Genomic DNA, 114,208 nt, shown 5'->3' with positions numbered 1-114,208 from the left:
AGTGAGCGCCCCTCGTACTCGGCCCGAATCAGACGGCTGATCAGGTCATCGCCCGCAGCGCCTTCGGCACGACGTTGCGCTACTACCACCTTGACCACGTCATAGAGAGCCTGGGCGGCCTCCATCGCCGCGCCACGTGCGGCGGCAGCCCTCTCGGGATCAACCTGCGGACCAGCCAGGATAGCCAGCGCCCAGGCGGCATACTGCTCTATCTCCTCGGGACGGTCCTCGGGGAAGCCGATCAGCGAGTAGATCACGCGAATGGGGAAGTACAGGGCGAATTCCATGAGATCCGCACGCTTGCTAGCAACCATGGGCTTCAGATACTCATCGCGGATAACCCGATCGATCTTGGATTCCTTCCAGCGATTGACTGTCTCGGGCATGAACACCGGCTGCAGCAGGCTGCGGATGTTCTTGTGCGCGAGTCCATCCATGGCGGTGAGGATCAGGCCATCGAAGAACGACCCCAGCCCCTCGGCGATGAAGCCACTGGTGAAATTCGTGGCATCGCGCATCACCGCCATGACATCGTCGTACTTGAACAGCGTGAAAACCGGACGGTCAGGATCAAGTCCGGCAATCGACGGCACACCCAGGCGCGCCATGAAGTTCTCCGGGAGAACCGGGGATTTCTCGCGCATCTCACGATATACCGCGTGCAGATCGATATCGGCACCTCGGTAGTTGCTCGCGACATTGGCGAAGACTTGCTCCAAGTTGCTTTGGGCCGGGGCGGACATGGACATCTCCTTTCTTGTTGTACGTAGCCGGTATGCGTGGCCCCGTGAGGGACACGCCCTATCGGGCATATTAGGCACGCTATGCATAAATCTGAACGATTTTTTACATTTTGCCCAAAATCAAGAAAAGAAATGCCCAGCCAAGGCGTATGAACAATGCGTTCAATAAGCTTGCTGGACGTAAGTCATACGACCACCGGCTAGCATCAGGGCACAATAGAGGTTGATTTCCGTCACCTGAGCCGGACTGAAGAATTCGGCCATTCGTGCGTAGTGCTCGTCGTCGATGGCCATGTAGTCACCCGCGAACAGTTCGGCAAAACGCAGAGCAGCCCGCTCGGCAGGAGTGAAGCGCTCACTGTCGGTCGCCAAGCAGGCAATATCGTCCTCGCTGACCTCATCGGACTTGCGCGCCAACTGGCATGCCTGGCAGGTGGTGATACTGGCGATCTTCAGCCGCAACAGCTCGCGCAAGCGCTCGTCCAGCAAGCTGTCCCGATAGAAGCCGGCCATCAGCTCCAGCCAGGCCAGGGCCAGGCCAGGGCGATGCGCCCAGACCTGGATCGGCCTTGTCGAACTGAGCATGCGGGTTTCCTGCCCCCACACGATGGCCTCGCGCAGCTCGGCCGGCATATCCTCCAGCGGTACCATGGAAATTCGCGCTATGCCTGCAGCCCTCTCCATCTGTTCAACCAAGGCGCTCGATGATGGTTGCGGTCCCCATGCCTCCGGCACAGCAAATCGCCTGCAGCCCATAACGGGCACCGCGCCGCTCCAACTCGTTCAGCAGCGTGGTCATCAGCCGTGCGCCACTAGCGCCAAGCGGGTGGCCCAGGGCGATGGCACCACCGTTGACATTGAGTCGCTCGTGCGAGACACCGGTTTCATGCATCCAGGCTAGCGGTACCGAAGCGAAGGCCTCGTTGACCTCGAACAAATCGATATCACTGATGCCCAGGCCAGCTTTCTGCAGCACCTTGTAGGTGGCAGCGATCGGGCCAGTAAGCATCAGCGTCGGGTCAGCCCCCACCGTGGTGAACGCACGAATCCGAGCCCGAGGCTTCAATCCCAGACGCTGAGCAGTTTCCACCGACATCAACAGCAGTGCTGCCGCACCATCGGAAATCTGTGAAGAGTTTCCGGCGGTGATGCGGCCGCCCTCAGGGCGGAAACTGGTCTTCAAGGTCGACAACTTACCCCGGGACGTGTCACGACGAATGGTCTCGTCCGCCCGCAGCGGTGCTACAGGTTCGCTAAACCCATGCTCGCGCAAACCCTCGACCGGTACTTCGACGATTTCATTAGCGAAATACCCGGAATCAGCCGCAGCGGCCGCCCGGCTATGGCTGACGAAGGCGTAGTCGTCCAGTTCGTCACGGCTGAGCGACCACTTGTCGGCAATACGCTCGGCGGCCTCACCCTGACTGGTCAGCTCATAACGCTCGGCAGCCATCCAACCAAAAGCTTCGCCGTGGATCTCGCGGTTGCTCCCCATCGGTACACGGCTCATGTTCTCCGCCCCGCCGGCAACCACGATGTCAACGCCCCCGGCGGCAATGGCGCCAGCGGCGACATGCACCGCCACCTCTCCCGACCCGCACTTGCGGTCGATGGTCAGCCCAGGGATATCCACCGGCCAGCCGGCACCAAGTAACGCGGTTCGGGCAATGTTGGCCGACTGTTCGCCGATCTGGGTGACGCAGCCGAGTATCACGTCATCAACCTGCGCTGGCGACAGGCCTACGCGCTCCAGCAGCTTGCCAATCACCAGTGCTCCCAGGTGATCGGCACGCACACCGGCCAAACCACCGCGGAAACGGCCAATCGGCGTACGTACTGCATCGACGATCACTATGTCTTTCATAGTGCACTCGCCTTGAGGCCGGAGCCCGGCACCCGCGTGCCCTCTTCATAGCGATAGACGCCATGCCCGGTCTTGCGGCCGAAGCGCCCGGCGGCGACCATCTTGATAATCAGAGGGCACGGCCGGAACTTCTCGCCCAAGGTCTGATGCAGGTAGCGCAAGACAGACAATCGGGTATCCCAGCCGGTCAGGTCACCCAGCTCCAAAGGCCCCATGGGGTGGTTGAAACCCAGACGCAGAGCCGTGTCGATATCCTCAGCACTGGCCGTACCCTCCTGGAGCATGTACATCGCCTCGTTGCCGAGCAATGCGGACATCCGGCTGGTGGTCAGGCCAGGCGACTCGTTGACAACGATCGAGGTCTTACCCATTGCACCGCACAGCTCACGAGTACGCACCAGCGCCTCGTCACTGGTCGCCAGACCGCGAACCAGCTCCACCAGCTTCATCTTGTGCACCGGATTGAAGAAATGCATGCCGATGACCCGCTCGGGGCTGGCTAGGGCGGCGGCGATCTCGGTCACACTCAGCGCCGAGGTATTGGTGGCGATGATTGCGCCGGGGGCGAGCAGCGGCTCGGCCTGGGCAACCACCGCCCTCTTCACATCCAGTCGCTCGGAAACCGTTTCCACCAGCCAATCGGCCCCCTGCGCGGCCTCGGCCAGGTCGCCGCTGGTGGACAGGCGCGCCAAGGATGCCTGCGCCGACTCAGCGGAGACTTTGCCAAGCGATACACCATCCTCGAGGATCTTGCCGATATTGCCCCTGGCGCGGGACAACGACTCAGGGTTGGTATCCACCAGCACGGTGGGATAGCCGGAACTGGCGAACCCGTGCGCAATACCGGTCCCCATCAGACCAGCCCCCACTACCACGATCTTTTCTTGTTTATCAGTGCTCATGCTTCGCTCTCGATTCAGTCGCGGGACTTCTTGCCCACTACGTTGCACAATGTGCCTATGCCCTCGATGGTTGCCTCGACGACATCCCCGGGATTGAGGAATCGGCCAGTTCCCATGCCGACACCGGCCGGCGAACCGGTGAACAGCACGTCACCACAGGCAAAGCTGGATCGCTGCTGGACGAAACGAATCAGCTGGCCGACATCCCAGGTCATCTCCGCGGTCGAGCCGTCTTGTCGAATCTCGCCGTTGACCTTAAGGATTAGGCGCAGCTCAGGTGAGCCGACTGGAAACTCGTCCTTGGTGACGATCCAGGGCCCAAGCCCGGTGGTACAGTCCTGACTCTTGGCCGCAAACAGGTCCATGCCGATACCCGCCGGACCACTGCGCTGCAGGTCCCGTGCGCTGACGTCGTTGCCAACGGTGTAGCCCAGAACGCTGGCCAGCGGGTCATCCAGGTCTATCTCGGAATTACCGATCACCGCCACCAATTCGACCTCGTGGTCTAGCTCCTCGGTCAGGGGTGGATAGCGAATCGGGTCTTTCGCGCCGATCAGCGCACCGTAGGCTTTGAGGAAGGCCACCGGCTGTGGAGGGCTGGCGAGGCCGAAGTCATCAGCCAGGTGCTTGGCATAGTTTGCACCCGCCACCACCACCCGGTTGACCGGTTCGATCGGAGGTAGGAGGCACATCTTAGACAGCGGTAGCGACGGTCCAGAAAGGCGCAGGGCACTGATACCTGCCCCCCTGGCCAATGCGGGGGCCCACTGGGAAAATTCCCCATCGATGGCATGGACCTCGTCGCGCTCAGGGTCAACGACAGCCCAGAAGGGCCCCGTTTGGAAATAGGAACAGCGCGCCAGCTTCATCAGGCACCCACCTTGCCCAATTTGGTCGGATCCAGGTGCAGGAGATCACAGGCGTTTTTCCAGCGGATCTTCTGCAGATCCTCGTCGGATAGGCGCAGCCCTTCCGTCAGGTCATGGCGCACCGCATCACTGCCGCCGAAGTTGGAGCCGTACACCACTCGATCAGCACCAATGACGTCCAGCATGGCCTGACGCATGGGGAGCTCGTGCAACTCCACGTCGAAATAGAAGTTGGACAGATAATCCAGGAATGGCTTCTTGTTGTGATAGACGTCGAGATTGGGGTTGGTCTGCGCCATGCGCCCCAACTGATAGGGCACGAAGCCACCACCATGAGTGATGTAGACCTTCAGGTTCGGGAAGCGATCCAGCACACCGCCATTGATCAGGTACCAGAAGCACTTGGTTTCGTCATAGTTCATACCCACGATCGCGGTCGTCTCATAGCGATCGGTATTGGCGTCCTTACCCCAGGTTACGGACTGGTTGTAGCCATGCACGAAAATCGGCAGGTCGAGGTCGCACAGTGTCTCCCACACGGGATCCAGCTCGGGTGAGTCGTATTCCAGCCCGCCAAAGTTGGAACCACCGGCAACCAGGCCCTTGGCGCCCAGTACGGTGCAGGCACGACGGATTTCCTTGGCCGCCTCGTGCGGTACATTCAGTGGCGCGTGTGCCCAGAACATCAAGCGATTGGGCGCTGCAGAGCAGTAGCTCGCCAGCGCATCATTGACCCGGCGAGCAAAGGGCACGGCGAACTCGGCTTCCGTCCAGTACATGTAGCAATGGCTCGGCACCGAGAGCACCTGGGCAGCCTGACCCGCCGCATCCATCGCAGCGAGGCGATGGCTCGGGTCACGCCATTTCGCCATGTATTCCGCCACGTTCAGCGTTTCGCCACGAGCATGCGCCTCGCGCAGCGCCTTCTTACGCTCCGGAGCACCCAGGGTCAGTATCCAGTCTCCCACTCGCAGCTTGATGTCGCCATCGGGTTGCAGCTCGAAGGCCGGTCCCCAGTAGGGATGCTGGTCGTAGTAGTCGGGATGGGGCGCGTGGGCGTGAAGATCGATGAGCATAGTCTGGATACCTCAGAGTGGCATTTTTTGTGTTTATGTAGCGCAACGCTCGTGGCGTACCCGGCCTAGCCGGGTACACATCACTCAACATGCGCGTCAGGCCCGCTTTCATGGTGAAGCATAATTTTAAATTGATCATAAATCAAAAAACTGTTCAATTTATTTTTAAGATCACAAGACACAACCCCGACTCCAACCTCTCGAGACGAGCGGTAGCAGAACAGCCCCAGGAGGAATGGGTAAGGAAAAAAAAAGGTTCATCGCGCTTTCCCGGGGAAGGCGGCCTTGATTTTCAGGAAAAAGTAGGCGGAGTCCCTGAAGCCATAGGCCATGCGCTTGATCACCTTGATGCGGTTGTTTACCCCTTCCAGCAGGCTGGTGTGCATGGGGAAGCGAGCGCTGGCCAGGATGCCTCGGACGTATTTGCGCAGATTGCGAGCGAAGCGTTGCAGCGGGGCCAGGCCACTGTCCCTGGCGTGGCGCAACCAGTCCCGCCAGCGGCGCCAACCCTCCCGCACGCTGGGGGCGTACCAGATTTCCTTGAGCGTATCCTTGAGCACGTAGACCGTGGCCAGTGGCTGGTTGGCCTCGAGGATTTCCTGCAACTGCACGGCTTGCTGATCCTTGAGGTTTTCGCGATTGCGCAGCAGCAACCAACGACTCTGCTTGATTACCTTGCGTGCCGCTTTGTCCTGGCGTAGCGCGTTGGCCTGATCGACACGGATGCGGTCGATCACCTCCCGGCCATAGCGAGCCACCACGTGGAATAGGTCGTAGACCACTTCGGCACGGGGGCAATGCTGTTTTACTTCCAGATCGAAGGCGGTGTTCATGTCCATCGCCACGGCCTCGATTTGCTGGCAGCGCTCACCGAGCAGTTCGAAGAACGGCTGAATCGCCTCGCGGCTGTTGCCATGCCCGACCCACAGCACGCGTGTCCGCTGCGCATCCATGATCACGGTGGCGTAACGATGTCCTTTGTGAAGAGCGAACTCGTCCATCACCAGACGGCGAACGTCACCCGGCTCGAAAGCACCGACTGCGGCCTCTAGACGACGTTTGTCGAGCTGCTTGAGCGTGTGCCAATGCAGACCGACGAGGCGACTGACGTGACTGATGGGCAGTAATTGCAGCAAAGCCTCGAGCCAGATGCGCAAGCGCTGGGTCAAGCGCGACGCTGGCTCCAGCCAGTCGATCCGCTCGGTCACCCGACCACAGCGCAGGCAGTCGACGCGGCGCACCGGCAGTTGGAGCAGGACGCGCTGGTCGAACAGATCGCGATCACGCACCCGGCGAATCCGCCGTTCGTGGATTAATGGACTGGCCTGACCGCAGCGCCCGCATTTGGGGACAGCGCTGGCGTGAGGCTTGAGCTCGATCAGCAGGGTGCTGTCGGCAGATGGGTGGCAGGCGATGACTTCGTAGCCTGGCCAGAAAGCAGCAAGATCAATAGGATGCACGGCGACAGCAGGGGGTGGGGGTTGGTTCGTTTGGCGACTGCCAATCTACCCGCTTCCCTGACTGTCAATCCGCTCTTTCCCCAGACTCCGCGAAGAACCAAAAAAAAGGGGGGAGACGAGATCGGATGGGAAGGGTGCGACTGAGTGAGGGCGGGGCTAAAGCAGAGAGGACGGGAGAGAGGAAGGAGCCAGCCACCCCCTAGCAGAGGGTGGCGGCAAGGTCGATCAGCGGCGAGAGCGCGAGGTGGAGCCGACAGTCAAGGCAACGACGAGTTTCCGTACACGTACCGGCAAGAGACGACGACTAACCCCCTCGGGCACGAGCACTTCGCTCAGGACATAGCGAATGATCATTTCGCAGACCAGCTCCCGGTCGATCTTGATGCCTAGCCGGGCATCCCACTCATCGAACACGATCCCCAGCAGATCCTGAAAGCGCACGATGGAATCATGGAATATCCGTCGGAAGAAACCCAGGGCATAGTCAGGCGCCACCACGAGCAAGCGTCGGGCGCGGCTCTGCTCAAGGTAATTATCGAGGTAGGTAATCAGCGCATTCAAACGCGCGTCGGGGTCGGCAATATCCCCCAGCGCCAAGGCCAGCGACTCATGGAAGCTGTCCCGTTTGTGGCGGGAGAAGGTATCCAGCAAGTCCTCCTGGGAGGAGAAGTAGCGATAGAACGTCCCCCGGGACACCCCAGCCACCTGGCAAACATCCAGGATCGATATCCGATCTGCGCCGGAGCGCAGCACCACCTCCTCGGTGGCAGACAGGATATTCGTAACGGTCTCCTCGGAGCGCTTATTGGGCCTTACCTTGCCATTCACCGACGAGGCAACACCATTTTTCTGAACAGGCCTTTTCGTGACGGTAGCAGGCTTCTCCGCAGGACTGGCATTCTTTCTGGCGAGCTTGTCACTCGCGCCCTTGCTCGATCTGGTGGCTTTCGAAGTCATTGACAAGGATTCTCAGCGGCTAAATAAGAGCAACACTACCACAAGATATAGGCAGTATCAGCAAAACCTGTTCAAATTTTAACTGAAGACATCTGTAAAATTTGAATCTAGAATGGCATTCTCTCTTCAAAATAAAATCGCTTGCCCGCACCAGGGCAGGCCCTAAGGAGATCGAGACATGAGCGGCACTGGCCATCCGGACACCTGGTCCATGGGGGAACGAGACACTGTTATCGCAGCGCTTGAACGAGCGGTAGCAAAGCATCCAGACCGAGTCCTATTGGATTTCAGCGGAAAGTTATACACATATTCTGAAGTCGACTCGATTTCCACCCGCATGGCCCATGCGCTCTCGAACCTCGGCGTGCTACCAGGCGAGACCGTGCTGACAATGCTGGACAACAACATCGACGCTGTCGTGTGCTGGCTGGCGATCAACAAGCTGCGTGCAGTTAGCGTTCCGATCAACACCGCGCTCAAAGGCGAGTTCCTCCGTCACCAGATCGCTGACACCGGAACCCATCTGGTCATCTGCGAAGCGGACTACCTGACACGCATCACTCCGCTGGCCGAGCAGCTCACTAACGTCACCCGGATTCTCTGTCGCGGTGACTTCATTGCTCCCAAGAACTGCCGCATTCCTATCGCCGCCTTGGACGAACACCGTGGCAACGACGACACCCCTCTGAGCGTCAAACCGGAAGCTTCCGACCTGGCTTGTCTGATCTATACCTCTGGCACCACCGGCCCCTCAAAGGGCTGCATGATCAGTTACAACTTCATGTGCAATCTGGCGCGCCTACAGCTGCGAGCCGGTCCGGCCAACGAAAACGACGTAACCATCACGCCCCTGCCGCTGTTCCACATGAACGCCCTGTGCGTCAGCATCATCGCCAGCATCCTCGTTGGTGCACGGGCAGCGATCCTACCGCGCTTCTCGGTCTCCAACTTTTGGCAGGAAGTCGAGCGTTCCGGCGCTACTATTGCCTCCATCCTCGGCGGAATGGGTGGCCTGCTAGCTCAGGCCCCTGACAACGAGGCGATGAAACGCTGCTATGGTCAGATCCATACTGCTCGCGGCAACCCCTATACCGAGGAAACCAAGAAAATCTGGCGCGAACGCTTCGGCAGCAAACTGGTCGGCGGAAATGGCTATGGCCTCACCGAGGCTTGCGTAGTCACTTCTCTGGCCGCCGGCGAATACGCAGCGCCTGGCTCGTCCGGCAAACGCATCCCAGACTTCGACGTGCGGATCGTCGATGACAACGACCAAGAACTGCCCGCCAACACTCCCGGCGAAATCGTCGTCCGCCCATTACGTCCGGACATCATGTTCCAGGGCTACTGGAATCGCCCCGCAGATACCCTGAAGCTGATGCGCAACATGTGGTTCCACACCGGCGACGTCGGCAAGTTCGACGACGAAGGCTTCTTCTATTTCGTCGATCGCAAGAAGGATTACCTGCGCCGCCGTGGCGAAAATATCTCCAGCTTCGAGATGGAAGCCGCCTTCGCTGTGCACCCGGCCCTGGCCGAGGTTGCCGTGCATGCCGTGCCGTCCGACAAGGGCGAGGACGACGTCAAGGTGACCGCAGTGCTACATGAAGGGGCCTGCCTGACTCCGGAAGAGCTGTTCCACTGGGCTGTCGAGTCAGTCCCTTATTACGCCCTGCCCCGCTACATCGAGTTCCGCACCAACCTGCCGAAGAACCCCCAGGGCCGCGTGCTGAAGTATGAGCTGCGCGACGAAGGCAAGACAGCCGACACCTGGGACCTGGAAGACACTGATATCAAGATCGCCAAGCGCTGACCCGCCATGCAGCCCCGGCCTCACTTTCTGACTGGCCGGGGCTCGCTATCCTTCCTCGCGATGGAACTAGTGTGCACCTCACCCTGATCTTGCGACCTCGCCCCGTGTTACAGAAGAAAGCGCGGTGGCAATAGCCGCGCTCGATGCCTCCCGTCAGTATTCGCGCACAGGTACGGTGGCCGGTCGGGAATTGTAGCCAGGGAGGTGCAGCCCGCCATCGACATGGAGAGTCTCGCCGGTGACGAAGCGCGACATCTCAGAAGCCAGAAATACCACTACTGGCCCAATATCTTCCTCCGGCTCCCCGCAACGCCCCAACGGGCGTAGAGCGGCGGAACGCTCGGCAAACCCCGGGCTCTCCGCCGCCAGCTTATGGAAGGTTGCCCCCATGGCGGTAGGCGCAATGGCGTTCACGCGGATGTTGAAACGCCCCCACTCCGAGGCCGCACTGCGGGTCAAACCGACGACACCAGCCTTCGCTGCGTTGTAGTCGCCATGCAGCCAAGCACCGACCTCGGTGTCGATGGAGTAGAAGTTGATGATCTTGCCGCCGCCGCGCACGCGCATGTGCGGCAGTGCAGCCTTCATCGACCACCAAGCGGCCCACAAGGTGGAGTCGAGGGTCCGAGCCAGCATCTCGTCGGTCTTCTCCTCCAGTAGCACATTGGGCGTGGGGGCGAACGCATTGTTGACCAGAATATCCAGCCCTCCGAAACGCTCCACTGCCACCTGGATAGCCGCCTCAATATCCACCTTGCTGGTCACGTCGGTTCTGATGAAAACCGCGCGCGCGCCAAGCGCCAGCAACTCGCCCTCCACAGCCTTGCCAGAGGCCTCGTCCAGCTCGGCTATCACTACCGCGGCGCCGGCCTTGGCAAAGCTCAACGCCACGCCGCGACCAATACCGCCACCAGCGCCAGTTACCAGCGCTATCTGCTCTTGCAATAGCTTCATAACGAATTCCTTCTTGTTTTTAGATGAACACTTTTGCGTATACTGTTCAAATATACTTCAATCCGCAAGATCAGGCACCTGCGGAAACCAGCGCAAGGAAAAAACGATGACCAGCATGTTCCGCCGCCGAGTGGAAATCGTCTCTACGCCACAGGATGCCATGCGAGAGATACGGGCTACTCTTGAGGACGACTTCCATCACTTCCGCGTCTGGCTACACCATAGTGACGGCATCGTACGGGAGATTGGCGGGGAGGCCTTGCGCTACCCCTACTCCGCCTGCCCACAAGCAACCGATCAGTTGGAGCAACTGATCGGCATGCCACTCAGCCATATCGCCCATACAGTGACCCGGCAGACCGATGCCCAGCATCAATGCACACACCTGCTAGACCTTGCCGGCCTGGCCATCGCCAATGCGGCCCGCGGAACGCTCCGCCGATGCTACGATGTCCAAGTACCGGACCGCGTCAACGAACGCACGACACCGGTACTGCTTCGTGATGGGAGGCTCCTGCTGAGCTGGGAGGTACGAGGCTCGATCATCGAAGGGCCAGCGCCCTACTGCGGGGTAAATCTGCGCGAAGGAATGGCTCGCTGGGCCCTTAGCCATCTTCCCGAAGAAGATGCGGAAGCTGCGCTATTGCTACGCAGGTGCACCCAGATTTCACTGGGCCGCCAGCATCCACTGGACTCCCAGGTCCATGCATCCAGCACCAGTCTCTGCTATAGCCAGCAACCGGCACGGGCTGCGCAAGCCCTACGGATCAAGGGTTCAACTTGGGATTTCAGCGACACGGCAGCACATCTATGCTCGGGCGACCAAGACTGGCTGGCCGGAGAATAACCAGCCAGCCACTGATGCCAACTCACCAGCCCCCTTCCCCTTAGGGGAAGGGGGTGAGCCAAACCGGATGAAACAAAACTCCGACACAACATGACGCTGGCTTCGGCAGATAACGTGCGCTCCGAAAACGTCAGCACGCCCACCAAGAGAGGGCCAACATGAAAAAAACCTGTACCGGTATAACTCGCCCCGGCACCGAGGCCCACAACGGAATTAGGCCTCCCTTCAAAGAAGGGAGCGCCATGGTAGGGTCGTCAGAGGAACACGGCGAGGTTCGGCGTGCCCAACACGGCCTGATCAAGAATGACCTCGCGGCACGCCAGCTTGAAGCCCTCATCAGTCAAACGCAACACATCCCGGCGCTCACCACTTATGATGTCGACATGGTGGTCCTTGAAGCGATTGCGGGTCAACAGCAAGTAACTGGTCACCACGAACTCGTTGGACTTTTCGGTCTCCTCGACGAAGACGTTGGTCACCAGGCGCCGGGTGCGCGAGGGCGGATCCTCCGCCCACGCGCTCTTGCCGGACAGCCGCAGAATTCGCCCCATGATCGAACGGTAGTCGTCATGGTAATGCTGCACGGTACGCACGATGGTGGTGGACAATTCCGACTGCAGGCGGGTGTGGCGAAGCGGTACGGTATAGACGAGGTCTGGAGCCAAGCGTGCACCCCATTCCTGCAGACGGATCTGATCCAACAGGGTCGCCTCCTCATAGAGGAAGGTCACCACCTGGTTGTAGATATCCGAACCTACCGGGACGCGCTTGATACCGACGGGCGACCCCGGCTGGATCTGATCGACGCCGCGCTCTTGTACTTGGGCCATGTGTAACTCCTGAAATGTGTGGTTTTGCCTGGAACGACGCGACGATCAGCTCTCCGCCGTCATCAGTTCATGCCAGTACAACCACCAATGCCACTGGGTGTCGTCCTTGGTGAAGCCCTCGTTGACGATGCCCGGCCCTGGCCAGCCCGCAGGCGCGCCGGTCTCATAGCAGGCTTGGTACTTGAGGGTCATCTGGCGGCCCATCGCCCCCTTGGCAGCCAGGGTCATGTGCGGCCAGGTATCGGAGTCATCCTGCTCGACCATCCCGGAGGTACCGAATAGCTGGATAGTCTGCCTGAGCATCTTCTCGCGCAGTTCTGCTGGTGCGTCCTTCTCGGCGAAGATCCAGTTGACGAACTCGAGCTTGTCGGGCCCCTGAGGCACGTATGCGTGCATGGTCATGGAGCCAACCACCGATCCATCCGGCTGCGGGATATAGACGAACCCGAACAGTATGTTCGGGAACATCCCACCAACCTGCGGTGGCATGCTAGTCAGTACCTCAAGCTGCTCCTCACTGAGATTGCGCGCCAACTGCTCAACCATTTCACGCGTCATCCCGGCCGGCGGCAAGGCGTTCAGCTTCTCCTGCACCGACAGTTCCGCAGGGTCGAGACCGGTAAGGCGTTTGATTTTGCGGGCTAGGTCAATGCAGCGAAGAGCATGGCCGTGCGGCGAACTGACCTCCACACCGATCATCTCCGGACTGAGGTCGGCGCCTTCACCTTCACCGTCGCCTTTCTTCGCATAGTTACCGACCTCGCCCAGCCAGCGGTGCAGTGTCAAGGTATGGAAGCCATCGGCGGCGGACTGCTCACCAGCAGTCTTCCAGTTGGCATTGACAATGAAACGCTGCGGCGGACCGAGCACTTCCATGCCCTTGTCAGAACGGCAGAACAGCATGTCATAGTACCACTTGGCATCGCCGAGGAACTCATCGAAGGAGGGACCATCGACGTTCCAGGTGGCGAAGATCAACCCGCCATAGAGCGTGACCCGAGCCTTCTTCAGGCCAAGCGCCTCCTTGGGTAACATCTTGCCATGCATACATTCGCGCTCCACCGGCGAGCCGATGAAGTCACCGTTGGGACGGAACGCCCAGCCGTGGTAGATGCACTTGTGGATTTGCGTATTGCCGCAGTCGGCGGTGCTGATGCGCATGCCGCGGTGGGGGCAGACGTTGAGGTTTACATAAACCTCGCCATCCTTTCCACGGGCGACGATCACTGAGTCGGAGCCCATGTCGCGCACAACGAAGTCGCCGGAGTTGGGAATCTCGGACTCATGGCCGAGGAACACCCAGATCTTGCCGAAGATCTTCTCCATCTCCAGCTCGTAGATCTCGCGGTCCGACAGCACGCGCATCTGTACTTCGCGGGTATCGGGGAAGATAAGGTCGGAAACCTTGGTTCCGTCGGACAATACAGGGCTTGTTCTTGTTAGCATGATTGCCTCCTGATCAGGGCACTACGGCGAATGAAAGCCTCGGCAGAATATAAGACACTTTTAACCAAAATGTACACATAAAGCGCAAAGCAACGCTCTGGGATATCACGTGCCAACAGAGCTGCGGCTTGAGACATATCAGCCCCCCCCTTGCTCCGCGCGCCCCACCCGGGTGCGCAGCACACCAATACCCTCCACCGCCAGTTCGACCAAATCGCCAGACTTCAGATAGCGCAACTGCTCCAGGCCACAGCCGTTGCCGACCGTGCCGGAGCCGAGGAACTCCCCGGGATAGAGCGTTTCCGAACGCGACACATGGGCGATGACGTCCTCGAAGGACCAGCGCATCTCACGAGTGTTGCCACGCCCCCACTCCTCGCCGTTCACCTTCGCGACCATCTCCAGATCGTAGGGGTCGCCCAACTCATCAGCCGTCACCAGGCATGGCCCCATGATGTTCGCCGTGTCGAAGTCCTTGCTCTTGGCAGGGCCGAGCATGCCGGGCATCTCCGCAGCCTGGGCGTCGCGGGCGCTCATGTCGTTGAAGATGGTGTAACCGACGATGTGCGAGCGGGCCGCATCGCGACTGATGTCCTTACCACGCTTGCCGATGTAGCAACCGAACTCCAGCTCGAAGTCCAGCGCCTTGCTGAAGCTCGGCCACTGGAATTCGTCGTCAATACCGATGACCGCGAAGCGGTTGCATTTGTAGTAGATGGGTTGGCGGTTGAAGGTTTCGATGACGCGCTCGTCGGCACGCGTATTCATCGCCTTGAGCGTAGCCTCCGGGTCTGGCGTTCGCAGTGCACGGGCCCGGCGTGCTGCGGCAAAGCTCTGCCGCAGGTGTAGCTCGAAACAGGAGCAATCGCGCATCTGCGGCGGTGGCTGAATCGGTGCGTGCAGCTTCACCGCCGCCCGGGCACGCACGGCTCTTGCAGGAACCTGCTCCACCATCGAACGGGCAAGAGCCAAGCCCTCCTCCCCGGCCTCGACCAGCGCCAGCACGCTGACCAACTCGGGACGCTCGCTTCCGTATCGGGCCTGGCAGGCGGCCTGTAGGTCCAGGACGATCTGGTCGTTCTCCAGCAAGGCCCCGGCACGCGCAAACCCGTTGCCGTCGGTAAAGGTTACCAATCTCATGACTTTTGTACTCCAGTCGAAGAGCAGCAGAAGGCCACGGGCGTCATACCCGACCAGCCACAGGCAGGCAGGCTCCCGTAATGGGTGTGGCATCGTCCGAGAGCAGGAATGCAATTACTCTGGCCAAAGCCTCCGGCGTTACCCAGCGACTGGCATCGGAGTCCGGCATGTCTGCGCGATTCGCTGGAGTGTCGATGATGCTTGGCAGTACCGCATTGACGGTGACCCCACGATCTTTGAGCTCTTCAGCCAGTGTTTCAGTGAGGCGTGCCACCCCGGATTTGGAGGCGGCATACGCGCCCATGCCCAGGCCCGCCTTCAGGGACGCCAGAGCGCCAATGTTCACGATGCGTCCGGACTCGGCAGCAAGCAAATAGGGCAGCGCAGCCTGGCTGCTCACCAGAGCCGTACGAAGGTTGATCTGATACAGGCGATCCCACGTATCCAGAGCGCCATCCTCGAAGGATTCCCAGGCGAACCCACCAGCGACGTTGATTAGGCCGTCGAGGTGTCCGAAGCGCTCCACCACCCGGGCCACGGCAAGCCGCGCCGACTCGGTAGAGGTCAGGTCGACGCCGCCCAAGGGCAGAACCCCAGAAACATCGCCCAGACTAGCTGGAATTTCGGCGCGATCGAGCAGAGCAACCTGCGCACCGCGCTCCAGCAGCAGGCGACCAACGGCCCCGCCGAGAGCACCGAACCCGCCGGTGACGATGATTGTCTTGTCTTGCAAAGGCCGGGACATGGCAAAAGGATCCTCTTGTTGTTAGATAGCGAGCTATGTGGTTAGCGTATAACCCGGCATAAATATATGACACTTCTAGAAAATATGTGCAATTATTAGAGCACATACATCCAAGCCAGTGCTCGCAGGTTCCGCGAATGACCAGAAAACTGCCCGCCCTCAACGCCGACAACCGCGCCTTCTGGCAGGGTGGCGAGCACGACCAGCTGTTGATCCACCATTGTCAGGGCTGCGCACACTATTTCCACCCGCCCGGGCCAATCTGCCCCCGCTGCGCGAGCCGGGAGGTCGCACCTCGCGCGGTGTCAGGAAGAGGCAAGGTGCTGAGCTACACCCTCAACTACCAGCCTTGGGTCGCCGACCTGGAAGTACCCTACGTCGTCGCCATTATCGAGCTGGTCGAGCAGCAGGGCCTGCGTTTCGTCAGCAATGTAATTGGGATGGACCCGCTCCAAGTGCGGATCGACATGCTGGTACGGGTCAGCTTCCTCCACATCGAGGATGTCTGGCTCCCTCTGTTTGAGAAGGATCAATGATGCCCCCTCATCGCTACGAAAAAGAGGTCGCTATCACCGGCATCGGCCAGTCCGAGGTGGCCCGGCCGTCTAGCAAGTCAGCTATGCACCTGACCCTCGATGCCTGCCTGGAAGCAATTGCCGATGCAGGCCTTGAGCGCCATGACATCGATGGCGTCGCCTGCTGGCCGGGCGACAACAACAATGGCGATCCCTTCTCGCCAGTCGGCCCCAGCGCCCTGAAAAGCGCCCTAGGGTTGAACGTCAACTGGTTTGGCGCCGGCTACGAGGGGCCTGGCCCTCTGGCCGGGGTGATCAACGGGGCAATGGCCATCGCCGCCGGTCTTTGCCGCCACGTCCTGGTATTCCGAACCATCACCGAGGCCACGGCGCGCCTGCACAACAGGCAGGCAGGAGCGCTGACCAACAAGACCCAAGGGCGCGATAGTAGCTACGCTTGGCAATGGCTGACGCCCTTCAATGTCATGTCCGGCATCAACCTGATGGCACTTTATGCGCAGCGCCATTTCCACGAATACGGCACCCGCCCCGAACAACTCGCGCAGATCGCATTGACCTGCCGACGCAATGCTGCACGTAATCCCAAGGCCATCTACCGCACGCCGATGACGATGGACGATTACCTGCACTCGCGGATGATTTCCACCCCCCTGCGCATGTACGACTGTGATGTGCACTGCGATGCATCCACCGCCATCGTCCTATCGCGCCGCGATGCTGCGCGGGACACGCGCAATGCTCCTATTCGTATAGAGGCCATCGGGGCCGCGCTGAACCAACCGTGGTCCTGGGATCAGATCTCGCTGACTGAGATGGCAGCCTTCGACGTTGCCCGGATGATGTGGGCGCGCACCGACTACACGCCAGCTGATGTCGGCTCGGCTCAACTCTACGACGGCTTTTCGATCCTCACCATGATCTGGCTGGAAGCCCTGGGTCTGTGCCCGGTGGGACAAAGCGGCGCCTTTGTTGAAGGCGGTGCGAGGATCGCCCTGGACGGCGGGCTGCCACTCAATACCAACGGTGGCCAACTGTCCGGTGGACGCACCCACGGCCTGGGCTATGTCCACGAAGCCTGTCTGCAGTTATGGGGACGCGCGGAAGGACGCCAGACTGCACCACATTCCCTCTCTGTGGTGGCCGCCGGCGGCGGCCCATTGGGCGGCAGCCTGCTGCTGGCCTGCGACTGACGCGGTCACCAGCCAAGAGATCAGAACAGAATACCCGCCAGTGAGGTACAGAACTCGATGAGCTCGGCGGCCAGTTCACCAACCCCCTCGTCGTCTCGCTGGCCGCGGAACATCACGGCGGAGACAGTGAAATCGATTGCGCCCTCAGGGGAATACACCGGCGCAGCGACCGCCTGGATGCCAACCGAGAAATACCCATCGTCCACCGCCCAACCCCGTTCCGCGGCTAGGTGAACTTCCTCGCGATAGGTCTCGATTGGCAAGTGGCGCGCCCAGCGTATCCGATGGTAGATATCCTCGAATGCCGGCGTGTCCAGGTCCAGCTGGGTCGAGAACAGCCGACCGCTGGCCCCCATCAGCATCGGAAAGCGCTGCCCCTCGGCCATGTCAATGCGCACATCGGCAGGACTGGCCGCCGAGCTAACGATGACGATGCGATCCTCCCCCATGCGCCGCCAAAGGGTGATAGTTACCTGCATGCGCGCGGCGAACTCCTGCAGCAGCGGCTTAACCAATTGCACACGCTGCCCTTGGGTAACCAGTTGCCCAACTAGGCGGGCCAATCCCAGGCCGGCCGAATAGCGCTTGGACATCGGGTTGAAATCGATCACATCCTCCATGGCCAAGGTACGCAGGATGTTGAAGCAGGTGCTGGGGTTGATCGACAGGCGCCGAGCAATGTCCACCGAACGCTCCGGCGCCCCGCTCTGGCTCAAATGACGGAGTATGCGAATCGCGTTGGCGACCGGTTTCACCGTGACGCTGGAGCCCTTGCGACTATTGCCAACCTCCGTGAGCTCTGGGCTTTCCATAGGCGTGCTCTCTATTATTTTCTATCGATCAATTCTATAACGAGAACACTATTGACTAGCAAATTTAATATAGAGATTTCTAGAAGCCCTCTACCGGTGCTTGATTGACATAGCGTCGGGTCGATCGGCCCTCGCGAAAAGGCGAAAGTGGTACTGCCTGCGCTTCGTCCCCCTGGGTCATGCGTCCGCACTGGCGCAGGTAATCCAGCCACGACTCGACGATGAAGCGCTCGACGTAGCGGTTGGACTCCTCCAGATCACGGTACAGGCACCAATTCCGCGCACCATTACGCCGTCGCGTCTGGCCGACGGCATAGACCACACGCAGAAACGCCTCACGCCCGGCAGCATCCACCCGGTAGCCGACTTCGATGCACACCGGCCCGTCGCCGTGGGCGACGCCCTCAGTGACCAGCATCGGCTTGTCCGTTTGCTGGGCATCGGCGAAGTCAGCTTCGCGGCCCATCTCGATCGCCCCACCACGAGTCAGGAACAAGCCCAGGAAGATGCTCGATGCCGATAGCAGCAGACTTTGCTGCAACCCCAGATATTGCGCGAGAGCCCCCCACAGGGCGCCACCAAGGGCCATTGAGCCCATCAGCACCAGGAGGTAAACCGAGGCGACACGGGCTCGCACCCAGTTCGCAGCATAAGTCTGTACCACGGTGGAAATGGTCGCGTTCACCGCCATCCAGCCCATGCCGGCCAGCAGGAGCGTGGCACAGATCACCACCTGGCTGCGCGACAGCGCCGCCGCCAGGGTCGCCACAGCAAAGGCGAGCGCCCCGGCGTCGATCAACCGCCGCAGGGCAAAACGGCGATAGATGCTGGTCAGACCGAGCGCAGCGAGGACCGCCCCAGCCCCCATAAACGCCATCAGCAGCCCATAGCCACCGGCGTCCATGCGCAGCTCCTCCTTGGCTACCAGCGGCATCAGTGCCCATAACGCGCTGGCGCAACTGGTGAACACGAATACCCGCTTGAGCGCGCTAGACAGAACCGTCGAGTGGCGGATGTAGCGCAGGCCGCTGCGCATGCCGCCGACTAAGGTTTCAGGTGGCAAGCCGTCGGCATGGACGCGAGCCGGCAGACGGAAGATGAATACGAGCACTGCAGCCATGCATAGTGCGATGACCAGGAATACTGCGGCGCTGGTCCACCAGACGATCAGTGCGCCGGCCAGAGCCGGCCCCAGGGCCCGAGTGGCATTAACGGAAATACCATTGAGAGAGACCGCCGCCGGCACCTGCTCACGTGGAATGACTCCGACCACCGTCACCATCCAGGCCGCCATACCCAAGGCGCTACCGACCCCCAGCAGGAACGTGAACAGCAGCAGCGACCAGGCCTCCAGCAGTTCCCCCCAATCCAGCAGGCAGAGCGCTGCGGCCGCCACCAAGATGACCGCCTGGGTGAGAAGCAACAAACGGCGTGGATCCATGCGGTCAGCGAGCACCCCGCCCGGCAAAGCGAACAGGAAGACAGGCAGGGTAATGGCCGTCTGTACCAGGGAAACCATCAGGGGTGATGCTGATAGCTGGGTCATGATCCAGGCTGCCCCCACGGTCTGCATCCAGATCGCCAGGTTGGCGACCGCACAGGCCAGCCAAAGGCCGACGAACAGGCCATGACGCAACGGCGCCCAAAACGAGGAGTGTTCCGCCACTGCCAAAGCAGAGTTGGCCTGCCTGTCCATACTCATTCGCCGTCAGGCCTGCCCAGCCGCCCGGCACTTCGCGCAGCAGACAGTATACGCCGGGGACCAACACGGTTGCGCAGCTCGCCGATCCCGTCGATGCGCGCCTCGACCAAATCACCCGGCGCAAGGAAGCGACCATCCTCCATGCCCACACCGTGAGTCGAGCCGGTGAACACCAGGTCGCCCGGCCGCAAGCTAATACGCGCATCAAGATAATCGAGCAATTCGTCCACCGGGAAGATCATCTGCCGAGTATTGTCCCGCTGACGCGGTTCACCGTTGACCTCTAGGCCCATCTCCAACTCAGGCTGTCCGGTGCCGCCCAATTCGTCGAGAGTGACGATCCAGGGACCGATCGGTGTAGTGCGATCCATGGCTTTCTGAGTTAGCAGGTCGAGGCGACCGATACGCCTCCCCGCGTCCCGCGCACTGACGTCATTGCCGACCGTGTAGCCGAGTAGACAAGCACTGGCCAGCGCTTCCTCGCCTAGCGGCCGGGCAACCACAGCGACCAACTCGACCTCATAGTCGAGCTGTCCGGTCAGGGCCGGATAGGCTATTTCGTCGTACGCGCCAACCAGCGCGGAATCCGGCTTCAAGTAGGCCAGCGGATGAGCCGGAGGCGAACTGCCAAGACGCTCAAGATGGCTGCGATAGTTCAAGCCCACGCCAAAAACACGCGCCCCCGGCTCCAAGGGCGGCAGCAAGCGGCACGCCGACAGCGCAAGGCAGTCATCATCGAGTCCCAGGTTGATCATCCCCCCCTGCCCGATCACCTGCGCCCAGGCAGCGAATGGCTCGCGAATGCGGCGAAGGCGCTGCAGATCCGAATCGAGCAATGCCCAGAATACCTCACCGGCTACCTCAACCCTCGCCAGGCGCATGCTCAGCGCTTCTTGCCGGCTAGGTACTCGGCGTCCAGCACTTCCTCGGGGGTACGCACGCTCGGTCCAAGGATCGGACCAACCATCTCATGGCCCCATAAACTCAGGGTCTCGGGGTTGAGCTCATAGGGATCGCCCTGCCACGGCTCAATCTCAGCTATGGTCTCGAAGGCAAAGCCGGACGGTGTGAAGTGGTAGAAGGACAGATGCGGATCCTGGCTGTGCTGGCCAAGGGTCATCATCATCGGCAGTTCGCGCTTGCGCACGATATCGTAGGTTTCACCCACATCACGCACATTGCGCACGAACAGGCCGACATGCTGCACCCCCATGCGCCCTGGACCGTGGCCGTAGGCGATGTCGTGGCTGGTATGGTTGTTCAGCTTGGCGCGGAAGAAGCCGGTTCGGCCCTTGCCGGCGCCGGCTCCGTACCAGTGGAAACCCATCACATCGAGCAGGAAATGCTCCAACTCCGGAGTGTATTCCGGAGTGATCACCACTACGTGCCCAGCACCACGTTCATCGGCCAGGAAGCCGGTATGCGGACGACCGGGAATGAAAGAGCGTGGCGTCCACTTCTGTCCGTAGAACAGTTCGTACTGGTAGCCCACCGGGTCGCGGAAACGTACTACTTCACGCACTCCACGTAGCTCGCAGAACGCCGTATCGCCTCTCACGAACTCCACTCCCGCAGCCTCGAGCTTCCTCAGACCAGCCTCGAAAGCCATACGTCCGACCGCCTCCCAACCGATATAGGCAAGGCGATCCACCTTGCCAGGGTGAAAGGCAAAGCGGTGCCGCCGGTCGTCGATCCTGAAATACAACGACGCCAGATCGCTGTCCGGCGACTTGCCAATGCCGAAACCCATGACCTGCGGGCCATATTCGCGCCAGGCGTCAAGGCTCGCGGTCTCGAACCCCATGTAGCCGATGCCGATGATATCCATGCCTTCACCTTCTTGTTCGAATGTCTTGGGAGGAACGGCTATGCCTAGCTAGATAGCCAGCAGACCGCCATCGATGACGAAATCAGATCCGGTCACGAAGGAGGCCTCGCCGGATGCCAGGAATAGGGCCAGGGCGACCACTTCCTCGGGTTCGCCAGGGCGGTCCATCAGGACACCATCGAGAAGCGCCGCTCGCGCCACCGGATTTTCCAGAAACTCCAAGGTCCCTGGGGTAGCGACGAAGCCAGGGCTGAGACTAACGGCGCGAATCCCCAGGGGAGCCCCTTCGACAGCCAGTTGCCGAGTAAAGGACACAACCGCCCCCTTCGCTGCGGCATGTGCGGAAATTCCCGCGACCTTGGAGCCACCCCAGGCTGCCGTGGAAGAAACATTGATAATGACTCCACGCCGCGCAGCCAGATGGCCCCAGGCGTACTTAGTGGTATAAAACAGCAGGTCGATCTCGTTGCGAATGGTGTAATGCCAATCCTCGACAGACAGTTCATTGACCTTGCCGAAGCGTGCCGCCGATGCGTTGTTGTACAGGATATCAATGCCACCATGCTCAACCACAGCCGCCTCGACCCAGGCCCTGGCCTGCTCATAGTCACCGAGGTCGACGGGCGCTCGACCATGCAGACGAAGTCCCTGGGCGCTCAGCAGAGCGGCGGTTTCCTCGTGTGCTGCACCATTGAGGTCGCAGCCCACGACGATAGCGCCCTCACGGGCGAAGCGCAGCGCCGCCGCCCTACCCTGGCCACCGCCAGTTCCGGTGATCAGCGCGACCTTACCTTCAAGACGCCCAGTCATTGCATTCTCCATTTCTTGTTCTGATTTTCTCAGATCGGATACCGCTATTGCCCCTCAGGCTTGATCTCTTCGAGCCAGATGGCTTCGGCCGGGCAAGCTTCGGCGCCCTCTCGTGCCTCGTCTTCCAGTTCGACGGGAACAGCCTTGTTATCGACGTAAACCAAACCATCGGCATCCAGCTTGTAGATGCTGGGACAGATCGCAGCACAAAGACCGTAGCCACAGCAGCGGCTGCGCTCGACCACAACCTCGAATCGGGCCTTGTCGGAACTCATCTTATTCTCCTTATCCAAGCAGGCGCAAAAATAATGAACACTTTTCTTAAATTTGTAAATAAAAGCCCAGTACGCTTCCAAAAACCAAAGTCATCTCGCCTCGAATAGCTGCGACCTATCCCCCCAGACCGCTCAAAACCGGCTAACTACCGCCGATCCGCCGGTAACAGAAAGGCAAACGCAATCGATGCTCCCGCACAGGATCAGACCAAGGTGCAGTCGGCCGCCTCCGACTCTCCCTGAAAGCGGAAGCGACCTACCGCCAGGGTCAACTCCTCGGAGAGCCCTCGCAACGAAATAACGGCACTGGAGACACTATGAGCAATCGCATCCCCCTCTCCAGCCATGCGCGCAATGCGCTCGACATTCAGAGCCACGTCCCGTCCACCGACATTCTGCACGCGGACCGCATCGGCAATCTGTTCCACGCCACGAGTGGAATCCCCCACCAATTCCGCCGCCTGCTGTAACGTGGACTCCAGGTCAGCCAGCAGCCTGCTGCTGTCCTCCAGCGCCACAGTGCCAGCACGCAAGGCTTCGTCCACCACCTCAGACTGCCCTTCCAACTTCGAGGTCAGCTCGTTGATCGAGTTGGCCGCTAGGGCGGAACGCTGCGCCAGACTGCGCACCTCGTCCGCCACCACGCTGAATCCACGCCCACTTTCGCCGGCGCGCGCGGCTTCGATAGCCGCATTGAGGGCCAGCAGGTTTGTTTGGGCCGACAGGTCCTTGACCTGAGTAATGCTCGCAGTGATGGCCGTGGTGCTTTCCACGAAGTCGCTTACCGATCCCCGTATTTCTGAGAACGCGTGACGCACGCTGTCGATATTCTCGAGCAAGCGTGACAGCGCCAGATGACCATTCTCCGCCCCGTGCAGGCTCGCCTCCGCCGAACTGCGCAAGCTTTCCGCATGACTGGAAATAGTCGCTATACCGTCGCTCATCTGCCCGATAATGAGCGATACCGAGGCCACAGCATCGACCTGCGCAGTGGAGCTCTCAGCCACCTGTGCGGAGGCCTCCACCAACTGTTCCGCTGAAGTGCCAACCGAAATTGCCACATTGGTGACCTGCCACATTGCCTGCTGGAAACTGTCAATCAGCTCGTTGAAAGCCTGCGCAGTATGGGCTATCTCGTCACGCCCCATTACCCGCACACGGAGGGTCAGGTCGCCATCGCGCAACCTAACGGAAGCTTGCTCAATTTCCCGAATGGCTCGAACAATCTGTCGACGCAGCAGCAGACTGACAAACAGAGCTAGAGCGCTAGCCGCAACGAGGACAACAATCAGCATCCTGGACAACTGCCGCTGCAGATCGCCAGCCTCGATGAAGGCATTGGAGGTCAACTCCGCCTGCAACCCCAGCAACCGGTTGAACTGCCCCTGCAAACCGTTGTATTCGGCACGCATTCGCCCCAGCAACGCCGCCGCCTGCAACTGATCGTCAACGGCCGTGCGTTTGAAGTCAGACAAGCCTTCACCGACCACCCCAGCCTGCTCTTCCACGGCTCGATAGAGGGTTTTCTCCTCGCCGCCCAGGCGGGTCTCCTGAGCCAGCTTGCCCATCCCTGTATGCATGTCATCGATACTGTCCTGCATATCCTCGAGATAGGACTCGAGCTCCTCCCTGGAGGCCGAGCCATTCGACTCGAGGATTCGCACTACCACAGCATAGGCGCCCACCATCGCCGCTTGCGAAGCCGAGGAGGTTTCGAGCACCTGGCGATACTGATGGAAACGCAGGTGGTCGATTTCCTCAATCACTGCCTGCTGCTTGAGCAGCCCCCTATAGGCCATCCCCGACACGATCAGTAGTGACAGCACGAACAACCCTGGCAGCACGAGAAGCTTGGCGCCGATCGAAAGCCCTCTCAGAAACATCATGGCACTCACCGTTCTTGTTGTTATGGAAGATAGCTGGACAGGCACGCTGCCCCGCCATACTATTTGCACAGTATTCACGTTTATGTACATAACATCAAATAAGACGCCTTGCCTGCTCGAGACCCCGGCCCTACAAAACCAATAAAGGACGCCAAACCATGCCTACCGCCCGAAACGAAGCGGCTATTGACTTCACCGAGTTCAAACGGGGATGGCGCATCCTGCTACTGTCCGTGGTTGGGGTTGCTGTCAGCATCAATGCTGCCCTGCTCTACGGGTTCGGTACCCTGGTAGTGCCGCTGGAAGCGGCATTCGGGTGGAACAAGAGCGAACTTCAGGCGGCGATCACTTTCCTCTTCGGTGGCGCAGTAATCTCGCTGCAGCTGGTTGGCTGGTTCAACTTGCGCTACGGCATGAAGCAGGTGACAGTCATCTCGCTGATCCTGCTGTCTCTGGGCTACCTAGGCACCACTCAGCTGAACGGGTCGATCTGGTCGCTATACCTAGCTTTCGCTGTCCTGCCTTTGATCGGCATGGGAGCGCTGGCGGTAACCTGGACCCAGTTACTCAGCCTCTGGTACGACCGCAATCGCGGGCTGGCCCTGGCTATCGGCCTGTCCGGTACCGGCTTGACCGCGGCGGTCGTCCCGCGCCTGATGTCCTGGAGCATCGAGCAATGGGACTGGCGCGCAGCCTTCGTTCTTCTCGCCCTGCTCAACTTGCTGCTGCTATTACCGCTGACCCTGCTTTGGTTCAAGCTTTCCGACAGAGCCGGCCAACGCGCGCAGGGCGACACCAGTACCCTGCTAGAACTGCCCGGCCTGAGCTTCCGTGAAGGCATGTACTCGACCAAGTTCTGGACCTGCAACCTGGCCCTGGCGCTTGTGATTTCCTCTATCGTCGGCATGGTCACCAGCACCGTCCCCATGTTGCAGACCAAAGGCCTGCCAGCCGCAGAGGCAAACCTGATCTTCAGTGGCTTCGGCATTGCCCTGATCTTTGGCCGCATGCTCATCGGCTACCTGCTCGACCGCCTCTGGCCACCAATGGTGGCCGCCATCAGCCTGGCGTTGCCGGCCATCGGCTGCCTGGTCTACCTCGGCGGCACCACAGAGTTCGCTCCGCTACTGCTGGCCGCCGTGCTGGTGGGTTTCGGCGCCGGTGCCGAGTTCGACATCGCCGCCTTCCTGGTCGCACGCTACTTCGGCCTGCGCGAGTACGGCCGCCTGTTCGGTGTACACCAGGGTCTGAATACCGTGGCATCAGCCCTCGCGCCACTGTTGTTCGCCTTCCTTCTCAGCCGCACCGGAGGCTATTCGGCAATGCTGGTCTATTCCCTTGCCTGCAGCTTGATCGGCCCCCTGTTGCTACTGACTCTGGGCAGCGCTCCCCGCTTCGTCTCGACGCCGATCGCGTCCCACCCCTGACCCGACACCCAAGGAGAAGACCATGCCCACACTGACCTTCATTGAGCACAACGGCACCGAGCACAAGGTGATCGGGGATATCGGCCAATCGGTAATGCAGGCCGCCACCTTCGCTTCGATACCCGGCATCCCGGCAGATTGCGGTGGTGCCTGTGCCTGCGCCACCTGCCATGCCTATGTCGACGAAGCCTGGCTGGCACGTTTGCCTGCGCCGGAGAGCACCGAAAACGACATGCTCGACTGCGCCTTCGAGCGCCGCGACAACAGCCGCCTGACCTGCCAGGTATTCATCAGCGAAGAACTCGACGGCCTAGTGCTGCACCTGCCTGCATCGCAATTCTGAAGAAGAGGTCCTTATGTCACTTGCCTCAGTAGTCATCGTCGGCGCCGGACAGGCCGGTTTTCAGATCGCGGCCTCGCTGCGCCAAGAAGGATATGACGGCACTATCACTCTGATCGGTGACGAGCCGGGCCTCCCGTACCAGCGGCCACCGCTGTCTAAGGCCTACCTGCTTGGCAAGATCAACGAGAACGCTCTTCTATTCCGTCCAGCCGAGTTTTTCACCACCCAGCGCATCGACCTTCGCCACGACCAAGCTACCGCCATCGACAGGCAGAACCGTCGGGTTCTGCTAGCCTCCGGCGAGGCGGTCTCCTACGATCATCTGGTCCTCGCCACCGGAGCCCATAACCGCCCACTGCCGGTCCCCGGTGCCGAACTGCAGGGCGTATTCGGCGTCAAGACCAAACAGGATGCCGACGCCCTAGCCCCGCTGGTGAAGGAAATCCGCAACGTTGTGGTAGTCGGTGCCGGCTTCATCGGCCTGGAGTTCGCCGCAGTGGCCGCCGAACAGGGTGCCAGCGTGCACGTCTTGGAGCTCGGCGACCGCCCGATGGCACGCGCCGTCTCAGCGGAGATGTCCCAGTTGTTCCGCCAAGCACATGAGGCCTGGGGGGTAAAGTTCGATTTCCGCCAGGGCCTGACCCGGATCGAAGGCAATGCCGGCCGAGTCAGTGGTGTGCAGACTTCGGATGGACGCCTGCTGCCGGCCGACCTGGTGGTCTTCGGTATTGGCGTGATCCCCAACACCCAACTGGCCAGCGAGGCTGGCCTAACCATCGAAAACGGCATCCGCGTTGACGCCAACCTGCTGACCTCCGATCCGCACATCTCCGCCATCGGTGACGTCGCCTGCTTCCCTTGCCTGCAGAACGGCGAACAACCGACCCGCCTGGAATCCGTACAGAACGCCGTCGACCAGGCGCGCAACGTGGCAACGCGACTGCTTGGCAAATCGGCACCCTACGCCGCACTGCCCTGGTTCTGGACCGATCAGGGCAACCTCAAGCTGCAGATCGCCGGGCTTTCCACCGGCTACGACAGCACAGTGACCCTCGGCTCGACGGAAACCCAGCAGCTCTCTGTGCTGTGTTTCCGCGACGACCAATTGATCGCGGTGGAATCCTGCAACCGACCGGGCGACCACATGGCCGCGCGCAAGATTCTCTCCCGCCCGCCGCAGCTGAGCGCCGCCGAGGCCGCCGCCGAAGGCTTCGAGCTCAAGGCCTGGGAAGCCGCCAACCGCGACTGAACGACCGCCGCCGCGCCCACCGCAGGGCGCGGCTTCGGCCAGCGCCACGGCCAATCCCGCTCCCTGCCGAACGAGCCTGCACCGACTGCCGTCCGCTCAAGGCGACACCTGATGAACGCCCGTAGCCAATCGCTTTCCACCGGCCTGTCGATCGTCTCGATCGTCTGCTTCAACTTCGCCTCCTACATCGCCAACGGACTCCCCCTTGCCGTGTTGCCCGGCCATGTCCTGAATACCCTCGGATTCAGCAGCGCCATGGTTGGCCTGGTGATCGGCATGCAGTACCTGACGACCCTGCTGTCGCGCCCACTGGCTGGCCTGCTTGCCGACACCCATGGCGCCAAACGCACGGTGATGACCGGACTAGCCGTGCTGACCGGCAGCGGCCTGCTGACGGCTCTGGCGATCATCCTGCCGCTGCCCCCGGGGGCCGGCCTGGCGCTGCTGCTCACCGGGCGCATCCTCCAGGGCATCTCTTCGGCTCTGATCTCGACACCCTGCTGCACCTGGGCCATTGGCCTGCATGGCACGACACGTACCGCACAGGTGATGTCCTGGAATGGCATCGCCGCCTATGGCGGAACCGCCCTCGGCGCGCCGCTCGGCGTTCTAGTACGGGACCAGCTGGGGCTTGCCGGCATCGGTATCGGCATCACCCTGCTCGGCTTGCTGCCCCTGCTGTTCGCCCGGAGCCGACCGCCGGCCCCGTTGCTGCCGGGCATACGCCTGCCATTCCACTGCGTGTTCCTCGCCGTGCTGCCCAACGGCCTGGCCATCGCCTGCAGCTCGGTGGGCTTCGGCAGCCTGACCGCCTTCGTCGCCCTGTACTTCGACAGCCGGGGCTGGAACAACGCGGCCTATTGCCTGAGCGCCTTCGGCATCGCCTTCATCTGCGCCCGGCTGGCATCGCCCAACGCGCTGCCACGCTTCGGCGGCTACCGGGTGGTCGCGCTCTGCCTGACGGTACAAACCCTTGGGCTGCTGCTCGTTTGGCTGGCACCTACGCCCCTGGTGGCGATCCTCGGCTCGGCGCTGACCGGCCTGGGGGTGTCCTGGGTCTATCCGGGGCTGGGGGTGGAAACCCTGGCGCGCACGCCGGAGAGCAACCGTAATTCGGCCCTGAGCACACTGTCGCTGTTCTTCGACCTGGCCGTAGGGCTGGCCGGCCCACTGATGGGCCTGGTGGCCGCGCATTTCGGTCTGCCATGGATTTTCTTCTGCTCAGCCCTGCTCTCGACCCTCGGCCTTACCCTGGTGCTGTACCTGCGCCAGCGCCCCGGCCAGTGAAGAGTGGGGCGCTGGCGGTCGAAGCATAACTGAACAATTTCAATAATATTGCCCATACAAATCGATACCTGCATTCTGCAACCAGCGCCCCGGCCGCCGGCAAACCCGCCACACCCTACTCCACAAGCCCCATTCCATAGATCTGAAAGGCTGCCCAACGGGAGCAGCAACGTGCCTGACCGGTGGTTTCCGGCCCTGAGCAGCCGTTGACTCAGATCAATTAAAAAGCCCTCCACGGGGCAGATAATCGGCTCGCAAATGAACAAAAAACTATTTTTTGTTCATATTAAACAACAAGAGCGAAGACCGACTATGACCAGCACTACCAACCCGGCGCTGAGCGACGGCACGAGGATTTCGGACCTGATCGACCTGGAAAAACATGAAGTGAAGATGCGGACGCTGTCCGACCCCGAGCTTTATACCCTTGAAATGAAGAAAATCTTCGCCAGGACCTGGGTCTTCCTTGGCCACGAAACCGAGATTCCGAACAAGGGCGACTTCGTCGTCCGCGACATGGGCTCTGACTCGGTGATCGTCGCCCGCTCCAGCGACGAGCAGATCCATGTCTCGCTGAACGTCTGCCCGCACCGAGGCATGAAGATCTCCACCGTCGATGGCGGCAACGCCGCCGCCCATGTGTGCATCTACCATGGCTGGACCTTCCGCCCCAACGGCGACTTCATCGCCGCGCCGGTGGAAAAGGAGTGCATGCACGGCAAGATGCGCACGAAGGCCGAACTCGGCCTGCACAAGGCCCGCGTGTCCGTCTATGGCGGCCTAATCTTCGCCACCTGGAACATCGACGGCCAGTCCTTCGAGGACTTCCTCGGCGATGCCAAATGGTATTTCGACACGCTCTGGTGCCGCACCACCGCCGGCATGGAAGTGCTCGGCCCACCACAGCGCTTCATCATCCGCGCCAACTGGAAGACCGCCTGCGAGCAATCCGCCTCGGACGGTTTCCACACCCTGACCCTGCACCGCTGGCTGGGCGAGGTCGGCCCCTATGCGAAGAAGCCGGATGCCGAAGGCAAGGGCGGCGACCTCAGCCCGGAAATGTACGGCGTCGAAGTCTGGACCGAACACGGCCATACCATGCGCTGCATCGAACTGGACCGCAAGATCCAGCGCCTCACCGGACGCGACCCGTCCACCATGAGCGCCGAGGAAAAACTCACCCTACTGCCACCACCGGGCATCACCCGGGAAATGGTCCCGGAGCTGCTCAAGCGCTTCAGCCCCGAGCAGTTGCACGTCATGAGCTGGCGCCCGCCGCAGGTGGGCAACTTCTTCCCCAATGGCCTGTTCGAGTTCATCTACCTGCCTCAGCCGGACGGCACCGTGCTCGGCGCCATGGCCCTGCACGCCTATATCCCCAAGGGGCCGGACAAGCTGGAATTCGTCAACTGGATCCTCGCCGAGAAGGACACCCCGCCGGAAATCAAGGCGCGCATGCTGCGCCAGTCGATCCAACTGCTCGGCACCTCCGGCATGGTCGAACAGGACGACTCCGACACCTGGCCACACATGACCCTGGCGGCCAAGGGAGCGATGAGCGAGGACATCACCCTCAAGTATCAGGCCTTGTACGAAGACGACACCAAGCCTGCCGACTGGCCCGGCCCCGGTTATGTCGGCGAGGGCTTCACCAAGGACGATACCCAGTGGCAGTGGTGGAAATACTGGCACGCGCTGATGACGGCCTGACCCCCAATCCTCGTACACCCTGCCCGGCTGCGCAGCGCAGCCGATGGCACGCACAGCCTCACGGAGATCGCCATGAACGACCTACAGACCCTGCTCGCCCCCACGCCCCTGCCGCCGACCGATCGCAGCAAGCGCATCTCCAGCGGCAGCCCGCTGCATAGCGAAATCGTCGACTTCCTCTACGACGAAGCGGAGTTGCTGGACACCCTGCAACTCAAACAGTGGAGCGAAACCCTGACCCTGGATATCGAGTACAACGCCCCGGCGCGCCTCACCCGTCCCAACCGCCAGCAACAGCAGACCGTGGTGCGCAACGTCCAGCACCTGCATGAGAGCCATGGCTCGCTGATGGTGCGCATCATGCGCATCACCGACACCCGCAGCGCCTGGGGCGAGGACCCGCCCTCGCGCACCCGGCGCCTGGTCAGCAACGTCCGCGTGTTCGGCACCGACAAGGCCGACGAATACAAGGTACTGAGCTACCTGCTGGTGACCCGCAGCCGCTTCGACTTCGACGACTTCGACCTGATCCCCTGCGAACGCCACGACATCCTGCGCCGCGAGAACGGCCAACTGAAACTGGCGCGGCGCGAAATCCTGCTGGACCAGGCGGTGATCGGCACCCCGAACCTCGGCATTTTCCTTTGATCGACCCGACAGAAGTATAGGCCGCAGCCGCTGCGGCCAACCACGGAGAACGACAATGCAACTCGAAGACATGATCCTCGTCAGCGTGGACGACCACGCCATCGAACCGGCCGGCGCCTTCGACCGCCACATGCCGGCACGCTTCAAGGGCCGCCAGCCGCGCGTCGAGCAGCACGGCGGCCGTGATGTCTGGGTATTCGAAGGCCAGGCCACGGGCTACATGGGCCTCAACTCGGTGGTCGGCCGGCCCAAGGAGGAATACGGTATGGAGCCGCTGGGCTACGAGCACATGCGCCGCGGCACCTGGGACATCAAGGCCCGCGTCGATGACATGAGCGCCAACGGCATCCTCGGCTCGATCTGCTTCCCCACCTTCCCCGGCTTCGCCGGCCAGCGCTTCCAGAACCACCCGGACCGCGCCGTGTCCCTGGCGGCCATCCAGGCCTACAACGACTGGCACCTGCACGACTGGTGCAACGTCGCGCCGGGACGTTTCATCCCGCTGATGCTGGTGCCCTGGTGGGACATGCAGGCCGCCGCCGCCGAAGTCGAGCGTCTGGCCAAACTCGGCGTGCATGCCCTGTCGCTGTCCGACAACCCAGCGCTGCACGGCTTCCCGTCGATCCACAGCGACTACTGGGACCCACTGTGGAAAGCCTGCTCCGACAACAACGTGGTGATCTGCTGCCACATCGGCACCGGCATCAAGGCCGAGCACGCATCCGAGCTGTCGCCGATCGATGCCTGGATCACCTCCATGCCGATCTCCATCGCCAACTCGGCCGCCGACTGGATCTGGGCGCCGATGTGGAAGAAGTTCCCCAACCTGCGCATGGCCCTGTCCGAAGGCGGCATCGGCTGGATCCCCTACCTGCTGGAACGCGCCGACTTCACCCATCGCCACCACCACGCCTGGACCAACGCCGACTTCGGCGGCAAGAAGCCCAGCGACATCTTCCGCAAGCACATAATCACCTGCTTCATCGAGGACGATTTCGGCCTGCGCAACCTGCCGGACGTGGGTGAGAACATGGTCACCTGGGAATGCGACTACCCGCACTCCGACTGCACCTGGCCGAATTCGCCGGAAGTGGCCTGGGAAAGCCTGCGCAAGCTGCCCGAGGCGACCATCCACAAGGTCACCCACCTCAACGCCATGCGTGAGTTCTCCTACGACCCGTTCCCCCTGCTCGGTCGGGAGAATTGCACCGTCGGCGCGCTGCGCGCCCAGGCCACGCACGTCAATATCGAGCCGGCACTGGGCATGGGCGGAGCCGCGCCCAAGCGCGAGAAAGGCCAGCCGGTGACCTCCGGCGACATCAACGCGATGTTCGCCCAGGCGGACGCCCAGACCGCGTTGTAGGAAAGGCCATGGCGCCCCTCCCGGGCAAAGGCCGGGAGGGGACGGTTCAAGACCACGACACGAGGCCAGCATGGACATCATCGGCATTGGCTACCTGGGCTTCGAAAGCCCGAACCTGGACGCCTGGCGCGAGTACGCACCGCAGGTGCTCGGCCTGGGGCTGGGCAACGCCCCGGCGGGCGACCCCGACTCACTGTACCTGCGCAGCGACGACCGCCGTCACCGCATCGCCTTTCACCCCGGCCCCATCGACCACATCGCCTATATCGGCTGGGAAGCCCGCGGACGGCAGGCCTTCGACGCCGCAGTGGCGCGCTTTCGCGCAACCGGGGTGGCCCTGGAAATCGGCGATGACGCCTTGCGCGAGATACGCGGAGTGCGCGAACTGGTGCGCTTCCGCTGCCCGGCGGGCTACCAGCACGAACTCTTCTACGGACAGAAGTGGACGCCGCGCTCGTTCGTTCCCGGTCGCCCCCACGGCGGTTTCGTCGCCGACGAGCGCGGCGTCGGCCATATCGTCCTGATGACGCCGGACTACGGTCCCGAACTGGAAGCCTTCTTCATCGAGCTGATGGGCTTCCACTGGTACGGCGCGGGCGCCGGCAAGGGCCGTACCGGCTTCTTCCGGGCCAAGCTGAACGACAAGACCAGCCACGACATCGCCTTCGGCCATGCCCCCGGCATGAAGGGGGTGCAGCACATCGGCCTGTTCGTCAAGAGCCTGAGCGATCTCGGCAAGACCTACGACATCGTGCGCCAGCGCGAGCTGCCGATGCAGATGACCCTCGGCCAGCACTGTCAGGACCCGCACGTTTCCTTCTACCACTTCAGCCCGTCCGGGTTCGCGGTTGAGTGCATCCATGAATTGGAGCCCTGGCACCACGACGGCTTCGAGCTGAACCCCGAGCATCTGAGCGTTTGGGGCCATGAGCGGGCCGGACCGATCCTTGGCCCCAGCGTCATGCCCGTGGAGCGCTACCCCGACGACTGAGCGCGTGAATCCAACACCAACATCGACAGAAAAAGGACAAGAAGATGAGCAAGACCTACGACATCGTCATCGCCGGCGGCGGCCACAACGGTCTGGTCGCCGCCTGCTACCTGGCCAAGGCCGGGCGCAGCGTGTGCGTGGTGGAGAAGAACGACAAGGTCGGCGGCGGGGTCATGACCCGCGAGCTGACCATTCCCGGCTTCAAGCACGACGTCTGCTCGGTGGCGCACACCCTGCTGCAGGCCAACCCGCTGCTACGCAACGACGAGCTGGAGCTGAAAGCGAAGTTCGGCCTGAAATACATCAACCCCGACAAGATGACCGCGATCTTCTACGACGACGGCAGCACCCTGGAGTTCTACACCGACCTAGAGCGCACCTGCCAGGCCATCGCCAAGTTTTCCGAGCGTGACGCCGACGCCTACCGCCGCTTCAACTACCAGGTGTTCCAGAACCTCGACATGCTGGTCATGGGCATGTTCAACACGCCGCCTAGCGCTTCGCACCAAGCGCTGATGATGGAACAGAGCCAGGTCGGCCAGGAACTGATGCGCACCCAGGCGATGAGCGCCTGGGACTACATCAGCGAATGGTTCGAGAACGACAAGGTCAAGATCGCCCTGGCCCGCTACGCTTCCGAGGCGATGATGAACCCGTTCGACAACGGCACCGGCTTCGGCTTCTACATCATCCTGCCGCTGATGCACCGCTACGGCGTGGGCATCCCGGTCGGCGGTTCCGGAGCCTTCGCCGACGCCCTGCGCGCCTGCCTGGAACACCATGGCGGCGAGGTGCGCACTGAGGCGCCGATCAAACAGTTCAAGATTGACGGCGGCAAGACGACCGGCGTGATCCTCGACAGCGGCGAGGAAATCCTCGCTCGCCAGGGCGTGATCTCCACCCTGCATGCCAAGCAGGTATTCCCCGCCATGGTCCCCGGCTGCGAGTTGCCCGAAGGCTTCGAGCAGCGCATCCGCACCCTCAAGCACAGCAGCTTCCAGCCGTTCAACATGCACGTCGCCCTGCGCGAGGCACCGCGCTATAAGGTCGGCCCGGCGGTGGACGACTTCTTCTGGGTGGAACGCTCGCATTCCGACCCCGAGGAATTCGCCCGCGCCTTCCGCGACCTGGAGTACGGCATCCCGCGCCGCGACTTCATCGCCTACGTGACCCAGGACACCTACGATAAGACCCGCGCCCCTGAAGGCAGTCGCGTGCTCAACATGTACGCCTTCTGCCCCTACCACCTCAAGGGCGGCGCCCAGCGCTGGGACGAGATCGGCAAAGAGGTGGCCCACGCTTTTCTCGATGATCTGCGCAAGCTCACCACCAACATGGACGACGACAACATCCTCGGCTTCTCGTGGATGACCCCGCTGGACATCGAACGCCACAACAACGCCATGATCGGCGCCGACATCCTGCATTTCGGCTCCTACTCCTGGCAGATCGCCGGCAACCGCCCTGCTCCCGGCTACGCCCAGTACAAGTCGCCGGTGGCGGGCCTGTACCTGGCCGGCGCCAGCACCCACCCCGGCGGCGGTGTCACCGCCGCCTCCGGGCGCAACGTGGCGCGGGTGCTGCTGGAGGAATCCGGCCTGGACTTCGACGAACTGGTCGGGGCCTGAGCCCCAGGCAGGAGCAAGCGCAGCATGAAGATGTTCAGCAAGGAAGGCGTGGAGATGGTGGACGTCAAATCCATCACTCGCGAGGGTCAACGACTGGTGATCAAGGGCAAGGTCATGGGTGCCATGAGCACCACCATCCTGGTCCACCCGCAAGACTGCTGGCAGGCCGCCCAGCTGCTCGGCATCGGCGTGATCCTACGCCTGCCGCTGCTCCTGTTCCAGGGCTGGCGGGCAGCGCGCAGGCAGGAGCGGGCCGCTCGCGGCTGAGCGTCAGGGGCGCGCGCCTGCGTGCCCCGTGGCTTCCTTCACGCCTTGATGAAATATCGCACCCACAACCTGCCGTCCTGGAAACGGTACAGCTCGATGGTCTCGATACCGCCATTGCCGTCACGCAACGCATTGCGATGATGGCAGGCGGCTTCCTCGCCGTTGATGATGGTTTCCTTGACCTCCACGCGAAAACGCGGCTGCTGGTTTTCCCACATGCCTTCGAGGATCTGCCATGGGTCGGTCGGCAGAGCACGGCCAACGTACTCGATGTTCAGGCCAGCGGGCGACATCCGCCGGTAATGCTCGAAGAACCCCTCCTTGTCGCCGTTGTTCCAGCAATCGATCTGGCCATGCAGGAAATGCTCGATGGTTTCTTGCGCACTCATTGCTTACTCCTAGTATCCGCAGACGGGCAGGCCCGCCGGACGTTCGCACACCGCTTCAGGCATGCCGTTGCTTGGACCGCGACCACCGCTGCCGGCCGCAGCCAGAGCAGGATCGACGGCCCGATGAGGGAACAGGCCAGGCAGCACAGCAGCACCGCCGAATAGCCCTGGTACGCCTCGTAGAGATAACCGAAGAACACCGGCATCAAGCCGGACATGACTGTGACCAAGGCCAGGTGCAGGCCGAAGATACGCGCGTAGTCGCGCAGCCCGAAATAACGCGCTATGAGGAATGCCGCCAGGTCGAATTCAGCACCGGCGCTGACACCGACGCACAGGGTGGCGAACACCAGCAGCGCGGTACTCTGCACACCAGCGAACAGAAAGACCGCGCAACCGATGGCCGGTAGCGCCAGGCTCGTCACTGCGACCAGGACCGGAGGGTAGCGGTCCAGCAGATAGCCTACCAATAGACGCCCGGCGATGATGGAAATGCCGAAGCTGCTGAAGATCTGGCTCGCTACTTGGGCGGAAAGCCCCTTGCTCTGCAACATGGGCACTATATTGGTGACCATACCGACGGTAAGGCACACCGATAGGATCAGCGCGACATTGAAACTCCAATATACCGGCGAGCGCAGTGCCTGGCGGAAGCTGAAACCGTTCAGTTGTGTAGCCAACGCACGCTCCGTCGAGGACATGGACTCGACCTCCGTTGGCAAACGCATCCATGCCAAGGCCATAGGCAAGGTAAACAGCAAGGGCAGCGCCGCTAGGGCGAAAAAGCCAGCCTGCCAGCCGAACCGGGCGATCAGGCCGGCCAGTAATGGCGGCAGCAGCAGCGCCATCATCCCAGTGCCGCAGAGGATAGCCGCCAAGGCCAAACCACGGTTGCGCTCGAACCACAGGTTGACCAGTTGCGTCCAGGTAATGGCAATAGTGCCTGCACAGACCAACGGCATGGAGAAGAACGCCAGGTACAGCCAACCGATGGAATGCTCGATCCGCGTGATTGCCACATAGCCGACCACCTGCAGCAGGATCGATACGATCGCCACCCGCCGCAGGCCGAAACGGTGATACAGCGGGCCGACCAGTTGGGTGGAAACGGCCACACCGGCAAACAGGAAGGTGATAGACGCTTGTAGCTCGCCCCGGCTCCAACCAAAGGCCTGCTCAAGGGGAATGACCAGGGTGCCGAAGCCATAAAGCAAACCGGCGCTGATACTGGTGCAGATCCCCACGAGACCGAGTAGCAGGATGCGCCAGCCACGCCTGAACTCAGCAATGTCGAAAGCTGAGCGCCAGTATGAATTGGAGGTATCGGACATACAGGGACTCCTGACGCAATCGCCCGTTGGCAGCCTGCGCAATCCGGGCTCAATGCCCCTTGAGGATTTCTTCGACCTTGGGCATGGCCACCATAGTGGCGCCGCCGTCGACCAGCAGGGAGGTACCAGTGATATAGGAAGCGTCGTCGGAGGTCAGGAACAACGCAGCGGCGGCGATATCCGCCGACTGCCCCAAACGGGGCACAGGGAAGCGCTCGGCCAGGCGGTGCGGTAGCTCTTCCCCCAGGGACTCGAACATGTGATCGGTGCCTATCAGCCCCGGCTCGATCACGTTGACCAGAATGTTCAGTGCGCCGAACTCCACCGCCAGCCCACGGGCAAAGGCGTTCATGAACGCCTTGCTGGAACTGTACGGGATCAGCGTTGGCGTGTACTTGCGATTGGCCTCGCCAGAGGAGATGAATACGATCCGGCCCTTGTCCTGCGCCTTAGAAAGATGGGGTGCCGCATCCTTGGCCAGCCAGAACAGCGACTGGATATTGCTGCGCACCAAATGATCGAACGTCTCGTCCGTCATCTCGACGACCAACCCGGATGATGTATCCGCGGCACAATGGACAAGGATGTCCAGTGCGCCAAAATGCTCCACACCACCCTCAATCATGGTCTTGACCGACGAGCGGTCGGCAATGTCACCACCGACCAGGTGAGCCTCGCTGCCCAGTGCCGCGATCTGCGCGACGGTTTCCTCGCCATGGCGTGGCGTACGAGCAGACACTATCACCTTTGCCCCTTCGCTCGCGTACGCCAGCGCGATGGCTCGCCCCATGCCTCGCCCGGCACCGGTGACCAGCACCACCTTGTTCTTGAACCTCATCGGCTGTTTCCCCTGTTCTTGTACGGAACACTCCCGCGGAGCTTGGGCCGCACGGAGCTCGAGCGGCCAGATCAGATATCCCGGCCCGGCATGTTGCGCGCCGAACCGTTGCGCCGGTCGGACTCTCCCCAGCCTAGCCAGTGCGAAGGCTCTCGGGTGTCTCCGACACGGCGCCAGCGCCCCTCCTGCTGTGCGGTGATCGGGAAGCCACCGACAAAGTCGATCATTTCACCCCTGGTGTCGGGAAGAAACTCCCACTCCTCCTCACCTTCGAGCACAATTCGAGCCGACTCAAGGAAGTAGCTACCTTCCTTGTGCCGGGTTTGTCCTTCGATATCGGTGGTCACACGCACCTCACCTTTATCGTTGGTGAAGATCGCATAGCCCAGGTGATCGTGGCCAACCATGAAGGAACCGGCGTCCCAACTGCCGTCCTTGTAGACAGTGACAAACGACCACCAGAGCACGTGCTTGTTGTTATTGACTACAAGGTCCTTCTTGAAGTGGATTGCACCGCCCTCTGCCATGTAGAACTGGTCCAGCGCCATCGCCCCCTTCACCGGCCGTCCTTCGCAGATGCCGGCCAGTTCCCAGAGTTGGGACACATAGAAGGTGCCCCATTCCACTCCCGGCAGATACCACTGCAGGCCCGGGCCGAGCAGCCGTCCTTCCAGTTGGAACAGGCCGTCCTCGCGCCAGCTCAGGCGTTCACTGTTGGCCGTGATTTCCCAACCATTACCGGCCTCGCCGGGTTGGCTGGTCCAGCGCACGGTGTCGCCCTCCAGGGTCTGCACCGGCATCGGCGTCGACGCCTGGCGAGCCATCTTCTCGTGATCCATGCGCAGGTTGATACCGTCGACATGGTTGTTCAGGTAGAAGAACTTGGTCGGGTTCGGCGTACCGCCCGGCGCCATCAGCGAACGCACGAATGAATAGATGTTGCCCTCCTCGTCACGCACCGAGCCGAACGGCGAGGATTTGCTCAACTGCAAGCCGAAATAACCCCGGATACCACCCATCGAGGCACCGCTGACTTGATGCGGGCCGACCAGTTGCTGGAAACCAAAGTCACCACGCACGGGAATCGTCTTGAAAGTTCTCATGGGGATTCTCTCTTGTCGTAATTGTCGAGGGCACGCAAGGCAAAGGGGCAGCGAGGCTCAGTCCCAGATCACCGGGAGCGACGAGGCACCGCGTAACTGTGCACCCTCGATGACCGGCACCGACTTCGACGGATCCAGACGGATATTGGGGAACAGGTCGAGGATGGCGTTGATCGAGCAGTTGATCTCGACCTTGGCAATGAACTGACCAATGCACATATGCGGGCCAAAACCGAAGCCGAAGGAAGGCTTGAGCTTGCGGTCGATGTCAAACACGTCAGGGTTCTCGAAAGCGTCCTCGTCGCGGTTGGCGGAAACCACCATGCATTGAACGAAGGAGCCCTTGGGAATTTTCACCCCATGGAACTCCACGTCCTTTGCTGTCTCACGAACCTTGAAGGTCGCCACCGGCTCAAAGCGCGCGGTTTCGTCCATCAACTTGGGAACGAGTGAGCGATCTGCCTTCACCCGCTCCAGCAAGCCCGGAGTGGTGAGCAACAGGGCCATCACCGAGCTGAACATGCGCGTGGTGGTTTCACCAGCAGCGGGCAATAGCGAACGGGTGAAGGTGACTACCTCATGATCGTCCAGAGTGCGTCCTTCGAATTCGGCACGCAGCAGGCGGCCGACCACATCGTCGCCGTGGCTGCCCTCGGCACGCCGCTGCACCACGACGGCGTGGATAGCGTCGTAAAGTCCCTTTACTGCGATGCCGGCACGCTTACGCGCTTCGTCCATCTTCGCTGGGTCGATCTGATTGCCACCAACCATGGCCAGTGCCCAGGCAGCGTATTGCTTGTATTTCGACGGATCGTCTGTGGGGAACCCCATCAGCGCGTACATGATGCGAATCGGCAGCTCCAGGCCGAACTCCATCAGGTCGGCGCTCTTCTTCGATACCAGCGGCTCAAGAAACTCCCTGCGAATCACCTCGTCGATCTGTCCACGCCACTTGTTCACATTCTCCGGCATGAATGCCGGTTGCAGCAGGGCACGCACCTTTCGGTGCGGCTCGCCGTCCATGGCCAGGATCACCAGGCCGTCGAAGAAGGCGCCCAGGCCTTCGGCGATGAAGCCGTTGGTGAAGGTGCTCCCGTCGCGCAGCACCGCCAGCACGTCCTGATACTTAAACAGCGCGAAAGTTGGCCGGGTACCTTGCTGGATACCCGCATTGGTCGGCACCCCGAACTGAGTGATGAAGTCACCTTCGTAGATCGGTGACTTCAACCGCTGCTCTCGGCAAACGGCATGGATGTCCAGGTCGGTACCACGATAGGTTTCGGAGACTGCGGAGTAGTTTTCCTTGAGATCAAGGGCAGAAGCGCTATTAGTGCTCATGAGATTAAACACTCTAAATTGTTGTTGTCGAAGTCGACCGACGCCGGCACGGTGGCAGGCCATCAGCATCACGGGGTAAGGGTCCCGCTGCGATATTTCATTTGGAAACACCCCGGCTTGCTCGCCAGGCCGCAAGTAGCGGTATCCTTTCGGAATCACCGACTTGGGATACTAACGAGCTGCCTCTTTTCTGCGACTCGATTCGTTTTACCCAAGGTCAAACGAAGTACGTCAGCCCATCGCTGCCATAAGGAGCCCAGGGTGAAAACCGCGGTGCAGAATGAACCCGGAAAACGCAACACGATCCGCCGCCTGATCGAGGTAGCCCGCTTGGAATTCGCGAAGAAGGGTCTCACCGGCGTGCGCATGGAGGAGCTCGCCCGCGAAGCGGGGATCACCAAACAGTTGGTCTACCACTACTACGGCTCCAAGGAAGGTCTGTTCATCGCCGTGCTGGACGAATGCTCCGAGCGCGTCATGTCCGAGCTGGTGGAGTTGGATGTCGACTTACTACCACCGATGCAAGCCATGCAGGGAATGCTCAACCACTTTTTCGACCAGTATCGTCACGATCCGCTGCTCGGCGCACTAGCCCTGGAGGGCATCCACTACCACAACACCCACGAGACACCGCGCAACCGCTTCCTGGAGCTGACGCCAAGGCTGATAGACAAGCTCGACGGCATCCTGCGACGCGGCGCCGAGGCTGGGGACTTCAAGGCCGGGATCAACCCCCGGCTGTTTCTCGCCACCGCCGCGCTGGTTACTACCGGCTGGTTCACCAACCGCTATTCGATGTCGGCGCTGGCCGGCCTGGACACCACCTCAGAGGAAGGCATGACCACCTGGCGCCAACATTCTGCGGACTTCATCCTCGCCAGCATCGCCCTGCACTAGAACGACCGTGCCAGAGGACACCTACACGGCCATCGGCTACTTTCTTCCGACTTGCGCCAAGTAGCGCTTCACCCGGCCGGCCGCCAGCCGCCCGGCCATGCCGTTGACGCCACCGCCTGGGTGGATACCGGCGCTCCCCAAGTACAACCCTTCGACCGGGAGAGTCTCTCCACCGAGGCCATAGGCTGGCCGCATGGCACTGGAGCGCATGGACGTGGTGTCGATATGCACCACGCAACCGTTCACTGTATTCAAGCGTGCAGTGAAATCCGGCGCCGCCTCGATCCAGCGCCCAATTACATGCCCCTGAATACCCTCGACGTATTCGGACAGTTGTTCGACCACTTGGTCAGCCACTCGCTCCCTGAGCGCATCCCACCCTTCAAGAGGAGCGACCGGCATTACCGGCGGGTAGATATAGAGCACGTCCTGTCCCTCCGGCGACTGCGAAGGATCCACCGAGTTGGGAGCTACCATGGTGATGTAGGGCAGGCGCGGCACTTCTCCCCGGGCGCTAGAGGCGAAGTTCTCCAGTACCGCCTCTTCGGTACCTATCATCAGGCAGGCCTTGCGCAGGTCGACACCATCGCCTCTGGCAGCCTCGAAACGAGGTACTGCGATCTGTCCATCAAGTGCCAGGTCCACCTTAAGCGGCCCAGAGCCCCTGGCGTTGGCCGGTGCCATGGCGATACGGGTCAGCAGGTTGCGTGGCATTTCTCCGGCGCTGACCATTTCCAGCGCGACCTTGGGATGGCAGCCGGCAACAACCGCACGGGCCGTGAACTCACGTCCATCAGCTAACCGTACACCCCGAACCTTGCCCCGGCTGGCGAGGATTTCCTCGACACGGGCCAGGGTCAGGACCTGGCCACCAAGCTCCTCCAGGCGCGCGCGCATGGCGTTACTGAGCTGCTGCATGCCACCGATCACCCGACCAACACCGAAGCGATGGAGGAAACCCAGCAGGGCGTAATAGATGCCACCACCATCGGCACTGATGTCGCCGGCCAGGCCAGTGAGCGCACACATGGCAGAGATGGTCACCGGGTGCTCGAAGCGCTCCCGCGCGGCCTGGTGTGCCGAACCGGTCATCAGCGCCATCAGCTCGGGCTTGAGCTTGCGGTGTTTGAGTGCAGTACCTACGACCTTCAGCTTGGTCATGATGTTGGTCCGAGCCGGGTCGATCCGCATCATCGGCAAAGCGATGTCGAGGAACAGGTCGATGACCGCCATGAACTCAAGGAATGCCTCAGCGTCCCTGGTGCTGTAACGGCGGATTTCCGCGGCCGTCTTTTGACGATCACGCCAGAACACCAGCGAGGTGCCATCCGGGTGCAAGTACACGTAGCCCGGCGACAGCTCGATCGACTTGAACCCATGCCGTTCGAGCTGCAGCTCGTGGGGTACGTGGGCATGAACGCGCATGGACATCATATCCATCGCGCAAGGGTGTACGAGGTGTTGCGGCGCCTCGGGAATCAGGTAGCCCGATGAGGCCATTCCGCCAACCTTGTCCAGCGCCTCAAGCACCAACACCTTCTTGCCATCCATCCCTAGGTAGCAACCCGCCGACAGGCCGTTGGTACCACCACCCACGATAATTACATCGAAATCCGTGTTGTCATTTTTCATGGCTTGATTGTTCTTGTTCATCGCTGTTTTGAGTAAGTGCCTGGTGGCTCTGGCAATCTCTCACCAGACCACTACTACCTGCTTGGCAGAAGGCTAGGGTCCTGCCTTTCACCGGGAAGGCAACGCTAGCAACAACCAACCGGCAGTGGTTGGGCATCGTTTTACCGGCGGTCAAACAATTCTCCAGCGACTCTTGCGGCGCAAGGCACAGCCCTCGCCGATATCGACATCGGTGACCACGAATAAAAGTTTTCTAAAGGGAACGGTCGATGCGGGCGCAAGGGCATGACTATCGGCAGCTACAAGGGCTGCTCATCCAGGTGGCCAGCAAATTGCCAAGCTACAGCAGGTAGTGGCCAGTCGGGGGAATGCTTGGCGTCTCCGGGCACTGACGACCACACTTCTCGCCCGGGTCCATTCGGATTGGTGCGGATTGAGCTTCAGCACGCAGGCGTGAGGCCTGACCGCCCCTACCGGCCCGCTTCGCTCACATGCTATTGCGCCCCATCTGGTCGAACAGCTTGCGCACCGCTACCAGTGACGGAGTGTGGCTACTGAAGCCGCCATCGGCCACCACGGTACTGCCGGTGATGAACGAGGACTCGTCGGAGGCCAGGAAAGCCACCACGTCGGCGATCTGCCGAGGGGTGCCCAGCTCCGGCGTGCAGTGGTTGTCACGCATGATGTCCAGCAGGGCGTCAGGCAATGGGTGCTGCGGCGCAAGACCGATCTGTACAGCGTTGCCGCGAACCCCCTGCTTGCCGTACTGCGCAGCAACCAGCTTAGGCAGCATCAGCAGCGCCGCCTTGGAGGTGGCGTAGCCTGTCAGCGACATATCCCCCTGCACACCCAGACCGGAGGTGGCGAAAATAATCGAGCCGCCACCTTGCTCCAGCATCACCGGAACGACGTGTTTGGTGCATAGCACCGCTCCACGTAGGTTGACAGCGATGGCCCGGTCGAAAGCGTCCATGTCGAGATTAGCCAGGTCGCGATCGCGCTGTCGCTGCCCGGCATTGAGCACTGCAGCATTGTTATGCAGCACGTCAATGCGACCGAAATGCTCCTTGACCTGGCCAACCATGGCGTGGACGTCCTCTTCCGACGAGACATCGGTGCGGATGCCCAGCGCCTCGTGACCAGAAGATATCAAGGAGGCCGCCACTTCCGCGGCAGCCTCTCCATTGATGTCGACTACGGCAATGGAGGCCCCATGGGAGGCCAAAACCCGCGCGCATTCGGCCCCCAGTCCGCCACCGGAGCCAGTGACGATCGCAACGCGTCCAGATAGTTTTCCCATACTGGTCATAACCTTGTTCTCCACACTACTTTCAACTCATTCCCGTCATTCACCGGTGAAGCGCGGTACACGCCGCTCGGCAAACGCTAGCGCGGCCTCTCGGCGGTCCTTGGTTGGTGCCAGGAGCGCAAACAGATCTAATTCAAGATCCAGTCCGCGCTTGATGTCCAGCTCCAACGCAGCCCGCGCGGCCTGTTTGACGTAAGCAGAAGCGGCAGGCGGCTTGGTGGCTATCAACCGGGCGAGTGCCGCAACCTCATCAAGCCAGTTGGTCTCGTCGCTCGCCAGGCGGGTGATCAGACCAACCCGGCGGGCTTCATCCGCTCTAATCCGCTCACCAGTCAACAGGAGGTCCATGGCTAGCCCCGGAGCAACGACTCGCGCCAAGCGCTGGGTTCCGCCGCCACCGGGAATGAGGCCGAGCCCGGTTTCCGGTAGGGCAAATACCGCACTTGGCGCGGCGAAGCGGATATCGCAAGCCAGAGCCAGCTCCAGACCTCCCCCCATGCAGTAGCCATGGATGGCGGCTATCACTGGCTTGGAGATGCGGTCCAGGGACTCTATCCAGCGGGAATGCTCCATACGCTGACGAACCTGTATGGCCGACTCATCACCACGTTTTTCCTTGATGTCCGCACCGGCGCAAAAACCTCGGTCACCCTCGCCGCGAATTAGGATGACCCGCACCTGCGGGTCGGTCTCCAGCTGCGCCAAAGCCTTCGGCACGCCGATGCGGATATCGTCATTAATAGCGTTGATCTGTCCGGGCCGGGTCAGCACGATCCAACCCAGGGTGGAATCGCGCTCGATGCGAACAGCTCCATTGATCACCAGCGGATCCAATACCTCCGAACTGGAAGTCATACAAGCACCTCCTCGAACTCGAACACCTGGCCGTCCAGTTCCTTCGGGTCGACCTTGATCAGTGGCCGACCACCAACAGCTTCGCTCGACTCGATCCACTGGAAGGCAGTCCCCCGCGCGCGCAACTCCTCAGCCTTCGCAGCCAAGTCGTTGACACCAATGCGGATGTAGTACGGGCCCGGGCCCCAGTTGTTCAAATAGTGACCGGCATCGGTGTTCCAGTGGGTCGCTTCGAGCACATCGAGAGTCGCGCTGTTGGCCACAGTAAAGCCCATGCGCGCTCGGCGATAACCTTCCTCACGCAGTTGCTCCACCGGACCGCTGGGCTCCCAGTCAAGATTGGCGGACACCTTGCGCAAGGTCTCGTCCAGATCACGCACCAGGAAGCCGCGGGCAGTCACCCGCACCATACCGCCGGGCGCCAGGTCACGGGGCTGCACCGGCGGCAGCGCGTAGGTTTCCGCCGGCATCTGCAGCGGCTCGGTCTCCATGATCTCGATGCATAGGCCTCCGTCGACCGAAGGCTGGTAATACGGCTGCTCCGGCGTGGCACCGAGCCATAGGCGATCAAACGGCATCTCCGGCGTGCGCTGCGCCATGCGGAACGGCAGGCGGCGGCGCATCAACTTATCTACCAGCACAGAGAACTTCTCGCGGTGCAGGGCCAGGACAATGGAGTGGGTCATCATCGGCCGATGATGCCCCTGATAGTCCTTGAGGCTTTCTAGGAAATCGTGGAACAACGGGTCTCCGGGGTTCGGCTTGTCGAGGTGCCACTGCGGCTCGATGCGCGTAGGCGCCACCGCCAAGGATTTGTGCACCCGCAGGAAATGCGCGATGTAGGGGTGGTTATCGAACGCCTGCCGCCAGCGCTCATGCTTATAGACACCGAGCTTGTCCACTAGCTTCTCGGTCATCCCGTCGGGGTCCGGCACCATCATGTCGGCGCTCATCAACAATTCGAACATGCAACTTTCCTCTAGTCGTCGGCCAGGCGCGGAGACATACCACCGAGCATCCGCCCCTGTAGGCCGGGTTGATCAATGGGCGGTAGCAACGTGGACGTTTACGTCCGTGCCTTTCCCGAGAGGGCCGGGCACAGTGTTGCCAGCCATCAAGGGTTCTGCGGGACGAGCTTTCGGGTTGAGCAGGAAATGGGACAGGGCCGGTATGAGCACAAGAGCGCCGAGCATGTTCCAGAGGAACATGAAGGTCAGCAGGATGCCCATGTCGGCCTGGAACTTGATGGGTGACCAGGCCCAGGTAACGACGCCCGCCGCCATAGTCAAACCGATCAGGGCTACCACTCTGCCAGTGAAGTCTAGGGAGCGCCGATAAGCCACAGTCAGGCTGCCACCACGCTCCTGCACCGCCAACTGCACGCTGAGCAGGTACAGGGCATAGTCGACGCCGACGCCGACGCCGACGGCGATGACCGGCAAGGTCGCCACCTTCAAGCCAATACCCAGCCACACCATCAGGGCCTTGCAGATGATGGTTGTCATCAGCAACGGAATCAGCGCTACCAGCGTGGCACGCCAGCTACGGAAAGTGAGCAGGCAAAGTAATGCTGTGGCGCCATACACCGCCAGGTACATGGTGACGATACCCCGCTCCACCTCGATGTTTGTAGCAGCCTCGATACCGGCGTTACCGGCGGCAAGGAGGAACTCGACCGGTTGCTCTCCGGTACTGATGTTGTTCTGCCTGGCGAACTCCTCAGCAACCCGCAGCACGCGGTTGAGCGTGTCGGCCTTGTGATCGGCCAGATAGGCAATCAGCGGTGTGATCGAGCACTTCTGGTTGGTGATCCCCGGCGAGGAGATCATCGCCGAGTCTACCGAGGAATTAGTGATCGCCTGGTCACGACTGATGGTCAGCCACTTGCCGCTGCCTTCGGCCATGCCCGCAGTGAAGAAACGCACAGTCTCGGCCAGCGAACTGGTGGTCTGCACGCCCTCGGTCTGACGCAATTGCCAGGCCAGCCGGTCCATAGTCTGCAACGGCTGATAGAGGCGGCAGTTGTCCTCGTTGGTCTTCATGATCACCACGAACTGGTCGCTGGACAGGCCATAGTTGGCGGTGATGAACGCGTTGTCCTGATTGTAGCGCGAGTCAGCGCGCAACTCCGGCGCCCCAGGGTCAAGGTCACCGACCTTGAGATGAAGCATTACCACACTGCATGCAGCGGTAACGATAACGGACAGGGCGATCACCCCTATCGACCAGGGACGTTCGGTGAAGCGGTCAAGACCGTGCCAGATATGGCCGAGGAAACCGCGGTTGGCTTCCCCGGCGCGATCCTTCTCGATGGCGATCCGCGCGGCCTTCTGACTGACCCCGAGATAGGACAGCGCTACGGGGATCAGCAGCAGTTTGGTGAAGATCAGCACAGCCACACCGATACTGGTGGTCAAGGCCAAGTCGCGGATCACCGGGATATCGATGATCACCAGGACGGCGAAGCCGACGATATTACACAGCAACGCTGTCAACCCGGTCAGGAACAAACGGCGGAAGGTGTAGCGGGCAGCAATGTACTTGTGTGTACCACGCCCGATGTCCTGGAGAATGCCGTTCATCTTCTGCGTGCCATGGGAAATCCCGATGGCGAAGATCAGAAACGGCACCAGGATCGAGTAGGGATCCAGTTCGTAGCCGAGTAGCTCCATCAGGCCGAGCAGCCAGATTACGCCAGCCACGGCGATGCCAACCAACAGCAAAGTGCTGCGCAGGCAGCGGGTATAGAAGTAGACGAAGACTGCGGCGATGATCACCGACGCGCCGAAGAACAGCATTACCGCGTAGAGACCATCGATCAGATCACCGACCAGCTTGCTGAAACCAACGATATGGATACCAACCGAGTCGTTCTCCATCGACCGTAGTTGGGTCTCCAACTGGCGGGAGAACTCGCGGTAGTTCAGCGGCTGGCCAGTCTGGGGATTGGTCTCCAAGAGGGGGGCGACGATCATGCTGGAGCGACTGTCGTTGGCCACCAAACTTCCCAGAATGCCTGCGCGCGCGATATTGCGCCGAAGCTTGTTAATGGACGCCTGGCTACCGTTGTAATCGGCGGGCATCACCGCACCACCGTCGATGCCTTCCTCGGTAACCTCCTTCCAGCGCACGATCGGCATCCACAGAGACTTCATCCAAGAACGATCGACCCCGGGAATCAGGTACAGGGTGTCATTCACCTTCTGCAGCGCGGTCAAGTAGTCATGGTCATAGATGTCTCCCTTCTTGTTCTCCACCACGATCCGCACGCTGTTACCGAGCCCAGGCAACTCGCTCTTGTAGGCAAGATAATTCTTGATATACGGGCTGGCGCTAGGAATCATCTTTTCGAAGCTGGCGTTAACCTGCAATCGAGTCGCATGGAAGCCCAGTACCAGGGTGGCAACAAGGCATGCCAGCAACACCAAGATGCGATTGTTGAAGATCACTCGCTCGAGAAACCCGCCGGAGGTCATGTCGAAGTCCCGAAGGTCAGGGATCACCGGCATTCCACTGTTGTATTTCTGCTCGACCATTTCTACGTTCTCTCTGGAGGGGAGCCGCAGGCTCATTCCGCTGTGGCGATCTGCACGACCCGTGCGCCGGCGTAGGTAGCCACAAGCAAGCGGCCATCTCGGCCAGTTCGGCTCGCCGCATAAACTTCGCTGGAGCGTACCGGCTCAAGGGCCCGTACCAGCAATGAACTCGGGGCCAGTACCGCCAGTTGCCCGCTCTGGCTGACCAGCACCAGCGAACCAGCCTCATCAACCAACCCCACCACACTACTGTCCAACCCGGTTTCGACCTTGCGCCAGTCCCGGCCATCATCCTGGCTCGCATACAAGTTGCCGCGCAGGCCATAGGCAAGCAGAAGACCGTCACGAGCGGCGATACCAAAGAAGGTACCGCCATAGGGCGTCTCAACCTTGACGAAATGCTGCGACTCGGGGTTCAGGCGCAGCAGCAGTCCCTGCTCGCCACAGGCGTAGAACTGACCATGGTCCTGGGCGAGTCCATAGAGGTGCATACGCCGCTCGTTATCCGAGCGCTCAATCCAGGGCTCCCAAGTGGCGCCGGCATCCGTGCTGTGCAGCATCAGGCCGAAAGCGCCCACTACAAAGCCATTACCCTTGTCATCGAAGGCAACATCGAGCAACGGCGTGGGCAAGACATCCGACGTTGCCGAGGTTTTCATTGCCAGGTCGATTTCACGCAACAGGTCGCCAGCCTGCTGATCTCCAGCTTTCTCTGCTCGCGAGTAGTGCTCGCGCAGGAGCACCAGTACCTGCCTTCCATCCAGGCGTATCTGCCAACTCCGGCCGCCATCGCCACTGTGCAATAGCAAAGCGTCGTGGCCGACGATCCAGCCATTCTTCGTATCGGTGAAGCGTACTTGCACCAGATCGCTGGAAACCGGACTGGGAACCTGGCTCCAATTCTGGCCATTGTCTTCCGAGCGTAGGATCACACCATGTGGACCGACACCGAGCAGTGCCTCGCCAGAGTGGGTCACAGCAACAATTGGAGGGCGTATATGAGGACTTACCTTCGGAGCAGGCTTGCTCAGGACGTCATTCCCGACAATCGTCGCCGCGCCAGCGAACAACGGGGCGAACAGCAACAGAGGAGTCGAAGCCACAGCCAACAACACCTGCCGGCGAACTTGCCATCTGCCAGTCAGCAGGCAGTGCATCGAATGGATCAGGTCACGGCAAGGGCTTGTCATTGTTATTTTCCTCAACCACCGGGCGCGTCCGGCCAAAGCAAGCACACCGACGCGCCCATTTCTTGTCATCTGCCCACGCAAGCAATGTCGCGCGGGCTCACAGTCAACGCTGGGTGACGCGGGAGACGATCGCCTCCGGGTTCATCTGACGCTCCGAATAGGGCTCGTCAGTGAAGCGATAACCACCTTTCAGCGCATCGTTCAACAGTGCCCACATCCCCTTGTTGAAGTCGTACACGACGTTCTTCACGTTGTAAGGGATGTTCTTGTCGTAAATCTGCACGCCGCTGAGGAAGATCGCCCGGTACAGCGCACCGCTCTTGTCCCAGGCGTCGTACAGGCCGATGCCGAAGGTGTCTTCATCGAGGTAGTAGGTCCGTTTGCTGTAGACGTGGCGCATGCCAGGCTTGAGAGTTGCCTCGACCACCCAGACACGGTGCAGTTCCCAACGCTCGCAGGCAGGATTGGCGTGGTTCTTGAGGAATTGCTCGTCCTGCTTGCAATCGAAGTAGAACTTGTACGCGTTATAGGGAATGTACATTTCCTTGCGGCCTACCAGCTTGTAGTCGAAGCGGTCCTGGCTGCCGGAAAACATCTGCAGTTCGTCGAACAGAGTTACCCCGCCCTGGCTGGCAACGGGGGTGTCGAAGTTGAACTCAGGAGCCAGCTTGACCCGGCGCTGCCCTGGGGTGTAGCTGAAGGAACGACGTGGCTTGGCTTCCGGGTCGAGGTAATCGTTGAGGACGATCACCTCCCCCGCCCGCCGCGCCGGGAAGTTGTTCAGCGAGAACACCCTGGCGTACATCATCGGATCACGATCGGTCTGGCTGGTCTGGTAGAACGGCGTTTCCTCGAAGGTCGCCTGCTCGGCAGTCTTGGTCACCTGGCCATTGGTATCGATCACCCAACTGTTGGAAGAACTGGTAGTGGAATAGCCCGGACCGATCTTGTAGCGCAGCTGCTGGTTCCACATCACCTCGTTGCCGTTTTTCGGGATAGGGAACGGCAGGCCGCCACGACAGGCGGGGTCGACCGCTAGGCCATCCTTTTGCACCTGGCAACCAGTGGCATTGCGTAGCGTCGCGTTGACCACGGCGTCGGGATAGGCGGTTGTCCGATGACTCGGGTAGACGTCCATGTACCAGGTCTCGGGATTGCGCTTGAGGAGGGCCTTTTGCCCCTCGCTGAGCTTGTCTGCGTATTTGTCGGCATTCGCAGCGGTGATGCGGAACAGGGGCTTCTCATCCTTGAAGGGATCGACCCAGAATCCGCTGTCCGGCTGGAACCCTGGCGGGGCCTTCTTCAGGCCACCCTCATAGGCAGGGATGGTACCATCGGCATTACCAGCTTTGATCGCCCCCCAGGGCGTCAGGTCCTTGCCGAGTTCGGCGGCCTCCTGCTGGCTCACGGCAGCCAGTACCGGCAAAGAGAGTCCACCCAAGGCAAGGGCTAAGGCGAGTCGAAGTTTCATGACCAGTCTCCGTTCTTGGAATTATTAAAAGGAGGTTTTGTAGGTGAAGACCAACCAACCACGGTCGGTACCGCCAACGTTACCGTTGCCATTGACCATCCGCTCTCCATTGGCATTCAGGGAATTCTTCTCCTGCGCGGATACGTCGGCGTAGCGCAGGCTGAATTCGTGTTCCTGACGGTAGGTCATCTTCGCACCGACCGACCAGGAAAGCGCGCCCTCGCTACCACCACCGGCGCTGGCAGCATTACCGTGCAGGCCATAGTTAATGGTCAGCGGCACATCAAGAGTCCATGACGGCAGGATCTCGACATATTGCGGGGTGTAGTTCACCGCCACGGCGTAGTAGTCACGGGTAGAGCAGCCATCGGATTTGTCACCCTTGCCGCCGGTTTGGACATCCACGCAGTTGTAGCCTTCGCCTTTGTAAAGCTCCTTGTGCTCCGTCACCTTGTCCAGATGGCTGTAGGCGAACTCAGTGACCAGCGTTGCGTTATCGGCGATGAAGTTGCGCGGTACGCCGTACACGGCGTTGGCCACGAAGTGGATGGTGTCACCACGTGGCCCCTCATCGTCCAGCAAGCTGACGCCAGTAGCATTGAGCGCCCCATCCTTGCGATAGGACAGTTCTGCACCTACTGCGGCGCTGCCAATGGCCCGGGAAGCGCTGACGCCCACCAGCTTGACGTCACGCGGATAAACCAGTCGGTATTGGCGATGGGCAGCATCAACCTGTGGCGATAGCCAGGGTTGGTAGTCGTCGAATTGGCGATAATAAGCACCAAAGGTAGTTTCGATAGCCTCGACATTTAGCTTGGCCATCACTCCCCAGTTCTCACCATCGCGCCCACGCTTAGAAGACGCATGATTGAGGTTGAAGCCTGGAGCCGCAGGCAACCTATCAGGGCCTTCGAAGAAGGGATCTGCTGCGCCGAAGTAAGTTCCACCATAAGGGAAGCGGGTATTGTCCCACTCGTAGAAGTACTGACCGGCAATGGAAAGGTTGTCGGTGACCTGGGCTTTCGCGGAAATCTGCCCGATCGGCAGGAAGACTTCCTTGGTCTCGATACCGGGGCTAACTACTGCCTTCATACCATCGGTTGGTGCCTGGGAGTAGGACACAGCATGGGCACCGAACAGCAGCCCCTCCCCCCAGTAATTGGTGTGCCGGCCGACCTTTACGTTGATGGGCGTCTGCCCCAGCTGGAAGTTGCTCCACACAAAGGCATCGAGGATTTCACCGGAGGGTCCGAGCGCATAGCGCTTGGTTTCGGAACTGTAGCGATCCCGGTTGTAACTGGTCGAATAGCCCGGGACGTTACTCTTCACATCAGTATCGTGGTAGGCATCGTCGTACCAGGCCGCGGCGCTCAGGCGTGCGCCGTACTGATCGCGGAAGGAGAGGTCAAGTTCACTGAGCAAATCCAGGCGATTGGTGACGACATCGCCCTTGTCGAATTTGCCGTCGGACTCGTCGTAGTTCGGGTTGTTCATGATCTTGTGGTCCTGACCCTCGGTCCGAACCCCGAGGTTGTACCGCACAGTGTTGTCCCATCGCAGCCGTAGGTCGGGATTGCCGACATCGATGTCCATCGCCATCACACCACCGACCTGCCCCATGACAGCCAGGGCCAGACCACTGAGAACGAGGGACTTGCGCCCAGACCTCTTCATTGCCATCGCGTTCATCTCAGATCCTTTTATTTTTATTTTCAAACACTTAGGAGCAGAATCGTACTAATACTCCCATCGGCCTCGCCTGGGGCCCCTTGGCAATTTATGCACACCAATCGCAGAAACGTTCCATCAAACCTATCAGCACCCTAGCCGATCAGCGCAAATAATTCCATATGCAGATTTCAATTCTATATTCAGAATCACGTGCACAGACTGAGGTCCCTGCTTAGAGGCGCCCCACGCTCCCGGAATGCGCGCAGTTTGGCCCCATACGGGACCTTCACAGACACCGGGTCAGGCAGAATGCGAGAGGCGAATCCAAAATAAACACAAACATATTTTTTGTTCAATATTTTCTTTAAAAAACCCGCTCTCTGGGATTTAATGCGGCGCAACAGGCCGGCATCCATCGGATACCCCCGGCCATCGGCCACAGCAGGAGGCTCCATGCACATCGATCTCAGAGGTAAACGAGTCATCATAACCGGCGCGTCACGAGGCATTGGCAAGGCAATCGCCCAGGCATTTGCCAACGAAGGCGCGAAAGTGGCTATTTGCGCCCGTACCCTGGAAGCTGTGACGACCGCTGGCCAGGAACTGGAAAGCACCGCGCAGGCAGTCATTGCTCGTGCCGTCGATGTCACCAATACAACAGGGGTCAAAGCATTTGTCACCGAGGTCGCCGAGACCTGGGGTGGCGTGGACGTCCTGGTCAACAATGCAGGTCAGGGCAAGGGCGGCAACCTGGACACCCTGACACCAGAGGCCATTCTCGAACACGCCAATATCCTGCAGCTGGGTCACTATCGTTTCGTCCAGGCAGTGGTTCCATACATGCGTGCTCAACGCTGGGGACGGATCATAGAAATCAACGCTCTCGCGGGGAGCGTGCCCACCCCGGACGGCATCCCCTCGGTGATCAACCGAGCCTCCTGCATCGCCCTCTCGCGCTCATTAGGCATGTCCCTGGCGCAAGACAACATCCTCGTCAACAGTCTGAACATGGGCTGGATCGACACCGGGCAGTGGGAGCGCCATTACAAAGAGATGCCGCCCGGCGTAAGCCGCGAGGAGTTCAACGAGATGGTGCTCAAGGTGGTTCCACTCGGTCGCTTCGGCAAGCCCGAGGACGTCGCCGGCATGGCTCTGTTCCTGGCCAGCGAGTACGCTTCGTTCATCAGCGCCGCGTCCATTGACATCAGCGGTGGCATGGGTGGGCAGATAGCCTATTTCCCTACCCTCAAACGCGATTTCGTCGAAACAGCCCGGAAGCGCAACGAACAAGCCTGAAAGAGTCGACTCCCCGTCCCAAACGAAAGGAGCAGAACAACATGACCCAGACGATCTACGACATCCCACTCAAGAGCATCGAAGGCGATGCCCTGACGCTCGAGCGCTTCAAGGGCAAGGTACTTCTGGTGGTGAACGTTGCTTCGAAGTGCGGGCTCACCCCCCAGTATGCCGGTCTGGAAAAGCTCTACGAGGACAAGGGGCCGGCCGGGCTCGAGATCCTGGGCTTCCCAGCCAATGACTTCAGGGAACAAGAGCCCGGCAGCGACGAGGAAATCAAGGCATTCTGCGAACTGAACTACGCCGTCCGGTTCCCCCTGTTCTCCAAGATCGCGGTGACCGGCGAATACCGCCATCCCCTGTACCGACTGCTGACGGAGGCGCAACCACACACCGTAGGCGAAGGTCCGATGCGCGAACGCCTCAAAGGCTATGGCATAGAAGCGGGACCGATTCCCGCGGTACTGTGGAACTTCGAGAAGTTCCTGGTCAGCCGTGACGGACAGGTGGTTGGCCGCTTCGCCCCGGATGTGGCGACGGACGATTCGCGTCTACTTCAGGCCATCGAAATCGAACTGGACAAGCACTAGAAACCGCCCCTGATCTCATCGAGCCGGGGTGGGCTGTGCATTCCCTCTCGGCCGATGCCTATCAGCGCGTTTAGGAAGCACATGCCATGATCAGGAACTGCCGGAATGCCTGGGCGGGCTCCGGTAGGTCGGCGTCGGGACGCCAAACCAATCCGAGTTCCATGGGCGGAATGGCATCGGCCAATGGACGTGCCTCGATTTTCTTGCCCTCCAGGGACCAGGCGCGATAAAGCATGTCGGACAGGATGGCGACGCCAAAACCGTGCGCCACCAGACCACGCAGAGCTTCCATCGAAGAGGTACGGAACGCCACCTGTGGCGCTAGCCCCTGCGCCTCCCAGTAACGGTTAGTGGAGACGTCACCCTCGTCCACTGTTGCCAGAATATAGGCGTGCCCGGCGACATCCTCGAGAGTGACCGAGCTCGCCGTCATTAGAGGATGCTGACTAGCAAGCCAGAGCTGGCGCCGAGAACGGATCAGTACATGATGCTCGAAGCGAGACAGGTCCTGACTATTGGAGGTGATCACCAAACCCAGGTCAAGGCAACCGTCGGCCACTGCAGCCTCGATGCTCGAACGGTCCATGTCAATGAGGTCGATTTCCACCTGAGGGTAACTGCGTTTGAAACGCGCCAGAAGTGCCGGTAGGAAGTAGCCGAGCACCGTGTAAGACGCACCGACCCTCACGACTCCCTGCATCGAATGACCGAGTAACAGCGGCTCACTAAGGGCATCCTGCAGGGTATCCAGAATATGTCGGGCATGCAGGGCAAACTTGTGCCCCTCGGCAGTCAGTGCCACTCCATAAGGTAAGCGCTCGAACAGACTAGCCCCCAACGTTTCCTCAAGCTGCAGGACGGCCGCAGTGATTGCCGATTGCGACACATGCACCTTGAGTGCGGCCTGGGAGAACTGGCCGGCGTCAGCTGCCGCTACAAAGTAACGGAGTTGCCGCATGGAAATGTCCTTACCTCTCGCCATCTGCTTTTCCGATACCTGCCTCTTATTTTTATGAATCGCCTTCGTGATCTCCCTGGGTAGACTCGGGCTTAGACGAAAGCACCACCGAGCGAGCCTGCGCTCGGTGCTCCTGCGACCGTTCGCATTTCAGCGCCAATAACAAGAATTGCTGAAGGTTGAAGATGAACGCGATCAATTACTGCGAGTACGAATCCGAGCAATCGGGGGCTTTCGTGACAGAAGCATCGCTTTGCAAGAAAGGCTTTGACGTGCGCCAGGAACATGCCTTCTGGCCTAGCGCCGGAACTGCACTGATCGAGACCCGCAAGGGCTGTCTGATACGCATGCTACTCACCCCTTCGGGCTTCGGGTGCAACGAAAAAGCGCACAACCTCGGTAGCTTCCGCGGCCACATTCAGCACGAATTCAAACCACTCGGCCAACTTCTATTCATTCCCCATGGTACCGAGTTCCATCTCAAACATGACGCCTGCCAGCAAAAAGCCGTGATCTGCCTATTCGATCCGGCAGACCTCGGTGACCTGGCAGCCTACCGTTGGGATTGGGCAGGCCGCACCGACGAGAACATGCTCGACCTACAGAGTCACTACCTGCAAAGCACACTGCAACGCCTGGCCGAAGAAGTTGTCGCACCGGGCTTCGCCAGTGAGCTGCATACCGAATGCTTGCTAACCAGCATCGCCTTGGATCTGCGCCGGGAGTTCCTAGGCAGCCATCGCGACGATGAGGCATGCGGCAAACTAACGCCCCGTCAGCTGAAACTACTACGTGAAATGCTAGAGTATGGATCTGCCGAGGACGCTTCCTTGCATCGCCTAGCAGATGCCTGCTCACTGCCAGTGAGAAAGCTATCGGCGTATTTCAAGCACACCACCGGCAAGACTCTACGCTGTTACGCGGCGGAAATCCGTATCCGCAAAGCCATGGTGCTGCTAGCCGACAGGCATCTGCTGATCAAGCAGGTCGCCCATGGTGCCGGTTTCCAGAATGCTGCTGCTTTCACCGCAGCCTTTCGCAAGGAGGTTGGAATGACACCAGAGGAATTCCGTCATCAGCGCAGCAATTACAGTCCCTCTTAGCGGACCAGCAGTACATTCCGCTCCGCACCCCGGCAAGCATTAGACTTCTTAACCGCCGGGATGCAGGCCGCGGGCTCCCAAGCGACTCAGCGTTTGATGCTTGCAGTGATCTTCGCGTGCGGGCCGGCCACTTGTGCAGCCCAGGCCTCGGTGGCCTGGTCCAGGGTGTAGTCCATATAGTCGATCCAAATATTCTGTTCCTTGGCAATCTTCAGAAGACGCCGCCAGATCTGCTCGCGCTCAGCCGGTGGACGCTGACCGGTGCCGATACAAGACAACGAGCGGAACAGCAGGTCGGCAATGTCCAGGTTGACTTGCCGCCCCGCCCCGGTACCGATAGTCATGATCCGCGCTCCCCAGTTGGTGGCCTTCAGGGCGGTGAGCATCGGTTGGCCACAGACCAGATCGAGGACCACGTCGAACCCACCGTCGGCGGCGTCCTTTAGGGCGGCCACGTCGTCCGCTCCCCCCAAAGTCACCACCTCATCAGCGATACCACGCGTTTTCAGGCCCAACAGGGCTTGCTCCGCGCGTGCGGCACCCACCACCTTACCCGCCCCCATACCACGAGCCAGTTGTAGAGCTATTTGGCCGAGGGTACCAGTGGCACCAAGGATGAGCACCTTCTCGCCCTTCTGGATCTCGGCTTTCTCCAACGGCACTATGGCCCCGGTAGCGGCGATGCCCATACTGATGGCGGTCTTGTCGTCGACGTCATCCGGTACCTCCCACACCTCGGGAGCAGGTACCAGGGTACGCTCGGCCCAGGCACCAAACGGCGCTACCGAGCGCTCACCAAAATACACGCGGCGGCCATCGGTGGTGTGCCCCACACCCTCTCCACGGATCACGCAGGGGTACTCCACCCCTAGGCGATAGGCACCGAGCACATCCCAGCCGCCGAGACCGGCAGTGTCGACGTCGATCAGGACCGCACCGTCCTGCAGCTCGGGTTCACAGAAATCGCCCACCAGCGGCGGAACATTGCGTTCGGAAATCACAGCAGCGCGCATACAGCCTCCTTCTTATTTTTTCTACACGATTTCAGAAGCCAATTAATTGAGCACATTTTAATAATTTGTCCAGAAAATTATCCATGCACTACCGCCGACTCCTGCCTGAAGCGCGGATACACCCCCAGCGTCAGCAGCAATAACGGGCCGACCAGAAAGCAGACGAAGCAGAAGCCAAACCGATTGCGGCAAGACCGGAGCCGCTGAGGATGATTGCCAGGGCAAGCCCGCGATTTTCTTCGAACCATAGATTGACCAGATGCGACCAAGTGATCTGCAAGGTACCCAGCCCGGCTAGCGGCACTAGGAAGAACCCCAAGTAGAGCGTCCAGATAAAACCACCGATGCGCGCTAGCGTGCAGACACTCAGGGCTAGCGCGACCAGCGAAACCAGCGTGACGGCGCGCAGGTCATAGCGCAGGTTGAGCCAGCCGGCCAGTTGCACGCCGACGATGGTGCCCAGTGACAGGGCAGTGATCGCCGCCTGCAGGTCAGTGCGCGCCCACCCCATGGCCCGTTCCAGCGGTATAACCATGGCGCCAAAGCTGTACAGCAGCAGCGAACTAGAGCTTGTCGCCACTCCGACGACTACCAGAATTATCACGTGCCAGCCCCGCTTTAATTCCGCGTTGTTGAAACCTTTCATGAGCAGGCCTCGTTCACTCTCGTGGTAAGTGTGTCAGTCGTTGCCGATGAAAACCGCGGCCTCGGCACTCTTGGCGATCACGTGCTCGCGTCGCACCCGGCCCGGCGCCTGCCCGGAGCCAGTAATGTCGACGTATTGGGGATGGACCAGGGTCGGACCGTTAGGCAGCTCCTGCAGAGCCAAGGCGACAATGTCTTCGGCCTGGGGCAAGGGCATGTCCAGTGCATTGGGGATGTTCAGGTGTCACCACGGCCTCCCGCGTTGTCGGCCATACTGAAGTTGCTCGATACCAGCGGGGCGTTTTGCCGATAGGAAAGGTCGACACCAACCGACCCGCCACCTTATACCGGTCCCACCGACCACCCCAGGCCGTAAAGTCGAACGTCCCTGGCGTAGACGTAGCGTGCGAAGTCACTGCCGACCTGCAGCCCCCACGGGTTGTAGTCGTCGAACCGGCGGTAGAACAGACTGAGGTCCGAGTGCAGGAAATCCAGGCTATAGGTGCCCATCCCCCCCCAGTTGCTGCGGTTTCGCGGCGTCACCGGATCGTTGATCGGTCGGGCGACGCCGGTGAACAACGGCATCCGGTCAGGGCCCTCAAGAGCGACGCCGGCAGAAGCGAGATAGGTGCCACTCTCCGGCGCGCGGGTCGACTCCCACTCGAGGAAATACTGGGCGGCGACGGACAGGTTCTCGGTGAACTGGGCCTGGGCGGATAACTGCCCAGGGGCAGAAATATCTCGCGTGTCTCGGTCCCCGGGCTGCTAACCGCCTTGCGTCCATCCAACGGGGCCTGCGAATAGGACACTGCATGGCCGGCGATCAGCACCCCATTGCCCCAATACACCGTATGACGACCTGCACGTACGCTGATCGGTACGTCGCCGAGGTTGAAGCGGGTGAAGGCAAAAGCATCAAGCAGCTCGCCGCTCAAGCCTCGGTGATAGCGCTTTGTGAATCCGGAGCAGTGCCTGCCGCTGTAACTGGAGGTACTCGAGCCAGCCCCCGCGCCGGCGTAGTAGACGTTACCGGAGGCCGTCTCGACATCCGTATCGGCATAGGCCTGGTCATACCAGGCTGCACCGCTGACGCGGAAGCCATGGTACTCCCGGCAGGTCAGTTCGAATTCGCTCATCAGGTCAACGCGGTTGGTCACCACGCCCCCACGATCAAACTTCGAATCGGACTCATCGTAGGTGGCGTTATTGGCCAGGGCACTATCACGCCCTTCAGTCCGGACCCCAAGGTTGTAGCGCAGAGTATTGTCCCTGCGCAGCTTCAGGTCCGGGTTGGCAGTTTCGAACTCCTGCGCCTGGACCATGCCCCCACACGCCAGAGCCGCCAGCATACCCAGCAGCAAATGGCCCCAGATCAGGTTGGCACTCGACATCAGCAGTCTCCGTCTTGCTCGTTGTTATTTTCAGCCGGTGCTGACGGTCTCTCGGCACGACCGCAGTACTAGTAGACGGGAAGGGCGGGGCCGGAAACAACGAATCGGGGTATCGCCGAAACACAGAAATCTATTGCCGAAAAGCACAGGCGAAAACCAAGGCATTAGATTTTCAGATACCTATAAGTAATTTTTATCACTCAACAAAAAATGAACACTAACCAATAATTCGTTCAACAAAATGCGAGACGTCCTGGCGCGGTCGCAACGACAAGAACAATTGGAGGTTAGCCGTGAGCACACCACTCTCCTTGGAAGACAAGTACGTCCAGCAGACCGGAAAGGCCCTGATGACAGGGATCCAGGCACTGGTCCGGCTACCATTGATGCAACGCCAGCGCGACCTCGACAGCGGCCTCGACACCGCAGGCTTTATCTCCGGCTATCGCGGCTCCCCCCTCGGCGGCTTCGACCAGGCGCTGTGGAAAGCCCGCGACCACCTCAAGCAGCACCAGGTGTTGTTCCAGCCGGGGGTCAATGAAGACCTCGCGGCCACCTCGTTGTGGGGTACCCAGCAGGTCAACCTGTTCCCCGGCGCCAAGCACGACGGCGTGTTTGGTATCTGGTACGGCAAGGGCCCCGGCGTGGACCGCTGCGGCGATGTATTCCGTCACGCCAATGCCGCCGGTACCTCACGCTTCGGCGGCGTGCTGGCCATTGCCGGCGATGACCACGGTGCTCGCTCCTCCTCGCTTCCGCACCAGACCGAACACATATTCAAGGCCGTGATGATGCCGGTGCTGGCACCATCCGGCGTGCAGGAGTACCTTGACTATGGTCTGCACGGATTCGCCATGTCGCGTTACTCCGGGTGCTGGGTAGCGCTCAAGGCGGTAGCCGATACCGTAGAAAGCGCGGCCATCGTCGACCTTGACATCAATCGCGTGCAGCCGGTCACTCCCGATTTCGCTCTGCCCGAAGGCGGACTCAACATCCGCTGGCCGGACCCACCGCTGGCCCAGGAACAGCGATTGCTGGAGCACAAACTCTACGCAGCCGCCGCCTATGCCCGGGCCAACGGCCTCAACCGAGTGACTCTGGACTCGAGTCGGGCACGCATCGGCATCATCACCTCCGGCAAGTCCTATCTGGATGTGTGCCAGGCGCTGGAGATTCTCGGAATCGACCAGGAGCAGGCCGAGCGGATAGGCCTGCGAGTCTACAAGGTCGGCATGGTCTGGCCGCTAGAGGCCGAGGGAGTGCGCCAGTTCGCCGAAGGGCTGGAAGAGATCGTGGTGGTCGAGGAAAAGCGCCACATGATCGAGTACCAGCTCAAGGAGGAGCTGTACAACTGGCGCGAGGATGTGCGCCCGCGCATCGTCGGCAAGTTCGACGACAAGGGCGAGTGGAGCCTGCCGCACACCGATTGGCTGCTGCCGGCAATCAACGACTTGACGCCGGCGCAGATCGCCCGAGCCCTGGCCAAGCGCATCTTGCGCATGCACCCGCACGGTCCGTTACAGATGCACCTGGCGGTGCTAGACGCCCAGTTCGGTTGCAAGCAGCAATTCAGCAACCTGATGGAGCGGGTACCGCACTACTGCTCCGGATGTCCTCACAACTCCTCAACCAAAGTACCGGAGGGCAGCCGAGCTCTGGCAGGCATCGGCTGCCACTACATGGCGGCCTGGATCTATCCGCGCACCGAGACCTTCAGCCAGATGGGCGGCGAAGGCGTGGCCTGGGTCGGCCAGGCGCCATTCACAGAAACCCGCCACGTGTTCGCCAATCTCGGCGATGGCACCTATTTCCACTCTGGCCTGCTAGCCATCCGCGCGGCCGTGGCGGCCAAGGTGCCGATCACCTACAAGATCCTCTACAACGATGCTGTGGCGATGACCGGAGGGCAACCGGTGGACGGCAGCCTGAGCGTGGCGCAGATCTCCCGACAACTCGCCGCCGAAGGCGTTCAGCGTATCGTGGTAGTCAGCGACGATCCGGACAGATACCAGGAGGTACACGACCTGGCAGCCGGGGTACCGGTCCGGCATCGCGACCTGATGGAAGAAGTGCAGAAGCAGCTGCGTGAATTTCCCGGTGTATCCGCGATCATCTATGACCAAACCTGTGCTGCCGAGAAACGCCGCCGTCGCAAGCGCGGCAAATTTCCCGATCCAGCGCGACGGGTAGTGATCAACGAGGCGGTTTGCGAAGGCTGCGGCGATTGCAGTAATAAGTCCAACTGCATGTCGGTAGTCGCAGTGGAGACCGAGTTCGGTAGCAAGCGAGAGATTGACCAGTCGTCCTGCAACAAGGACTTCACCTGCCTCTCTGGATTCTGCCCAAGCTTTGTCACCGTCGAAGGCGGCCGGCTGCGCAAGCCCAAAGCGCTGGTGCAGAGCGCCGGGGATGTCTGGGAGCTTCCCGAGCCGTTGCTGCCCGACCTCGGGCAGCCCTACAGCATCCTAGTCACCGGCGTCGGTGGCACCGGAGTGGTCACCATCGGCGCCCTCCTGGGTATGGCAGCTTTCCTTGAGGGCAAGGGCGTGCTGAACCTGGACATGGCCGGGATGGCGCAGAAAGGTGGCGCGGTTTGGTCACACATCCGCATCGCCGCTCGCCAGGAACAACTGTTCGCCCCCCGCATCGCAGAGGGCGAGGCCAGCCTGTTGCTGGGCTGCGACCTGGTGGTGAGTGCCAACACAGAGACCCTGGCCAAGCTGCGCCAGGGCGTCAGTCAAGCCCTGATCAACAGCGAAGAAAGCATCACCAGCGCCTTCGTCCGCACCTTCGCCCGCCAGGCGGAAACCGGTGACCTGCTGGAAAACCCCGACCCTCGCTTCCGCAGTCACGAAATGGCCGCACAAATCAACGAAGCAGTCGGCGCGGAGCGGGCGGAATTTGTCGATGCCAGCGCGATCGCTACCGCTCTGATGGGCGACTCCATCGCCACTAATACCCTCATGCTCGGCTATGCCTACCAGAAAGGTTGGTTGCCGATAGGCGAGACGGCCCTGCTGGAGGCCATCGAACTTAACGGCACGGCGGTTGAGTTCAATCGCACTGCCTTCGTCTGGGGCCGCCGCTACGCAGTTGACTCGCAACGAGTACGCCAGTTGCTCGCAGCGGGCAGGGTCGAGAGCCGCGACCGGCAGTTGTCGCAGAACCTGGACGAGATCGTTGCCCGGCGCACCAAGTTCCTGACCGACTATCAGGACGCTGCCTACGCCGAGCGCTATCGTAAGCGCGTCGAACGCTTCAGCGTCGCGGAAAGCACCCTCAATGGCCAGCCCGGCGCCCTCACCGAGGCAGTGGCGCGCTATTACTTCAAGGCACTGGCGATCAAGGACGAGTATGAAGTAGCCCGTCTTTTCGCCAACGACGAGTTCATTCGTAAGATCGAGGCAACCTTCGAGGGCAATTACCACCTGAACTTCCATCTGGCCCCACCACTGCTCAACAAGACTGCACCGGGTGTAGAACCGGCCAAGCGCAGCTTCGGTCCATGGATGCTCAAGGGCTTCCGCCTGCTCGCCCGTTTCCGGCGCCTGCGTAACACCTGGCTCGACCCCTTCGCTCGCACCCATGAGCGCAAGGTCGAGCGCGCATGGCTGGAAAGCTACGAGGCGATCCTCGACGAAGTGCTGGCCCGCTTCACTACCGACAACTTTGCCGCTGCGGTGGAGCTAGCTCGATTGCCGGATGCCGTACGCGGCTATGGCCAGGTCAAGGAGCGCTATCTAGCCCACGCCGAAGAGCGCAAGACACGATTGCTAGCCCGGTTGCGTGGTGAAGCACAGTTCCACGACGCCACTCAGACAACTGGCATGAGTGCACACATCCAGGTCACCCAGTTGTGACCACGACGAGAGCTCGGGCCGAAGACAGTTTTATTCGGAGAGGTAGCATGCAAGACGTCGTCGCCGCCGACCGTACCGCCATCGGTGTCTTCCAGGACAGCCTGGCCGACTTCAGTGCCGTCGAATTAGGCAGCGCCGTAATCCGCACCCTGCTAGACAAAACAGGCTTGGCTACAACCTACGTAGATGAAGTGATTCTCTGCCAGGTGCTTATCGAGGGCTGCGGACAGAATCCGGCACGCCGGGCGGCAATCACTGCCGGGCTGCCTTATGTCGTGCCCGCCCATGAGCAAGCTGTGCGGGTCGGGTCTGAGACAGTCGCCATGGCGGCCCAGACGATCCGCTGCCGCGATGGGAATCATGGGTGTTGGCCGGTCCCAGCCAGCCGCAAATACCTGGAAAAGGCCGGCTGGGCACTGGCCGATCTCGACCTGATAGAAGCCAACGAAACCTTCGCCGCGCAGGCTCTGTCAGTTGGCGGGGAGCAGGGTTGGGACATCGACAAAGTCAATGGTGGTGCCATCGCTCTTGACCACCCGATCGACCCTTCCGGCTGCCAGGTACTGGTTCCCCTCCTGTACGAAATGATCCGCCGCGATGCCAGGAAGGGCCTTGTCACGCTGTGCATCGGCGGAGGCCAGGGGCTTGCCTTGACGCTGCATCGAGATTAATCGTGAAACAAACCATATCGACTGCCGAGTCCGACTGCCCAGCCGCCGAATCGATGCTATATCGGCACGAGGAATACACAAAGCCGCAATTGGTCAAACAGCCTTGCGCTCACGAAAGACTTCGTCGGGTGGCACTCCAGCTGTTCGTCGAGCAAGGCTTCCAGAGCGTCAGCCTGCGCCAGCTCGCCAATGCTCTCGGCATGCAGGCCGGATCGCTATACAACCACATGGACAGCAAGCAGGCATTGCTGTTCGAGCTAATCGAAGAGCATGAGTCAGATCTGCTGGACACACTCCGGGCAGAAGATCCGAGTAATGCCAGCGGCTTGCAGCGCCTACGGCAATATATCCATTCACATGTGCACTTCAGTCTTGCTAATCACGGCAGGCAGGTATTATCTCGCCTAGAACTCCGCCAGCTCACCAACGAGCAAAAGAACGCGATAATGGTAATTCGACTGGCTCAGATTGAGCATATGCGGGGAATCATCAAGCAAATATCGAGCAAGTATGTTAGGGATGAGGGAAAACTGACGTTGGTCGTTCGTAGTGTAATGACTATCCTTGACGATTATCCGGAATGGCGCCTACCAAGCCGCCGGCTCGACGCGTTGGTCGAATTTCTGACACAACTTGCAGTAGTGGGTATTACATATCAGAAATTTCAAAAATGAGTACTGCCGGCGCATGGTGAACCTAGCCCCCAAGACGGATGTACCACGTGCAGTCTACATAGGGGGCTAAGCAAAGAAAATTGGCCGATTCAGCTTCATCCTGGCAAACCACCTCGCTTGAAAGAAGCCCACGAATTCGCATTCACATCTGCATCGTAAGCACACAGCCTATTTCTCTAATGATCAGTCAGATAGAAACATCTGAAGAAAGCGGAAAAATTCGGAGAACTCTTCCTCACTGAACCTCGATAGCCGAGAATTCAGCAAAGGGACTATGAACTCAGTCCCCCTGTCAGCTATTCGCTCCCCCTCCGGAGTCAGGCGCAGGACGATCACTCGACGGTCCTCGGTACTCCGGATGCGACGAACGAGTCCTTTGCTCTCAAGCCGGTCAAGCATGCGTGAGACCGAACCAGTGTCGATACAGAAGAGTTTGGATAGCGCCACCGAGGTAATCGCCTCACCTCGGCGTAGAGTTAACAGCACGCCCATTTGCTGCCCAGTAACCCCCAGTTCCTTCAGGGCAGCATCCGCCTCACACGAGACAATGTTCCGCGCCTTGACCAACATGAAACCTATATTCTGGCCAGGCACGAAGTTTTTATTTGAATAATGCACCATCAGTTTGCCACCCTATCTAACAAATCCATCTGATCGAAAAGACTGGAAGCTGTCATTTCTCGCTATGGGTCATTGCTGGCAGACAGCATTAGGAGCCCCAAATCATGAACGAAATACAAAATACTGTTCAAGTGTATCGTAATAAACAATCGATGACATCATGCGTAACGCTGCCCATATAGGTATCTTCTGGACTCTCGCCGGCCGCTTCGAAACCTTCTGCTCGCTGGTAGCGATGTGCCAGCCAAGGCTCCTCCCCCCCGATCAGCGCATGGCAGGTGGTAGGAAACACCATGGCCAACGGGCACGCACAGATACTACTGCACCCCGAACAGCTTCACTCGAGCCACAGAGCGATGCTCCCGAAAAGCACGGATGACAGCTGCGGGAGTGATGGTTGGCGGTGACTTTGGTGGGGCTAAATGCACGGCGAGGGCTAAGCTCGAAGCAACTGTCTGCAGCAGTTGCCACCTCAGGCGATTTGACGACTCCTAACAGGGTGCCAGCAATGGACTGCCCCCGACATAGGAGCAAGTGTTCACATCTTTTTTCAGCGGAGCTGCTCACCTCTTCTTAGCTGGCATACTGGCATAACGATCAGCCTACTCTGACCACCACCATACATATGCTTGAAACCATTGAGGCTGGCTTCGCGGTTTGACTGTGTTTGGTGGCGCGACTCAAGGGGATCAGCGAAAACCAGATTGCCATGCCAATACAAAAGAGTAACAAGCAAGTCATTAGGATGCAGCGGAAGATGAAGTACAGCTCCGGAGTCAATACTGCGACAGGAGTGGTCGTTTCTATACTGCCTCCTCAACTTCCTGTCGCAGCCCCTCACGCTGCAAAAGCGTAGCGAGCCAGCGGATCAGCTTTGTAACCAGGACTCAACGACATCGTTGCCATACTCCGCTTTCCAGGCTTTCAATACCTTGTGGTTACCACCTTTGGTTTCTACCATCTCACTAGTATGCGGATTCCTATACACCTTGACAGCACGCGCACGTCGCGTCGATTGAGATATGCGAGCGCCACGCACACCGGCTTCACGTACCGTCTCCGGATCGAGAATCGAAACTATATCTCGTAGCGATTTTCCATAGGCCGCCATCAGTTCCTTGATTTTCGTTTCGAACTCGATTTCTGCCTTGAGCGCGGCATCGTTTTTCAGTGACTCCAAGTGTGCCAGCTGTTCAGCCAGCGCCTTCTCTGCGGCTCGGAACTCGACAAGCTTTGACATTTAACTATCCCTACCCAAGGGATTAACTCAGCGTTCAGACTATACCGTAGAAGTAATCTACGCACCAAAGGGAGATCATCGCCAAGTATTTCTCTTCTCTGTCCAGTGCGCTGCCAACCAACGTCTCTACAAAAAGACACGCCACAACAAGCGCCAACTTCACAAGCAGTACGACCGCACAGCCACACCAGCATATGGGATGACCTCTACGGTAGTCGAATCGAGTATTGCTGCTACGATTCGTAGCAGTGATGCAAAAGTTACCCTCACAGTTAGCTCTCTTCGGAAACAAACACAACGAATGTCTAATCCCTAGCAGGGTAGCGGAGGCTTGCATTCCTCCGCAAAACACAGGAGTGTATTCAGTAGAGATACAGTCATAGCAAGGAGATCCTGTGGGGAGCAAGATACCTCGAGCACTCATCCAAGGGTTGGGCGGCATCACTGCGCTACAGTATGAAGCGCTCAGCACAAGCCCCCAACCCTACTGCGACTCCCATGTGTGCAATGCAGAAATAAGCTTTGTCAAACGACACCTTCGAAAATGCGCTGACCAGACGATAGAGGTTCTCCCTTGCTATCGCCTGAAGAAGAGCTCAGAGCATCACCAGAACTGTAAATACAACTTGAAAGGTGCGCTTTCGGTTGTTGCAAGAGAATCTGATTCCGACTTATTTGGCGCGATCGAAAACGCACGCTACGAATTGCGTCTCCACATTCTGCAAAATGCATATTGGGAGTCTACAAAGGCGGCTTTCGAACGAAAAGCTAGACCACCGCGCCCAGACACCCCAGAGAAGAGCTACTCCAGCCATGGGAAGCTCAGCACCTATTTAAAAACACTCAAACAGATACTTGAGCTTCGCAATCTTTGCGCAAACAATGAAGAACTAAAGGAACTCATCACCCTAGATCACAAAGGAATGAAAGTCCCGTGGTCAAGATTTTTCTTTGACCATGAGAATCTCCATACTTTTCTCAAGTACTACCCCAAAGACCAATACACCATTCCCCTAGCTATTAACGGCCACATTGACAGAATCGAGCAGCCTTCGACCCAACGGAAATATCATACACTCAAGCTCGTCCCCCCATTTGTCAGCCCAAACGCCCAGAACGTCATCAAGAAACCTCAACCCCAGATCGTTGTCACCACTCCCGATCTCGCCACACATTTCAACCCAGGGGAGGAGTACATCTTTTTCGGTATCTGGAAACCATCCATTTCATACAAGAAAACAGAAAAATATCATTGGGAAAACCAACGAATAGAAATGTACATCAAGAACAGCGAGCACTTTATACGCTGCGAAGAGAACTAAAAACAGCGAGAACAGACAACTATGGCCCAATATAAATATTCGCAAATCTTGCAGCAGAACAATCATCCCGCCTTTGATGAAACACACGCGCCCGGCGCAACGGCAACCAATCCGGGAATTTACCGATGCACCGCCTGCGGAGATGAAATCGCAATTGCCAAGGGGCACACACTGCCGCCACAAAACCATCACCAACACGCACCAGGGGCCGGTAAGATTCAATGGCAGTTGGTCGTCTTCGCCCAACAGCGGTCATAACCTCACCTCGGGAAAGACTAAGCGCACTCTCCTCGCCACATGCAAGTATGGCGCGCTCCCATGCCCGAGTCATCGAACAACGAGACGGTTGCAGCCTTCAAGACGGCGCAACCGCTTCCTCCAGGAGATTCAACAGACCACGCCCCCCAAGACTGGTAGACGTTAATCAGCGCCTGTAGAACTAACGCTCACTATTCGGTTCGGCCCCAGCAGTCCCATGGCCCCATAGAGTAGCCAAGTTGCCATGCGCTCCAGATAATCAAGGGCCTCATCTTGGACAAACTCCCGGTAACAGCATCGTCTTGCCGGTGGCAGCCGGCCATGATTCGCGAGGCATAGCAGCACCATGTCATGCAGTAGATAGCCACGAACGTCATAACGGCGATCCACTGCCCTGAGGAGTGTTCGATAACACGCCACATAGACATAGGCAGAGGGGCCAAGGGAAGCCTTGCGACTCATCCTTGAGCCCCTGCTAGCCAAGACTCGATGAACTGGAGTACGTGGTCGGTCTTGCCCGCACTGACCAACTCTTCTGCCGTTCGATAATCGAAGGCCGGCAGCGGCTCGTTACGGAAACAGAAAATCACGCGGTCGAGCGAGGAACCACTCTCCGCTAACATCAGTACCACCCGCAGCGCATCCCGGATAAACGCCTGCACTGGCGCCGACTCCGGCGTATGCGAGAGCTCCCTGCACGTCACGCCCGCCCGAGCCGCCAAGGTTTCCGGGTGCATGGCGAACACCTGAAGGTAGCGCTCCAGCGAAACGCTTACTCCATCCGCAGCGCGCAGGTACTCCATCAGCGCTGGTACCGACATCCTCGGTAAATCCACGGCGTCCATAACACCCCTCGTTGTCCGCCCCTTTGAATGCAGCATGCGCGCAAATGGCCAACCTGAGTAGTACGACTCCTCGCGCAATGCTTGTCGGCAGTCCTCTTGCCGCAAGGAAATCTTCACGGCCGCCGCCCGCCTGAAAGTTTTCCTCACTCCCCGCAGAAAATCTTCACTTCGGGGGTTCTGGTCGATTTTTTCTTCAGCCACCTTCCCCCTGGCGCGTCACGACCGGGAGGGCTGGCGCAGCAATTCGCCGAAGGGCATCTCCGGCTCGATATAGCGCAAGGCCGAACGCCCATCACGCCAGCCGACATACTCCATCAGGGCCTTCTGACTCCAGCGATTGTCGCTGGCCCAGGTCGCAAAACCACGACGCAGCGAGTGGCTGCTATAACGCTCAGCCGCCAAACCACTGTGCAGCAGCGCCTGGCGCAAGATGCGTGACACGCTGTTCGGGTGCAGCGCCTCCTCGGCCAGATGCCCCCAGCGATCCAGCGCCCGAAACACCGGCCCCTGCTGCAGGCCAGAAACGGCCAGCCAGGTCTCATAGGCCTGCACCGGGCACAAACGCTGCAAGGCCGGTACGCTGAAGTGTTGCCCGCGGTTCTCGCGATCCCCCTTGCTGCGCGGGACGAAGACCACGAGCTTTCGCGACGGCTGCACGTGGATGTGTTCCACCTGCAGTCGGCACAGCTCGTCGCTGCGAAAGGCCCGCCAGAAGCCCAATAGGATCAGCGCGCGATCACGGTGAGCGCGCAGTCGTTCAGCGGCATCCTCCGACTGCTCGCACTGCTCCAACCATTCCACACATTGGTTCAACGCCTGCAGTTGCAACGGTTCTGCCTGCCGCTCCACCTGCGGATGTTCGGCTCGGATACCACGAAACACCTCGCGCACCCGCAACGATTTGGTGGGATCGACAAAGCCATTGCGCGTATGCCATTTCGCCAACGCCGCCAAACGCCCGCGCAGCGTGCTGCTCGACAACTCACCGGCGTAGTCCGCCAGGTAGGCCGCAACAGACTCGGCAGTCGCCGGCAGGAAACCACCCCAGACCACCTCGAAATGCTCCAGGGCCTGGCGATAGCGGCGCAGCGTACTGTCACGCGTGCCGGCCTGGATATAGTGCGTCACCCGGTCAGTCGCCATGAGCCACCTCCCGCGTACCGAATAACCGCCTATAACGGTGCTTTTCACGCCTCACGTTAGAGAAATCCCAATTCTCTAACGTCAGTTCGTCAGCTGTTGATGCCAAAATTCGGCGGCAGTACACCTGTAATTCCATACTCCATGACACGCTACGAAATTGTCGGAGGTCGCCATGGCCAATGCCGGAGTCAACAAAGCCTTGGTCAAACAGGCTCGCGATGCGCTGCTTGCGCGAGGCTTGCGCCCTACCATCGACAACGTCCGTATCGAGCTAGGTAACACCGGATCCAAAAGCACCATTCAACGCTATCTGAAGGAACTCATTAATCAGCCTAGACCTGATCCAACGCCCTCGTTGATTCGGGAGCTCGAGCATCTCTTGCTACCCGTGGCGGAACGTCTGCAGGCCGCGGCCGAGGACGCGATCATCACGCAACGCGAAGCCCTGGCGAGAGAGAAGGAGGAGTTTCGCCATCAACGACAACTTCAGGTCGAGCGGATCCAGCAGTTGCAGGAGCAAGTCAGCCAGCTGAAGCAACTGGCGCAAGAGCAACGTGAGCGTGAACACCTGTTGCTGAATCAACAGCAACACGGGGAAGTCGAGATTCGCCGCCTACTGCAAGCCGACACCAATGCTCAACTGTTGCTGGAGGAGCGTGCGGCACAGCTGCGATCGCTAGAAGAGAAGCTTCGACATGCGCGCGACTCCCTCGAACATTATCGGCAACACCAACAGGAGCTAAGAACCCAAGAACTGAGCCGCCATGAAGCGCAACTCCAACAGTTAAAGAAGGAGCTTCGCATCGTGCGAGACCAGTTGATGAGCCAGCAAAACGATGTCGTCGCCCTCAATCGCGCCAATGAACGACTCATCGCCGAAGCTCAAATGCTGACTCAGCGGGAGTTTGAGAAGGAGCGGGAACTGCGCGAACTGCACGCGCAAATCGAACAGAGCCAAGCGGCATGGAACACCGAACAGGCACATCTGCAACGCGCGCGGTTGGATGCAGAGGAAGAAGCATCATCGCTGAAAAAGCGCCTCCGTCCGCACCTAACAGCGCTACGCGTGCAACAACACCAGTTGCGTGACCAGCGCCGTCAAATCGAACAGTTGCAGACGGTACTGCAACACACGCTTCCTGAACGAATTGCTCAGGCCAGTACCCTCGCCAGACAAGAGACCCGGTAAGAGTGACGCCTTGGTGTGCACCCTACGCGACAAACTGCAGTTGAGTTCGCCGCTGGTAGTCTAGTGCCCGTCTCGCACTTTGCAGCAACGCAGTGGAACAGGGCCTTCTACTCCCCTGCGTACTGTCAATCAGCAGCACCTTGAGTTCGCAAGCCCAATGACGATCCATTAGCTTCCAGAGTAGTTCATAGCCTCGATCATCCGCGTCTTTTGCCCACTGCATTTCACGCATCAGGCAAAACAAATAATTCCTGAATTTGATGGATTGATGAAGTGCTTCGGCGGTTTCTGGCCAATTATTTATGACGATATCCTGACGCTTAGCGAGCAGAGAACTCAGCACTTCATACAGTTCCGTCGAAACGAAGCAAAGTGGTTCGCGCAAACAAGCTATCTCAAAGTAATTCGAAAAATTCTTCTGCAACCATAGACTGTGCAGCTGCCACTTCAAAGAGAATGAGAAAAGCATCGCCAATAGCAATCCAAAGCGCTGCCAGCTCGGCACGCCGCAAAGGCGTTCCATGTCTGGATTGGAGAAGCCGGCAATATCATGACCGTTCAGTTTAAAGTGTTCCACAAGGCTATCGGTAGGTTGTTGAGTGGCCAGCACCCTTAGAACATCCCAGAGTGGATTATTATAGACCTCGGACAACATCGGAAACTCCGCGCACAAGCGAATACGCACTTCATCTCGGATTTTTCCGCCCCGAAAACAGACCCGCCAGTCTTGATAAGGATTGTCCATCAGTCCGTTCAGTACTTGACGATCAGCCCACATATTCCCTGCGGTCATTAGGGCATAGGGTTTATGCGCACAACCAAACACCTGAGGCAACGAGTGCCCCATGAAGAGCGAACGCAAACGCGTGACATGCCGCGTTGGCTGCCTGCCTAGCTCCATCGACCCATACCGTACCAAGCAGAACACCCCCTCACCATACGCCTAGCAAATGCTAAAGCAACACCCCTATCTAAGCCCCGGTTTAGACGCATTTAGCCTCAAGAAAAAATTCGAAATTCCGTATTACACCGGGCCGTAAAGAGGAGGACTCTCGACCTTGAGTGTCGACACATGGCGAGGATGCGAATTGCTCTCGTCGCGTACTGAGTACGGCACCTGGTTAGGCCCATCCAGCCCAGGGGACTCATCATGGCTGCAGCTAATGAAACAGCACGAAACGTGACTCGCTGTCACTATGGAAAAAATGTTGTTTTTTTCCCGTCCCGTAAGAATAACTGTCAAGTAATCTGCGAAAGCGTGCTGGAAGCAGATTACTGCCTCCTACTTGAGTTCGATAAGCAAGTCTTGGACTATCGGAGCCAACCTGAAACCTTGACGCTTCTCGATGACGGCGAAACTTTTATCTACACACCGGACTTCTGCGTAAACAGTAGTGAAGAGCTATTTTATGTAGAGGTAAAACCAGATCGAAATCGATTACCCTCAAAATATCTTCGAAAATTAACGGCTGCAAAAAAATTACTCAACGAGCGCGGTAGCGAACTTCAACTTTTAGACACCAGTGATATCCGCCCACACCATCTATTGAGAAATCTAAAACTGCTGTACTCACGCTCGTTCAATACCCGCCCCGAAGAATACGCCTACCTCATTAGCCAAATACCTCTTTTGCCGAGACATCTGACACTCGACGCCTTGCTACGAGAACTACCAGCCATCAGCTGTTCGGCCAAATACTTGGCCATTTTCAACGAGGTCTTCGGCGTTGATCTGGACCGTTTATTAACAACAAGCACGACGCTGGAGGTATTATCATGAGCCATTCAAGCCCCCCAATGGTCGGTGCCCAGTACGATCTGGAACACGACACCTATGTCGTCACCTGCGTCTTGGATGACCAGATCTCTCTGTGCTCACTTACTGGATTCCAGCGACGCTACCTCTCACGCGCGGAGTTTGCCGTGTTGGAACATCAGGGCAGCATCACTAAAAAGGTGGCCGCCCCTGGCGAGCTCAGCGACGCTTCTCGGTTGCTCCGCTCGGCAGCCGACCGGCAGAAATATGACTATCGCCGTGCCTATGTAGAAGCCTATCTGGAACAGAAAGAACTTACGGGCTGCACGAGAAGCCGTCTGCGCAAACTGATTGACGTGACCGCCGCCTCTCTCGGCGATCAGCGCAAACCCTCCCCCGTCACAGTGTACTGCTGGACCATGCGCTATCTGCGCAACAATCGTAATCCGTTGGCATTGCTACCCAACTATCCCACACATCGGTCACGCGCGATCAAACTAGCCGTAATCGAAATGATGAAACATTACATCAACACGGTCTATTTGACTCGCGAACGCCCGACCATTCAATACACCTACCGTTTGCTGAAAGGACATATTCAGGCGGAAAACGTTAAGCGTGCGAAGGCGGACATGCCGCTACTAAAACCGCCCTCCTATGCCACGTTCTGGCGGCAAGTGGTGAGCACCGACCGCTACCTCGCCGTACGTATGCGCGAAGGAAACAAGGCGGCACAAAGGACCTTTAAACACGGCCGAGCTCTCTATGTGGAGGACGACCTGTACGCCACAGTGCAATTTGATACAAAAACCATGGATGTGGTGGTTGTCGACGAAACCGGCCAACCCTTGGGACGGCCAGTCCTGGTCGCAGGACTCAACCCTAGCACGCGAGAATGCACGGGCTGGCACATGTCGCTTGGCGCCGTCTGCGCAGAACACGTGGTTTTAGCTCTCATTAATGCCATTCAAGGAGACGAGGATGATCCTGACAGCGGGGGAAAGATGCGTAACGCTGATCTGGATAATGGTTCAGAAAACGCCAACGACTGGCTTCAGAACATTGCCAATACCCTGGGCATCTCGCTGCGCTACGTCCCTCCAGGACAACCGGACGCGAAAGCCTTTATTGAGCGCTTCTTCCGAACCGTTGATCAGGGGTTGGTGCATATGCTGCCCGGTACGACCAAGGAGTCGCCCGCCAAGCTGGGTGATTACAAGTCAAAAGAGCATGCCTGCCTCACACTCCAGGAACTTCGCACCGCATTTATCAAGTGGCTGAAGATTTACCATAACAGTTACCACGATGAACTGTACATGTCGCCTCACCAAAAGCGCCTGGAACTCCTTCAGAAATCACCACCGCCAGAACGCTACAGTTCATCCGACCTCAAGCAACTGACACGTAGCATCTGTTATCGCAGACTGTCCAATGGCCGTGTGAGAATGTTCAATCTCTTATGGACCGGGCCTGGAATTGCAGAAACTGCCGCACGCTTGGGAAAAAAACAAACCGCTATCGTCTATTACGACCCATGTGACCTCTCTGAGGTCTGGGTTGCTCATCGCAATTCGCCTAAAGAGATGATTCCGGCATTTGCAACCCGACCAGCATATCAGCATGAATTGACCTTAAGCGAACACCTCAACGTCATGCGAGAGATCAATGAGAGCCGGACAAACTTCAATGAGAGCTTGGCATTGAAAGTGCGCAAGGAACTCTTCGAGGACATCCAAGAGATCAAAAGGAAGGCTGCTCAACGCTCTGCCAAGCAACGAGGCAAAAAGAGTTGTCCCTCCGGGAAAAACAAATCGCTGGAACGCCCTTACGTACACTCTGAGGAGGCCAATTTCCGCCCAATTTCAGTTTCCTTGAGCATCATCGAGACCGAGAAGTTCGAAACATTTAACGTCGAGGATATTCAGCATGAAGAGTCCTGACACAACAGACATTCTTACCAGATTTTCCTCATTTACCGTGGTCCACCCGTATTTCAAGAATGCGATGGACACCATCAATGAGGCAATCGAAATGACCCGTGACCGCCACGAGCCAAGTTCGGTGCTATTGCTCGGCGATGCCGGCACCGGCAAAACGCGAATTTGTCAAATCCTCACCGCCCGGGTCGGTGACTCCCGAGTTACCCGCAGCAAGGACGGCGTCACGATCCTGCGGCCGGTTATCAGCTGTGTAGTCCCACCTCATGCAACGATCAAAGGCCTCGTCGATCGTATTCTTAAGGAGCTGGGCTCACACAAGAACAATCAATCTCTCAGTAACCTGGAGAGTCGATTGTTTACCTTGCTAGCTACTTGCTGCACGAAAATCATCATTTTGGATGAGTGGCAACATCTAATATCACGAGGAGCCGAGCCCACACGCAACGGAGTATGCGACTGGGTTAAGGTATTGATCAATACGTTCAAAGGCACTGTCATTCTCTCCGGCACTCGAAAAAGTGAGGAGATCGTGGATGAAGATGAGCAACTGGCGGGCAGATTTCCGTTCAGGGCTTACCTGTACAACTTCTCGCTGGGCACACCAGAGGAACAGGACGTTTACGCCACACTCGTGGCGGCCTTTGCCCGAGAAATCAGCAATGCCATGCCGTTTGATGAAGTGTTGGTTCTTTGCGACGAAAAACTTCTGTTGGCACTTTTTATTTTCACTGCTGGAAACCTGCGCATCCTCAGGCTATTGCTACACTCCGCCTTGAAACAGGCACTGGAAAGAAACGACCGAAAGTTTATCCGTGAAGACCTGGCTTATGCCGCGACACGAATTCATTATGCGCGACGCCTGACGAAGAAGAACCCCTTTGAACTTTCGCTAGCAGAGCTGCAGGGAATTCTTTTTGGTAAGCTATAATGATGAGAATCCCTTATGTCGCCCTTCCACTGGATGAGGAAAGCTTTGCAAGCACCATCCTGAGAATGGCTCAAAGAAATGGTTATCTCTGCGTGGACCAATTCCTTAAGTCTTTTGGCCTGGGGAATAGTGGGATCCCCGCTAATCAATGGGTAGGATCGAATCTATATAGATTGATATTGGGGCAACCCACACTGAGAAACGAAGATCGAGAACTACTTAAATCTATATTTAACACCAAGTCCATGCGCTATCGCACCGACGTATTCACGATTAACGGGATACGGTTACCGACTCACATGCTGCGCCAAGATCTGGCCATATGTCCAGACTGCCTGAGAGAGGGCTACTTACACCACATGCATGCTTATGAGTTCTGTGATATCTGCCCCAAACACAGCCAATATTACTATCTGACGTGCCCTAGCTGTAACGTCCCTATTAGCTGGCGCAACCTAAAAGGCTGGATTTGCGCCTGCGGCCAAGACTTACGCCAACTCACGACTCAACCCGCCAATAGTTACTCCACGATGCTAGTTGCGCAGGCACTCCAAGAGGCTGACCATATTTATATGAAAAACCTCTGCACAGCGATAAAATGCACACGCTATCTAGAAAGCCCAATACGCAGCCATGACTTGCTAGCCGATTGCCAAAACGTCGCCACCGGTGATAAAGACTACTTCTTCAGCCATATCAGAAAGCAACAATCTCTTTACCCTTGCCTACATCGGCGGGCAATTCTGGCACCATGGCTACTGACAGACAACACCCAATTGCGCACTTATGCCATCGAGTACTTTTTTGCCGCATCGCAGCAGAAACCCTCATCCCGAGCTCACGCCTGTGAGTGTAGCCAACTATTATTCAATCCAGCAGAGCTCAGATTTACCTTCAAGATTGAAAGATCCCAGAAGAGCAAGATCCCAAATCAGAGCAGGCCTACCGGAACCACTATCAAACTATTCCAAGTACAGGATCTCTGCCGCTTACTGATGGAGTGTCCCAAAATCAGTTGGGATGACTTCGATCATCAGCCCTATCCGTGCAACGCCAATAGGCTTATGAATGCAACGGAAGCAGCATACGCATTGACCACGAGTAAGCAGACGATAAAGCGTCTTCACTACTTTGGCTTACTTAAGGGAGAGCGGTTTCAGAGGAAAGTTGGGGTGCTATTCCCTTGCAGTGAGGTCGAAAGGTTCCACCAGACCTATGTACTCAACCGTGAAATCTCCAAGAATCTAGGAATCAAACCCAAGACTGTACAGAAACTATTGACTTCGGCGGGTATCCAGGAGGTACGTAACAGGGCTTTCGGCTCATCACTCGTCGCCTATCGAAAGGACAAAATCTCCGCAGAGCTTCTCTCATTTCTTACCACTCCTAGGCCTCCTACAGCCCCCAGACTCCAGACCTCCTCCTGCTCAGGAATATTATTTAGCGAAGCAGCCAGCAAACTACGATTGGGCGTCAAGGATATCCCGACCCTCATCAAGATGGGCATTTTGGAGACTGCTCCGGCCATTCGGAGCACAGGACTTCCTGGCAGGGATCTATGTACCCGCAAAAGCCTGTATCAGGCCCTACGCTGGAGAAGTCGGCTTCTCACGTTTTTGGAGGTTGAGAAGCTCTCAGGCTGCTCAACAATCATGATCCATGCCCGATTTGTTTCTGCAAGCTTCATTAAAGAAATCAAGCTAACAACTACATCACTGATGAGTTCTCTAGACGCCGAGAAGGTGAAAAATCACTTCAAAACCTACACTACTGAAAAGACGGCGAGAACTGAGTACCGACTAAGTCCAAAAAGAATTCAGCAGCAAATAGCGAAAAATAGAATTCATCCTCTTCCTCCCTCCCACAAGGACTTTCTCAAAGGTCAAAATACAATTTTAAGAGCAGAGCTTGACGCTATCTATAGAGCATCCCCTGAGTATTAATCCACTTCCCTCTTAGTTTCTCCTCTCCGTCACACGCTCTTCCCCTACCAGCACGCAGCGTGCCCCAATGATCCGCCACAACCGTCATTCACCCTCGTGGCCAATTCCGACTCCCTATCAGTCCAGTACTTAGCGCAAAAGAAAGCACATATTCCAGGAATTGGTGAAACGGAGCAAATCCAGCCGGTTGGTAACCTATTGATAATATTCGGCACCTGGGATAAATCCATCTGAAAAGGTACGGTAGTAGCAAAGCAGCAAGTCAAGACCATTAGAAACACTGATACTCGAAATGGAATTTTGGGGCAGTGATTAGAAAGACAAAAGCCCCGCCTAGTGCGGGGCTTTTTATTTCAAATAACCAACTTCCCCTCCACGCTCATCAGGACACCATAAAATGAGAATAAAGGCGGCGCCGCTAAATATCGACGAGAGCACCGGATTTGACCCCAAGATAGACATATTCAAGAGAATAACAATAGGGGAAAGGCTATCCTACTTACTAGAGGCATCGCACGAAGGCCTTATTATCGGAATCGATGGAGCATGGGGCGAAGGGAAAAGCACCTTTGCAAAAATGCTAAGGGGACATTTACAAAAAAGTAGAGAAATCAAAACAATCTACTTTGACGCATTCGAGAATGACTACCAAAAGGATCCTTTTCTTGCTATTGCCGCTCAGATAATCCAGCAGACCAAGGCATCCTCAAAGGCGAAAGAGTCTTTCAAAAAATCAGCGCTGAAAACCACAAAAATTCTCGCGAGAGGAGCTCTACGAATTGGGATAAAAGCGGCCACAGCAGGTGCATTGGATGAAACGATTCTCGACGACCTTGGCGTTTCTGACGACATTGGTGAGGACGCGTCATCTGCATTGGATAAATTTTTATCTGAAAAGCTCGACGGCGCCTACGAGGAAAAGGAAGCCCTAAATAACTTCAAAATAGAACTGGAAAAAATCACCAAAGCCATTGGCAAAGGAAAGCCGGTAACATTCATCATTGACGAGCTAGACAGATGCCGTCCAGATTACTGCCTCGAACTCTTAGAGCAGCTCAAGCATTTATTCTCCACAAAGAACTTGAACTTCCTAATCGTTACAAATAAGCGTCAATTACTAGCCTCGATCAAGAAGAAGTATGGAGCAGAAATAGATTCGCATCTATATCTGCAAAAATTTATTGACCTCTGGCTTTCTCTCCCAAGAATTGACAACGAGTACGAGAGCCATCCAGAGAAATATATAGATTTCTTAATCCCCCGACTTTTATCAGAAGGCGAAAAATTAAAGAACGAAACAACCTTCAGCCTATTGACCGAGATATTCAGACAAAACCAGACAAGCTTACGCGGAATTGAAAAAACATTATCTTATGTGTCAATAATTTACAATAGCACCAAAAACGAATACAACGATCACTATCAGGTAGCTAGCGCAATTGTTTGTTACTGCAAGGCTGAAAGACCAGAGATCATTCCTCTTCTTACAAGATCAAACGACTACTCAACGATAATTTCTGAAGTATTTCCCGACTCAACAAGAGAAAGCGGGCTAATTGATTACTCTAAAATTTTGGTTCGATACTGCCTATCCAACGAACAAGAGCGAGCCACAATCAAAGCTGAAGGGCACTTTACCTACTCGAGAGATGTTCCTCAAGGAAACATATTCAAGACAATCTCCACCGGAGTAGACAACCTGAAACTTTAGTTATATTTATTGACCTGTAACACTGGAAAAATTACCCTATGACCGGCGCCTAAGAAACGCCTGTCACGTAGCGGCCTGACCGCTCCCGAAAGAAAGCGGCTTTTTTGAGCCTGCGGGTTTTTCTCGTCCTCAAAAAACCTCTGCGACGTCGGGAGTGGGCTAATACAAGACCCGAAAGGGGAATACGTCCGGCCCTCTACGTGGGGTTTCTTAGCTCCCGGCACCCAGCCCTAAGAAAGCTGGCCATATCACGTAGAGGTAATGGATATGCCTATCACCCCCAGCCTTCAGCCCGAAGGCGCTTCGCCGTACCTGCCCTCTTCCCCCTCCACCGCGGAGGTGCACCATGTCTGAAGAGGTCCTGATCCCCACCCTGTTCACCCGCCACAAGCGCCAGCTGCGAGCCCTGCTGCTGGAAGACCAATGCTGGTTCAGCACCCGCGACCTCGGCCGGCTGATGGGCGTGCCGATGCTGGAAGAGCGCGTGCAGCGCAACCTGGACGACGACCAGTACCGCCGCGCCTGGTTGCGCGGCGGCAATGGCGACTACGAGGACGAACTACTGCTCAGCGAATCCGCCGTGTACGCCACGCTGATCCACTACTTCCACCCGGAAAACCGCTGCATCCGCCAATGGATCACCCAAGAGGTGGTCCCGGCCCTGCGCGACAGCTACCGCCACGACACCCGCCAACCCCGCCGCGAAACCCTCCACGGCCCCACCCAGGCCCTGACGGTGCTGCACTGGCAAGGCATGCTCTGGGTGCCCTACCGGCAATGGCCGCAGTTGAACACCTACCCTACCCGCTGAACACCGTGGCCTATTCGTAGGATGGCGTTGAGCGAAGCGATACCCATCGATGGCGCGGCAGCATGGGTATCGCCGCGCTCCCTTCATCCAACGGGGCGGCGTCTTTTCGTAGGAGCGAGCTTGCTCGCGAACGGGCCGCGTGCCTGTGGTTGTTCGCGAGCAAGCTCGCTCCTACAGGGTTCGGCGCCAGGGGATGCGCGTGCACAGTTCGTAGGGCGAATAACGCTCCGCGTTATCCGCCGTTTGACCTTGGCCCCATCCCGCTCGCTGCCAAGCACGGAGCCGCCCTCGAAACCGCGCCCGGCTCAACCACGGAGTTGCCGACAAGGAAGGTGAAGCGGCGTACAACCGCGAACGGTTGTACGCCCTACGCAACTTGCTCACCGGGGACGGTCACGCCACCTGATGTTCTATGGTCAGGCCGATGGACAGTCCGGCGTGAACGGCGAGCACAACCAGGGCATCCAGGCTGAACTCACCCAACTGGCCGCGCTTGAGCAGGGTATAGCGCGGTGCAGTGATACCCAGACGTTTGGCGCGGCTGCGGTCGGTGCCATCCCAACTGGCCGCCTCCTTCTGGATCGCCTGCAGGAGGGTCGCGCGCAGGCGCAGCTTTTCCACCTCGGCGGTGTCTGCGATGGCGTCGAAGACGCTGTTGAACGCTTGGGCCTCGATCATTTTCTTTCCCTCGGTCAATCGCGCAGGCGGCTCCTGGCCAGGTCGATAGCTGCCCGCCGATAAAGCCCGGCAAGCAAAGTTATCGGAACCGATAACGCGGCATAATTTTCCTCTCGACCAAAAGCGGAGTTTGGCGCCCAGCACCGTAGGGCGCAGGGAAGCACGGCCGTAGGAGCGGACTCCGTCCGCGATTCGGCGGATAACGCCGGCGGTCGGGGTTAACAGCCCCCTCTCCCGCAAGCGGGAGAGGGGGCTGTTCGTGCCACCGGGGCATCCGGCGTGGCCAGGGAAGCCAATCGCGGACGGAGTCCGCTCCTACGGGGAAACTCCGTGCCTCATTGCAGACTGTAGGAGCGGGCCCTGCCCGCGAATCGCGCGCAGGGCGCGCTCCTACAGGGGAATGACATCGGCGCGCGGGCTTTCCCCTCACCCCAGCCCTCTCCCGGAGGGAGAGGGAGCTAGGCCGTGCCGAGAGACGGCCTGGTTTCAGCCGGCGATCCCTGTGCTAGCCGGCTAACGCCGAAACACCCATGTACTCCGAACGGTCCCCTCTCCCTCCGGGAGAGGGCTGGGGTGAGGGGGCCGCAGGCCTGCTCGCGATTTCGCGCGCAGGGCGCGCTCCTACAAGGGAATGGCGCGGGCGGGGCAGCGTAGGAGCGGATCTCATCCACGAATCGCGCCGGTGGTTCCGGCTATCGCGGCCTCAGAACACCGGCGGCCGCCGGGTGATCAGCCCCTGGCGGGCGACGCGGGTCAGCTCGTGAACTAGCGGCTGTAGTTCCTCGGCGCGCGGCGACTGGATCACGGCGAAGTCGAAATGGTCGCGGGGGAAGCGGGCGATTTCCGCAAGGTCGGCGGCGAACTGGATAAGGAAGGTGCGCGAGCCCTGCCAGCGCTTCGGCCAGCCTTCGAGGTAGCGAACCAGGGTGGGCTGGTGGTGGCCGCATAGCAGTATGCGCGGGTTGCGCCGCAGCAGGCCGGTGGTGATGGGGGCCAGGCGCACCTGGGGATTGGGACAGGTCATGGTGTCATGTCTCCGCCTCTGGGGTCCTGCTGGACGCGGCGAGAGGCACACCGAACCAGCGCTTTAGCGGTATTTCGATGCCCCTGGAGCATCAGCGCCCCGCAAGTTGCTACTTAAATCGGCGCTGTGCGGCATCCTAGAGAAGCCCCGGCGATACTGTCAAGGCGACTTCCGGCTGACGAGAGAGCCCCGATGAGCACCCCACCCCTGCGCCTGTTCTTCGCCCTGCCCTGCCCGGAGGAAATCCGCGCGCCCCTGGCCGCCTGGCGCGACAGCCTGGCCATCGACGGCCAGCCGGTGGCGGCGGCCAACCTGCACCTCACCCTGGCCTTCCTCGGCGCGGTGCCGCGCGCCCGCAAGGCCGAGCTGCTGGCCCTGGGCGCGAGCCTGCCGCGCGCACCCTTCGAACTGCTGCTGGATCGCCTGGAACGCTGGCGCAACGGCATCCTGCACCTGGCGCCGACGGCCATCCCGCCAGCGCTGCCCGGCCTGGTCCAGGCCCTGCAAGATGCCCTGCAGCTCAGCGGCTTCGAGATCGAGCGGCGGCCCTTCCGCCCGCACCTGACCCTGGCCCGTCACTGCCGCCAGACACCCGACGCCATGGCGCAGTTCGCCTGGCCGGCCCGCGAGCTGGTGCTGTACAGCTCGGAGAACGGTCCCCACGGCGTGCATTACCGGGCCATCGGCCGCTGGCCCCTGGACGGCGAACGGGCACTCAGCGATTGAGCGCGGCCCACGCCTCGGCGTAATCGAGGAAGCGGCGCAGCCCCTGGGTCGGGTACTTGTCCACGTGCAGGGCGCGGAAGAAGGTGCGCCGCAACGGCCCCAGGGGATTGTCCAGGGCGACCAGCTCGCCGCCGGCCAGCTCATCGGCCACCACCCGCCGCGACAGGCAACTGATGCCGGCCCCGCTGGCCACCAGGTGCTTGATCGCCTCGGCGTTGCTCACCTCCAGCGGCGCCGCCAGGCTGCCCAGGCGCGGCAGCACCTGCTGCTCGAAGGTCACCCGGGTGCCGGAGCCGGCCTCGCGGAGGATCCAGCGTGTCGCCGCCAACTGCTCGAAGGTCACCTGCGCCGCCCGCGCCAGCGGATGCTCGGGCGCCGCGACCAGCAACAGCTCATCCTCGATCCACGGCAACAATTGCACCTGCGGATGCTGGATGGGCGACTCGATGTAGGCCACGTCCAGGCGGAACTCGCAGAGCGCGGCCAGGATCTCGCGGCTGTTGGCCACCTGCAGTTGCAGGCGGCTGTCCGGCAGTTCGGCGAGAAACCCGGCCATCACCCGCGGCAGCAGGTAGCCACCGATGCTGCGGCTGGCGCCCAGGGCCAGCTGCACCGGCGCGTGCTGGAACAGCGTCTCCAGCTCGGCGCCCTGGGCCAGCAGGGCGCAGGCCCGGGGATACAGGGCGCGACCGTTGTCGTTGAGCGCCAGGCGCTTGCCGCTGCGGTCGAACAGGCGCGTCTGCAGGGTGCGCTCCAGTTCCTGCAGCGCCTGGCTGGCCGCCGATTGCGAAAGCGCGATGGCGGCCGCCGCCTGGGTCACGTTGCCGTGCTCGGCGATGGAGGTGAAGGTGGCCAGCTGGCGCAGGGTGATTCGCGGGGCCATATCGATAAAACCGTTTGATCCAATAAGAACAATCCGTTTTTACACTAAGCAGGCAGCGCACACCATGGCAGCACCTTACACAAGGAGCCCGTCATGCTTACCCGCCTGCGCCGCACACCCTACCTGGTCCCCGGCGCCCTGCTCTGCCTGCTGATCGCCGGCGCCGCCAACCTGCTGGTGCGCATCCCCGCCATCAGCCACCTCGGCCTCGGCAGCCTGACCCTGGCCATCCTCCTCGGCCTGCTGCTGGGCAACCTCGGCCTGGCCCGTTTCGGCGGCCTGCGCCCCGGCGTCGAGCTGTCGCGCCAGCAACTGCTGCGCCTGGGCGTGGTGCTCTACGGCCTGCGCCTGACCTTCCAGGATATCGCCGCCCTCGGCCCGGCGGCGCTGGTGATCGATGTGCTGATGGTCACCAGCACCCTGCTGGTCGCCGGCTGGGTCGGCGTGCGCTGGCTCAAGCTGCCGCGCGAGAGCGCCCTGCTGATCGGCGCCGGCAGCGCCATCTGCGGCGCCGCCGCGGTCATGGCGAGCAGCCCGGTGCTGCGCGCCCGCGCCGAGCACACCGCCGTGGCGGTGGCCACCGTGGTGCTGTTCGGCACCCTGGCCATGCTTCTGCACCCGCTGCTGTTCGCCCACCTGCCGAACCTGTTCGGCAGCGCCAAGGCCTTCGGCATCTTCAGCGGCTCGACCATCCACGAGGTGGCCCAGGTGGTCGCCGCCGGCCGCGCCATGGACCCGGCCGCAGCCGACGCCGCGCTGATCAGCAAGATGCTCCGCGTCCTGCTGCTGGCCCCGGCGCTGCTCTGCCTGGGGCGTTTCGCCGCCAGCGACGAGGCAGCCAGCGAAGGCCGGCGCCGCCTGCACATTCCCGGCTTCGCCGTGGCCTTCCTGCTGGTCACCGGCCTGCGTTCGCTGGGCCTGGTGCCGCACGCCTGGCTGGCGCCGCTGCAACAGCTGGACGACGTATTGCTGGGCATGGCCATGGCCGCCCTGGGCCTGGCCACCCGCCTCGGCGACCTGCGCCGCGAAGGCCCCAAACCGCTGCTGCTGGGCGCCGGGCTGTTCGTCTTCCTGCTGGTGGGCGGTGGCCTGATCAACAGCGGCGTGCAGCACCTGCTGGGCTGAAGCACAATGAAAATAAAAAAGGCGGATGCCGCTGGGCATCCGCCTTTTTCATGGCTGCGGGATCGCTCAGCTGGAGAGCTTGCGGTCCAGGGAGAAGGGACCGGCGCCGCTGATGAGCAGGGCCACACTGATCATGATCAGGGTGAAGGCGTATTCGAAGCCGTTGTTGGTGATGAAGAAGCCGTTGGCGATGTGCACGCTGAACACGGCCACCAGCATGGCGACGATCAGCGGGATGCTGGCCAGGCGCACCAGCAGGCCGAGCACCAGGAACAGCCCGCCGAAGAACTCCGCGCTGCCCGCCAGGGTGGCCATCAGGTAGCCGGGGGTCACGCCGAGGGATTCCAGCCACTGGGCCATGCCCGACAGGCCCGGGCCGCCGAACAGGCCGAAGAGTTTCTGCGAGCCGTGGGCCATGAAGGTCAGGCCGGTGGTGATGCGCAGCACGGCCAGGCCGACGCCGGCGTTGGTGGACAGGACGGATTTGACGAGAGCGTTCATGGTGCATCCTTGTGCAGAGGAAAGTGGGTGAGGCAACCGTCGTTGCTTGAGCAGCAATATAGATCATCGATTCGATATAAAAAGCGCAAAAACACGCTAAAAAATATCGAAACGACCGATCACTTCTGGACGGAAGCTACCCGCTGCCGGGACTCCAACCCATCACGCTCCCGCTGATAGGCAAGATAGTACTTGTTGACGCTGCTGACGTAGTTCACCACACCCATGCCCACTTCCTGGGCCGCCACGCGCTCCACCTGGAAGAACCAGCGATCCGGGTTCAGGCCCTGGCGGCGGGCCTGGGCGCGCAGGCCCTGGACGCGCTCGGCGCCGACGTTGTAGGCGGCGAGGATGAAGCCCAGGCGCTCGTGCTCGTCCATGCGCGGGCTGTTGAAGTAGTCGCGGCGCAGCATGGCCAGGTACTTGCTGGCGGCCTGGACGTTGTTCTCCTTGCCTTCCACCGAACGCAGCCCGACGCTGCGCGCCGCCGCCGGGGTGACCTGCATCAGCCCGGTGGCGCCGGACGCGCCGCGGGCGCCGGGGGTGAGGTTGGATTCCTTGTAGGCCACCGCGGCCAGGGCCAGCCAGTCGAGGCGGTACTGCTCGGCGAAGCGCTGCAGGGTCGGGCGCACCGCTTCGAGCTTCTTGCGGTCGCCCTTCTCCAGCGGGTTGCGCACCTGGTAGGCGTGGCGGTACAGGCGCTGGAAGTTGCCGTCCTGCTCCGCCGGGGCGTGGTAGTCCTTGAGGAAGCGGTCGACGCTGGCGTGCAGCATGGAGGCGTCGCGGCGCACGTACCAGGTCATGTTCTGGCGGTTGTCGAGCACCAGGTGGCGGTCGATGCGGATCTTCTTGAACACCTTGGCCCAGCGCTCGGCGATCGGCTGTTCCACCACGGTGCAGGGATAGATGCCGGCCTGGACCATCTCCAGCACGTCTTCCACCGCCAGGGACGGGTCCACCCAGTCGATGCCGATGGGCGCCAGGCGGCGTTGCGCCAGGCGCTCGTTGACCTGCCCGATGGCCTCGCCGGCGGCGCTGCCGGGGGCCAGGGCGATACGCTTGCCGGCCAGTTGTTCCAGGCGCGCGTAGCGCTTGTTGCCCTGGCGCGAGACCAGCACCAGCGGCACATCCTGGCGCCACGGCAGGCTGGCGGCGACGTCCTGGCCGTCGCGGGCCACCAGCACCTCGCCGGGGGCGACCAGGTCGCCTTCGCCACGCAGCAGCGCGGCCAGCAACTGGTCCTTGGCCTTGGGAATGAACTTCAGGGTGAGCGGCTTGCGCCCGGGGGCGTTGTCGTTGAGGTATTGCTCGAAGGCGCGCAGGCGGTTGTACTCGACGCCGATAGGCTCGCCCTTGATCTCGCCGGAGCTGTTGCGGCTCTGGTTGACCAGCACGCGCAGCACGCCGCTGCTGCGGATGCTGGCCAGGTCGCGGGTGTCGGCGCTCTCGCGCTGCCAGTTGTCCGGCTGGCTGGTCAGGCGCGCGGCCGCCGGCTGCGGCAGCCATGCCAGCAAGCAGAGAGTGAGCAGCAGCAGTCGCGTCATCCAGGTCTCCAAGGATCGGTCATTCACCAGCGGCCCACTGAGAAAGCGGCGCCCTCCGCAAGTTCCCGGCCCCGAAAAAAGGGGCGCGAGCGTCTCACAAGCGGAGACTGATGCCAATCCAAAATTCCCGAAGCACTTTCACAAGTGCATTCAACAGGCTGTTTTTTAAGACTTTCTTAAGAAAACAGGGGATTCTGCTATGCTGCCCGCCCGAATCCACAGGGGTCTGAAGATGTTTGATCACGATCGCGACGGCGCCTGTTTTTGTGCGGGACTAGGCGCGAGGAGAGCGGTTTGGTCATTCCAAATAAACGACGAGCAACGACGTACCGCACAAAAACAGGCCCGTCCCTTCGGGTTGCGCGGCAAATGGCGCCATGCGTCGTTGCGGGACTTGGCAAGGGGGCACCATTCCCGGCGTCCCGCGCCTAACCTGGCGCCATTTGACGCAGCAACGCGGTTCGTGATCAAACATCTTCAGACCCCGGTGAACCATGCAACTGATCGACATTGGCGTCAACCTCACTCATCCGACTTTCGCCAACCGGTTGCCGGCGGTCATCGATCAGGCCATCGGCGCCGGCGTGGTGCAGATGGTGCTGACCGGCACCAGCCTCGACGAGAGCGAAGCCGCCCTGCGCCTGTGCCGCGAACGCGACGAAAGCGGCCAGCGGCTGTTCTGCACCGCCGGTGTCCACCCGCACGATGCTTCGCAGTGGAACAGCGCCAGCGCCGCCACCCTGCGGGGCCTGCTGGCGGAAGACAGGGTACGCGCGGTCGGCGAGTGCGGCCTTGACTTCAATCGGGATTTCTCGCCGCGACCGCAACAGGAAAAGGCCTTCGAGGAGCAGTTGGCCCTGGCCGTGGAGCTGCAGCGCCCGGTGTTCATCCACGAGCGCGACGCCGGCGAGCGCCTGCTGGCCATCCTCAAGGGCTTCCGCGACCAGTTGCCCGCCGCCGTGGTGCATTGTTTCACCGGCGAGCGGCGCACGCTCTACAACTATCTCGATCTCGACCTGCACATCGGCATCACCGGCTGGATCTGCGACGAACGCCGCGGCACCCACCTGCAGGAACTGGTGCGGGAGATCCCCCGCGGCCGCCTGATGCTGGAGAGCGACGCCCCCTACCTGCTGCCGCGCAGCCTGCGGCCCAAGCCGAAGCACGGGCAGAACGAGCCGGCCTTCCTCCCCGAGGTGTTGCGCGTCACCGCCCTGCATCGCGGCGAGACGGAAGACGACCTGGCGGCCCATACCACGGCCTGCGCCCGGCGCTTCTTCGGCCTGTCGGAAATTGCCGAACAAGGCTGACGAATACCCCTCAAGAATGTCCGGAAAGCGACGCTAACCTGGGAGGCGAAGCTGTCTTGACCCTCATCAAGACAGACTTCTTCTCTTCAACGAGAATGAAGGCCAAAAGCCATCATTCCCACTACAAGAAGCATCCCCATGGGCGCCTGGATCCGCGATATCTCTCTGAAGTACAAGTTCTGGGCCGTGAACGCGGTCGCCTTCTTCACCACCTTGCTGCTCGTGCTGTTCTCCATGCACCAGGAAGTGGACGCACGCAACCAGGCCGCCCGCCAGGGCGCCGAGGTCCAGGCCCGGCTGCTGCAGAACTGGCCGGCCGGCACGGCGCTGCCCAGCGCCGACAACCTGCTGAGCTTCGCCAGCGGCAGCGCCCCGCAACTGCCGGGCGTGGACACCGGCGCGCTGGCTCGCGGCAACGGCTGGGTCGACCTGGGCGGCGCCTCCAGCCGCCTCGGCCCGCTGGCCGGCGCCTGGGTGCGGGATGCCGGCGACGGCCAGCGCATCGCGGTGCTGGCCCCCGGGGCCGACCTCTGGCAGGTGTTCAGCGAGCGCGCCCTGGCTTACGCCGGCGCGGTGCTGGTGCTGATGATGGCCCTGCTGGCCGCCTCGCAGTTGCTGATCCGCTTCATCCTCACCCACCTGCTGAAGCTGCGCGACGTGATGCAGCACGTGGAGCGCAGCGGCGACCTTTCCGCCCGCGTGCCGCTGGACAGCCGCGACGAGGTGGGCCAGATGGCCACTGCCTTCAACGCCATGCAGGCCGGCTACCAGCGCGTGGTCGGCACCGTGGCCCAGGCCGCCGGGCGCCTCGACGAAGGCGCGCGCACCCTCGCCCAGAGCATGGGCCAGGTGCGCCAGGGCATGCTCGGCCAGCAGAGCGAGACCGACCAGGCCGCCACCGCGATCAACGAGATGTCCACCACCGTGCACCACATCGCCCAGCACGCCGCCGACACCCGCGACCAGTCGCAGGAAGCCGACCGCCTGGCCGGCGCCGGCCAGCAGGTGGTGGGCCGCGTCGGCGAGTCCATCGCCGGGCTGTCCCAGGGCGTGCAGCAGACCGCGCAGATGATCCAGCAGCTGGCCGAGGACAGCCAGAAGATCAGCAGCGTGGTCAGCGTCATCCATGGCATCGCCGAGCAGACCAACCTGCTCGCCCTCAACGCCGCCATCGAGGCCGCCCGCGCCGGCGAGATGGGCCGCGGCTTCGCCGTGGTGGCCGACGAGGTGCGCAACCTGGCCAAGCGCGTGCAGGACTCCACAGACGAGATCACCCAGATGATCAACGCGCTGCAGTCCGGCACCCGCGACGCGGTGGAATTCATGCAGGAAAGCTCGTTCAAGGCCGACGGCTGCGTCGAGCAGGCCCAGGAAGCCGGCGAGGCGCTGGCGGCCATCGCCGGGGCGGTGGCGCTAATGCGCGAGAGCAACACGCAGATCGCCGTGGCCGCCGAGCAGCAGAGCCAGGTGGCCGAGGAGATGACACGCTCGGTGGTGGGTATCCGCGACGTCACCGAGCTGACCGTGCAGCAGACGGTGGATTCGGCCGGCACCAGCCACGAGCTGGCCGAGCTGGCCGGCGAGCTGAGCCGGGCGATCCGCCAGCTGCGCCTGTAGCCCCTCCGCCCAGCCACGCGGCCCGGCACTGTCCGGGCCGCGCCGTTTCCGGCTATCGAAGCCATAGGCGATAGTCATTCGCCGCCCACCCGCCGCGGACCTAGACTTTGTGTAGGCGTCCGTGAAAACGGGCAAGACCGGAAAAGGAGTCCGCCCATGGGCAAACGTCATCCCAACCTGTTCGCCTGGCAATGGCAGGGCTATGCCGCCAATCACCGCAACCCGACCAACCTGGCGTTGCACCTGGTGGCGGTGCCGCTGTTCGTGGTCGCCGCCCTGGTGCTGCTGAGCGGGCTGTTCAAGCTGAGCCTGGGCAGCATCCTGCTGGGCGTCATCGGCATGGTCGCGGCGCTGGCCATCCAGGGCCGCGGACACAAGCTGGAAGAGCAGCCCCCCGAGCCGTTCAGCGACCGCAAGGACGCCGTGGGCCGCCTGCTCGCCGAGCAGTTCGTCACCTTCCCGCGCTTCGTCCTCAGCGGCGCCTGGTGGCGCGCCTGGCGTAACCGCCGGCGCTGAGCCCTAGCCGAAGATGGTCGCGGTCTGCCGCGAGATCGCCAGCAGCTGGCCGTCCGCCGTCCAGCACTGGGCGGCGATGTGCCCGTAGCCGTCGCGGGCGTGTTCGATGGTCGCCAGGTACTGGCACCAGCCGTTGGCCGGCAGGGCCGGTTGCGGCTGGACGAACTCGATGGTCCAGGTCAGCGAGCTGGACGGCGCCGGCGTCTTGAGCATCGGCAGGGTCGCCGGCGGCCAGGCGTCGATCAGCGCCAGTAGGTGGCAGACCTCCATCGGCTCGTCGCCCACGCCATCGCCGCGGAAGCGCATCCAGCCACCCATCTCCCGTGAAGTGCTCGACGAAAAGGGCATGCCGCCCACAGCCCAGCGCATGGCGATGTGGCGGGTGAACTCGGGCATCAGCTTGCGGATGAAAGGCAGCTCCTGGCAGTCGTCCACCGCCTTGAAGGCCGGCGCCGGCAGGCCCTCGACCTGCACCACCGACTCGCGCGGCAGGCCGAAGCTGGCCTGGGCCAGGGTCAGCACCTGGCCGTTCTGCACGGCGCGGCAGAACACCTGGCTGACCGCCTTGCCCTCGCGCAGCACCTCGGCCTGGAAGCTCACCGGCACTTCCGGCTCCACCGGGCCGACGAAGGTGACGGCCAGCGAGCGCAATGGCCGCCCGGCCTCGGCGACGCCGGCCATCGCCTCGTAGGCCATGGCCGCCACCAGGCCGCCGAAGCTGGCGCGCCCCTGGCCCCACTGCGCCGGGATCACCACGCTTGTGGGTGCACTGCGCACCGCCTGGATGAGTTCGGGAAAGGTCATCGTCGCCTCCTGCTGAGTGGGTCAGGGGGCATCTTAGGGGGAAAGGCGGCGGGGCTGGCAACCATCCTTAGGGCTGAACGCGGGTCCACTCAAGGGGCGAATGTTCGTTCATACATGGGAGTAGGGTTGGTCGTGGGGCATATGTGCAGGGCTTTAAGAGCGCCCTCTCCCCAACCCTCGGCTGCGCGCCCCGCCCTGAAGGGAGAGGGGGCTGTCCGGAGCGGATGGGGAGTTCGGAGTCATCCTGGCGCGTAGGGCGTATAACCGTTCGCGGCTATACGCCGTCGGCCGTGCCACCGGGGCGTCCGGCGTGGTTGATGAACCAATCGCGGACGGAGTCCGCTCCTACGACCGTGCTTCCCTGAACCGAGCGGACTCCGTCCGCGATTATCCGTCGCTGAAAACGGCGGATGGCGCTCAGCCCAACGCCTTGAGCAACCGCTCCAGGCTCTCGTCGGCATCCCGCTCGGCCAGGTCGTGCAGGGCGTTCCAGTGCGGCTGCAGGGGCATCAGGTCGAGTTCGCGCTCGCTGCGGATCAGCCACTGCTCGTAGTCGTGCCAGGTGCCCAGGGTGGACTGGGCCTCCTTCAGCGGCGCCAGCACCTTCTGCGGCAAGGGCGAATCCTTCGGGTAGGCCTCCAGGGCGTAGCGCACGCGCTTGATCAGCAGGCGCAGGCGATGGCGGTCGTGGGCCGGGTCCTTCAGGGCGATGCGCAGCTTGTGCCACTGCTTGGCCAGGCGCTTGCGCACCTGGGCGTGCAGGCCTTCGAGCACGCCGTGGCGTTCGGCGGTGCGCCAGAGCATCGGCCAGCCGTCGAGCAGGCGCATCAGCCGGTCCCACTGCGGGCTGGCGAGCAGCGCCAGGTAGCCGGAGGTCAGTGCCGGCCGGCGCAATGCGGCGGCCTTTTCCAGGCCTTCGGCTTCCAGCACCGGCAGCAGCACTTCGAGGTCGCGCAGCGGCCCGCTCAGGCGGCCCAGTTCGCTCAGCGCCGCCTCGATCTCGTCGATGCCGGGCATGCCCTGGGCCGGATGCAGCAGGCTGCGCAGGCGCCGCACGGCGATGCGCAGGTCGTGCAGCGCCTCGCTGTCGGAGCGCGCGCGCAGGCGCTCGGAGGCCGCGAACAAGGCCACCTCCTGCTCGATCACATGGGAAACCAGATAGTCGCTGAAGGATGACACGGCGAACTCCGTCCGTCGGGGCCTGGAATCTATGAGGTTAGCTGGCGGCGCATCGGCGGCAAGCCGCCGCCCGTGGCCGATGGTCGCATGGTATTTCAGCGGCCACGCCGGGCCAGCCGCCAGGGCAGTTGCCGGCGCAGCCGCGCCAGGTGCTCGCGCAGTTCCTGCGGCGCAGAGCCGGCGCCGGCGTAGCGCTGGCGTTCGAACGCCGCCAGGTAGGCCTGGATGCTCGCGGCCTGGGCCGGCAGCGCAGCCATCGCCCGCTCGGCGAACGCGCGCGGCCCTTCGCCGGCGTGGCGCTGCAGGCCCTGGCCGGCCAACAGTTGTTCGAAGCGCTCGAAGCTGCGCAGTTGCACATCCCGCGTCCGCCGCCAGGGCTTGAACAGCAGCAGCGCCAGCAGGCCCAGCGACAGCGCCCCGCCGCCCACCAGCAGCACGCCGGTCCAGAGGCTGTCGCGATCGCCGAACCAGGCCCGCAGCAGGCCCGCCTGCTGCTCGCCCTGGTAGCCCAGCACCCAGCGCTGCCAGTCGTAGTTGAGGTTATCCCAGCCCAGGCGCAGTTGGCTGAGCAGGCCGAAACCGCCATAGCGCAGGCGGGCGAAGGGCGAGTCGGCGAGGAAGCTGCCCTCCTCCGCCAGCGCCGCCTGCAGGCCGCGCTCGATGCGCGAGGGGGCGACCTGGAAGGTCGGGTCGACGCTGCGCCAACCCGCGCCCGGCGACCAGTACTCGACCCAGGCGTGGGCGTCGAACTGGTGCACCAGCAGGTAGTCGCCGGCCGGGTTCAGCTCGCCGCCCTGGTAGCCGGTGACCACCCGCGCCGGGATGCCCGCCGCGCGCAGGACGAAGGTCATGGCCCCGGCGTAGTGCTCGCAGAAGCCGCGGCGGGTGTCGAACAGGAAGCCGTCGATGCGCTCCTCGCCGGTGGCCGGCGGACGCAGGGTGTAGGCGTAGGGTTGGTCGTGGAAGTGGCGCAGCACCGCCTGCACCAGCGCCTCGGGCTGCGGGTAGCGCTCGCGCAGCTCTGCGGCCCAGGCGCGCGAGCGCGGGTTGCCGCGGGCCGGCAACTGCAGGTCGCGGCGCAGCGCCGTGGCGCTGCTGTCCGGCTCGCGCAGGGCCCGGGGCCAGGAGCTGGCGCGGTACATCAGCACGTCCTGCACCGGGCGCCGCCGCTCCAGGCGGAAGTCGCTCATCATGCGCGCATCGTCCGGGCCGCCCTCAGCGACGTCGAGGGTGAACAGCCAGGGCCGCGAGCTGGGCTGCATGATCACCTGGTAGCTCAGCGATGGCCCCTGCCTGCGCCAGTCCGGCGCCCGTTCGCTGCGCCCCTGCCAGGACTGCGTCCAGCGCTGGCCGTCGAAATTCTCCAGGGTCAGGGCGCGCCAGTAGAGCTGGTCCTGGGGCGGCGCGGCGTCGTCGAACTTGACGCGGAAGGCCAGTTCGGTGGACTGGCTCAGCTCGACGAAGTCGCCGGGCATCATCGAGTCGCTGAGCCCGGTGGTGGCCTGGCCGCCGGGCAGCGGCAGCGACCACAGCGGGCCCAGCCGCGGGAACAGCAGGAACAGCAGGAGCATCAGCGGCAGCGCCTGCAGCAGCAGGCCGCCGGCCAGGCGCAGGGTGCGCCAGGGGCCTTCGGCGAAGCTGCTCTGCTGCAGGCCGATCAGCGCCGCCAGCAGCGCGGTGACCGGCAGCAGGCTGAAGGCCGCGGCCAGCAGGCTGGCGTCGAACAGGTAGCTGGTGGCCACGGCGAAGAAGCCGAGCAGGATCAGCACCAGGGCGTCGCGCCGCGTCTTCAGCTCCACCAGCTTGATGACGAAGGCGGCGATCAGCAGCACCACGCCGGCGTCCAGGCCGATCAGCGAGCCGCGCGACAGCCACACGCCGATGCCGGCGGCGATCACCAGGGCCAGCTTGGCCAGGCCGTTGGGGTAGCGCGCGCGCATGCGGTAGACCTGCACGCGCCAGGCCGCGCAGCCGAGCCAGAAGCCCACCACCCAGAACGGCAGGTGCTCCAGGTGCGGCAGTATCACCAGGGCCTGGGCCACCAGCAGCCAGGTCAGGGCGATGCGCGGGATCGGCTGCTGGCTCACGGCCGTACTCCGAACAGCGCCAGCTCGCGCAGACAGGCGCCGCGGTGGGCGTCGCCGCTGGCCAGCGGCAGTTGCACGCCGGGCAGGCGCAGGCCGAAGCTCTGGCCGCGCTGGGACAGTTGCAGCACCCAGTGGCAGAGGCAGGACAGGCGCGTCTCGACGTCGCCGCCGAGCAGCTCGAAGTCCAGCCAGAGGTCGCGCCCGCTGAGCGCGGCGAAGTCCTTCACCAGCAGGCCCTGGCCGCGGGAGTAGGCCTTCCAGTGCAGGCGCCGGCGCGAGTCGCCGCTCTGGTAGGGGCGCAGGCCCTGGAAGTCGTCGGCGCCGCTGCCGCTGGCGCGCAGGCCCTCGTCGTGCTCGTCGGCGCGGCCGCCTTCCAGGGGCAGGTCGGCGGGCAGCGGGCGCGGGTAGACCAGGCCGGCCTGGTCCAGGTCGAGCCAGCTCCAGGCCACCAGCAGGCCCAGGGGGAAGCGGCTCTCCACCCGCAGGCGGCCCGGCCGCAGCCAGCCGCGGCGCTCGGCCGGCAGCGTCAGCAGCAGTTCCTCGGCGCCATTGGCGCGCACGTCGGCGTACTGCAGCGCCTGTTCCGACCAGCCGAGGCCGATGGCCCGGCGTTCGCGGCCTTCGCCTTCCAGGCGCACGCGGAAGCAGACCTGCTCGCCGACGAACACCGGCAGCGCGCCCAGCGCGGTCAGGCGCAGGCCGCCGAGGTTACGGTAGGTGTGCAGGATGGCGACGATGAACAGCGACAGCAGCAGGAAGGTCAGGCCGTAGGCCAGGCTGTTCTGGTAGTTGATGGCGGTGAGCAGCAGCAGGACCACGGCGACGCCGAAGGCCACGCCCTGCCCCGAGGGGATGATGAAGATGCGCCGCTGGTTCAGTTGCAGCGAGGGCGATGGCGGGATGCGCCGGGCGATCCAGCTCTGCCACAGCGGGCGGACCTTCACCAGCATGGCCGGGCCCCGCTCACAGCGCCGGGACTTCGCGCTGCAGCCACTGCACCAGGGCGCCGCCACCGTGGCCAGAAGGGTCGGCCTGGTCGCGCAGGCGGTGCCCGGCCACCGACGGCAGCACCGCCTGGACGTCCTCGGGGATGGCGTAGTCGCGCCCGGCCAGCAGGGCCCAGGCACGCGCCGCGGCAAGCAGCGCCAGGCTGCCGCGCGGCGACAGGCCGAGGGCGAAGGCCGGCTGGCTGCGGGTGGCTTCGGCCAGGCGCAGCACGTAGTCGACCAGGGCGTCGCTGACGTGGACCTTCGGCACCTCGGCCTGCAGCGCCGCCAGCTCGGCGGGGGTGAGGATCGGCTCCAGCCGCGGCAGCAGGTCGCGCCGCGCCTCGCCCAGCAGCAGGGCCTTCTCCGCCGCGCGCCCCGGGTAGCCCAGGGACAGGCGCATGAGGAAGCGGTCGAGCTGGGATTCGGGCAGAGCGAAGGTGCCGCCCTGGGTCACCGGGTTCTGCGTGGCGATCACGAAGAAGGGCTCGGGCAGCGGCCGGGTGGCGCCCTCGATGGTCACCTGGCCCTCTTCCATGGCCTCCAGCAGCGCGCTCTGCGCCTTGGGCGTGGCGCGGTTGATCTCGTCTGCCAGCACCAGCTCGGCGAAGATCGGCCCGGGGTGGAAGACGAACTGCCCGGTGTCCTTGTCGAACACCGAGGTGCCGAGCACGTCGCCGGGCAGCAGGTCGGAGGTGAACTGGATGCGCTGGAAACTCAGCCCCAGCACCCGCGCCAGGGCGTGGCTGAGGGTGGTCTTGCCCATCCCCGGCAGGTCTTCGATCAGCAGGTGCCCGCGGGCCAGCAGGCAGGTCATGGCCAGGCGCACCTGGACTTGCTTGCCCAGCAGGATCCGGTCCACCGCTTCCAGGCATTGCTCCAGCTTGCCGCGCATCCTCACCTCGTGCCATGCAGACGAAAAGTCCGATCCTACTGGCCCGCCGCGGCAGCGAACAGGCCGCTTCGCCACAAACTGTGACGGGGCCGGCTCAACTGCCCAGCAGCCGCTCCACCAGCCAGCGCGCCGCCGGGCCCAGGCTGCGCTGCCGCGACCAGACCACGTCGACCGCCACGCTGCGCGGCCAGCCGGGCACCTGCAGCGGGTGCAGGCGGCCGTTGGCGAAGCGCTGGTTCATCCAGGTCGGCAGCTCCACCCAGCCGAAGCCGAGCACCGCCATGTCCAGCAGCAACAGGTAGGTCGGCGCCGACCAGCAGCGCCCGCCCAGGGGCGGCTCGGCGTCGTCGATGAAGGTGTTCAGGCGCAGGTTGCGATGGGCCAGCAAATCGCTGCGCTCGACCTTCTCCAGCTGCGCCAGCGGGTGCCCGCGGCTGACGAACAGGCCGAACTCGGCGCATTCGCCGAGGGTGGCCGAGCCGATGTCCGGCGGGTAGTTCGGCTGCGCGGCGAGCAGGCCGAGGGAAGCGCGGCCCTGGCCGACCAGGTCGATGACGTCGCCGTGCTCGGCGATCAGCCATTCGAACTCGATGTCCGGGAAGTGCTGGTCGATTTCCGCCAGGCGCTTCTCGAAGGGTCCGGACTGGTAGGTATCGGACATCGCCAGGGTCAGCCGCGGCTCCATTCCCGCCGAGAGCTGCCCGGCCAACTGGCCGAGGCGGTCGTTGGCCATCAGCACTTCCTCGACGCGGCCGAGCAGGGCCTTGCCGGCCTCGGTCAGTTTCGGCTGGCGCGCGCTGCGGTCGAACAGCTCCAGGCCCAGGTCGATCTCCAGGCGGGCGATGGCCTCGCTGACGGTGGACTGGCTCTTGCCCAGCTTGCGCGCGGCGGCGCTGAAGGAACCCAGGCAGGCGGCCTCGGCGAAGGCCTGGAGGGATTCGGGGGAATATTGCATGGGGGCCTCGTCCATCGGTTTTGCCGATGCTAGCCAACTTCGAAACAACCCTTCAACCGATGAGAATAGCCGCCAGCCGGCCCGGTGGGGCCCCTCTTTATCTGGAGAAAACCCATGAGCATGCAAAAGACGCTGAAGGAAAGGCTGTTCCACGCCCTGCTCTTCGAATTCATCGCCCTGGCCATCTGCGCCCCGACCCTGGCCTGGCTGATGGACCAGCCGCTGGGCCACATGGGCGCCCTGACGCTGATGTTCTCGCTGATCGCCACGCTGTGGAACATGGTCTACAACACCCTGTTCGACCGCGCCCAGCGGCGCCTGCAGTTCGCCCGCACCCTGCCGGTGCGTGTGCTGCACGCCTCGCTGTTCGAGCTGGGCCTGATTTTCATGCTGGTGCCGCTGGCGGCCTGGTGGCTGGGTATCGGCCTGGTGGAGGCGTTTGTGCTGGATATCGGGCTGATTCTGTTCTTCCTGCCGTACACCATTGGCTTCAACTGGGTGTATGACGCGCTGCGGGCGCGGTGGGTGGAGCGGCCGCGGGAGGTTTTGGTGCGTTGAGGGGGGGGACTTGGCACTTGTAGGAGCGAGCTTGCTCGCGAAGGGGGTTTGCCGGGAGCTGTGGTGCTGGGGTTAAGAGCGCCCTCTCCCCAACCCTCTCCCTGAAGGGAGAGGGGGCTGTCCTGAGCAACTTGGAAGTCCGGCACCATCCTCCCAACCCCGTCATTCCCGCGAACGCGGGACGCGGCTCCATCGCGAACAGCGCTTGCGCTGGCCCGAAGGGGAATAACCCAGAGACGTCTTGTTTGGGTGTAGCGCGCCGCTCCGAGTGCTCGGATGTCTCTGGTTTCGCCCCCTCGGGCGAGTCCCTTTTGTCAAACGGTGGAAGGCCACCCCCGTAAAAAGGAACCAAAAAGGCTTGCCCCGACATACGGGCCCGACAGAGTCGGGCTACCCTCACGAATTCCCCCGCCACGGAGGCCCGAACTAGGCGTCCCCCCCCGAGCGTACGTCCCTGTAGCCCGCGGGGCTCTCGCGACATCCATGTCGCATGACCTCCTGAGCGGGGGTTTCGTTCGGCCTTCTGAAGGGGCGTTCCGGTGCACTCGGAGGTTTCTCTGGAAGTCAGAATCGCGGACGGAGTCCGCTCCTACGGTTCCAGGAAGCTCGGCTTTTCGTAGGATGGGTTCAGGGAAGCACGGACGTAGGAGCGGACTCCGTCCGCGATTGGTTCATCAACCACGCCGGACACCCCGGTGGCACGAACAGCCCCCTCATTCAAGCCAGGGAAGCGACTATCGCCGCCAGCGCCGCAGCCGGATCGGCGGCCTGGCTGATCGGGCGGCCGATCACCAGGTAGTCGGAGCCAGCGTCCAGGGCCTGGCGCGGGGTGAGGATGCGGCGCTGGTCGTCCTGGGCGCTGCCGGCCGGGCGGATGCCAGGGGTGACCAGTTGCAGGGCCGGGTGCGCGGCTTTCAAGGCCGGGGCTTCCTGGGCCGAGCAGACCAGCCCGTCCATGCCCGCCTTCTCGGCCAGGGCCGCCAGGCGCAGCACCTGTTCCTGGGGCTCGACGTCCAGGCCGATGCCGGCCAGGTCCTCGCGCTCCATGCTGGTCAGCACGGTCACGCCGATCAGCAGCGGTTTCGGGCCATCGAAGGCGTCGAGGGTCTCGCGGCAGGCCGCCATCATGCGCAGGCCGCCGGAGCAGTGCACGTTGACCATCCACACGCCCATCTCGGCGGCGGCGCGCACGGCCATCGCGGTGGTGTTGGGGATGTCGTGGAATTTCAGGTCGAGGAACACCTCGAAGCCGCGGCCGTTCAGCGTCTCGACGATACCCGCGGCGCAACTGGTGAAGAGTTCCTTGCCCACCTTCACCCGGCACAGTTTCGGGTCGAGCTGGTCGGCCAGCGCCAGGGCGGCCTCGCGGGTGGGGAAATCCAGGGCGACGATGATCGGGGTCTGGCAGACGGACATGGGCTCTCTCGCGGGGGGATTCTGAAAAACGCCGCGCATTGTCGCAGAAAGCGCCGCCGCCGGCAGCTTCCGGCGACGCGTTGCCCGCCCTATACGCTCAGGCGCTCGCGCAGGCGGCCGAGCATGCCCAGCAGGCTGCCGACCTTCTCCCGCTCGCGCTCCTCGCGCGGCGCCTCGGCCAGGCGCGCCACCTGCGGCTGCGGTTGCGCGCGCCACAGCTGGGCCTGCTCGGCGGCGGCCTTCAGGCCCTTTTCGAAGAGGCCGCGGCGGATCGGCTTGGGCAGGTAGCGGAAGATCTGCGCCTGGTTGATCAGCGCCAGCAGGTCCTGGGTGTCGCGGAACGGCGTCACCACCAGGCTGAGCAGGCGCGGGTGGGCCTGGGCCAGGGACTTGAGCAGCGGCGCAGTGTCCTCGCCGGCAAGCTTCAGGTCGCTGACCAGGATGTCGATGGGCTCGGCGTTGAGCCGCAGCAATGCCTCGGCCAGGTTGCGCGCGCGGTGCAGCTGGTGATTGCCGGCGGCGCAGAAGTCGCCGACGCAGGCCAGGGTGTCGGCGTCGTCGTCCAGCAGCAATACGTTGAGCGGCGCGGCCAGCCGGCTGATGGCCTGCAGGTCGGGCGCGACGGCCTGGCGCCCGGCGATCTCCGCCGCCTGGCGCAGGGTGAAGGCCATTTCCTGCGGGTCCCAGGGCTTGGTCAGGTAGCGGAAGATGCCGCCGTTGTTCAGCGCTTCCACCGCCGCGTCCAGGTCGGAGTAGCCGGTGAGCAGGATGCGCAGGCAGTCCGGGGCGATCTCGCGGGCCCGGGCCAGCAGCTCGGCGCCGCTCATCTGCGGCATGCGCTGGTCGCTGACGAGGATCTGCACCGGCTCGCTGCGCAGGCGCTCCAGGGCGCGCCGCGGGTCGCTCTCGGTGAGCACCTCGTAGTGCCGGCGGAACTGCATCGCCAGGCTGCGCAGGATGCGCTCCTCGTCGTCGACGAAGAGGATGCGGGTCAGGCCGGTGGGCCGGGCCTGGCCGGACTGCGGCAGGGCCTTGAGCGGCTGGGTCATGTCAGGCACTCCGTTTCAGGTCGCTGGCCTGCGCGCGCGGCAGGCGGATGAGGAATCGCGTGCCGCGCCCCGGCTCGGAGGCGACGCGGATGCTGCCGCCGTGGTCCTGGACGATCTTGTAGCTGATCGACAGGCCCAGGCCGGTGCCCTGGCCCGGCGGCTTGGTGGTGAAGAAGGGGTCGAAGATGCGCGCCAGCACCTCGGCGGGCATGCCCTTGCCGTTGTCCTGCACCGAGACGTACACCGCCGCCTCGTCGGCCCAGGTCTTGACGTGGATGTGGCCGTAGCCGTCCATGGCCTGGGCGGCGTTGGTGAACAGGTTGAGCAGCACCTGGTTGATCTGCGAGGGCGCGCAGGCGATGGGCGGCAGCTCGCCGAGCTGGCGGATGATCTCGGCCTTGTCCTTGATGCTGTTGCGGGCGATCAGCAGCGCGCTCTTCACGCACTCGTTGAGGTCCACCTCCTCGCTCATGGCGCGGTCCAGGCGGGCGAAGTCCTTGAGCCCGCCGACCAGCTCGCCGATCTGCGCCAGGCCGTAGGTGGTGTCGCCGAACAGTTGGTCGAGGTCACCCAGCAGTTGCTCCAGGGGCGCCTCCGCACGGGCCTGCCCGGCGGCTTGCAGGGCGCGGGCCAGGCGCGCCTCGTCGCAGGCTGCATCGTTCAGGCAGTCCGCCAGCTCGGCCTGGCTCTCGGCCAGTTGCAGCAGCGGCAGGAGCTGTTCGCGGATCAGTTCGAGGTTGTTGCGCACGTAGCCCAGCGGGGTGTTCAGCTCGTGGGCGACGCCGGCGACCATCTGCCCCAGGGAAGCCATCTTCTCCGACTGCACCAGCTGCGCCTGGGATTCCCGCAGGTCGACCAGGGCCTTGCGCAGCACGCGGTTGCGCTGGGCGATGCGCGCCTCCATGGCCTTGAGCAGGTCGAGCACGGTGCCCAGGCCCAGGTAGGCGCCTTCGCCGTCGACCAGGATGAAGTCCTCGGTGATCGGGTACTTCAGTTGCGCGGTGACCTGCTGCGCCGCCTGTTCCAGGCTCCACTCGATGTCCACCCGCAGCGGGCTTGCGTTCATCATCTCGCTGACCGGGCGGCGGCCCCAGAGGTCGCGGCCGAAGCGCTGCATGAAGATGTCCTGCAGGGTGTAGCGGCTGATCAGACCCAGCGGGCGGCCCTGCCCATCCACCACCGGCAGCGAGAGGAAGGCGCGGTGCTCGGCGGTGAGCAGGCGGTCGGCGACGTCGCTGAGGCTCATCTGCGCCTGCAGCGGTTCCACGGCGCGCAGGAGTGCGTGCAGGGCGCTGGTGGTCATCGGCGGACTCCGCTGGCTGAAATGCCCGCCAGTCAATCAGGTCCAGATTGCCATCATGTGACAGCGGTCGCGCGCCACGCATCCTTCACGGGAAGGTCATACGCAGGCAACAAGCCTGCCTCCGACCACCGCCACACACTGACAAGCCGGGCGCGCGGGTTTATGGTGAAAGCTCGCATCCCAAGGAGAACGCCATGCCCTGGTACGCCTGGTTGATCATCGTCCTCGCCCTGGGCTCCATCCTCGGCGGCCTGTTGTTGCTGCGCGACAGCGCCCGCAAGCTGCCGCTGACCGAGGAGCAGCTCAAGCGCATCCATCAGCGCAACGCCGAAATGGACGCCCAGGACGCCCGCGACGACAAGCGTTGAGCGCCGCCGGCCGCCCCGGCGCCCGAGGTCATTTCCCTCATTCACCGCCACAGGCATGGATCAGGCTGGGCGAATTGCCTAGACTGCGGCCGGTGGATGGAGGACACGATGCTCAGGAAGCTACTCCCGCTGCTGCCAGGGTTGCTCCTGCTCGGCGGTTTCGCCCTCGGATTCGTCCAACCCCTGGGGCTCTTGATAGGCGCACTCTTCGTCGCCTGGACACTCTACGGCGAACAACGCCTGCCCTGGCTGCTCTGGTGGCCGGTGTGCCTGCTGGCGAGCTTCGCCCTGGCCGCGCACCTGCTGCCCGGCACCCAGTCGTGGACGCTCTGGCCGCCGCGGCAGCTCTCCGCCGACGCCCCGGCCTACGCGCTGCGCCTGTCCTGGGACAAGGCGCTGGCCGGCGTCACCCTGCTCGCCTGGTGGCTGCGCCGGCCGCCGCTGGCGGGGGCCTCGCCGGACTATGCCGGCATCACCGTGGTCGCCACCCTGTTCGCCGTGCCGCTGCTGGCCACCGCCCTGGGCCTGGTGGTGTGGCGGCCGAAATGGCCGGACGGCCTGTGGATCTGGCTATTGGTGAATTTCGCGGTGATCGCCCTGACCGAGGAACTGATCTTCCGCGGCCTGCTGCAGACCTCGCTGGTGGAGCGCCTGGGCGCCCCCGCCGGGATCATTGTCAGCAGCCTGCTGTTCGGCCTGGCGCACCTGCCCTTCAGCGGCCAGTTCGCCGTGGTGGCCGGCATCGCCGGGCTCGGCTACGGCCTGGCGCTGCACTTCAGCGGGCGCATGCTGGTGCCCATCCTCCTGCACGGGGTGGTCAACAGCGTGCACCTGTTGCTGCTGAGCTACCCGCTGCACCTGGGCCTGGGCTGATCAGGCGGCCTTGTAGACCAGCAGCAGGGCCTGCTCGGCCAGGTCGTCGAGGGTCATGCTGCCGTCCTGGCGGAACCAGGTCATGGTCCAGGACAGCGCGCCGGTGAGGAAACGCCGCAGGATGAACGGGTCGCCCTCGCAGTAGCCGGCGGCGCGCGCCTCGCCGAGCACGTCCAGCCACATCTGCTCGTAGATGTCGCGCAGGCCGAGGATGTAGGCCTGGCCCTCCGGCGACAGCGAGCGCCACTCGTAGACCAGCACCGCCATGGCCTCGCCGGTGCCGCCCATGATCGATTGCAGCTCGCAGCGGATCAGCGCCAGCAGGCGCTCGCGCAGGTCCTCGGCGTCGGCCAGGGCGGCGCGCATCAGAGCGGTGTTGTAGAGGATGGTCTCCTCCATCACCGAGCGCAGGATTTCGTCCTTGCTCTTGAAGTGGTGGAAGATGCTGCCGGACTGGATGCCCACGGCGCCGGCCAGGTCGCGCACCGTGGTGCGTTCGTAGCCCTTGGCGCGGAACAGGTGGGCGGCAGTCTGCAGCAGCTTGCCGCGGGCGCTCTCCGGGTCGGTGACCTGCCCGTTCGCCACCAGCTCCAGCATCACTTCGCGCGCTTTCTGGTCATCCACGCTCTGCTCTCCCCTCGTCCGCCATCCGGCCGCCACTGTTCAGGGCGATTCCATGATCGCCACGCAAGTACTTGTGCATACAGGTGAAATGTATGCCTGCGGCGGCAACCAAGCAAGCGCTTGGCCATCACTTGGTTGGGTTGTCTGGCGCTTATGCCCTCTTTTCAACCAAGCGCTTGCTTGGTAATGTCGAAACACCTCTCGACCGTCACGGGCAGAACAATGACCAAGACCGTACGCATCGGCTGCGCCTCGGCTTTCTGGGGCGACACCTGCAGCGCCGCCGCCCAGCTGGTGAAGGGCGCGGAGCTGGACTACCTGGTGTTCGACTACCTGGCCGAAATCACCCTGTCGATCATGGCCGGCGCGCGCCTGAAGAACCCCGAGGCGGGCTACGCCACCGACTTCGTCGAAGTGCTGGCGCCGCTGCTGGGCGAGATCGCCGGCAAGCGCGTCCGCGTCATCAGCAATGCCGGCGGGGTCAACCCGCAAGCCTGCGCCAAGGCCCTGGCAGCCGCCTGCGAGAAGGCCGGGGTACAGCTGAAGATCGCCGTGCTGGAGGGCGACAACCTGCAGCCCCTGGCCGGCGAACTGGCCAAGGCCGGGACCGTGGAAATGTTCAGCGGCGCCCCGCTGCCGCCGATGTGCGTGTCGATGAACGCCTACCTGGGCGCGCCCGGCATAGTCGAGGCGCTGGCGCTGGGCGCGGACATCGTCATCACCGGCCGCGTGGTGGACAGCGCGGTGGTCAGCGCCGCCCTGGTGCACGAGTTCGGCTGGGCCTGGAACGACTACGACAAACTGGCCCAGGCCGCGCTGGCCGGGCACATCATCGAATGCGGCGCGCAGTGCACCGGCGGCAACTTCACCGACTGGGAAAGCGTGCCGGACTACGAGCACATCGGCTTCCCCATCGTCGAAGTGCAGGCCAGCGGCGACTTCGTGGTCACCAAGCCGCAAGGCACGGGCGGCCTGGTCACCCCGCTGAGCGTCGGCGAGCAGATGCTCTACGAGATCGGCGACCCGCGCGCCTATCTGCTGCCCGACGTAGTCTGCGACTTCACCGGCGTGCAGCTGCGCCAGGCCGGCCCCGACCGCGTCGCCCTCAGCGGCGCCCGCGGCCTGCCGCCCACCGGCCAGTACAAGGTCAGCGCCACCTATCCCGACGGCTTCCGCTGCACCGCCAGTTGCCTGATCGCCGGCATCGACGCAGTGAAGAAGGCCGAGCGCGTGAGCCGGGCGATCATCGCCAGGACCGAGGAGATGTTCGCCGAACGCGGCTGGGGCCCCTACCGCGAAACGAGCATCGAGCTGCTGGGCAGCGAAGCCACCTACGGCCCCCATGGCCGGCGCCGGGACAGCCGCGAGATTGTGGTCAAGCTCGCCGTGCGCCACGCCCGCAAGGAGGCGCTGCTGCTGTTCTCCCGCGAGATCGCCCAAGCCGCCACCGGCATGGCTCCGGGCCTGACCGGCATCGTCGGCGGGCGGCCCACGGTTTACCCGGTAATCCGCCTGTTCTCCTTCCTGGTGGACAAGGCGCGCTGCCAACTGGCGGTGCGCATCGGCGAGGACAGCCATGCCGTCGTCCTGCCGCAGCTGGAGCACTTCGACCCGGCGGACCTGGCCGAGGCCGCGCAAGCCCCTGCCGCCAACGGCCAGGCCACGGCCAGCGTGGCGCTGGTGAAGCTGGCGGTGGCGCGCTCCGGCGACAAGGGCGACCACAGCAACATCGGCGTGATGGCGCGCAAGCCCGAATACCTGCCGTGGATCGCCGAGGCGCTGAGCGAAGGCGCGGTGGCCGAGTGGATGCAGCACGTGCTGGACCCGCAGCTGGGCCGCGTCAGCCGCTGGTACCTGCCGGCCAGCCACAGCCTGAACTTCCTGCTGGAGCACGCCCTGGGCGGCGGCGGCGTGGCCAGCCTGCGCATCGACCCGCAGGGCAAGGCCTTCGCCCAGCAGTTGCTGGAATTCCCGGTGGCGGTGCCAAAACACATCGCCGATGAACTCAGCTCTTCGTAGGAGCGGGCTCGCTCGCGAATGGATTTCCCGGCAGTTGCGTTGCCGGGTTGGTTCGCGAGCAAGCTCGCTCCTACAACAAGAACGAACGCTTGAGCAGGATGACAAGAACAATGGCATACGACTCGATCTTCAAGCCCGGCCTGTTCGCCGGCCAGACTGTAATCGTCACCGGCGGCGGCAGCGGCATCGGCCGCTGCACCGCCCATGAGCTGGCGGCCCTGGGCGCCCACGTGGTGCTGGTCGGGCGCAAGGCCGAGAAGCTGGAGAAGACCGCCGGCGAGATCGTCGAGGACGGCGGCAGCGCCAGCTGGCACAGCTGCGACATCCGCGACGAGGAGGCGGTGAAGGCGCTGGTGGCGCAGGTGCTCGCCGAGCGCGGGCCGATCCGGCACCTGGTCAACAACGCCGGCGGCCAGTACCCCGCGCCGCTGGCCTCGATCAACCTCAAGGGCTTCGAGGCGGTGGTGCGCACCAACCTGGTGGGCGGCTTCCTCATGGCCCGCGAAGTGTTCAACCAGAGCATGAGCAAGCACGGCGGCAGCATCGTCAACATGCTCGCCGACATGTGGGGCGGCATGCCCGGCATGGGCCACTCCGGCGCCGCCCGCGCGGGCATGGAGAACTTCACCAAGACCGCCGCCGTCGAGTGGGGCCACGCCGGGGTGCGGGTCAACGCCGTGGCGCCGGGCTGGATCGCCTCCAGCGGCATGGATACCTACGAGGGCGCCTTCAAGGCGGTGATCCCGACCCTGCGCGAGCACGTGCCACTCAAGCGCATCGGCACCGAGTCGGAAGTGGCCTCCGCCATCGTCTTCCTGCTCTCCCCCGGCGCCGCCTTCATCAGCGGCAACACCATCCGTATCGATGGCGCCGCCAGCCAGGGCAGCCGTGCCTTCCCACTGAGCAAGGCCAAGCCCGGACAGAGCCGTTCCTACAACGGCTTCCACCGCGCCTACCTGCCCGACGTGCTGAAGGACCAGGAGTAAGCCATGCCGCTGATCCAGTCGGAAATCGACACCCAGGGCGAGGACTTCGCCCGCAACCGCGAGGCCATGCTGGCCGCCGTGGCGAGCTTCCGCGAGGTCGAGCAGAAGGTGCTGGACAAGGCCGCCGAGGCCAAGCCGAAGTTCGACAAGCGCGGCCAGCTGCTGCCGCGCGAGCGCCTGAACCTGCTGCTCGACCCCGGCGCGCCCTTCCTCGAACTCTGCTCCCTGGCCGGCTACAAGCTGCACGACGACAAGGACGGCACCCAGGCCGGCGGCGGCATCATCTCCGGCATCGGCTACGTGGCCGGGGTGCGCTGCCTGGTCAGCGCCAGCAACAGCGCGATCAAGGGCGGCACCATCTCGCCCACCGGGCTGAAGAAGACCCTGCGCCTGCAGCAGGTGGCGCTGGAGAACAAGCTGCCGCTGGTGGCCCTGACCGAGAGCGGCGGCGCCAACCTCAACTACGCGGCGGAAATCTTCGTCGAAGGCGCGCGCGGCTTCGCCAACCAGGCGCGGCTGTCGGCCGCCGGCATCCCGCAGGTCACCGTGGTGCACGGCTCCAGCACCGCCGGCGGCGCTTACCAGCCGGGGCTGTCGGACTACGTGGTGGTGGTGCGCGGCAAGGCCAAGATGTTCCTCGCCGGCCCGCCGCTGCTCAAGGCCGCCACCGGCGAGGTGGCCACGGACGAGGAACTGGGCGGCGCCGAACTGCACGCCCAGGTCGCCGGCACCGCCGAGTACCTGGCCGAGAACGACGCCGACGGCGTGCGCCTGGCCCGCGAGATTCTCGCCGCCCTGCCATGGAACGCCCAGTTGCCGGCGCGCCCGGCAAGGCAATGGGACGAGCCGCTGTACCCGGCCGAAGAGCTTCTCGGCGTGGTCCCGGCGGACGCCCGCAAGCCCTACGACGTGCGCGAGATCGTCGCGCGCATCGCCGACGGCTCGCGCTTTCTCGCCTTCAAGAACGAATTCGACGCCCAGACCGTCTGCGGCCACCTGCACATCGAAGGCCACGCCTGCGGGCTGATCGGCAACAACGGCCCGATCACCCCGCAGGGCGCGGCCAAGGCGGCGCAGTTCATCCAGCTGTGCGAGCAGAGCAACACGCCGATCCTGTTCCTGCACAACACCACCGGCTTCATGGTCGGCACCGAGTCCGAGCGCCTGGGCGTGATCAAGCACGGCTCGAAGATGATCCAGGCGGTGGCCAACGCCACGGTGCCCAAGCTCACCCTGGTGGTCGGCGGCTCCTACGGCGCCGGCAACTACGCCATGTGCGGCCGCGGCCTGGACCCGCGCTTCATCTTCGCCTGGCCCAACAGCCGCACCGCGGTGATGGGCGGCGCCCAGGCCGGCAAGGTGCTGCGCATCGTCACCGAGGAAAAGCACGCCAAGGAGGGCAAGGAAGCCGACGCGAAGATGCTCGACATGCTCGAACAGATGACCGCGCAGAAGCTCGACGCCCAGTCCACCGCGCTCTACGGCACCGCCAGCCTGTGGGACGACGGGCTGATCGACCCGCGCGACAGCCGCCGGCTGCTGGGCTATCTGCTGGACATCTGCGCGGAGGCGGCGGTACGGCCGCTCAAGGGCAACAGTTTCGGGGTAGCGAGGTTCTGATACAGGCGCCCTCTCCCAGGGAGAGGGTGCCAAAGCGATCCGGCGTAAAGCGAACTTCCCGCCCGCTCCGAACAGCCCCTCTCCCTTCAGGGAGAGGGTTGGGGGGAGGGAAAAGGGAAGTGAACACCCAAGGCTCAGGAGGAAAACAACAAATGCTCTTCACCCAGGAACACGAAGAACTCCGCCGCACCGTCCGCAACTTCGTCGACAAGGAGATCAACCCCTACGTCGACCAATGGGAAAAGGACGGCCGCTTCCCCATCCATGAAGTGTTCAAGAAGGCCGGCGCGCTCGGCCTGCTGGGCATCTCCAAGCCGGAGAAGTTCGGCGGCATGGGCCTGGACTACAGCTACTCGGTGGTCGCCGCCGAAGAGTTCGGCACCATCCACTGCGGCGGCGTGCCCATGTCCATCGGCGTGCAGACCGACATGTGCACCCCGGCCCTGGCGCGCTTCGGCTCCGACGAGCTGCGCGAGGAGTTCCTGCGCCCGGCCATCGCCGGCGAGATGGTCGGCTGCATCGGCGTCTCCGAGGTCGGCGCCGGTTCCGACGTGGCCGGGCTGAAGACCACCGCGCGCAAGGATGGCGACGACTACGTGATCAACGGCAGCAAGATGTGGATCACCAACTCGCCGTCGGCCGACTTCATCTGCCTGCTGGCCAACACCTCCGACGACAAGCCCCACGTCAACAAGTCGCTGATCATGGTGCCGATGAAGAGCAAGGGCATCAGCGTCAGCCCGCACCTGGACAAGCTCGGCATGCGCAGCTCGGAGACCGCCCAGGTGTTCTTCGACGACGTGCGCGTGCCGCAGCGCAACCGCATCGGCGCCGAGGGCGCGGGCTTCATGATGCAGATGCTGCAGTTCCAGGAGGAACGCCTGTTCGGCGCGGCCAGCGGGATCAAGGGCATGGAGTACTGCGTCAACGCCACCATCGACTACTGCAAGGAGCGCAAGACCTTCGGCCAGGCGCTGATCGACAACCAGGTCATCCACTTCCGCATGGCCGAGCTGATGACCGAGATCGAGTGCCTGCGCGCCCTCACCTACCAGGCCACCGAGCAGTACATCCGCGGCAAGGACGTGACCCGCCTGGCCTCCATGGCCAAGCTCAAGGTCGGCCGCCTGGCCCGCGAGGTCACCGACGCCTGCCTGCAGTACTGGGGCGGCCAGGGCTTCATGTGGGAGAACCCGATCTCCCGCGCCTACCGCGACACCCGCCTGGTGTCCATCGGCGGCGGCGCCGACGAGATCATGCTCGGCATCATCTGCAAGCTGATGGGCACCCTGCCGGGCAAGAAAAAGAGCTGAGCGCTTTCGCCCTCGTAGGAGCGAGCTTGCTCGCGAACCAGCCCCGCTGCGGAAGCGTTCGCGAGCAAGCTCGCTCCTACGAAAAGCAAAGACGATGAATCGACGAGGAATTCCGGCATGAGCGAATTGCCGAACTGCGAAACCCTGCTGCTGGAACGCGATGGCGGCGTGCTGCACGTCACCCTCGACCGCCCGGACAGCCGCAATGCCATGAGCCTGGCCATGGTCGGCGAACTGCGCGCGGTGCTGGCCGCCGTGCGCGACCAACGCGAAGTGCGCGCCATCGTCCTGCGCGGCGCCGGCGGGCACTTCTGCGCCGGCGGCGACATCAAGGACATGGCCGGCGCCCGTGCCGCCGGCCCGGACGCCTACGCCGCGCTGAACCGCGCCTTCGGCGGCCTGCTGGAAGAGGCCCAGGCGCAGCCGCAGGTGCTGGTCGCGGTGCTGGAAGGCGCGGTGCTCGGCGGCGGCTTCGGCCTGGCCTGCGTGTCGGACATCGCCATCGCCGCCGACGGCGCCCAGTTCGGCCTGCCGGAAACCAGCCTGGGCATCCTGCCGGCGCAGATCGCCCCCTTCGTGGTCAAGCGCATCGGCCTGACCCAGGCCCGCCGCCTGGCGCTCAGCGCCGCCCGCTTCGACGGCCGCGAGGCGCTGCGCCTGGGCCTGGTGCACTTCAGCGAAGCCAGCGCCGATGCGCTCGGCCAGCGCCTGGCGGAATGCCTGGAGCAGGTGCGCCGCTGCGCCCCCGGCGCCAACGCGCAGACCAAGGCGCTGCTGCTGGCCACCGAGACCGAGGCCCTGGGCCCGCTGCTGGACGAGGCCGCAAAACAGTTCGCCGCCGCCGTGACCGGCGCGGAAGGCGCCGAAGGCACCCTGGCCTTCGTGCAGAAACGCAAACCCAACTGGGCACAATAGTCGCTGGCTCCCCGCATTCGCGAGGATGACGGAACATCCCCCGTCATTCCCGCGAACGCGGGAACCCACGACCAGCACCCAAGCCAGCAGGAGCACATCCATGCCCAGCTTCGACAAGATCCTCATCGCCAACCGCGGCGAGATCGCCTGCCGGGTGATCCGCACCGCCCAGGCCCTGGGCTACCGCACGGTGGCGGTGTACAGCGAGGCCGACGCCGAGGCGCGCCACGTGCAGTTGGCCGACGAGGCCGTGTGCATCGGCCCGGCGCCGGTCGGCCAGTCCTACCTGAAGGCCGCCGCCATCCTCGACGCAGCTCAGCGTACAGGCGCTGGCGCCGTGCACCCCGGCTACGGCTTCCTCTCGGAGAACGCCGAATTCGCCCGCGCCTGCGAGGCCGCCGGCATCGTCTTCATCGGCCCCAGCGTGGAAGCCATCCACCTGATGGGCAGCAAACGCCTGTCCAAGCTGGCCATGCTCGAAGCCAGCGTGCCCTGCATCCCCGGCTACGAAGGCGCCGAGCAGGACGACGCCACCCTGGCCCGCGAGGCCGAGCGCATCGGCTACCCGCTGATGATCAAGGCCAGCGCCGGCGGCGGCGGCCGCGGCATGCGCCTGGTGCAAGCGGCGGACGAGCTGGCCGCGCAGCTGCGCACCGCGCGCTCCGAGGCGCTGAACGCCTTCGGCAGCGACGAACTGATCCTGGAGAAAGCGGTGATCCGCCCGCGCCACGTGGAAATCCAGGTATTCGGCGATAGCCACGGCAACCTCGTCTACCTCGGCGAGCGCGACTGCTCGGTGCAGCGCCGCCACCAGAAGGTCATCGAAGAAGCGCCCTGCCCGGTGCTGAGCGCCGAACTGCGCCAGGCCATGGGCGAGGCGGCGGTGAAGGCCGCCGCGCGGGTGAACTACATCGGCGCCGGCACCGTGGAGTTCCTGCTGGACGCCAGCGGCGCCTTCTACTTCCTGGAGATGAACACCCGCCTGCAGGTCGAGCACCCGGTCACCGAGCTGGTCACCGGCCAGGACCTGGTGGCCTGGCAGATCCGCGTGGCCGAGGGCCAGCCGCTGCCGCTGAAGCAGGAGGAAATCCAGCTGCGCGGCCACGCCATCGAGGTGCGCCTGTACGCCGAGGACGCCGGCAACGGCTTCCTGCCGCAGACCGGCGAGGTGCTGCGCTGGGAGCCGCAGCTGCTGGACGGCATCCGAATCGACCACGGCCTGGTGGAAGGCCAGGCGGTGACGCCCTTCTACGACCCCATGCTGGCCAAGGTGATCGCCTACGGCGCCACCCGCGACGAGGCCCGGCGCAAGCTGGTGCGCGCCGTGGAAGACTGCGTGCTGCTCGGCGTGAAGGCCAACCAGCGCTTCCTCGCCAACCTGCTCCGGCACCCCGAATTCGCCGCCGGCGAGGCCACCACGGCGTTCATCGCCGAACACTTCGCCGACGACCCCAGCCTGCACCCGCAAGCGCCACAGCCCGCAGAACTGGCCCTGGCCGCCGCCCTGCTCTACCAGGCCTCGGCCAGCGCCCGCGCGCACCAGGGCGGCCTGTCCGGCTGGCGCAACGCCGGCAGCCTGCCCTGGCGCTACCAACTGCACGACGGCGAGCAGAAACACGCGGTGGAGCTGGACGTGCTGGAGCCCGGCGCGCAGCCCAAGCTGCTGGCCTACATCGGCGAATCGGTGGTGGCGCTGTGGCTGATCGCCATCGACGAGCGCTGGGTCGTGGCGGAGATCGACGGCATCCGCCGGCGCATCGCCCATCACACCCAAGGCGAACGCATCTGGCTGTATGGCGCCGGCGGCAACCTGGAACTGCGCGACATCACCCACGAGCCCGCCGGCGCCCAGGGCGGCGCGGCGTCGGGTACGGTCAAGGCGCCGATGGACGGCGCCATCGTCGACGTGCTGGTCAGCGAAGGCGCGCGGGTCAGCAAGGGCCAACTGCTGCTCGTGCTGGAGGCGATGAAGATGGAACATCCGCTCAAGGCCGGGGTCGACGGCATTATCCGCCGCATCCAGGTGAGCAAGGGCGAACAGGTCAAGAGCCGCCAGTTGCTGGTGGAAGTGGAAGCCGAAGACGCCTGAAACGCTTTTCGTAGGAGCGAGCTTGCTCGCGAATGGAGCTTCCCGGTAGCTACAGTGTTTTCGATGGACTCCGTACCCTCTCCCCAACCCTCTCCCTGAAGGGAGAGGGGGCTTGTCCGTGCCGAGAGAAGGTATGGTTTCAGTCGGTAATCACTGTGCTAGCCGGCTAATGCCGAACTATCAGCATCTGCCCAACGGTCCCCTCTCCCTTCAGGGAGAGGGTTAGGGAGAGGGCGCTCTTCAGGCCCAGCACCGAAGCCACCAGCAGAACACCATTCGCGAGCAAGCTCGCTCCTACAGGTGCAGTCCGAACACAACAAGAACACGGAGCCAAACCATGTCCCTGAACGCCAAGACCCTCTTCATCACCGGCGCCAGCCGCGGCATCGGCCGCGAGATCGCCCTGCGCGCCGCGCGCGACGGCGCCAACGTCGTGATCGCGGCCAAGAGCGCCGAACCCCATCCCAAGCTGGCCGGCACCATCCACAGCGTCGCCGAGGAAGTCGAGGCCGCCGGCGGCAAGGCCCTGGCCCTGCAACTGGACGTGCGCGACGAGAACGCCGTGCGCGAGGCCATGGCCCGCGCCGCAGAGCATTTCGGCGGCATCGACGGGCTGGTCAACAACGCCGGCGCCATCAAGCTGGTGGGCGTGGAGCGCCTGGAGCCCAAGCGCTTCGACCTGATGTTCCAGATCAACACCCGCGCGGTGATGGTCTGCAGCCAGGCCGCCCTGCCCTACCTGAAGCAGAGCCAGGGCCATATCCTCAGCCTGTCGCCGCCGCTGAACCTGGCGGAAAAATGGTTCGCCCAGCACGGCCCCTACACCGTCACCAAGTACGGCATGAGCATGCTCACCCTCGGCATGCACGAGGAGTTCAGGAAGTACGGCATCAGCGTCAACGCCCTGTGGCCGAAGACCATGATCGCCACCGCCGCCATCGAGTTCGAACTGGGCAGCCGCGACGCCTTCAAGCGGGCCCGCACCCCGGCGATCATGGCCGACGCCGCCTACGCCATTCTCGGCAGCACGGGCCGCAGCATCAGCGGGCGCCTGCTGATCGACGAAGACATCCTCCGCGAACAGGGCGTGAGCGACTTCGAGCAATACCGCTTCGATCCGCAGGGCGGGCCGCTGGTGCCCGATCTATTCCTGGATTGAGGCTGCGTGCCATCCCTGTAGGA

At 62.0% G+C, this 114,208-nt stretch carries 100 protein-coding genes and 4 pseudogenes (1 of these 104 running past the window's edge); 44 read left to right on the top strand and 60 right to left on the bottom strand.

The window, feature by feature from the left end; all coding sequences use genetic code 11:
* From M8R19_RS26135 to M8R19_RS26100, 8 genes are all read right to left on the bottom strand, one after another.
* On the bottom strand, positions 1-743 hold the 5' portion of the coding sequence (locus M8R19_RS26135) for a cytochrome P450 (RefSeq protein WP_058490381.1). It extends 532 nt beyond the left edge of the window; the window shows 743 of its 1,275 coding nt (coding positions 1-743); the start codon lies at positions 741-743; the stop codon falls past the left edge of the window.
* 162 nt (positions 744-905) lie between these two features.
* Positions 906-1,394, bottom strand: coding sequence for a carboxymuconolactone decarboxylase family protein (locus M8R19_RS26130; protein ID WP_058490382.1), 489 nt, complete (start codon positions 1,392-1,394; stop codon positions 906-908).
* A 37-nt stretch (positions 1,395-1,431) separates the two neighbouring features.
* Positions 1,432-2,607 (bottom strand): thiolase family protein, encoded by a 1,176-nt coding sequence (locus M8R19_RS26125; protein WP_058490383.1) that lies wholly within the window; start codon positions 2,605-2,607, stop codon positions 1,432-1,434.
* Positions 2,604-3,509, bottom strand: a complete 906-nt coding sequence (locus M8R19_RS26120; protein WP_058490384.1) for a 3-hydroxyacyl-CoA dehydrogenase — start codon at positions 3,507-3,509, stop codon at positions 2,604-2,606. The genes M8R19_RS26125 and M8R19_RS26120 overlap by 4 nt, the downstream gene beginning before the upstream one ends.
* A gap of 14 nt (positions 3,510-3,523) precedes the next feature.
* Positions 3,524-4,378 (bottom strand): fumarylacetoacetate hydrolase family protein, encoded by an 855-nt coding sequence (locus tag M8R19_RS26115; RefSeq protein WP_058490385.1) that lies wholly within the window; start codon positions 4,376-4,378, stop codon positions 3,524-3,526.
* Positions 4,378-5,454 carry an amidohydrolase family protein gene (locus M8R19_RS26110; RefSeq protein WP_058490386.1) on the bottom strand — a complete coding sequence of 359 codons (1,077 nt, stop codon included), beginning with the start codon at positions 5,452-5,454 and terminating at the stop codon, positions 4,378-4,380. Before M8R19_RS26110 ends, M8R19_RS26115 begins: the two co-directional genes overlap by 1 nt.
* 257 nt (positions 5,455-5,711) lie before the next feature.
* Positions 5,712-6,914 carry an ISL3 family transposase gene (locus tag M8R19_RS26105; protein WP_249916914.1) on the bottom strand — a complete coding sequence of 401 codons (1,203 nt, stop codon included), beginning with the start codon at positions 6,912-6,914 and terminating at the stop codon, positions 5,712-5,714.
* A gap of 225 nt (positions 6,915-7,139) precedes the next feature.
* Entirely contained in the window at positions 7,140-7,871 is a 732-nt protein-coding gene (locus tag M8R19_RS26100) for a TetR/AcrR family transcriptional regulator (protein ID WP_058490387.1), read from the bottom strand.
* Positions 7,872-8,049: 178 nt separating this feature from the next.
* Between M8R19_RS26100 and M8R19_RS26095 the strand changes: the two genes are divergently transcribed.
* Positions 8,050-9,681: an ATP-dependent acyl-CoA ligase gene (locus M8R19_RS26095; RefSeq protein ID WP_058490392.1), complete on the top strand. Its 1,632-nt coding sequence runs from the start codon at positions 8,050-8,052 to the stop codon at positions 9,679-9,681.
* Between the two features lie 153 nt (positions 9,682-9,834).
* On the opposite strand, the gene M8R19_RS26090 is transcribed toward M8R19_RS26095, so the two are convergent.
* Positions 9,835-10,635, bottom strand: a complete 801-nt coding sequence (locus M8R19_RS26090; RefSeq protein ID WP_058490394.1) for an SDR family NAD(P)-dependent oxidoreductase — start codon at positions 10,633-10,635, stop codon at positions 9,835-9,837.
* Between the two features lie 106 nt (positions 10,636-10,741).
* Between M8R19_RS26090 and M8R19_RS26085 the strand changes: the two genes are divergently transcribed.
* Positions 10,742-11,482 carry a DUF2889 domain-containing protein gene (locus M8R19_RS26085; RefSeq protein ID WP_058490395.1) on the top strand — a complete coding sequence of 247 codons (741 nt, stop codon included), beginning with the start codon at positions 10,742-10,744 and terminating at the stop codon, positions 11,480-11,482.
* A gap of 254 nt (positions 11,483-11,736) precedes the next feature.
* Here the strand turns inward: M8R19_RS26085 and M8R19_RS26080 are convergent, their stop codons facing one another.
* From M8R19_RS26080 to M8R19_RS26065, 4 genes are all read right to left on the bottom strand, one after another.
* Positions 11,737-12,312 (bottom strand): aromatic-ring-hydroxylating dioxygenase subunit beta, encoded by a 576-nt coding sequence (locus tag M8R19_RS26080; protein WP_058490396.1) that lies wholly within the window; start codon positions 12,310-12,312, stop codon positions 11,737-11,739.
* 45 nt (positions 12,313-12,357) lie between these two features.
* A complete protein-coding gene (locus M8R19_RS26075; protein WP_058490397.1) occupies positions 12,358-13,758 on the bottom strand; it encodes an aromatic ring-hydroxylating dioxygenase subunit alpha in 1,401 nt (466 codons plus the stop codon).
* Positions 13,759-13,896: 138 nt separating this feature from the next.
* Positions 13,897-14,898, bottom strand: coding sequence for a fumarylacetoacetate hydrolase family protein (locus M8R19_RS26070; RefSeq protein WP_058490401.1), 1,002 nt, complete (start codon positions 14,896-14,898; stop codon positions 13,897-13,899).
* Between the two features lie 43 nt (positions 14,899-14,941).
* On the bottom strand, positions 14,942-15,643 hold the full coding sequence (locus tag M8R19_RS26065) for an SDR family NAD(P)-dependent oxidoreductase (protein WP_058490403.1): 702 nt from the start codon (positions 15,641-15,643) through the stop codon (positions 14,942-14,944).
* A 137-nt stretch (positions 15,644-15,780) separates the two neighbouring features.
* Here M8R19_RS26065 and M8R19_RS26060 point away from each other — a divergent pair, with 137 nt between their 5' ends.
* Both M8R19_RS26060 and M8R19_RS26055 read left to right on the top strand, forming a co-directional pair.
* Positions 15,781-16,179 carry a Zn-ribbon domain-containing OB-fold protein gene (locus M8R19_RS26060; RefSeq protein ID WP_058490405.1) on the top strand — a complete coding sequence of 133 codons (399 nt, stop codon included), beginning with the start codon at positions 15,781-15,783 and terminating at the stop codon, positions 16,177-16,179.
* Positions 16,176-17,369 (top strand): thiolase family protein, encoded by a 1,194-nt coding sequence (locus tag M8R19_RS26055; RefSeq protein ID WP_370686639.1) that lies wholly within the window; start codon positions 16,176-16,178, stop codon positions 17,367-17,369. The genes M8R19_RS26060 and M8R19_RS26055 overlap by 4 nt, the downstream gene beginning before the upstream one ends.
* Before the next feature lie 20 nt (positions 17,370-17,389).
* On the opposite strand, the gene M8R19_RS26050 is transcribed toward M8R19_RS26055, so the two are convergent.
* The 8 genes and pseudogenes from M8R19_RS26050 to M8R19_RS33525 form a co-directional block, all read right to left on the bottom strand.
* Positions 17,390-18,181, bottom strand: a complete 792-nt coding sequence (locus tag M8R19_RS26050) for an IclR family transcriptional regulator (protein WP_058490410.1) — start codon at positions 18,179-18,181, stop codon at positions 17,390-17,392.
* Between the two features lie 79 nt (positions 18,182-18,260).
* Positions 18,261-19,883 carry an MFS transporter gene (locus M8R19_RS26045; protein WP_116424775.1) on the bottom strand — a complete coding sequence of 541 codons (1,623 nt, stop codon included), beginning with the start codon at positions 19,881-19,883 and terminating at the stop codon, positions 18,261-18,263.
* Positions 19,880-20,764, bottom strand: a complete 885-nt coding sequence (locus tag M8R19_RS26040; protein ID WP_058490414.1) for a fumarylacetoacetate hydrolase family protein — start codon at positions 20,762-20,764, stop codon at positions 19,880-19,882. The genes M8R19_RS26045 and M8R19_RS26040 overlap by 4 nt, the downstream gene beginning before the upstream one ends.
* A gap of 2 nt (positions 20,765-20,766) precedes the next feature.
* Positions 20,767-21,711, bottom strand: coding sequence for a VOC family protein (locus M8R19_RS26035; protein WP_058490415.1), 945 nt, complete (start codon positions 21,709-21,711; stop codon positions 20,767-20,769).
* Between the two features lie 48 nt (positions 21,712-21,759).
* Positions 21,760-22,521 carry an SDR family NAD(P)-dependent oxidoreductase gene (locus M8R19_RS26030; protein ID WP_058490417.1) on the bottom strand — a complete coding sequence of 254 codons (762 nt, stop codon included), beginning with the start codon at positions 22,519-22,521 and terminating at the stop codon, positions 21,760-21,762.
* Positions 22,522-22,565: 44 nt separating this feature from the next.
* On the bottom strand, positions 22,566-22,796 hold the full coding sequence (locus tag M8R19_RS26025; protein WP_058490419.1) for a ferredoxin: 231 nt from the start codon (positions 22,794-22,796) through the stop codon (positions 22,566-22,568).
* 203 nt (positions 22,797-22,999) lie between these two features.
* Positions 23,000-23,515 (bottom strand): annotated as a pseudogene (locus tag M8R19_RS33530) (methyl-accepting chemotaxis protein); the annotation flags it as partial.
* Between the two features lie 426 nt (positions 23,516-23,941).
* Positions 23,942-24,091: pseudogene (locus M8R19_RS33525) on the bottom strand (hypothetical protein); the annotation flags it as partial.
* Positions 24,092-24,840: 749 nt separating this feature from the next.
* Between M8R19_RS33525 and M8R19_RS26015 the strand changes: the two are divergent.
* The 10 genes from M8R19_RS26015 (at position 24,841) to M8R19_RS25970 (ending at position 35,595) form a co-directional block, all read left to right on the top strand.
* Entirely contained in the window at positions 24,841-26,109 is a 1,269-nt protein-coding gene (locus M8R19_RS26015; protein ID WP_058490422.1) for an MFS transporter, read from the top strand.
* Between the two features lie 22 nt (positions 26,110-26,131).
* Positions 26,132-26,452, top strand: coding sequence for a 2Fe-2S iron-sulfur cluster-binding protein (locus tag M8R19_RS26010; protein WP_058490423.1), 321 nt, complete (start codon positions 26,132-26,134; stop codon positions 26,450-26,452).
* A 13-nt stretch (positions 26,453-26,465) separates the two neighbouring features.
* Positions 26,466-27,701, top strand: coding sequence for an NAD(P)/FAD-dependent oxidoreductase (locus tag M8R19_RS26005; protein WP_058490424.1), 1,236 nt, complete (start codon positions 26,466-26,468; stop codon positions 27,699-27,701).
* A gap of 111 nt (positions 27,702-27,812) precedes the next feature.
* Complete coding sequence (locus M8R19_RS26000) at positions 27,813-28,988, top strand: MFS transporter (RefSeq protein WP_058490425.1); 1,176 nt, start codon at positions 27,813-27,815, stop codon at positions 28,986-28,988.
* Between the two features lie 312 nt (positions 28,989-29,300).
* A complete protein-coding gene (locus tag M8R19_RS25995) occupies positions 29,301-30,698 on the top strand; it encodes an aromatic ring-hydroxylating dioxygenase subunit alpha (RefSeq protein ID WP_058490427.1) in 1,398 nt (465 codons plus the stop codon).
* Positions 30,699-30,770: 72 nt separating this feature from the next.
* Positions 30,771-31,346: an aromatic-ring-hydroxylating dioxygenase subunit beta gene (locus tag M8R19_RS25990; RefSeq protein ID WP_058490429.1), complete on the top strand. Its 576-nt coding sequence runs from the start codon at positions 30,771-30,773 to the stop codon at positions 31,344-31,346.
* Between the two features lie 55 nt (positions 31,347-31,401).
* A complete protein-coding gene (locus M8R19_RS25985; protein ID WP_058490431.1) occupies positions 31,402-32,709 on the top strand; it encodes an amidohydrolase family protein in 1,308 nt (435 codons plus the stop codon).
* Between the two features lie 70 nt (positions 32,710-32,779).
* Positions 32,780-33,700 (top strand): VOC family protein, encoded by a 921-nt coding sequence (locus tag M8R19_RS25980; RefSeq protein ID WP_058490433.1) that lies wholly within the window; start codon positions 32,780-32,782, stop codon positions 33,698-33,700.
* 44 nt (positions 33,701-33,744) lie between these two features.
* Positions 33,745-35,328 carry a phytoene desaturase family protein gene (locus M8R19_RS25975; protein ID WP_058490435.1) on the top strand — a complete coding sequence of 528 codons (1,584 nt, stop codon included), beginning with the start codon at positions 33,745-33,747 and terminating at the stop codon, positions 35,326-35,328.
* Positions 35,329-35,352: 24 nt separating this feature from the next.
* Positions 35,353-35,595 carry a hypothetical protein gene (locus tag M8R19_RS25970; protein WP_058490436.1) on the top strand — a complete coding sequence of 81 codons (243 nt, stop codon included), beginning with the start codon at positions 35,353-35,355 and terminating at the stop codon, positions 35,593-35,595.
* A gap of 38 nt (positions 35,596-35,633) precedes the next feature.
* Here M8R19_RS25970 and M8R19_RS25965 read toward each other — a convergent pair whose 3' ends face one another.
* The 5 genes from M8R19_RS25965 to M8R19_RS25945 form a co-directional block, all read right to left on the bottom strand.
* Positions 35,634-35,984, bottom strand: coding sequence for a nuclear transport factor 2-like protein (locus M8R19_RS25965; protein ID WP_058490438.1), 351 nt, complete (start codon positions 35,982-35,984; stop codon positions 35,634-35,636).
* Positions 35,981-37,315: an MFS transporter gene (locus M8R19_RS25960; protein WP_058490441.1), complete on the bottom strand. Its 1,335-nt coding sequence runs from the start codon at positions 37,313-37,315 to the stop codon at positions 35,981-35,983. The genes M8R19_RS25965 and M8R19_RS25960 overlap by 4 nt, the downstream gene beginning before the upstream one ends.
* A gap of 49 nt (positions 37,316-37,364) precedes the next feature.
* Positions 37,365-38,153, bottom strand: coding sequence for an SDR family NAD(P)-dependent oxidoreductase (locus tag M8R19_RS25955; protein WP_058490443.1), 789 nt, complete (start codon positions 38,151-38,153; stop codon positions 37,365-37,367).
* Between the two features lie 71 nt (positions 38,154-38,224).
* Positions 38,225-39,256, bottom strand: a complete 1,032-nt coding sequence (locus M8R19_RS25950) for a hypothetical protein (protein ID WP_058490445.1) — start codon at positions 39,254-39,256, stop codon at positions 38,225-38,227.
* Between the two features lie 57 nt (positions 39,257-39,313).
* Entirely contained in the window at positions 39,314-40,594 is a 1,281-nt protein-coding gene (locus M8R19_RS25945; RefSeq protein WP_058490447.1) for a cytochrome P450, read from the bottom strand.
* A gap of 261 nt (positions 40,595-40,855) precedes the next feature.
* Here M8R19_RS25945 and M8R19_RS25940 point away from each other — a divergent pair, with 261 nt between their 5' ends.
* On the top strand, positions 40,856-41,491 hold the full coding sequence (locus M8R19_RS25940; RefSeq protein WP_058490449.1) for a TetR/AcrR family transcriptional regulator: 636 nt from the start codon (positions 40,856-40,858) through the stop codon (positions 41,489-41,491).
* Positions 41,492-41,527: 36 nt separating this feature from the next.
* Here the strand turns inward: M8R19_RS25940 and M8R19_RS25935 are convergent, their stop codons facing one another.
* The 8 genes from M8R19_RS25935 to M8R19_RS25900 all read right to left on the bottom strand — a co-directional run bounded on the left by M8R19_RS25935 (position 41,528) and on the right by M8R19_RS25900 (position 53,173).
* Positions 41,528-43,144, bottom strand: coding sequence for a phytoene desaturase family protein (locus tag M8R19_RS25935; RefSeq protein ID WP_058490451.1), 1,617 nt, complete (start codon positions 43,142-43,144; stop codon positions 41,528-41,530).
* A gap of 466 nt (positions 43,145-43,610) precedes the next feature.
* Positions 43,611-44,432 carry an SDR family NAD(P)-dependent oxidoreductase gene (locus M8R19_RS25930; RefSeq protein ID WP_061562288.1) on the bottom strand — a complete coding sequence of 274 codons (822 nt, stop codon included), beginning with the start codon at positions 44,430-44,432 and terminating at the stop codon, positions 43,611-43,613.
* Between the two features lie 36 nt (positions 44,433-44,468).
* On the bottom strand, positions 44,469-45,287 hold the full coding sequence (locus tag M8R19_RS25925) for an enoyl-CoA hydratase/isomerase family protein (RefSeq protein WP_058490455.1): 819 nt from the start codon (positions 45,285-45,287) through the stop codon (positions 44,469-44,471).
* The gene (locus M8R19_RS25920) at positions 45,284-46,255 is read right to left on the bottom strand and encodes a VOC family protein (RefSeq protein ID WP_058490457.1); all 972 of its coding nucleotides are present in this window, start codon (positions 46,253-46,255) and stop codon (positions 45,284-45,286) included. The genes M8R19_RS25925 and M8R19_RS25920 overlap by 4 nt, the downstream gene beginning before the upstream one ends.
* 72 nt (positions 46,256-46,327) lie before the next feature.
* On the bottom strand, positions 46,328-48,823 hold the full coding sequence (locus M8R19_RS25915; RefSeq protein ID WP_058490463.1) for an efflux RND transporter permease subunit: 2,496 nt from the start codon (positions 48,821-48,823) through the stop codon (positions 46,328-46,330).
* 32 nt (positions 48,824-48,855) lie between these two features.
* Entirely contained in the window at positions 48,856-50,013 is a 1,158-nt protein-coding gene (locus M8R19_RS25910; protein ID WP_082816377.1) for a WD40/YVTN/BNR-like repeat-containing protein, read from the bottom strand.
* Positions 50,014-50,116: 103 nt separating this feature from the next.
* A complete protein-coding gene (locus M8R19_RS25905) occupies positions 50,117-51,484 on the bottom strand; it encodes a DUF1329 domain-containing protein (RefSeq protein ID WP_058490465.1) in 1,368 nt (455 codons plus the stop codon).
* Positions 51,485-51,508: 24 nt separating this feature from the next.
* Positions 51,509-53,173 (bottom strand): DUF1302 domain-containing protein, encoded by a 1,665-nt coding sequence (locus tag M8R19_RS25900; RefSeq protein WP_370686640.1) that lies wholly within the window; start codon positions 53,171-53,173, stop codon positions 51,509-51,511.
* Between the two features lie 435 nt (positions 53,174-53,608).
* Here M8R19_RS25900 and M8R19_RS25895 point away from each other — a divergent pair, with 435 nt between their 5' ends.
* Together M8R19_RS25895 and M8R19_RS25890 are read left to right on the top strand one after the other, a co-directional pair.
* Positions 53,609-54,451, top strand: a complete 843-nt coding sequence (locus M8R19_RS25895; protein ID WP_058490467.1) for an SDR family oxidoreductase — start codon at positions 53,609-53,611, stop codon at positions 54,449-54,451.
* Positions 54,452-54,492: 41 nt separating this feature from the next.
* The gene (locus tag M8R19_RS25890) at positions 54,493-55,041 is read left to right on the top strand and encodes a glutathione peroxidase (RefSeq protein ID WP_058490469.1); all 549 of its coding nucleotides are present in this window, start codon (positions 54,493-54,495) and stop codon (positions 55,039-55,041) included.
* 70 nt (positions 55,042-55,111) lie between these two features.
* Here the strand turns inward: M8R19_RS25890 and M8R19_RS25885 are convergent, their stop codons facing one another.
* Positions 55,112-56,023, bottom strand: a complete 912-nt coding sequence (locus tag M8R19_RS25885; RefSeq protein ID WP_058490471.1) for a LysR family transcriptional regulator — start codon at positions 56,021-56,023, stop codon at positions 55,112-55,114.
* Positions 56,024-56,184: 161 nt separating this feature from the next.
* Between M8R19_RS25885 and M8R19_RS25880 the strand changes: the two genes are divergently transcribed.
* A complete protein-coding gene (locus tag M8R19_RS25880) occupies positions 56,185-57,102 on the top strand; it encodes a helix-turn-helix domain-containing protein (RefSeq protein WP_116424776.1) in 918 nt (305 codons plus the stop codon).
* Positions 57,103-57,188: 86 nt separating this feature from the next.
* Here M8R19_RS25880 and M8R19_RS25875 read toward each other — a convergent pair whose 3' ends face one another.
* From M8R19_RS25875 to M8R19_RS33330, 5 genes and pseudogenes are all read right to left on the bottom strand, one after another.
* Entirely contained in the window at positions 57,189-58,115 is a 927-nt protein-coding gene (locus M8R19_RS25875) for a quinone oxidoreductase family protein (RefSeq protein WP_061562290.1), read from the bottom strand.
* Positions 58,116-58,290: 175 nt separating this feature from the next.
* Positions 58,291-58,761, bottom strand: a pseudogene (locus tag M8R19_RS25870) (MFS transporter); the annotation flags it as partial.
* 33 nt (positions 58,762-58,794) lie between these two features.
* On the bottom strand, positions 58,795-58,971 hold the full coding sequence (locus M8R19_RS25865; RefSeq protein ID WP_158546392.1) for a hypothetical protein: 177 nt from the start codon (positions 58,969-58,971) through the stop codon (positions 58,795-58,797).
* A gap of 131 nt (positions 58,972-59,102) precedes the next feature.
* Positions 59,103-59,450 (bottom strand): DUF1302 family protein, encoded by a 348-nt coding sequence (locus M8R19_RS33335; protein WP_324711414.1) that lies wholly within the window; start codon positions 59,448-59,450, stop codon positions 59,103-59,105.
* Positions 59,451-59,566: 116 nt separating this feature from the next.
* A pseudogene (locus tag M8R19_RS33330) lies at positions 59,567-60,082 on the bottom strand (DUF1302 domain-containing protein); the annotation flags it as partial.
* A gap of 362 nt (positions 60,083-60,444) precedes the next feature.
* On the opposite strand from M8R19_RS33330, the gene M8R19_RS25855 reads away from it, so the two are divergent.
* The 3 genes from M8R19_RS25855 to M8R19_RS25845 are packed head-to-tail and all read left to right on the top strand — an operon-like array spanning position 60,445 to position 65,356.
* The gene (locus M8R19_RS25855) at positions 60,445-64,011 is read left to right on the top strand and encodes an indolepyruvate ferredoxin oxidoreductase family protein (RefSeq protein ID WP_058490477.1); all 3,567 of its coding nucleotides are present in this window, start codon (positions 60,445-60,447) and stop codon (positions 64,009-64,011) included.
* 47 nt (positions 64,012-64,058) lie between these two features.
* Positions 64,059-64,682 carry a thiolase family protein gene (locus tag M8R19_RS25850; protein ID WP_058490479.1) on the top strand — a complete coding sequence of 208 codons (624 nt, stop codon included), beginning with the start codon at positions 64,059-64,061 and terminating at the stop codon, positions 64,680-64,682.
* Between the two features lie 2 nt (positions 64,683-64,684).
* The gene (locus M8R19_RS25845) at positions 64,685-65,356 is read left to right on the top strand and encodes a TetR/AcrR family transcriptional regulator (protein ID WP_082816378.1); all 672 of its coding nucleotides are present in this window, start codon (positions 64,685-64,687) and stop codon (positions 65,354-65,356) included.
* A 183-nt stretch (positions 65,357-65,539) separates the two neighbouring features.
* Here the strand turns inward: M8R19_RS25845 and M8R19_RS33520 are convergent, their stop codons facing one another.
* Both M8R19_RS33520 and M8R19_RS25840 read right to left on the bottom strand, forming a co-directional pair.
* Positions 65,540-65,926, bottom strand: coding sequence for a MarR family winged helix-turn-helix transcriptional regulator (locus tag M8R19_RS33520; RefSeq protein ID WP_366917379.1), 387 nt, complete (start codon positions 65,924-65,926; stop codon positions 65,540-65,542).
* 919 nt (positions 65,927-66,845) lie between these two features.
* A complete protein-coding gene (locus tag M8R19_RS25840; protein WP_082816379.1) occupies positions 66,846-67,217 on the bottom strand; it encodes a histone-like nucleoid-structuring protein, MvaT/MvaU family in 372 nt (123 codons plus the stop codon).
* A 395-nt stretch (positions 67,218-67,612) separates the two neighbouring features.
* Between M8R19_RS25840 and M8R19_RS25835 the strand changes: the two genes are divergently transcribed.
* Complete coding sequence (locus tag M8R19_RS25835; protein WP_064987638.1) at positions 67,613-68,539, top strand: hypothetical protein; 927 nt, start codon at positions 67,613-67,615, stop codon at positions 68,537-68,539.
* A 716-nt stretch (positions 68,540-69,255) separates the two neighbouring features.
* On the opposite strand, the gene M8R19_RS25830 is transcribed toward M8R19_RS25835, so the two are convergent.
* Together M8R19_RS25830 and M8R19_RS25825 are read right to left on the bottom strand one after the other, a co-directional pair.
* On the bottom strand, positions 69,256-69,843 hold the full coding sequence (locus tag M8R19_RS25830; protein ID WP_141679809.1) for a hypothetical protein: 588 nt from the start codon (positions 69,841-69,843) through the stop codon (positions 69,256-69,258).
* A 15-nt stretch (positions 69,844-69,858) separates the two neighbouring features.
* Entirely contained in the window at positions 69,859-70,785 is a 927-nt protein-coding gene (locus tag M8R19_RS25825; protein WP_058490489.1) for a site-specific integrase, read from the bottom strand.
* Between the two features lie 172 nt (positions 70,786-70,957).
* Here M8R19_RS25825 and M8R19_RS25820 point away from each other — a divergent pair, with 172 nt between their 5' ends.
* Positions 70,958-71,974 carry a DNA-binding protein gene (locus M8R19_RS25820; RefSeq protein ID WP_061562293.1) on the top strand — a complete coding sequence of 339 codons (1,017 nt, stop codon included), beginning with the start codon at positions 70,958-70,960 and terminating at the stop codon, positions 71,972-71,974.
* Between the two features lie 22 nt (positions 71,975-71,996).
* Here the strand turns inward: M8R19_RS25820 and M8R19_RS25815 are convergent, their stop codons facing one another.
* Positions 71,997-72,719, bottom strand: a complete 723-nt coding sequence (locus M8R19_RS25815; protein ID WP_141679808.1) for a type 2 periplasmic-binding domain-containing protein — start codon at positions 72,717-72,719, stop codon at positions 71,997-71,999.
* Positions 72,720-73,124: 405 nt separating this feature from the next.
* Between M8R19_RS25815 and M8R19_RS25810 the strand changes: the two genes are divergently transcribed.
* The 6 genes from M8R19_RS25810 to M8R19_RS25785 all read left to right on the top strand — a co-directional run bounded on the left by M8R19_RS25810 (position 73,125) and on the right by M8R19_RS25785 (position 81,063).
* Complete coding sequence (locus tag M8R19_RS25810) at positions 73,125-73,754, top strand: TnsA endonuclease N-terminal domain-containing protein (protein WP_082816380.1); 630 nt, start codon at positions 73,125-73,127, stop codon at positions 73,752-73,754.
* Positions 73,751-75,670 (top strand): TnsB C-terminal domain-containing protein, encoded by a 1,920-nt coding sequence (locus tag M8R19_RS25805; protein ID WP_082816381.1) that lies wholly within the window; start codon positions 73,751-73,753, stop codon positions 75,668-75,670. Before M8R19_RS25810 ends, M8R19_RS25805 begins: the two co-directional genes overlap by 4 nt.
* Positions 75,657-76,598, top strand: coding sequence for a TniB family NTP-binding protein (locus tag M8R19_RS25800; protein ID WP_116424777.1), 942 nt, complete (start codon positions 75,657-75,659; stop codon positions 76,596-76,598). The genes M8R19_RS25805 and M8R19_RS25800 overlap by 14 nt, the downstream gene beginning before the upstream one ends.
* Positions 76,598-78,541: a TniQ family protein gene (locus M8R19_RS25795; protein WP_082996346.1), complete on the top strand. Its 1,944-nt coding sequence runs from the start codon at positions 76,598-76,600 to the stop codon at positions 78,539-78,541. Before M8R19_RS25800 ends, M8R19_RS25795 begins: the two co-directional genes overlap by 1 nt.
* 397 nt (positions 78,542-78,938) lie before the next feature.
* The gene (locus M8R19_RS25790) at positions 78,939-80,252 is read left to right on the top strand and encodes a KAP family P-loop NTPase fold protein (RefSeq protein WP_249919316.1); all 1,314 of its coding nucleotides are present in this window, start codon (positions 78,939-78,941) and stop codon (positions 80,250-80,252) included.
* Positions 80,253-80,598: 346 nt separating this feature from the next.
* The gene (locus M8R19_RS25785) at positions 80,599-81,063 is read left to right on the top strand and encodes a BRO-N domain-containing protein (protein WP_249919315.1); all 465 of its coding nucleotides are present in this window, start codon (positions 80,599-80,601) and stop codon (positions 81,061-81,063) included.
* Positions 81,064-81,456: 393 nt separating this feature from the next.
* On the opposite strand, the gene M8R19_RS25780 is transcribed toward M8R19_RS25785, so the two are convergent.
* Positions 81,457-81,741: a helix-turn-helix domain-containing protein gene (locus tag M8R19_RS25780; RefSeq protein WP_249919314.1), complete on the bottom strand. Its 285-nt coding sequence runs from the start codon at positions 81,739-81,741 to the stop codon at positions 81,457-81,459.
* Positions 81,742-82,444: 703 nt separating this feature from the next.
* Entirely contained in the window at positions 82,445-82,765 is a 321-nt protein-coding gene (locus M8R19_RS25775; RefSeq protein ID WP_009621564.1) for a hypothetical protein, read from the bottom strand.
* 192 nt (positions 82,766-82,957) lie between these two features.
* Here M8R19_RS25775 and thpR point away from each other — a divergent pair, with 192 nt between their 5' ends.
* Positions 82,958-83,491, top strand: a complete 534-nt coding sequence (gene thpR / locus M8R19_RS25770) for an RNA 2',3'-cyclic phosphodiesterase (protein WP_249919313.1) — start codon at positions 82,958-82,960, stop codon at positions 83,489-83,491.
* Here thpR and M8R19_RS25765 read toward each other — a convergent pair.
* Positions 83,481-84,374 (bottom strand): LysR family transcriptional regulator, encoded by an 894-nt coding sequence (locus M8R19_RS25765; protein ID WP_249919312.1) that lies wholly within the window; start codon positions 84,372-84,374, stop codon positions 83,481-83,483. The two genes, thpR and M8R19_RS25765, sit on opposite strands and share 11 nt — an antisense overlap.
* Before the next feature lie 93 nt (positions 84,375-84,467).
* Here M8R19_RS25765 and M8R19_RS25760 point away from each other — a divergent pair, with 93 nt between their 5' ends.
* The gene (locus tag M8R19_RS25760) at positions 84,468-85,499 is read left to right on the top strand and encodes a YeiH family protein (protein WP_249919311.1); all 1,032 of its coding nucleotides are present in this window, start codon (positions 84,468-84,470) and stop codon (positions 85,497-85,499) included.
* Between the two features lie 66 nt (positions 85,500-85,565).
* Here the strand turns inward: M8R19_RS25760 and M8R19_RS25755 are convergent, their stop codons facing one another.
* Together M8R19_RS25755 and M8R19_RS25750 are read right to left on the bottom strand one after the other, a co-directional pair.
* Positions 85,566-86,000, bottom strand: a complete 435-nt coding sequence (locus M8R19_RS25755; RefSeq protein ID WP_116424826.1) for a DoxX family protein — start codon at positions 85,998-86,000, stop codon at positions 85,566-85,568.
* A gap of 119 nt (positions 86,001-86,119) precedes the next feature.
* Entirely contained in the window at positions 86,120-87,544 is a 1,425-nt protein-coding gene (locus M8R19_RS25750; RefSeq protein ID WP_249919310.1) for an MltF family protein, read from the bottom strand.
* Positions 87,545-88,038: 494 nt separating this feature from the next.
* Here M8R19_RS25750 and M8R19_RS25745 point away from each other — a divergent pair, with 494 nt between their 5' ends.
* From M8R19_RS25745 to M8R19_RS25735, 3 genes are all read left to right on the top strand, one after another.
* Positions 88,039-88,854 carry a TatD family hydrolase gene (locus M8R19_RS25745; protein WP_249919309.1) on the top strand — a complete coding sequence of 272 codons (816 nt, stop codon included), beginning with the start codon at positions 88,039-88,041 and terminating at the stop codon, positions 88,852-88,854.
* Positions 88,855-88,992: 138 nt separating this feature from the next.
* The gene (locus M8R19_RS25740; RefSeq protein WP_249919308.1) at positions 88,993-90,471 is read left to right on the top strand and encodes a methyl-accepting chemotaxis protein; all 1,479 of its coding nucleotides are present in this window, start codon (positions 88,993-88,995) and stop codon (positions 90,469-90,471) included.
* A 156-nt stretch (positions 90,472-90,627) separates the two neighbouring features.
* A complete protein-coding gene (locus tag M8R19_RS25735) occupies positions 90,628-90,987 on the top strand; it encodes an Mpo1-like protein (RefSeq protein WP_249919307.1) in 360 nt (119 codons plus the stop codon).
* Positions 90,988-90,990: 3 nt separating this feature from the next.
* Here the strand turns inward: M8R19_RS25735 and M8R19_RS25730 are convergent, their stop codons facing one another.
* The 6 genes from M8R19_RS25730 to M8R19_RS25705 form a co-directional block, all read right to left on the bottom strand.
* The gene (locus M8R19_RS25730) at positions 90,991-91,791 is read right to left on the bottom strand and encodes an acyl-CoA thioesterase (RefSeq protein ID WP_249919306.1); all 801 of its coding nucleotides are present in this window, start codon (positions 91,789-91,791) and stop codon (positions 90,991-90,993) included.
* Between the two features lie 417 nt (positions 91,792-92,208).
* The gene (locus tag M8R19_RS25725) at positions 92,209-92,970 is read right to left on the bottom strand and encodes a CHAD domain-containing protein (protein ID WP_074979762.1); all 762 of its coding nucleotides are present in this window, start codon (positions 92,968-92,970) and stop codon (positions 92,209-92,211) included.
* Positions 92,971-93,065: 95 nt separating this feature from the next.
* Positions 93,066-95,057: a transglutaminase TgpA family protein gene (locus M8R19_RS25720; protein ID WP_249919305.1), complete on the bottom strand. Its 1,992-nt coding sequence runs from the start codon at positions 95,055-95,057 to the stop codon at positions 93,066-93,068.
* Positions 95,054-96,007, bottom strand: a complete 954-nt coding sequence (locus M8R19_RS25715; RefSeq protein WP_249919304.1) for a DUF58 domain-containing protein — start codon at positions 96,005-96,007, stop codon at positions 95,054-95,056. Before M8R19_RS25715 ends, M8R19_RS25720 begins: the two co-directional genes overlap by 4 nt.
* Positions 96,008-96,020: 13 nt before the next feature.
* Positions 96,021-96,938: an AAA family ATPase gene (locus M8R19_RS25710; protein ID WP_043267198.1), complete on the bottom strand. Its 918-nt coding sequence runs from the start codon at positions 96,936-96,938 to the stop codon at positions 96,021-96,023.
* 94 nt (positions 96,939-97,032) lie between these two features.
* Positions 97,033-97,893: a LysR family transcriptional regulator gene (locus M8R19_RS25705; protein WP_249919303.1), complete on the bottom strand. Its 861-nt coding sequence runs from the start codon at positions 97,891-97,893 to the stop codon at positions 97,033-97,035.
* 114 nt (positions 97,894-98,007) lie between these two features.
* Between M8R19_RS25705 and M8R19_RS25700 the strand changes: the two genes are divergently transcribed.
* Positions 98,008-98,451: a multidrug/biocide efflux PACE transporter gene (locus tag M8R19_RS25700; RefSeq protein ID WP_116424835.1), complete on the top strand. Its 444-nt coding sequence runs from the start codon at positions 98,008-98,010 to the stop codon at positions 98,449-98,451.
* Positions 98,452-99,168: 717 nt separating this feature from the next.
* Here M8R19_RS25700 and pyrF read toward each other — a convergent pair.
* The 3 genes from pyrF to M8R19_RS25685 form a co-directional block, all read right to left on the bottom strand.
* On the bottom strand, positions 99,169-99,867 hold the full coding sequence (gene pyrF / locus M8R19_RS25695; protein WP_074979772.1) for an orotidine-5'-phosphate decarboxylase: 699 nt from the start codon (positions 99,865-99,867) through the stop codon (positions 99,169-99,171).
* Between the two features lie 89 nt (positions 99,868-99,956).
* A complete protein-coding gene (locus tag M8R19_RS25690; protein ID WP_249919302.1) occupies positions 99,957-100,916 on the bottom strand; it encodes a response regulator in 960 nt (319 codons plus the stop codon).
* 1 nt (position 100,917) lies between these two features.
* Positions 100,918-102,219, bottom strand: coding sequence for a sensor histidine kinase (locus M8R19_RS25685; RefSeq protein WP_249919301.1), 1,302 nt, complete (start codon positions 102,217-102,219; stop codon positions 100,918-100,920).
* Between the two features lie 194 nt (positions 102,220-102,413).
* Between M8R19_RS25685 and M8R19_RS25680 the strand changes: the two genes are divergently transcribed.
* Both M8R19_RS25680 and M8R19_RS25675 read left to right on the top strand, forming a co-directional pair.
* The gene (locus M8R19_RS25680) at positions 102,414-102,587 is read left to right on the top strand and encodes a DUF2897 family protein (RefSeq protein WP_074979780.1); all 174 of its coding nucleotides are present in this window, start codon (positions 102,414-102,416) and stop codon (positions 102,585-102,587) included.
* Between the two features lie 108 nt (positions 102,588-102,695).
* Positions 102,696-103,460 carry a CPBP family intramembrane glutamic endopeptidase gene (locus M8R19_RS25675; protein WP_009621524.1) on the top strand — a complete coding sequence of 255 codons (765 nt, stop codon included), beginning with the start codon at positions 102,696-102,698 and terminating at the stop codon, positions 103,458-103,460.
* Here M8R19_RS25675 and M8R19_RS25670 read toward each other — a convergent pair whose 3' ends face one another.
* Positions 103,461-104,084 carry a TetR/AcrR family transcriptional regulator gene (locus M8R19_RS25670; protein WP_009621522.1) on the bottom strand — a complete coding sequence of 208 codons (624 nt, stop codon included), beginning with the start codon at positions 104,082-104,084 and terminating at the stop codon, positions 103,461-103,463.
* Positions 104,085-104,306: 222 nt separating this feature from the next.
* On the opposite strand from M8R19_RS25670, the gene M8R19_RS25665 reads away from it, so the two are divergent.
* The 7 genes from M8R19_RS25665 to M8R19_RS25635 all read left to right on the top strand — a co-directional run bounded on the left by M8R19_RS25665 (position 104,307) and on the right by M8R19_RS25635 (position 114,185).
* On the top strand, positions 104,307-106,103 hold the full coding sequence (locus M8R19_RS25665) for an acyclic terpene utilization AtuA family protein (protein ID WP_249919300.1): 1,797 nt from the start codon (positions 104,307-104,309) through the stop codon (positions 106,101-106,103).
* Between the two features lie 110 nt (positions 106,104-106,213).
* The gene (locus M8R19_RS25660; RefSeq protein ID WP_249919299.1) at positions 106,214-107,089 is read left to right on the top strand and encodes an SDR family oxidoreductase; all 876 of its coding nucleotides are present in this window, start codon (positions 106,214-106,216) and stop codon (positions 107,087-107,089) included.
* A gap of 3 nt (positions 107,090-107,092) precedes the next feature.
* Positions 107,093-108,709, top strand: coding sequence for a geranyl-CoA carboxylase subunit beta (atuC, locus tag M8R19_RS25655; protein ID WP_249919298.1), 1,617 nt, complete (start codon positions 107,093-107,095; stop codon positions 108,707-108,709).
* Between the two features lie 152 nt (positions 108,710-108,861).
* Positions 108,862-110,022 carry a citronellyl-CoA dehydrogenase gene (gene atuD / locus M8R19_RS25650; protein WP_074979789.1) on the top strand — a complete coding sequence of 387 codons (1,161 nt, stop codon included), beginning with the start codon at positions 108,862-108,864 and terminating at the stop codon, positions 110,020-110,022.
* A 117-nt stretch (positions 110,023-110,139) separates the two neighbouring features.
* Entirely contained in the window at positions 110,140-110,937 is a 798-nt protein-coding gene (gene atuE / locus M8R19_RS25645) for an isohexenylglutaconyl-CoA hydratase (RefSeq protein ID WP_249919297.1), read from the top strand.
* Positions 110,938-111,037: 100 nt separating this feature from the next.
* The gene (gene atuF / locus M8R19_RS25640; protein ID WP_249919296.1) at positions 111,038-113,026 is read left to right on the top strand and encodes a geranyl-CoA carboxylase subunit apha; all 1,989 of its coding nucleotides are present in this window, start codon (positions 111,038-111,040) and stop codon (positions 113,024-113,026) included.
* 337 nt (positions 113,027-113,363) lie between these two features.
* Positions 113,364-114,185, top strand: coding sequence for an SDR family oxidoreductase (locus M8R19_RS25635; RefSeq protein WP_249919295.1), 822 nt, complete (start codon positions 113,364-113,366; stop codon positions 114,183-114,185).
* Positions 114,186-114,208 lie beyond the last annotated feature (23 nt).

It is taken from the genome of Pseudomonas sp. R3.Fl (genome assembly GCF_023516765.1).
Classification (GTDB): Bacteria; Pseudomonadota; Gammaproteobacteria; order Pseudomonadales; family Pseudomonadaceae; genus Pseudomonas; species Pseudomonas citronellolis.
The sequence above is the reverse complement of the archived record's forward strand: the minus strand, read 5'-3'. Positions and strand labels throughout refer to the sequence as shown.

What these genes read in the sequence shown, in the direction of transcription:
- M8R19_RS26130 (WP_058490382.1), bottom strand. Translation starts at nt 1,394, where the DNA reads ATGGTACCGCTGGAGGATATGCCGGCCGAGCTGCGCGAGGCCATCGTG.
- M8R19_RS26125 (WP_058490383.1), bottom strand. Translation starts at nt 2,607, where the DNA reads ATGAAAGACATAGTGATCGTCGATGCAGTACGTACGCCGATTGGCCGT.
- M8R19_RS26120 (WP_058490384.1), bottom strand. Translation starts at nt 3,509, where the DNA reads ATGAGCACTGATAAACAAGAAAAGATCGTGGTAGTGGGGGCTGGTCTG.
- M8R19_RS26115 (WP_058490385.1), bottom strand. Translation starts at nt 4,378, where the DNA reads ATGAAGCTGGCGCGCTGTTCCTATTTCCAAACGGGGCCCTTCTGGGCT.
- M8R19_RS26110 (WP_058490386.1), bottom strand. Translation starts at nt 5,454, where the DNA reads ATGCTCATCGATCTTCACGCCCACGCGCCCCATCCCGACTACTACGAC.
- M8R19_RS26100 (WP_058490387.1), bottom strand. Translation starts at nt 7,871, where the DNA reads ATGACTTCGAAAGCCACCAGATCGAGCAAGGGCGCGAGTGACAAGCTC.
- M8R19_RS26095 (WP_058490392.1), top strand. Translation starts at nt 8,050, where the DNA reads ATGAGCGGCACTGGCCATCCGGACACCTGGTCCATGGGGGAACGAGAC.
- M8R19_RS26090 (WP_058490394.1), bottom strand. Translation starts at nt 10,635, where the DNA reads ATGAAGCTATTGCAAGAGCAGATAGCGCTGGTAACTGGCGCTGGTGGC.
- M8R19_RS26085 (WP_058490395.1), top strand. Translation starts at nt 10,742, where the DNA reads ATGACCAGCATGTTCCGCCGCCGAGTGGAAATCGTCTCTACGCCACAG.
- M8R19_RS26080 (WP_058490396.1), bottom strand. Translation starts at nt 12,312, where the DNA reads ATGGCCCAAGTACAAGAGCGCGGCGTCGATCAGATCCAGCCGGGGTCG.
- M8R19_RS26075 (WP_058490397.1), bottom strand. Translation starts at nt 13,758, where the DNA reads ATGCTAACAAGAACAAGCCCTGTATTGTCCGACGGAACCAAGGTTTCC.
- M8R19_RS26070 (WP_058490401.1), bottom strand. Translation starts at nt 14,898, where the DNA reads ATGAGATTGGTAACCTTTACCGACGGCAACGGGTTTGCGCGTGCCGGG.
- M8R19_RS26065 (WP_058490403.1), bottom strand. Translation starts at nt 15,643, where the DNA reads ATGTCCCGGCCTTTGCAAGACAAGACAATCATCGTCACCGGCGGGTTC.
- M8R19_RS26060 (WP_058490405.1), top strand. Translation starts at nt 15,781, where the DNA reads ATGACCAGAAAACTGCCCGCCCTCAACGCCGACAACCGCGCCTTCTGG.
- M8R19_RS26055 (WP_370686639.1), top strand. Translation starts at nt 16,176, where the DNA reads ATGATGCCCCCTCATCGCTACGAAAAAGAGGTCGCTATCACCGGCATC.
- M8R19_RS26050 (WP_058490410.1), bottom strand. Translation starts at nt 18,181, where the DNA reads ATGGAAAGCCCAGAGCTCACGGAGGTTGGCAATAGTCGCAAGGGCTCC.
- M8R19_RS26045 (WP_116424775.1), bottom strand. Translation starts at nt 19,883, where the DNA reads ATGAGTATGGACAGGCAGGCCAACTCTGCTTTGGCAGTGGCGGAACAC.
- M8R19_RS26040 (WP_058490414.1), bottom strand. Translation starts at nt 20,764, where the DNA reads ATGCGCCTGGCGAGGGTTGAGGTAGCCGGTGAGGTATTCTGGGCATTG.
- M8R19_RS26035 (WP_058490415.1), bottom strand. Translation starts at nt 21,711, where the DNA reads ATGGATATCATCGGCATCGGCTACATGGGGTTCGAGACCGCGAGCCTT.
- M8R19_RS26030 (WP_058490417.1), bottom strand. Translation starts at nt 22,521, where the DNA reads ATGACTGGGCGTCTTGAAGGTAAGGTCGCGCTGATCACCGGAACTGGC.
- M8R19_RS26025 (WP_058490419.1), bottom strand. Translation starts at nt 22,796, where the DNA reads ATGAGTTCCGACAAGGCCCGATTCGAGGTTGTGGTCGAGCGCAGCCGC.
- M8R19_RS26015 (WP_058490422.1), top strand. Translation starts at nt 24,841, where the DNA reads ATGCCTACCGCCCGAAACGAAGCGGCTATTGACTTCACCGAGTTCAAA.
- M8R19_RS26010 (WP_058490423.1), top strand. Translation starts at nt 26,132, where the DNA reads ATGCCCACACTGACCTTCATTGAGCACAACGGCACCGAGCACAAGGTG.
- M8R19_RS26005 (WP_058490424.1), top strand. Translation starts at nt 26,466, where the DNA reads ATGTCACTTGCCTCAGTAGTCATCGTCGGCGCCGGACAGGCCGGTTTT.
- M8R19_RS26000 (WP_058490425.1), top strand. Translation starts at nt 27,813, where the DNA reads ATGAACGCCCGTAGCCAATCGCTTTCCACCGGCCTGTCGATCGTCTCG.
- M8R19_RS25995 (WP_058490427.1), top strand. Translation starts at nt 29,301, where the DNA reads ATGACCAGCACTACCAACCCGGCGCTGAGCGACGGCACGAGGATTTCG.
- M8R19_RS25990 (WP_058490429.1), top strand. Translation starts at nt 30,771, where the DNA reads ATGAACGACCTACAGACCCTGCTCGCCCCCACGCCCCTGCCGCCGACC.
- M8R19_RS25985 (WP_058490431.1), top strand. Translation starts at nt 31,402, where the DNA reads ATGCAACTCGAAGACATGATCCTCGTCAGCGTGGACGACCACGCCATC.
- M8R19_RS25980 (WP_058490433.1), top strand. Translation starts at nt 32,780, where the DNA reads ATGGACATCATCGGCATTGGCTACCTGGGCTTCGAAAGCCCGAACCTG.
- M8R19_RS25975 (WP_058490435.1), top strand. Translation starts at nt 33,745, where the DNA reads ATGAGCAAGACCTACGACATCGTCATCGCCGGCGGCGGCCACAACGGT.
- M8R19_RS25970 (WP_058490436.1), top strand. Translation starts at nt 35,353, where the DNA reads ATGAAGATGTTCAGCAAGGAAGGCGTGGAGATGGTGGACGTCAAATCC.
- M8R19_RS25965 (WP_058490438.1), bottom strand. Translation starts at nt 35,984, where the DNA reads ATGAGTGCGCAAGAAACCATCGAGCATTTCCTGCATGGCCAGATCGAT.
- M8R19_RS25960 (WP_058490441.1), bottom strand. Translation starts at nt 37,315, where the DNA reads ATGTCCGATACCTCCAATTCATACTGGCGCTCAGCTTTCGACATTGCT.
- M8R19_RS25955 (WP_058490443.1), bottom strand. Translation starts at nt 38,153, where the DNA reads ATGAGGTTCAAGAACAAGGTGGTGCTGGTCACCGGTGCCGGGCGAGGC.
- M8R19_RS25950 (WP_058490445.1), bottom strand. Translation starts at nt 39,256, where the DNA reads ATGAGAACTTTCAAGACGATTCCCGTGCGTGGTGACTTTGGTTTCCAG.
- M8R19_RS25945 (WP_058490447.1), bottom strand. Translation starts at nt 40,594, where the DNA reads ATGAGCACTAATAGCGCTTCTGCCCTTGATCTCAAGGAAAACTACTCC.
- M8R19_RS25935 (WP_058490451.1), bottom strand. Translation starts at nt 43,144, where the DNA reads ATGAACAAGAACAATCAAGCCATGAAAAATGACAACACGGATTTCGAT.
- M8R19_RS25930 (WP_061562288.1), bottom strand. Translation starts at nt 44,432, where the DNA reads ATGACCAGTATGGGAAAACTATCTGGACGCGTTGCGATCGTCACTGGC.
- M8R19_RS25925 (WP_058490455.1), bottom strand. Translation starts at nt 45,287, where the DNA reads ATGACTTCCAGTTCGGAGGTATTGGATCCGCTGGTGATCAATGGAGCT.
- M8R19_RS25920 (WP_058490457.1), bottom strand. Translation starts at nt 46,255, where the DNA reads ATGTTCGAATTGTTGATGAGCGCCGACATGATGGTGCCGGACCCCGAC.
- M8R19_RS25915 (WP_058490463.1), bottom strand. Translation starts at nt 48,823, where the DNA reads ATGGTCGAGCAGAAATACAACAGTGGAATGCCGGTGATCCCTGACCTT.
- M8R19_RS25910 (WP_082816377.1), bottom strand. Translation starts at nt 50,013, where the DNA reads ATGACAAGCCCTTGCCGTGACCTGATCCATTCGATGCACTGCCTGCTG.
- M8R19_RS25905 (WP_058490465.1), bottom strand. Translation starts at nt 51,484, where the DNA reads ATGAAACTTCGACTCGCCTTAGCCCTTGCCTTGGGTGGACTCTCTTTG.
- M8R19_RS25900 (WP_370686640.1), bottom strand. Translation starts at nt 53,173, where the DNA reads ATGAACGCGATGGCAATGAAGAGGTCTGGGCGCAAGTCCCTCGTTCTC.
- M8R19_RS25895 (WP_058490467.1), top strand. Translation starts at nt 53,609, where the DNA reads ATGCACATCGATCTCAGAGGTAAACGAGTCATCATAACCGGCGCGTCA.
- M8R19_RS25890 (WP_058490469.1), top strand. Translation starts at nt 54,493, where the DNA reads ATGACCCAGACGATCTACGACATCCCACTCAAGAGCATCGAAGGCGAT.
- M8R19_RS25885 (WP_058490471.1), bottom strand. Translation starts at nt 56,023, where the DNA reads ATGGCGAGAGGTAAGGACATTTCCATGCGGCAACTCCGTTACTTTGTA.
- M8R19_RS25880 (WP_116424776.1), top strand. Translation starts at nt 56,185, where the DNA reads ATGAACGCGATCAATTACTGCGAGTACGAATCCGAGCAATCGGGGGCT.
- M8R19_RS25875 (WP_061562290.1), bottom strand. Translation starts at nt 58,115, where the DNA reads ATGCGCGCTGCTGTGATTTCCGAACGCAATGTTCCGCCGCTGGTGGGC.
- M8R19_RS25850 (WP_058490479.1), top strand. Translation starts at nt 64,059, where the DNA reads ATGCAAGACGTCGTCGCCGCCGACCGTACCGCCATCGGTGTCTTCCAG.
- M8R19_RS33520 (WP_366917379.1), bottom strand. Translation starts at nt 65,926, where the DNA reads ATGTTGGTCAAGGCGCGGAACATTGTCTCGTGTGAGGCGGATGCTGCC.
- M8R19_RS25840 (WP_082816379.1), bottom strand. Translation starts at nt 67,217, where the DNA reads ATGTCAAAGCTTGTCGAGTTCCGAGCCGCAGAGAAGGCGCTGGCTGAA.
- M8R19_RS25825 (WP_058490489.1), bottom strand. Translation starts at nt 70,785, where the DNA reads ATGGCGACTGACCGGGTGACGCACTATATCCAGGCCGGCACGCGTGAC.
- M8R19_RS25820 (WP_061562293.1), top strand. Translation starts at nt 70,958, where the DNA reads ATGGCCAATGCCGGAGTCAACAAAGCCTTGGTCAAACAGGCTCGCGAT.
- M8R19_RS25815 (WP_141679808.1), bottom strand. Translation starts at nt 72,719, where the DNA reads ATGGACAATCCTTATCAAGACTGGCGGGTCTGTTTTCGGGGCGGAAAA.
- M8R19_RS25810 (WP_082816380.1), top strand. Translation starts at nt 73,125, where the DNA reads ATGGCTGCAGCTAATGAAACAGCACGAAACGTGACTCGCTGTCACTAT.
- M8R19_RS25805 (WP_082816381.1), top strand. Translation starts at nt 73,751, where the DNA reads ATGAGCCATTCAAGCCCCCCAATGGTCGGTGCCCAGTACGATCTGGAA.
- M8R19_RS25800 (WP_116424777.1), top strand. Translation starts at nt 75,657, where the DNA reads ATGAAGAGTCCTGACACAACAGACATTCTTACCAGATTTTCCTCATTT.
- M8R19_RS25795 (WP_082996346.1), top strand. Translation starts at nt 76,598, where the DNA reads ATGATGAGAATCCCTTATGTCGCCCTTCCACTGGATGAGGAAAGCTTT.
- M8R19_RS25790 (WP_249919316.1), top strand. Translation starts at nt 78,939, where the DNA reads ATGAGAATAAAGGCGGCGCCGCTAAATATCGACGAGAGCACCGGATTT.
- M8R19_RS25785 (WP_249919315.1), top strand. Translation starts at nt 80,599, where the DNA reads ATGTCTGAAGAGGTCCTGATCCCCACCCTGTTCACCCGCCACAAGCGC.
- M8R19_RS25780 (WP_249919314.1), bottom strand. Translation starts at nt 81,741, where the DNA reads ATGATCGAGGCCCAAGCGTTCAACAGCGTCTTCGACGCCATCGCAGAC.
- M8R19_RS25775 (WP_009621564.1), bottom strand. Translation starts at nt 82,765, where the DNA reads ATGACCTGTCCCAATCCCCAGGTGCGCCTGGCCCCCATCACCACCGGC.
- thpR (WP_249919313.1), top strand. Translation starts at nt 82,958, where the DNA reads ATGAGCACCCCACCCCTGCGCCTGTTCTTCGCCCTGCCCTGCCCGGAG.
- M8R19_RS25765 (WP_249919312.1), bottom strand. Translation starts at nt 84,374, where the DNA reads ATGGCCCCGCGAATCACCCTGCGCCAGCTGGCCACCTTCACCTCCATC.
- M8R19_RS25760 (WP_249919311.1), top strand. Translation starts at nt 84,468, where the DNA reads ATGCTTACCCGCCTGCGCCGCACACCCTACCTGGTCCCCGGCGCCCTG.
- M8R19_RS25755 (WP_116424826.1), bottom strand. Translation starts at nt 86,000, where the DNA reads ATGAACGCTCTCGTCAAATCCGTCCTGTCCACCAACGCCGGCGTCGGC.
- M8R19_RS25750 (WP_249919310.1), bottom strand. Translation starts at nt 87,544, where the DNA reads ATGACGCGACTGCTGCTGCTCACTCTCTGCTTGCTGGCATGGCTGCCG.
- M8R19_RS25745 (WP_249919309.1), top strand. Translation starts at nt 88,039, where the DNA reads ATGCAACTGATCGACATTGGCGTCAACCTCACTCATCCGACTTTCGCC.
- M8R19_RS25740 (WP_249919308.1), top strand. Translation starts at nt 88,993, where the DNA reads ATGGGCGCCTGGATCCGCGATATCTCTCTGAAGTACAAGTTCTGGGCC.
- M8R19_RS25735 (WP_249919307.1), top strand. Translation starts at nt 90,628, where the DNA reads ATGGGCAAACGTCATCCCAACCTGTTCGCCTGGCAATGGCAGGGCTAT.
- M8R19_RS25730 (WP_249919306.1), bottom strand. Translation starts at nt 91,791, where the DNA reads ATGACCTTTCCCGAACTCATCCAGGCGGTGCGCAGTGCACCCACAAGC.
- M8R19_RS25715 (WP_249919304.1), bottom strand. Translation starts at nt 96,007, where the DNA reads ATGCTGGTGAAGGTCCGCCCGCTGTGGCAGAGCTGGATCGCCCGGCGC.
- M8R19_RS25710 (WP_043267198.1), bottom strand. Translation starts at nt 96,938, where the DNA reads ATGCGCGGCAAGCTGGAGCAATGCCTGGAAGCGGTGGACCGGATCCTG.
- M8R19_RS25705 (WP_249919303.1), bottom strand. Translation starts at nt 97,893, where the DNA reads ATGCAATATTCCCCCGAATCCCTCCAGGCCTTCGCCGAGGCCGCCTGC.
- M8R19_RS25700 (WP_116424835.1), top strand. Translation starts at nt 98,008, where the DNA reads ATGAGCATGCAAAAGACGCTGAAGGAAAGGCTGTTCCACGCCCTGCTC.
- pyrF (WP_074979772.1), bottom strand. Translation starts at nt 99,867, where the DNA reads ATGTCCGTCTGCCAGACCCCGATCATCGTCGCCCTGGATTTCCCCACC.
- M8R19_RS25690 (WP_249919302.1), bottom strand. Translation starts at nt 100,916, where the DNA reads ATGACCCAGCCGCTCAAGGCCCTGCCGCAGTCCGGCCAGGCCCGGCCC.
- M8R19_RS25685 (WP_249919301.1), bottom strand. Translation starts at nt 102,219, where the DNA reads ATGACCACCAGCGCCCTGCACGCACTCCTGCGCGCCGTGGAACCGCTG.
- M8R19_RS25680 (WP_074979780.1), top strand. Translation starts at nt 102,414, where the DNA reads ATGCCCTGGTACGCCTGGTTGATCATCGTCCTCGCCCTGGGCTCCATC.
- M8R19_RS25675 (WP_009621524.1), top strand. Translation starts at nt 102,696, where the DNA reads ATGCTCAGGAAGCTACTCCCGCTGCTGCCAGGGTTGCTCCTGCTCGGC.
- M8R19_RS25665 (WP_249919300.1), top strand. Translation starts at nt 104,307, where the DNA reads ATGACCAAGACCGTACGCATCGGCTGCGCCTCGGCTTTCTGGGGCGAC.
- M8R19_RS25660 (WP_249919299.1), top strand. Translation starts at nt 106,214, where the DNA reads ATGGCATACGACTCGATCTTCAAGCCCGGCCTGTTCGCCGGCCAGACT.
- atuC (WP_249919298.1), top strand. Translation starts at nt 107,093, where the DNA reads ATGCCGCTGATCCAGTCGGAAATCGACACCCAGGGCGAGGACTTCGCC.
- atuD (WP_074979789.1), top strand. Translation starts at nt 108,862, where the DNA reads ATGCTCTTCACCCAGGAACACGAAGAACTCCGCCGCACCGTCCGCAAC.
- atuE (WP_249919297.1), top strand. Translation starts at nt 110,140, where the DNA reads ATGAGCGAATTGCCGAACTGCGAAACCCTGCTGCTGGAACGCGATGGC.
- atuF (WP_249919296.1), top strand. Translation starts at nt 111,038, where the DNA reads ATGCCCAGCTTCGACAAGATCCTCATCGCCAACCGCGGCGAGATCGCC.
- M8R19_RS25635 (WP_249919295.1), top strand. Translation starts at nt 113,364, where the DNA reads ATGTCCCTGAACGCCAAGACCCTCTTCATCACCGGCGCCAGCCGCGGC.